110 protein-coding genes, 4 tRNA genes, 3 rRNA genes, 7 pseudogenes and 1 CRISPR repeat array (1 of these 125 running past the window's edge) are annotated in these 115,343 nt (G+C 42.2%); of the genes and pseudogenes, 78 read left to right on the top strand and 46 right to left on the bottom strand.

Annotated elements, in window-relative coordinates; genetic code table 11:
* The 9 genes and pseudogenes from K5J94_RS00615 to K5J94_RS09710 all read left to right on the top strand — a co-directional run.
* Positions 1-4, top strand: the end of a protein-coding gene (locus tag K5J94_RS00615) for a TM2 domain-containing protein (RefSeq protein WP_159544471.1). 206 nt of this gene lie to the left of the window's left edge; only the last 4 of its 210 coding nucleotides appear in the window; its start codon lies off the left edge, out of view; it ends in the stop codon at positions 2-4.
* A gap of 172 nt (positions 5-176) precedes the next feature.
* Positions 177-1,007 (top strand): KilA-N domain-containing protein, encoded by an 831-nt coding sequence (locus K5J94_RS00610; protein ID WP_221913153.1) that lies wholly within the window; start codon positions 177-179, stop codon positions 1,005-1,007.
* A gap of 198 nt (positions 1,008-1,205) precedes the next feature.
* Complete coding sequence (locus K5J94_RS00605) at positions 1,206-1,955, top strand: tyrosine-type recombinase/integrase (protein ID WP_221913150.1); 750 nt, start codon at positions 1,206-1,208, stop codon at positions 1,953-1,955.
* A gap of 94 nt (positions 1,956-2,049) precedes the next feature.
* The gene (locus K5J94_RS00600; protein WP_159721090.1) at positions 2,050-2,520 is read left to right on the top strand and encodes a DUF3013 family protein; all 471 of its coding nucleotides are present in this window, start codon (positions 2,050-2,052) and stop codon (positions 2,518-2,520) included.
* Positions 2,521-2,589: 69 nt separating this feature from the next.
* The gene (prmA, locus tag K5J94_RS00595; protein ID WP_221913147.1) at positions 2,590-3,543 is read left to right on the top strand and encodes a 50S ribosomal protein L11 methyltransferase; all 954 of its coding nucleotides are present in this window, start codon (positions 2,590-2,592) and stop codon (positions 3,541-3,543) included.
* Positions 3,543-4,286, top strand: a complete 744-nt coding sequence (locus tag K5J94_RS00590; RefSeq protein ID WP_221913145.1) for a 16S rRNA (uracil(1498)-N(3))-methyltransferase — start codon at positions 3,543-3,545, stop codon at positions 4,284-4,286. The genes prmA and K5J94_RS00590 overlap by 1 nt, the downstream gene beginning before the upstream one ends.
* Positions 4,287-5,364: 1,078 nt before the next feature.
* A complete protein-coding gene (locus K5J94_RS00585) occupies positions 5,365-7,551 on the top strand; it encodes a PTS transporter subunit IIBC (protein ID WP_221913143.1) in 2,187 nt (728 codons plus the stop codon).
* Positions 7,552-7,628: 77 nt separating this feature from the next.
* The gene (locus tag K5J94_RS00580) at positions 7,629-8,456 is read left to right on the top strand and encodes an endonuclease/exonuclease/phosphatase family protein (RefSeq protein WP_221913141.1); all 828 of its coding nucleotides are present in this window, start codon (positions 7,629-7,631) and stop codon (positions 8,454-8,456) included.
* Between the two features lie 1,366 nt (positions 8,457-9,822).
* A pseudogene (locus tag K5J94_RS09710) lies at positions 9,823-9,942 on the top strand (LPXTG cell wall anchor domain-containing protein); the annotation flags it as partial.
* A 403-nt stretch (positions 9,943-10,345) separates the two neighbouring features.
* On the opposite strand, the gene K5J94_RS00570 reads toward K5J94_RS09710, so the two are convergent.
* The 6 genes from K5J94_RS00570 to nrdI form a co-directional block, all read right to left on the bottom strand.
* Entirely contained in the window at positions 10,346-10,738 is a 393-nt protein-coding gene (locus K5J94_RS00570) for a hypothetical protein (protein WP_221913139.1), read from the bottom strand.
* 41 nt (positions 10,739-10,779) lie between these two features.
* The gene (locus K5J94_RS00565) at positions 10,780-11,250 is read right to left on the bottom strand and encodes a hypothetical protein (protein WP_221913136.1); all 471 of its coding nucleotides are present in this window, start codon (positions 11,248-11,250) and stop codon (positions 10,780-10,782) included.
* Between the two features lie 2 nt (positions 11,251-11,252).
* Positions 11,253-11,780, bottom strand: coding sequence for a hypothetical protein (locus K5J94_RS00560; protein WP_221913134.1), 528 nt, complete (start codon positions 11,778-11,780; stop codon positions 11,253-11,255).
* A 158-nt stretch (positions 11,781-11,938) separates the two neighbouring features.
* Positions 11,939-12,265, bottom strand: coding sequence for a hypothetical protein (locus K5J94_RS00555; RefSeq protein ID WP_159564508.1), 327 nt, complete (start codon positions 12,263-12,265; stop codon positions 11,939-11,941).
* Between the two features lie 294 nt (positions 12,266-12,559).
* Positions 12,560-13,606, bottom strand: coding sequence for a M42 family metallopeptidase (locus tag K5J94_RS00550; RefSeq protein ID WP_221913132.1), 1,047 nt, complete (start codon positions 13,604-13,606; stop codon positions 12,560-12,562).
* A gap of 106 nt (positions 13,607-13,712) precedes the next feature.
* Positions 13,713-14,177, bottom strand: a complete 465-nt coding sequence (gene nrdI, locus K5J94_RS00545) for a class Ib ribonucleoside-diphosphate reductase assembly flavoprotein NrdI (protein WP_159544439.1) — start codon at positions 14,175-14,177, stop codon at positions 13,713-13,715.
* A 246-nt stretch (positions 14,178-14,423) separates the two neighbouring features.
* Between nrdI and K5J94_RS00540 the strand changes: the two genes are divergently transcribed.
* From K5J94_RS00540 to K5J94_RS00465, 16 genes are all read left to right on the top strand, one after another.
* The gene (locus K5J94_RS00540) at positions 14,424-16,643 is read left to right on the top strand and encodes a RelA/SpoT family protein (RefSeq protein ID WP_159564510.1); all 2,220 of its coding nucleotides are present in this window, start codon (positions 14,424-14,426) and stop codon (positions 16,641-16,643) included.
* A gap of 15 nt (positions 16,644-16,658) precedes the next feature.
* Positions 16,659-17,102 (top strand): D-aminoacyl-tRNA deacylase, encoded by a 444-nt coding sequence (gene dtd, locus K5J94_RS00535; protein WP_159583387.1) that lies wholly within the window; start codon positions 16,659-16,661, stop codon positions 17,100-17,102.
* A gap of 679 nt (positions 17,103-17,781) precedes the next feature.
* Positions 17,782-18,576 carry a trans-2-decenoyl-ACP isomerase gene (gene fabM / locus K5J94_RS00530; protein ID WP_221913130.1) on the top strand — a complete coding sequence of 265 codons (795 nt, stop codon included), beginning with the start codon at positions 17,782-17,784 and terminating at the stop codon, positions 18,574-18,576.
* 73 nt (positions 18,577-18,649) lie between these two features.
* Complete coding sequence (gene fabT, locus K5J94_RS00525; RefSeq protein WP_159544429.1) at positions 18,650-19,084, top strand: fatty acid biosynthesis transcriptional regulator FabT; 435 nt, start codon at positions 18,650-18,652, stop codon at positions 19,082-19,084.
* Positions 19,084-20,058: a beta-ketoacyl-ACP synthase III gene (locus K5J94_RS00520; protein ID WP_159544427.1), complete on the top strand. Its 975-nt coding sequence runs from the start codon at positions 19,084-19,086 to the stop codon at positions 20,056-20,058. Before fabT ends, K5J94_RS00520 begins: the two co-directional genes overlap by 1 nt.
* Before the next feature lie 62 nt (positions 20,059-20,120).
* Complete coding sequence (locus tag K5J94_RS00515) at positions 20,121-20,345, top strand: acyl carrier protein (RefSeq protein ID WP_159544425.1); 225 nt, start codon at positions 20,121-20,123, stop codon at positions 20,343-20,345.
* 142 nt (positions 20,346-20,487) lie between these two features.
* Entirely contained in the window at positions 20,488-21,453 is a 966-nt protein-coding gene (gene fabK, locus K5J94_RS00510; protein ID WP_221913128.1) for an enoyl-[acyl-carrier-protein] reductase FabK, read from the top strand.
* A 15-nt stretch (positions 21,454-21,468) separates the two neighbouring features.
* Positions 21,469-22,398 (top strand): ACP S-malonyltransferase, encoded by a 930-nt coding sequence (gene fabD / locus K5J94_RS00505; RefSeq protein ID WP_159564518.1) that lies wholly within the window; start codon positions 21,469-21,471, stop codon positions 22,396-22,398.
* A gap of 1 nt (position 22,399) precedes the next feature.
* Positions 22,400-23,134, top strand: coding sequence for a 3-oxoacyl-[acyl-carrier-protein] reductase (gene fabG / locus K5J94_RS00500; protein ID WP_159564520.1), 735 nt, complete (start codon positions 22,400-22,402; stop codon positions 23,132-23,134).
* A gap of 13 nt (positions 23,135-23,147) precedes the next feature.
* A complete protein-coding gene (gene fabF, locus K5J94_RS00495; protein ID WP_221913715.1) occupies positions 23,148-24,380 on the top strand; it encodes a beta-ketoacyl-ACP synthase II in 1,233 nt (410 codons plus the stop codon).
* Positions 24,381-24,382: 2 nt separating this feature from the next.
* Positions 24,383-24,619, top strand: a complete 237-nt coding sequence (locus K5J94_RS00490; protein ID WP_159564522.1) for a hypothetical protein — start codon at positions 24,383-24,385, stop codon at positions 24,617-24,619.
* Positions 24,620-24,647: 28 nt separating this feature from the next.
* The gene (locus K5J94_RS00485) at positions 24,648-25,082 is read left to right on the top strand and encodes an acetyl-CoA carboxylase biotin carboxyl carrier protein (protein ID WP_408022837.1); all 435 of its coding nucleotides are present in this window, start codon (positions 24,648-24,650) and stop codon (positions 25,080-25,082) included.
* A complete protein-coding gene (gene fabZ / locus K5J94_RS00480; protein ID WP_159549944.1) occupies positions 25,072-25,494 on the top strand; it encodes a 3-hydroxyacyl-ACP dehydratase FabZ in 423 nt (140 codons plus the stop codon). Before K5J94_RS00485 ends, fabZ begins: the two co-directional genes overlap by 11 nt.
* A 41-nt stretch (positions 25,495-25,535) precedes the next feature.
* Positions 25,536-26,900 carry an acetyl-CoA carboxylase biotin carboxylase subunit gene (gene accC / locus K5J94_RS00475; protein WP_221913126.1) on the top strand — a complete coding sequence of 455 codons (1,365 nt, stop codon included), beginning with the start codon at positions 25,536-25,538 and terminating at the stop codon, positions 26,898-26,900.
* 8 nt (positions 26,901-26,908) lie between these two features.
* Positions 26,909-27,781, top strand: a complete 873-nt coding sequence (accD, locus tag K5J94_RS00470) for an acetyl-CoA carboxylase, carboxyltransferase subunit beta (RefSeq protein WP_159544408.1) — start codon at positions 26,909-26,911, stop codon at positions 27,779-27,781.
* Complete coding sequence (locus tag K5J94_RS00465) at positions 27,774-28,544, top strand: acetyl-CoA carboxylase carboxyl transferase subunit alpha (protein ID WP_221913124.1); 771 nt, start codon at positions 27,774-27,776, stop codon at positions 28,542-28,544. Before accD ends, K5J94_RS00465 begins: the two co-directional genes overlap by 8 nt.
* Before the next feature lie 185 nt (positions 28,545-28,729).
* Here K5J94_RS00465 and K5J94_RS09650 read toward each other — a convergent pair.
* Positions 28,730-28,855 (bottom strand): annotated as a pseudogene (locus K5J94_RS09650) (ISL3 family transposase); the annotation flags it as partial.
* A gap of 196 nt (positions 28,856-29,051) precedes the next feature.
* On the bottom strand, positions 29,052-30,329 hold the full coding sequence (gene serS, locus K5J94_RS00460; protein ID WP_221913121.1) for a serine--tRNA ligase: 1,278 nt from the start codon (positions 30,327-30,329) through the stop codon (positions 29,052-29,054).
* Between the two features lie 370 nt (positions 30,330-30,699).
* On the opposite strand from serS, the gene K5J94_RS00455 reads away from it, so the two are divergent.
* Entirely contained in the window at positions 30,700-31,767 is a 1,068-nt protein-coding gene (locus K5J94_RS00455) for an acyltransferase (RefSeq protein WP_221913119.1), read from the top strand.
* Positions 31,768-32,061: 294 nt separating this feature from the next.
* Here the strand turns inward: K5J94_RS00455 and K5J94_RS00450 are convergent, their stop codons facing one another.
* From K5J94_RS00450 to K5J94_RS00430, 5 genes are all read right to left on the bottom strand, one after another.
* Positions 32,062-32,421: a DUF956 family protein gene (locus tag K5J94_RS00450; RefSeq protein WP_159544398.1), complete on the bottom strand. Its 360-nt coding sequence runs from the start codon at positions 32,419-32,421 to the stop codon at positions 32,062-32,064.
* Positions 32,422-32,505: 84 nt separating this feature from the next.
* Positions 32,506-33,417: a PTS system mannose/fructose/sorbose family transporter subunit IID gene (locus tag K5J94_RS00445; protein WP_159544396.1), complete on the bottom strand. Its 912-nt coding sequence runs from the start codon at positions 33,415-33,417 to the stop codon at positions 32,506-32,508.
* 14 nt (positions 33,418-33,431) lie between these two features.
* Positions 33,432-34,244: a PTS mannose/fructose/sorbose transporter subunit IIC gene (locus tag K5J94_RS00440; RefSeq protein WP_159564530.1), complete on the bottom strand. Its 813-nt coding sequence runs from the start codon at positions 34,242-34,244 to the stop codon at positions 33,432-33,434.
* A gap of 294 nt (positions 34,245-34,538) precedes the next feature.
* The gene (locus tag K5J94_RS00435; RefSeq protein WP_221913117.1) at positions 34,539-35,540 is read right to left on the bottom strand and encodes a PTS sugar transporter subunit IIB; all 1,002 of its coding nucleotides are present in this window, start codon (positions 35,538-35,540) and stop codon (positions 34,539-34,541) included.
* Between the two features lie 368 nt (positions 35,541-35,908).
* Entirely contained in the window at positions 35,909-36,721 is an 813-nt protein-coding gene (locus tag K5J94_RS00430) for an HAD family hydrolase (RefSeq protein WP_159544390.1), read from the bottom strand.
* Between the two features lie 277 nt (positions 36,722-36,998).
* Between K5J94_RS00430 and K5J94_RS00425 the strand changes: the two genes are divergently transcribed.
* The 4 genes from K5J94_RS00425 (at position 36,999) to lytR (ending at position 40,960) form a co-directional block, all read left to right on the top strand.
* Entirely contained in the window at positions 36,999-38,420 is a 1,422-nt protein-coding gene (locus K5J94_RS00425; protein WP_159560865.1) for an NCS2 family permease, read from the top strand.
* 269 nt (positions 38,421-38,689) lie between these two features.
* The gene (gene tsaE, locus K5J94_RS00420) at positions 38,690-39,133 is read left to right on the top strand and encodes a tRNA (adenosine(37)-N6)-threonylcarbamoyltransferase complex ATPase subunit type 1 TsaE (protein WP_221913114.1); all 444 of its coding nucleotides are present in this window, start codon (positions 38,690-38,692) and stop codon (positions 39,131-39,133) included.
* Positions 39,126-39,644 (top strand): GNAT family N-acetyltransferase, encoded by a 519-nt coding sequence (locus tag K5J94_RS00415; protein ID WP_159564536.1) that lies wholly within the window; start codon positions 39,126-39,128, stop codon positions 39,642-39,644. Before tsaE ends, K5J94_RS00415 begins: the two co-directional genes overlap by 8 nt.
* Before the next feature lie 11 nt (positions 39,645-39,655).
* On the top strand, positions 39,656-40,960 hold the full coding sequence (gene lytR, locus K5J94_RS00410) for a glycopolymer--peptidoglycan transferase LytR (protein ID WP_159564538.1): 1,305 nt from the start codon (positions 39,656-39,658) through the stop codon (positions 40,958-40,960).
* Between the two features lie 181 nt (positions 40,961-41,141).
* On the opposite strand, the gene K5J94_RS00405 is transcribed toward lytR, so the two are convergent.
* Together K5J94_RS00405 and K5J94_RS00400 are read right to left on the bottom strand one after the other, a co-directional pair.
* Entirely contained in the window at positions 41,142-41,444 is a 303-nt protein-coding gene (locus K5J94_RS00405) for a hypothetical protein (protein ID WP_159564540.1), read from the bottom strand.
* Complete coding sequence (locus K5J94_RS00400; protein WP_159544378.1) at positions 41,435-41,860, bottom strand: HIT family protein; 426 nt, start codon at positions 41,858-41,860, stop codon at positions 41,435-41,437. Before K5J94_RS00400 ends, K5J94_RS00405 begins: the two co-directional genes overlap by 10 nt.
* 245 nt (positions 41,861-42,105) lie before the next feature.
* On the opposite strand from K5J94_RS00400, the gene K5J94_RS00395 reads away from it, so the two are divergent.
* The 11 genes from K5J94_RS00395 (at position 42,106) to rbfA (ending at position 51,857) form a co-directional block, all read left to right on the top strand.
* Positions 42,106-42,837: an ABC transporter ATP-binding protein gene (locus K5J94_RS00395; protein ID WP_159544376.1), complete on the top strand. Its 732-nt coding sequence runs from the start codon at positions 42,106-42,108 to the stop codon at positions 42,835-42,837.
* Entirely contained in the window at positions 42,834-43,877 is a 1,044-nt protein-coding gene (locus K5J94_RS00390; RefSeq protein WP_231700356.1) for an ABC transporter permease, read from the top strand. The genes K5J94_RS00395 and K5J94_RS00390 overlap by 4 nt, the downstream gene beginning before the upstream one ends.
* A gap of 71 nt (positions 43,878-43,948) precedes the next feature.
* Entirely contained in the window at positions 43,949-44,740 is a 792-nt protein-coding gene (gene ccrZ / locus K5J94_RS00385) for a cell cycle regulator CcrZ (RefSeq protein ID WP_159544374.1), read from the top strand.
* Positions 44,740-45,375: a tRNA (guanosine(46)-N7)-methyltransferase TrmB gene (trmB, locus tag K5J94_RS00380; RefSeq protein WP_221913112.1), complete on the top strand. Its 636-nt coding sequence runs from the start codon at positions 44,740-44,742 to the stop codon at positions 45,373-45,375. Before ccrZ ends, trmB begins: the two co-directional genes overlap by 1 nt.
* A 59-nt stretch (positions 45,376-45,434) precedes the next feature.
* Positions 45,435-45,521: transfer RNA gene (locus K5J94_RS00375), tRNA-Ser, on the top strand.
* Positions 45,522-46,105: 584 nt separating this feature from the next.
* Positions 46,106-46,591: a ribosome maturation factor RimP gene (rimP, locus tag K5J94_RS00370; protein WP_159544370.1), complete on the top strand. Its 486-nt coding sequence runs from the start codon at positions 46,106-46,108 to the stop codon at positions 46,589-46,591.
* 99 nt (positions 46,592-46,690) lie between these two features.
* On the top strand, positions 46,691-47,893 hold the full coding sequence (gene nusA / locus K5J94_RS00365; RefSeq protein WP_159549691.1) for a transcription termination factor NusA: 1,203 nt from the start codon (positions 46,691-46,693) through the stop codon (positions 47,891-47,893).
* A 17-nt stretch (positions 47,894-47,910) separates the two neighbouring features.
* Positions 47,911-48,207 carry an RNase P modulator RnpM gene (gene rnpM / locus K5J94_RS00360; protein WP_159544366.1) on the top strand — a complete coding sequence of 99 codons (297 nt, stop codon included), beginning with the start codon at positions 47,911-47,913 and terminating at the stop codon, positions 48,205-48,207.
* Positions 48,200-48,502: a YlxQ-related RNA-binding protein gene (locus tag K5J94_RS00355; protein WP_159544364.1), complete on the top strand. Its 303-nt coding sequence runs from the start codon at positions 48,200-48,202 to the stop codon at positions 48,500-48,502. Before rnpM ends, K5J94_RS00355 begins: the two co-directional genes overlap by 8 nt.
* Before the next feature lie 19 nt (positions 48,503-48,521).
* On the top strand, positions 48,522-51,386 hold the full coding sequence (gene infB, locus K5J94_RS00350; protein ID WP_221913110.1) for a translation initiation factor IF-2: 2,865 nt from the start codon (positions 48,522-48,524) through the stop codon (positions 51,384-51,386).
* A 120-nt stretch (positions 51,387-51,506) separates the two neighbouring features.
* Positions 51,507-51,857 (top strand): 30S ribosome-binding factor RbfA, encoded by a 351-nt coding sequence (gene rbfA, locus K5J94_RS00345; protein ID WP_159544360.1) that lies wholly within the window; start codon positions 51,507-51,509, stop codon positions 51,855-51,857.
* Positions 51,858-51,978: 121 nt separating this feature from the next.
* On the opposite strand, the gene K5J94_RS00340 is transcribed toward rbfA, so the two are convergent.
* Complete coding sequence (locus K5J94_RS00340) at positions 51,979-52,944, bottom strand: alpha/beta hydrolase (RefSeq protein ID WP_408022836.1); 966 nt, start codon at positions 52,942-52,944, stop codon at positions 51,979-51,981.
* A gap of 201 nt (positions 52,945-53,145) precedes the next feature.
* Here K5J94_RS00340 and K5J94_RS00335 point away from each other — a divergent pair, with 201 nt between their 5' ends.
* From K5J94_RS00335 to K5J94_RS00325, 3 genes are read left to right on the top strand one after another with little or no spacing between them, the layout of a single operon-like run.
* On the top strand, positions 53,146-53,589 hold the full coding sequence (locus K5J94_RS00335; RefSeq protein WP_159549703.1) for a CopY/TcrY family copper transport repressor: 444 nt from the start codon (positions 53,146-53,148) through the stop codon (positions 53,587-53,589).
* Positions 53,579-55,819, top strand: coding sequence for a heavy metal translocating P-type ATPase (locus K5J94_RS00330; RefSeq protein ID WP_221913107.1), 2,241 nt, complete (start codon positions 53,579-53,581; stop codon positions 55,817-55,819). The genes K5J94_RS00335 and K5J94_RS00330 overlap by 11 nt, the downstream gene beginning before the upstream one ends.
* A 7-nt stretch (positions 55,820-55,826) precedes the next feature.
* Positions 55,827-56,711, top strand: a complete 885-nt coding sequence (locus K5J94_RS00325) for a cation diffusion facilitator family transporter (RefSeq protein WP_221913105.1) — start codon at positions 55,827-55,829, stop codon at positions 56,709-56,711.
* Between the two features lie 89 nt (positions 56,712-56,800).
* On the opposite strand, the gene K5J94_RS00320 is transcribed toward K5J94_RS00325, so the two are convergent.
* Positions 56,801-57,595: a DeoR/GlpR family DNA-binding transcription regulator gene (locus K5J94_RS00320; protein WP_159544350.1), complete on the bottom strand. Its 795-nt coding sequence runs from the start codon at positions 57,593-57,595 to the stop codon at positions 56,801-56,803.
* 219 nt (positions 57,596-57,814) lie between these two features.
* Here K5J94_RS00320 and K5J94_RS00315 point away from each other — a divergent pair, with 219 nt between their 5' ends.
* From K5J94_RS00315 to K5J94_RS00280, 8 genes are all read left to right on the top strand, one after another.
* Positions 57,815-58,288: a PTS sugar transporter subunit IIA gene (locus tag K5J94_RS00315; protein WP_159544348.1), complete on the top strand. Its 474-nt coding sequence runs from the start codon at positions 57,815-57,817 to the stop codon at positions 58,286-58,288.
* On the top strand, positions 58,281-58,586 hold the full coding sequence (locus tag K5J94_RS00310; protein WP_159544346.1) for a PTS sugar transporter subunit IIB: 306 nt from the start codon (positions 58,281-58,283) through the stop codon (positions 58,584-58,586). The genes K5J94_RS00315 and K5J94_RS00310 overlap by 8 nt, the downstream gene beginning before the upstream one ends.
* A gap of 17 nt (positions 58,587-58,603) precedes the next feature.
* A complete protein-coding gene (locus K5J94_RS00305; RefSeq protein WP_221913103.1) occupies positions 58,604-60,058 on the top strand; it encodes a PTS transporter subunit IIC in 1,455 nt (484 codons plus the stop codon).
* A gap of 98 nt (positions 60,059-60,156) precedes the next feature.
* Positions 60,157-60,582 carry a galactose-6-phosphate isomerase subunit LacA gene (lacA, locus tag K5J94_RS00300; protein WP_159561401.1) on the top strand — a complete coding sequence of 142 codons (426 nt, stop codon included), beginning with the start codon at positions 60,157-60,159 and terminating at the stop codon, positions 60,580-60,582.
* A gap of 20 nt (positions 60,583-60,602) precedes the next feature.
* The gene (gene lacB, locus K5J94_RS00295; RefSeq protein WP_159549715.1) at positions 60,603-61,118 is read left to right on the top strand and encodes a galactose-6-phosphate isomerase subunit LacB; all 516 of its coding nucleotides are present in this window, start codon (positions 60,603-60,605) and stop codon (positions 61,116-61,118) included.
* A gap of 9 nt (positions 61,119-61,127) precedes the next feature.
* Positions 61,128-62,060, top strand: coding sequence for a tagatose-6-phosphate kinase (locus K5J94_RS00290; protein ID WP_159564897.1), 933 nt, complete (start codon positions 61,128-61,130; stop codon positions 62,058-62,060).
* A gap of 1 nt (position 62,061) precedes the next feature.
* Positions 62,062-63,039 (top strand): tagatose-bisphosphate aldolase, encoded by a 978-nt coding sequence (gene lacD / locus K5J94_RS00285; RefSeq protein WP_159544336.1) that lies wholly within the window; start codon positions 62,062-62,064, stop codon positions 63,037-63,039.
* 283 nt (positions 63,040-63,322) lie between these two features.
* Positions 63,323-64,156 (top strand): Cof-type HAD-IIB family hydrolase, encoded by an 834-nt coding sequence (locus K5J94_RS00280; RefSeq protein ID WP_159564913.1) that lies wholly within the window; start codon positions 63,323-63,325, stop codon positions 64,154-64,156.
* A 68-nt stretch (positions 64,157-64,224) separates the two neighbouring features.
* On the opposite strand, the gene K5J94_RS00275 is transcribed toward K5J94_RS00280, so the two are convergent.
* On the bottom strand, positions 64,225-64,785 hold the full coding sequence (locus K5J94_RS00275) for a TetR/AcrR family transcriptional regulator (RefSeq protein WP_159564893.1): 561 nt from the start codon (positions 64,783-64,785) through the stop codon (positions 64,225-64,227).
* Between the two features lie 146 nt (positions 64,786-64,931).
* On the opposite strand from K5J94_RS00275, the gene K5J94_RS00270 reads away from it, so the two are divergent.
* The 7 genes and pseudogenes from K5J94_RS00270 to K5J94_RS09645 form a co-directional block, all read left to right on the top strand.
* Positions 64,932-65,765 (top strand): DegV family protein, encoded by an 834-nt coding sequence (locus K5J94_RS00270; RefSeq protein ID WP_159544330.1) that lies wholly within the window; start codon positions 64,932-64,934, stop codon positions 65,763-65,765.
* Positions 65,766-65,873: 108 nt separating this feature from the next.
* Positions 65,874-67,022: an N-acetylglucosamine-6-phosphate deacetylase gene (gene nagA / locus K5J94_RS00265; protein ID WP_221913100.1), complete on the top strand. Its 1,149-nt coding sequence runs from the start codon at positions 65,874-65,876 to the stop codon at positions 67,020-67,022.
* A 763-nt stretch (positions 67,023-67,785) separates the two neighbouring features.
* The gene (cas9, locus tag K5J94_RS00260; RefSeq protein ID WP_221913098.1) at positions 67,786-71,895 is read left to right on the top strand and encodes a type II CRISPR RNA-guided endonuclease Cas9; all 4,110 of its coding nucleotides are present in this window, start codon (positions 67,786-67,788) and stop codon (positions 71,893-71,895) included.
* Entirely contained in the window at positions 71,895-72,764 is an 870-nt protein-coding gene (gene cas1 / locus K5J94_RS00255; RefSeq protein WP_159549730.1) for a type II CRISPR-associated endonuclease Cas1, read from the top strand. Before cas9 ends, cas1 begins: the two co-directional genes overlap by 1 nt.
* Entirely contained in the window at positions 72,761-73,105 is a 345-nt protein-coding gene (cas2, locus tag K5J94_RS00250) for a CRISPR-associated endonuclease Cas2 (RefSeq protein ID WP_159544322.1), read from the top strand. Before cas1 ends, cas2 begins: the two co-directional genes overlap by 4 nt.
* Positions 73,092-73,757, top strand: coding sequence for a type II-A CRISPR-associated protein Csn2 (gene csn2 / locus K5J94_RS00245; RefSeq protein WP_159544509.1), 666 nt, complete (start codon positions 73,092-73,094; stop codon positions 73,755-73,757). Before cas2 ends, csn2 begins: the two co-directional genes overlap by 14 nt.
* A gap of 134 nt (positions 73,758-73,891) precedes the next feature.
* A CRISPR array of direct repeats spans positions 73,892-74,191; the repeat unit is 36 nt; unit sequence GTTTTAGAGCTATGCTGTTTTGAATGGTCCCAAAAC.
* 269 nt (positions 74,192-74,460) lie between these two features.
* Positions 74,461-74,634: pseudogene (locus K5J94_RS09645) on the top strand (transposase); the annotation flags it as partial.
* Between the two features lie 73 nt (positions 74,635-74,707).
* Here the strand turns inward: K5J94_RS09645 and K5J94_RS00235 are convergent.
* From K5J94_RS00235 to K5J94_RS00200, 8 genes and pseudogenes are all read right to left on the bottom strand, one after another.
* Positions 74,708-76,060 (bottom strand): annotated as a pseudogene (locus tag K5J94_RS00235) (IS66-like element short variant transposase).
* Entirely contained in the window at positions 75,993-76,220 is a 228-nt protein-coding gene (locus K5J94_RS00230; protein WP_221913097.1) for a transposase, read from the bottom strand. Before K5J94_RS00230 ends, K5J94_RS00235 begins: the two are co-directional and overlap by 68 nt.
* A 50-nt stretch (positions 76,221-76,270) precedes the next feature.
* A pseudogene (gene tnpB, locus K5J94_RS00225) lies at positions 76,271-76,621 on the bottom strand (IS66 family insertion sequence element accessory protein TnpB).
* Positions 76,602-76,787 (bottom strand): hypothetical protein, encoded by a 186-nt coding sequence (locus K5J94_RS00220; RefSeq protein ID WP_111713570.1) that lies wholly within the window; start codon positions 76,785-76,787, stop codon positions 76,602-76,604. Before K5J94_RS00220 ends, tnpB begins: the two are co-directional and overlap by 20 nt.
* A 72-nt stretch (positions 76,788-76,859) precedes the next feature.
* Complete coding sequence (locus K5J94_RS00215) at positions 76,860-78,053, bottom strand: tyrosine-type recombinase/integrase (protein WP_221913093.1); 1,194 nt, start codon at positions 78,051-78,053, stop codon at positions 76,860-76,862.
* Between the two features lie 178 nt (positions 78,054-78,231).
* On the bottom strand, positions 78,232-78,444 hold the full coding sequence (locus K5J94_RS00210) for a TM2 domain-containing protein (protein ID WP_221913091.1): 213 nt from the start codon (positions 78,442-78,444) through the stop codon (positions 78,232-78,234).
* A gap of 53 nt (positions 78,445-78,497) precedes the next feature.
* The gene (locus K5J94_RS00205; RefSeq protein ID WP_221913089.1) at positions 78,498-78,674 is read right to left on the bottom strand and encodes a hypothetical protein; all 177 of its coding nucleotides are present in this window, start codon (positions 78,672-78,674) and stop codon (positions 78,498-78,500) included.
* A 64-nt stretch (positions 78,675-78,738) separates the two neighbouring features.
* Positions 78,739-78,942 (bottom strand): helix-turn-helix domain-containing protein, encoded by a 204-nt coding sequence (locus K5J94_RS00200; protein ID WP_221913087.1) that lies wholly within the window; start codon positions 78,940-78,942, stop codon positions 78,739-78,741.
* An 885-nt stretch (positions 78,943-79,827) separates the two neighbouring features.
* Here K5J94_RS00200 and K5J94_RS00195 point away from each other — a divergent pair.
* The 5 genes from K5J94_RS00195 to K5J94_RS00175 all read left to right on the top strand — a co-directional run bounded on the left by K5J94_RS00195 (position 79,828) and on the right by K5J94_RS00175 (position 85,151).
* Positions 79,828-81,376: ribosomal RNA gene (locus K5J94_RS00195) — 16S ribosomal RNA — on the top strand.
* Positions 81,377-81,478: 102 nt separating this feature from the next.
* Positions 81,479-81,551 (top strand) — tRNA-Ala (locus tag K5J94_RS00190).
* Between the two features lie 403 nt (positions 81,552-81,954).
* Positions 81,955-84,858: ribosomal RNA gene (locus K5J94_RS00185) — 23S ribosomal RNA — on the top strand.
* A 98-nt stretch (positions 84,859-84,956) separates the two neighbouring features.
* Positions 84,957-85,072 (top strand): 5S ribosomal RNA (rrf, locus tag K5J94_RS00180).
* Together the 16S, 23S and 5S rRNA genes with 2 tRNA genes alongside form the textbook arrangement of a ribosomal RNA operon.
* Positions 85,073-85,077: 5 nt before the next feature.
* Positions 85,078-85,151 (top strand) — tRNA-Asn (locus K5J94_RS00175).
* 141 nt (positions 85,152-85,292) lie between these two features.
* Here K5J94_RS00175 and K5J94_RS00170 read toward each other — a convergent pair.
* Positions 85,293-86,546: pseudogene (locus tag K5J94_RS00170) on the bottom strand (ISL3 family transposase).
* A 183-nt stretch (positions 86,547-86,729) separates the two neighbouring features.
* Between K5J94_RS00170 and K5J94_RS00165 the strand changes: the two are divergent.
* The 6 genes from K5J94_RS00165 (at position 86,730) to K5J94_RS00140 (ending at position 90,348) form a co-directional block, all read left to right on the top strand.
* Positions 86,730-86,803: transfer RNA gene (locus tag K5J94_RS00165), tRNA-Arg, on the top strand.
* A gap of 280 nt (positions 86,804-87,083) precedes the next feature.
* A complete protein-coding gene (locus K5J94_RS00160; protein ID WP_167547773.1) occupies positions 87,084-87,554 on the top strand; it encodes a sigma-70 family RNA polymerase sigma factor in 471 nt (156 codons plus the stop codon).
* A 256-nt stretch (positions 87,555-87,810) separates the two neighbouring features.
* Entirely contained in the window at positions 87,811-88,563 is a 753-nt protein-coding gene (truA, locus tag K5J94_RS00155; RefSeq protein WP_159546188.1) for a tRNA pseudouridine(38-40) synthase TruA, read from the top strand.
* Positions 88,550-89,308 carry a bifunctional hydroxymethylpyrimidine kinase/phosphomethylpyrimidine kinase gene (locus K5J94_RS00150; RefSeq protein WP_221913085.1) on the top strand — a complete coding sequence of 253 codons (759 nt, stop codon included), beginning with the start codon at positions 88,550-88,552 and terminating at the stop codon, positions 89,306-89,308. Before truA ends, K5J94_RS00150 begins: the two co-directional genes overlap by 14 nt.
* Positions 89,309-89,317: 9 nt before the next feature.
* Entirely contained in the window at positions 89,318-89,782 is a 465-nt protein-coding gene (locus tag K5J94_RS00145; protein ID WP_159546192.1) for an ECF transporter S component, read from the top strand.
* A complete protein-coding gene (locus K5J94_RS00140) occupies positions 89,782-90,348 on the top strand; it encodes a TIGR01440 family protein (protein ID WP_159565078.1) in 567 nt (188 codons plus the stop codon). The genes K5J94_RS00145 and K5J94_RS00140 overlap by 1 nt, the downstream gene beginning before the upstream one ends.
* A 24-nt stretch (positions 90,349-90,372) precedes the next feature.
* On the opposite strand, the gene K5J94_RS00135 is transcribed toward K5J94_RS00140, so the two are convergent.
* A complete protein-coding gene (locus tag K5J94_RS00135; protein ID WP_159565080.1) occupies positions 90,373-91,212 on the bottom strand; it encodes a mechanosensitive ion channel family protein in 840 nt (279 codons plus the stop codon).
* A 179-nt stretch (positions 91,213-91,391) separates the two neighbouring features.
* On the opposite strand from K5J94_RS00135, the gene tig reads away from it, so the two are divergent.
* The 5 genes and pseudogenes from tig to rpsI all read left to right on the top strand — a co-directional run bounded on the left by tig (position 91,392) and on the right by rpsI (position 96,539).
* The gene (gene tig / locus K5J94_RS00130; protein WP_159561777.1) at positions 91,392-92,675 is read left to right on the top strand and encodes a trigger factor; all 1,284 of its coding nucleotides are present in this window, start codon (positions 91,392-91,394) and stop codon (positions 92,673-92,675) included.
* A gap of 367 nt (positions 92,676-93,042) precedes the next feature.
* Complete coding sequence (gene rpoE, locus K5J94_RS00125; RefSeq protein ID WP_221913083.1) at positions 93,043-93,639, top strand: DNA-directed RNA polymerase subunit delta; 597 nt, start codon at positions 93,043-93,045, stop codon at positions 93,637-93,639.
* 779 nt (positions 93,640-94,418) lie between these two features.
* Positions 94,419-95,441 (top strand): annotated as a pseudogene (locus tag K5J94_RS00120) (IS30 family transposase).
* 238 nt (positions 95,442-95,679) lie between these two features.
* On the top strand, positions 95,680-96,126 hold the full coding sequence (gene rplM / locus K5J94_RS00115; protein WP_159544815.1) for a 50S ribosomal protein L13: 447 nt from the start codon (positions 95,680-95,682) through the stop codon (positions 96,124-96,126).
* A gap of 20 nt (positions 96,127-96,146) precedes the next feature.
* Entirely contained in the window at positions 96,147-96,539 is a 393-nt protein-coding gene (gene rpsI / locus K5J94_RS00110) for a 30S ribosomal protein S9 (protein ID WP_159544813.1), read from the top strand.
* Positions 96,540-96,648: 109 nt separating this feature from the next.
* On the opposite strand, the gene K5J94_RS00105 is transcribed toward rpsI, so the two are convergent.
* The 18 genes from K5J94_RS00105 to K5J94_RS00020 all read right to left on the bottom strand — a co-directional run bounded on the left by K5J94_RS00105 (position 96,649) and on the right by K5J94_RS00020 (position 111,675).
* Positions 96,649-97,866 (bottom strand): tyrosine-type recombinase/integrase, encoded by a 1,218-nt coding sequence (locus K5J94_RS00105; RefSeq protein ID WP_221913081.1) that lies wholly within the window; start codon positions 97,864-97,866, stop codon positions 96,649-96,651.
* A 12-nt stretch (positions 97,867-97,878) separates the two neighbouring features.
* Positions 97,879-98,151, bottom strand: a complete 273-nt coding sequence (locus tag K5J94_RS00100) for a helix-turn-helix domain-containing protein (protein ID WP_003103297.1) — start codon at positions 98,149-98,151, stop codon at positions 97,879-97,881.
* A 183-nt stretch (positions 98,152-98,334) separates the two neighbouring features.
* Positions 98,335-99,447, bottom strand: a complete 1,113-nt coding sequence (locus K5J94_RS00095) for a phage tail tip lysozyme (protein ID WP_221913079.1) — start codon at positions 99,445-99,447, stop codon at positions 98,335-98,337.
* Between the two features lie 18 nt (positions 99,448-99,465).
* A complete protein-coding gene (locus K5J94_RS00090; RefSeq protein ID WP_221913077.1) occupies positions 99,466-99,693 on the bottom strand; it encodes a hypothetical protein in 228 nt (75 codons plus the stop codon).
* Positions 99,680-101,740, bottom strand: a complete 2,061-nt coding sequence (locus K5J94_RS00085; RefSeq protein WP_221913075.1) for a conjugal transfer protein — start codon at positions 101,738-101,740, stop codon at positions 99,680-99,682. The genes K5J94_RS00090 and K5J94_RS00085 overlap by 14 nt, the downstream gene beginning before the upstream one ends.
* Positions 101,741-101,754: 14 nt before the next feature.
* The gene (locus tag K5J94_RS00080; RefSeq protein ID WP_221913074.1) at positions 101,755-104,259 is read right to left on the bottom strand and encodes an ATP-binding protein; all 2,505 of its coding nucleotides are present in this window, start codon (positions 104,257-104,259) and stop codon (positions 101,755-101,757) included.
* Positions 104,260-104,271: 12 nt separating this feature from the next.
* Positions 104,272-104,694 carry a conjugal transfer protein gene (locus tag K5J94_RS00075; RefSeq protein WP_221913071.1) on the bottom strand — a complete coding sequence of 141 codons (423 nt, stop codon included), beginning with the start codon at positions 104,692-104,694 and terminating at the stop codon, positions 104,272-104,274.
* Between the two features lies 1 nt (position 104,695).
* Positions 104,696-104,920, bottom strand: coding sequence for a hypothetical protein (locus K5J94_RS00070; RefSeq protein ID WP_221913070.1), 225 nt, complete (start codon positions 104,918-104,920; stop codon positions 104,696-104,698).
* A 5-nt stretch (positions 104,921-104,925) separates the two neighbouring features.
* Positions 104,926-105,906, bottom strand: coding sequence for a conjugal transfer protein (locus tag K5J94_RS00065; RefSeq protein ID WP_221913067.1), 981 nt, complete (start codon positions 105,904-105,906; stop codon positions 104,926-104,928).
* A gap of 12 nt (positions 105,907-105,918) precedes the next feature.
* Complete coding sequence (locus tag K5J94_RS00060; RefSeq protein WP_221913065.1) at positions 105,919-106,470, bottom strand: conjugal transfer protein; 552 nt, start codon at positions 106,468-106,470, stop codon at positions 105,919-105,921.
* 20 nt (positions 106,471-106,490) lie between these two features.
* Complete coding sequence (locus K5J94_RS00055) at positions 106,491-106,721, bottom strand: hypothetical protein (protein WP_221913062.1); 231 nt, start codon at positions 106,719-106,721, stop codon at positions 106,491-106,493.
* A gap of 63 nt (positions 106,722-106,784) precedes the next feature.
* Entirely contained in the window at positions 106,785-107,120 is a 336-nt protein-coding gene (locus K5J94_RS00050; RefSeq protein WP_227874721.1) for a type II toxin-antitoxin system RelE/ParE family toxin, read from the bottom strand.
* On the bottom strand, positions 107,113-107,394 hold the full coding sequence (mazE, locus tag K5J94_RS00045; RefSeq protein ID WP_221913058.1) for a type II toxin-antitoxin system PemI/MazE family antitoxin: 282 nt from the start codon (positions 107,392-107,394) through the stop codon (positions 107,113-107,115). The genes K5J94_RS00050 and mazE overlap by 8 nt, the downstream gene beginning before the upstream one ends.
* Positions 107,395-107,450: 56 nt before the next feature.
* Positions 107,451-108,704, bottom strand: a complete 1,254-nt coding sequence (locus K5J94_RS00040; RefSeq protein ID WP_221913056.1) for a replication initiation factor domain-containing protein — start codon at positions 108,702-108,704, stop codon at positions 107,451-107,453.
* Positions 108,705-108,918: 214 nt separating this feature from the next.
* Positions 108,919-110,604, bottom strand: a complete 1,686-nt coding sequence (locus K5J94_RS00035; RefSeq protein WP_221913054.1) for an FtsK/SpoIIIE domain-containing protein — start codon at positions 110,602-110,604, stop codon at positions 108,919-108,921.
* Between the two features lie 15 nt (positions 110,605-110,619).
* A complete protein-coding gene (locus K5J94_RS00030) occupies positions 110,620-111,075 on the bottom strand; it encodes a conjugal transfer protein (protein WP_221913052.1) in 456 nt (151 codons plus the stop codon).
* 18 nt (positions 111,076-111,093) lie between these two features.
* Complete coding sequence (locus K5J94_RS00025; RefSeq protein ID WP_221913050.1) at positions 111,094-111,390, bottom strand: cytoplasmic protein; 297 nt, start codon at positions 111,388-111,390, stop codon at positions 111,094-111,096.
* Positions 111,391-111,426: 36 nt separating this feature from the next.
* Entirely contained in the window at positions 111,427-111,675 is a 249-nt protein-coding gene (locus K5J94_RS00020; RefSeq protein ID WP_221913048.1) for a hypothetical protein, read from the bottom strand.
* Between the two features lie 608 nt (positions 111,676-112,283).
* Between K5J94_RS00020 and K5J94_RS00015 the strand changes: the two genes are divergently transcribed.
* The 3 genes from K5J94_RS00015 to K5J94_RS00005 all read left to right on the top strand — a co-directional run bounded on the left by K5J94_RS00015 (position 112,284) and on the right by K5J94_RS00005 (position 115,218).
* Positions 112,284-112,622, top strand: coding sequence for a helix-turn-helix domain-containing protein (locus K5J94_RS00015; protein ID WP_221913047.1), 339 nt, complete (start codon positions 112,284-112,286; stop codon positions 112,620-112,622).
* Between the two features lie 93 nt (positions 112,623-112,715).
* The gene (locus K5J94_RS00010) at positions 112,716-114,035 is read left to right on the top strand and encodes a phosphoribosyltransferase-like protein (protein WP_221913044.1); all 1,320 of its coding nucleotides are present in this window, start codon (positions 112,716-112,718) and stop codon (positions 114,033-114,035) included.
* 358 nt (positions 114,036-114,393) lie between these two features.
* Positions 114,394-115,218: a reverse transcriptase family protein gene (locus K5J94_RS00005; protein WP_221913712.1), complete on the top strand. Its 825-nt coding sequence runs from the start codon at positions 114,394-114,396 to the stop codon at positions 115,216-115,218.
* The last annotated feature ends 125 nt before the right edge of the window (positions 115,219-115,343 follow it).

Below are 115,343 nucleotides of genomic sequence, written 5' to 3'. Positions count from 1 at the left end.
TTAGCAGCCTAAGCGGAGTTGATTTGATGGTGCAAGGCAGCACTTAAGCCCACAGGCTCCTAAGCTCATAATATTTAGAAAGATTACAGGAAACATAATGGCAAAATTTGGCTTTTTATGTATTGACGAAATGGCGCTTTTGTCAATAAAGGAAATGTTAGAAAAGAATGTAAGATATGGTAAAAATTACGGCAAACGGGAGTGAAATTACACTACTTACAGATAATACTGACTACATCAGTTTGACTGATATTGCTAGGTACAGCAATCCAACTGAGCCTAAAGAGGTCGTCAAAAATTGGATGAGAAACAGAAACACAATTGAATTTCTAGGAGCATGGGAAAAGTTACACAATCCAAATTTTAAAGGGGTCGAATTCGACACCTTTAGAAATCAAGCTGGATTAAATAGTTTTACATTGTCTCCTCAAAAATGGATTTCTTCAACAAATGCAATCGGCATTACCTCACGTTCAGGACGTGGTGGAGGTACATACGCTCATTCCGATATTGCTTTTGAGTTTGCTTCGTGGATTTCCCCAGAGTTCAAACTCTACATCATACAAGACTACCAAATACTAAAGCAAGAGGAAGCTTATAAGAATCAAATTGAGTGGAGAGCCAATCGCTACCTATCTAAACTCAATTATGGTTTTCAAACTGATGCTGTTAAAGAACACATTGTTCCAACCATCACACCAGCCCAACAACGTTACGCTTATGCCAATGAAGCAGACCTTGTGAATGTCGCTGTCTTTGGGATGACTGCCAAGCAATTTCAAAAACAATTTCCAAATAAAGAAGGGAATCTAAGAGATAACGCTAGTATTGAGGAACTGCTGGTTATCAATAACATCCAATTACTCAATTCTGAAATGATAAAATCTGGAATTGATAGCCCAACTCGACTAAAAGAACTAAACCGAATAGCTAAAGAACAGTATCAAACCCTTGTTAACAATAATCAAAAAGCTCTTCAAGAATTGAAAAAATTAGATAACAAATAAAAAAGCCCTGCACTCAACTTTGGTCGGCGCTACTTTAGAATTATTGGTGAAGTTGACGGAAGTTTGACATCTAAATCATGACTATCTGATACCCACGCGCCAAATTCCACTATTTTCCAATATTTCAGTAACGCCAATTACTGACTTTACCTATCTAATTCCTTTACTTGCTTGTGGGTGGTTAGAAGAGGTAAGAATATGAAAATAACAGAATACAAAAAGAAAAACGGTACAATCGTTTATCGTGCTAGTGTTTATCTTGGTGTTGACCGGGTAACAGGTAAGAAAGCTAGGACCAGTGTATCAGGGCGAACCAAGAAAGAATTAAAGAATAATATCAAGTTAGCCAAGTATGAGTTTCAAGCGAACGGTCAGACGGCTTCAAAGAAAGTACAAGTTAAGACTTTTAAAGATTTAACTGCTATGTGGCTGATTAATTATAAAATGACCTTGAAGCCTCAAAGCTACAATAGTACGGTAAGCATGTTAAACAAGCATATCCTGCCTTATTTTGGTAAGATGACATTAGATAAAATCACCTCTAGTGATGTTCAAACGTTCATCAATGATTTATCAAAGAAGACTATTAATTATGTTAACGCTCGGTCAATCACAAACAGGATATTACAGCATGGTATCTTATTACAGTTAATTCAGTACAATCCTGCGCGTGATATTGTGTTGCCAAGGAAGTATTTTCATACATTCGTAAGACAAAGCGCTTTAGATAGAGTGTGTAGAGAAGCGGGTATACCTAGATTTACTTTTCATGCTTTTAGGCACACTCATGCCAGCTTCTTATTGAATGCTGGTATCAGTTATAAAGAATTACAATACAGATTAGGTCATGCAACCCTAGCCATGACTTTGGATGTCTATTCTCACTTATCCAAGGACAAAGAAAAAGAAGCAGTTTCATTCTTTGAAAAAGCAATAAATAGTATTTAGTACACAAAAAGGGACACAAAACATTTTTAAGTAAACGAATGAGGTCTTACAAAACCTTATATATCAGCGTTTAGAAAGATTAGGTATAAAAAAGATGGCAAAATTTGGCTTTTTATCAGTATTAGAAGAAGAGATGGACAAGTATTTTCACTATGATTATGCTATGGATTGGGATAAGAAAAATCATGCGGTTGAGCTGACTTTTATTTTAGAAGCCCAAAATAAAGAAGCTATCCAAACCATTGACGACAGTGGAGAAGTGACCCAAGACGACATTGTCTTTGAGGACTACGTGCTCTTTTACAACCCTGCCAAGTCTCAATTTGATGCAGCAGATTATTTGGTTACCATTCCTTTTGACGCTAAAAAGGGCTTCTCTCGTGAATTCTTAGCTTACTTTGCACAATTTCTCAACGATGTTGCTATTGAAGGGCACAGCGATTTAATGGATTTCTTAGCTGATGACAGCAAGGTTGATTTTGCTTTAGAATGGAACGCGCAAGCTTTTGAAGAAGGTCAACAAGGACTAGAAGAGGGGACACATTACCCTTACCCAAGGTACTAAGATGAAACACGAGATGATACAGTAGCCCAGAACCTAAAAAATGGTCAAAAACGAACAAGGAGTATCCATATGGAAACATGGCAAGAAGTGACGGTTCATGTGCATCGTGATGCGCATGAAGCAACTTCTAATATTTTAATTGAGGCAGGTAGTCAAGGCGTAGCCATTGCTGATAGTGCAGACTATATTGGTCAGGAAGATCGCTTTGGGGAATTGTACCCAGATATAGAGCAGTCAGAAGTAGTAGCGGTAACGGGTTATTTCCCAGATACCATGAATCTGACAGAGGTCCAAGCAAGCATTCAAGCAGGGCTACAAAGGCTCATGCATTCAGGTTTAGAAGTGGGGCCAGCCACTATTGAAAGCCATCAATTAGTAGAAGAAGACTGGGCTGAAAATTGGAAAAAATATTATGCGCCAGCTCGCATCACTCATGATGTGACCATTGTGCCCTCGTGGACTGACTACGCAGCCCAGCCACAAGAAAAAGTGATCAAGCTGGATCCGGGTATGGCCTTTGGCACAGGCACGCATCCCACAACCAAGATGAGCCTCTTTGCCCTGGAACAAGTTCTTCGCGGCGGTGAAACGGTCATTGACGTGGGCACAGGTTCTGGTGTCCTCTCCATTGCTAGTAGCCTCCTTGGCGCCAAAGCCATCTACGCTTATGATTTAGATGATGTGGCGGTGCGCGTGGCTCAGTCAAATATTGATTTGAACCCGGGTGGCGAAAAGATTCATGTGGCCACTGGCGACCTGCTTAAAGGCTGCGACCAAAAAGCAGACGTGATTGTCGCTAATATCTTGGCAGATATTTTGGTACAGCTAACTGATGATGCTTACCGCTTGGTCAAAGACGAGGGCTATCTAATCTTATCAGGGATCATTTCAGAGAAATTAGACCTGGTACTAGAAGCTGCTTTTAGCGCAGGCTTTTTCCTTGAAACCCATATGATACAAGGCGAGTGGAACGCCCTTGTCTTTAAAAAAACAGATGACATATCAGGAGTGATCGGCGGCTAATGCAACAGTATTTTATCAATAGCCCAGCAGTAACAGAGCTGACTATTAGCGACAAAGCGACCATTAAGCACATGTTTCACGTCATGCGCTTGAGCGAGGGAGACCAGGTGATCATCGTGTTTACTGACCACCAAAAATACTTGGCCCAGGTCACAGACAGTCAAGCTTACACCCTAGCAATCCTTGAGACTCTGACAGACAGCGTTGAGTTACCAGTTGAGGTCACCATTGCCTCGGGTTTCCCTAAGGGTGACAAGCTGGATTTGATCACCCAAAAGGTGACTGAGCTTGGCGCCCATGCTATTTGGGCTTTTCCTGCAGACTGGTCAGTGGTCAAGTGGGACAGCAAGAAACTCACCAAAAAAGAAGAGAAATTGGCTAAGATCGCCTTGGGAGCGGCCGAGCAAAGCAAGCGCAACCGGCTGCCAGCTGTCCGCTTATTCCCTCGTCAGGCTGATTTTTTAGCGCAGCTATCTGACTTTGACTCTATCTTGGTAGCCTATGAAGAAGCGGCTAAAAGAGGTGAGCAAGCAGCCTTAGCGCGAGCCTTTTCCCAAATCAAACCGGGTCAAAAGTTGCTCCTTATCTTTGGGCCAGAAGGGGGGCTTTCACCCCAAGAGGTCACTCAGCTAGAGGCGGCCGGTGCACAGCTAGTGGGTCTAGGCCCACGGATTATGCGGACAGAAACAGCGCCGCTCTATGCCTTAAGCGCCCTTAGTTATGCCCTTGAGCTACAAGGCTAAGGCTTTGTTAAAAGCCAAGCATTGATAGCTGGCAAACCACGTGCCTGAGAAAGATTGAGCAAGCAAGGTTGACTTGCGCAGTGCAATTATGCTTTCTTGTCAGTTTGCTCATCAGTAGGCTCGGAGCTAGACTTCTTAGATCAGCTGACAGGCCCGCGCCTTCTGCCCGGCTAGAACTCTAAACAGCGCATAGGCAGATTTTGCCCGCCGTTACCGTCCAGGTGGCGGTTTTTCTTGTTGGGATAAGTTTTCTATGAAGTTCAATTGGCTTTGGGCAGGAGTCTTTAGCAGCAAATACTTTTTATTTAAGTCTTGCTTTAGCCGGGTACAGCTTTTTTTGCTGAACACTAAAGCAGCGCCCCACTTATCTTTTTACCGTTTAAGACTTTTTAGGAGCATTTCAGGAAAAAGCAGTCGCCTCCTTCGATTTGCATGTTATACTGGCACTCTGACGTACTGTCAGAGCTGAAAATGATACTAGAGGAGATTGTTAACATGCATACAAAAATGAACCAGTTTGAGCTTTTAGATCCTATCGCCCTGTCACATGTGGCAGGAGGGGCAGACGAGTCTAAGTACTGCAGTCAGCCAGGCAAGCTGGCATATGTTAGAAATTGGCCTTTATATCATAGTGAGATTGTGCCAGACTCTATGCGTATAGTTCAGGTAAATACTTGTCTGGTTCATCAATCATCAGTAGCTTCAAGCCGCTAGGTGCGAGAAGGCTTTGTACTTGGTGCAGCGCCATTTGTTACACAAGGAGCAAGAGCTAGGCTGTTAAGGTCAACGACAGTTACCAAAGCCTCAATACAGTTATCAAAAGCTTGCCCAAAAGACTTGGAGCTGACTTATTTTGCTGTTTGCTTCCTAGCAGAACCAATTGACAGATAAGCGACTAAACGATAGCAAGGAGGTGCTCAGAAAAGTCACAGAAAGGTTTAAGAAAACGCTTTACAAATCGTGGCCAGGCAGGTATAATAAAAACACATAACGCAAACGCTTGCGTAAAACGATTACATACTTGTCGCTCAGAGCTTTTATAGCTGCTTGTAGCGCCTCGTTTTAAAGGAGAGGTCGAATGAAAGGATCATTCAAGCAACTGTTTAGTTTCGAATTCTGGCAAAAATTCGGAAAATGTCTCATGGTAGTTATTGCCGTTATGCCTGCTGCGGGTTTAATGGTTAGTATTGGGAATTCTATCCCACTGATTAACCCCCAGTCACAAACCTTGGTAACTATTGGTAATGTGATTGCTCAGATAGGTTGGGGCGTTATTGGCAATCTTCACCTCTTGTTTGCTTTAGCAATTGGTGGCAGCTGGGCGAAAGAACGAGCTGGTGGAGCTTTTGCTGCAGGTTTAGCCTTTGTCTTGATTAATCGCATTACTGGAGCTATTTATGGTGTCAATGCAGCCATGCTGGCTGACCCTAATGCCAAGATCAAGAGCTTTCTTGGGACCACGATGATTGTAAAGGACTACTTTACCAGTGTCTTGGAATCACCAGCCCTAAATACAGGGGTTTTTGTCGGCATCATTGCTGGTTTTGTTGGAGCTACTGCCTATAACAAATACTATAATTATCGCAAATTACCTGAAGTCTTAACTTTCTTTAATGGTAAACGTTTTGTGCCATTTGTGGTTATCTTACGTTCCACGCTAGTCGCACTTGGCTTAGCGCTCATCTGGCCCTTGATCCAATCAGGAATTAATGGCTTTGGCATGTGGATTGCTTCTTCGCAAGATTCTGCCCCAATCCTGGCTCCTTTCTTATATGGAACCCTGGAACGGCTCTTATTGCCATTTGGCCTGCACCATATGTTGACCATTCCCATGAACTACACTGCTTTGGGTGGTACCTATGAGGTTATGACCGGAGCAAGTGCTGGTACTAAGGTGTTTGGCCAAGACCCACTTTGGTTAGCCTGGGTTACAGATTTGGTTGGCTTGAAAAGTTCAGGCCAAACAGAAGCCTATCATCATTTAATGACCAGCGTCACTCCGGCTCGTTTTAAAGTTGGGCAAATGATTGGTGCTACAGGGACGCTCATGGGGGTTGCTTTAGCCATGTATCGCAATGTCGACCCAGATAAAAAAGCCAAGTATAAGATGATGTTCATCTCGGCTGCGGCAGCTGTTTTCCTTACTGGGGTCACCGAGCCTTTGGAATACATGTTCATGTTTGCAGCTATGCCACTTTACTTGGTCTATGCGCTGGTACAAGGGGCCTCCTTTGCCATGGCCGATCTTGTGCACTTGCGGGTGCATTCCTTTGGTAATATTGAGTTGTTGACTCGGACACCGATGGCCATCAAGGCCGGTCTTGGCATGGATTTGCTTAACTTTGTCTGGGTGTCACTCCTCTTTTTTGCCATCATGTATGTCATTGCCGATTTTATGATTAAGAAAATGCATCTGGCGACAGCTGGCCGCCTTGGTAACTATGATGCAGATATGCTAAGTGAGACAGAGTCTGCTACTAAAGCAGGCCCGGTCGCTGCTGCTGATTCACAAATTGTAAAGATTATTTCTTTGTTGGGCGGCCCTGACAATATTGCTGACGTGGATGCCTGCATGACTCGCCTGCGCGTGACGGTCAAAGAACCTGCTCAGGTTGGTGTTGAAGACCTTTGGAAAAAAGCTGGCGCTATGGGCTTGATTGTCAAGGGCAATGGTGTGCAAGCCGTATATGGGCCAAAAGCTGATATTTTAAAATCAGATATTCAAGATTTATTGGATTCTGGGGCGATTATTCCAGCTGCTGACTTCTCAAGCAGCCAAACAGCCCAATCTAGCAGCCACATTAAGCATGCCAAAGAAACCATTCTCAGTGTTGCTGACGGAGAAGTTATGCCCATTACGGCAGTAGATGATCAAGTCTTTGCTGGCAAGATGATGGGTGATGGCTTTGCAGTAGAACCTAGCAGCGGGCATATTTATGCCCCCGTTACTGGCCTGGTTACTAGCGTCTTTCCGACCAAGCATGCCTTTGGTTTACTTACTGATAATGGTTTGGAAGTTCTGGTTCATGTGGGGTTGGATACGGTTGCTTTAAATGGCGCACCTTTCTCTGTGAAAGTTACAGAAGGGCAACGTGTGGCTGCAAGTGAGCTTTTGGTAGTGGCAGACCTAGCCGCTATCCGCTCGGCCAACCGCGAGACAACAGTAGTTGTCGTCTTTACCAACCAAACGGACATTCAAGCAGTCCAACTGGACAAGACCGGCAAACAAGCCGCCAAAACAGCTGTAGCAACTGTCCAACTATAGGCAAAAAGAGTGATAGATTCTCTGCATGTGGCAGGCTATCACTCTTCTTGTTCAACTAAAGTTAAGGAGAAATAGAAATGATGAAATGGCTCACCATCAATACCCATTCATGGATGGAAGTCAATGCTTTGAAAAAATTATTTGACCTGGCAGAGCATATTTTAGCTCAGGATTATGATGTTATTTGCCTACAAGAGATTAACCAATTAACAGATAGCAGTCCAGCAATCAATTGTTATGATTATCTCGCAATTGAAGGGACACCGATTATTCATCGGGACAACTACGCCCTGCTTTTGGTCACCTACCTGCAAAAGCACGGCCGATCTTACTACTGGTCTTGGACCTATAATCACATCGGCTATGACATTTACCAAGAAGGCGTAGCTATTCTCTCAAAAACGCCCTTCACCCCAGAGAGCCTGCTCATTTCAGAAGTGGATGATCCTTTGGACTACCACACCCGGCGCGTGCTCATTGCCAAGACACAGCTGGACGGCCAGGCAGTGACTTTTGTCAGCCTGCACGCTTCTTGGTATGAAAAAGGCTTTGCCAAGGAATGGGCAAAACTCGAGCAGCGTCTCAAGCAAATAGATGGACCGCTCGTTTTGATGGGGGACTTTAACAACCCCACCGATTTGGCTGGTTACCGCCTGATGATGGCTAGCGACTTGCAGCTCCAAGACAGCCATCAGATAGCCCATGTGTCCCTTGGGGATCATAGCATCTTAGCTGCTATTGATGGCTGGCAAGATAGCAAAGAACCCTATAAGATTGACCATATCCTCACCAGTGCAGACTTTTACATTGAACGCTCCGCCATTACCTTTGATGGCGGCCAGGCCCCGATCGTTAGCGACCACTATGGCCTAGAAGTCGAAGCAGATTGGGCCTCCTCCAGCTAAGTCTAAGAGAAATCGCCCAGCTAGCAGTCAGCTCAGGCGCAAAGGGAAAAAGCAGGAGTCAGCAAAAGAGCGTGCGACCACAGTCCCGCGACAGTTGGCCTTGCTACAGAGCAGTTCACAAAAAAGGCAAAATCATCATTGCAGACCTCAGGGATTGCTGACTTTAAGTCTGTGCGAGCTTGGGGAACGCCTACAAGTCGCCCTAATCCGGTGTTTTTGCCGACATGATGTAGCCAACCATAAATTTCTCATCCCGCTATTTTTTGGCAATCTTTTATTAATCAAAAACTAATTAAAATCAAATAAAAGCGGCCTTTTCTCGCTTCCTCGAACAGACTATAATGAGGACGAACCTAGCGGTAGACTCACCTATCGCTCGTCAATCATATGCTGATTGGCCTAAGGATTTTAGAGGAGAAAAGGAAGAAAAATGAAAAAAGAAACAGCTAAAAAAACGCTCTGCCGCCAAGTTCTCACCAGCAGCTTGCTAGCAGCCAGCCTCTTTGGTGCAGCAAGCGTGGGGACAACTGCGCATGCAGCTCCGGTGTTTGTTAAAGAAGACAAAAATTACGATCAAATTTTGAAAGAACGTGATGCTAGTCAAGAGAAACTAGCGAAAAAAACTGAGCAAAATAAGACTCTGAGAGAAAAAGTTGACAGACTAAAAGAAGTCAAGAAAAAATTAAGAACTAAGCTTGAAGATACTGAAAGAAATAGAAAATCAGGTCTTGATGAAATTGGCCGCTTGTTGGGTGAGCGTGCTACCCTTGAGCAACAATTAGCAACTGTTACCGAAGATGCTAAACGACGTGGTGAAGCAGCTGCTGAAGAGATTGGTGAGCTCCTGCACAAGCGTGAAGCTTTAGAGCAAGAATTAGCGACCAACAAAGAAGACGCTGCAAGACGCGCAGACTCAGCTGCCCAAGAAATTGGTGACCTCCTTAAACAAAGGGACGAACTTGATCAACAGCTCGCTGCTGCTAAAGAAAAACAAGCTGCCGACCAAGCTACCTACGACCGTTTGCTTGAGTCAGCTAAACATGACTTGGCCGCAAAAGACGCCCAAATTGAGCAATTAAAAGCTGAACAAGCTAAAGCGCTTGAAGAAGCACAAGCACAAAACCAAGCCCTTCAAGCAAACCAAGAAGAGCTCAATAAAAAATTAGCAGTACTTGAACAACAACTAGCCGATAAGACAAAAGAACTTGAGGACATGAAAAAAGCTCAAGAAACACCTAAAGGATCTGAGGCTCCAGCTGCACCACAAGGTAAAGCACATCAAGCTGCAGATACCAAAGGCAAGATGGGCAGAGCTAACCACGCATCAGCTCCTCAAGTTGGACCGATGGCACCAAGTATGGACAACAAGGCTGCACAATTACCATCAACTGGTGAAGCAGCAAGCAACCCATTCTTTACAGCTGCAGCTCTAACCGTTATGGCTTCTGCTGGGATTCTTGCTCGCAAACGCAAAGAAGAAAACTAAGGCTTAACCAGATAGCTAGCTTGCTAGCCCTGCCTGCCTAGTCCTTAAGATAAAACAAAAAAAGAAGACATCACCAACTTGCTTAGCAAGCTGCTAGATGTCTCTTTTTTGTGTGCCTGGCCCTGGTTCAACTGAGTCCTATCAAGCCAGCTAACTTTTCCTGGTGGGGAGTCAGCCACAAAAAGGTTGGCTTTTCAAACGGCGCTTGTTAAGCCTTTTGAGCCTAAACCAGCGTGCCAGCCTTGGTAAACAACTATTATAGAGAGAGTACGAGGCCCCAGCACAAAGCTTTTAGAGGCGCATTATTTGGCTTTTGAGCAAATGGCTGCGCTGAGCGGCTCGGCTCGGCCAGCCGCTCACGTTCGCAGGAAAATAGGCTAAGCCTGAGTGGTTGGATTAGTGGTTATTGTTGACCGTTTAAGAATTTTTTGTACTGATTGAGCAAATCTGTTAATTCACTCGTATCAGTGAGTTTGTCTTCTAAATCACGTGTGGGAAATTCGTTCTTTTGATACCAGTCATAGTGACGTGTTCTAAAGCTGCTAATCATAAAAGGAATTTCCTTTTCTAGGCTGTCCATGTCTATCTCTGCCGTTGCAGGGCCACTGTTGTCCTGAAATTTTTTCTTTAATTGCTCTTTTGTATCTTTGATTTTTTGGCGAAGCGTATTTGTATCGCTCATAGACTGCACAGTCATTGTACCTTGTTCAGCAGCAGAAGCGCTAGTTACTTGTGTTAGGCTAAATAGGCTTGTTAAGGCAAGCACAGTTAGTGCAGCGATTGATTTTTTGTTCATGTTGTTGTTTCCTTTATTATTTGTAGTTATACGTTGAATTACTATACTAGCTTTTCATAATATTCGTTTTCATAATGGTCTACGAGCTTTTGTAGAAACTCATCAGCTAATTTAGCAGCTTCTTCTTTTGACTTGCCAAACTTTTCAAATTGTTCTTTAGTAAGGCTATCTTCCAATTCTCGCGCATAAAAGTTCCCGTCTCTATCAGTGCTACCATATTTTTCTTTCCAGACTACACCCTCACCAAACCTAGCTTTAGCGATGAATTCTGCTTCTAGTTTTTCGAGTTTGTCAATAGCATCTGTCCATTTAGTACCTTGGTCACGAAAACGTTGCTCTAATAATTTTTTAAAGTATTTAATTTCTCGGAGGTATGTTGTGGCGTCAATAGTCGGGATAGGGTATTTTGAAGCTTGGCTAGCAGAAGCACTTACTACTTGTGTCAGGCTAAAGAGACCCATCAAAGTAAGGACAGTTAGCACAGTGATTATTTTTTCATTTTTCCCTTTCATTTTTATAATTTTGTTTGATAAAACTCCATTAATTTATGTAGATATTCATCAGCTAATTTAGCAGCTTCCCCATCACTTTTTTCAAATTTTTTAAATTGCTCTGTTGTGAAACTATCCTCTAGTTCACCAGCAAAATAGTTAGTGTCTGGAGCAGAGCGACTATATCCTTCTTTCCATACAATATTTTCTTCGGATCTTTTATTATTTTTGAGAAATTCAGTTTCTAAGTTTTCTATTTTGGTCAACATATCAATTCGATTATGACTTTGTCCAAAAAATTTTTGCATTAGCAAAGTTTTAAATAGTTTGATTTCTCGACGATACGTAGAAATGGAAATTTCATGTTGGGTAATTTGATGTTGAGTATAATCATCAGCTGAAACACTTGTTACTTGTGTTAGGCTAAATAGGCTGGCTAAGGCAAGGGCAGCTAGAGAAGCAATTGCTTTTTTGCGGAACTGTTTCATGTGAATTACCTTACTTTCTTTGTTAGACTTTAAAAACGGCGCCGTTTCTTTTGCTTCTAACACCTTTATTATACTATGGAGGACTATTGCAAGTAAACCCTTTCATTAAAATTTACGCTAATCAAAAACTCATAAATTAATAAAAAATAAGCCTTTTAAAAGGCTCATTAAGGATCGGTTTTTATAATTTAAATTATAGTAGCAAGCCTAGTCATTTGCTTTTAGTTAGCTTTGTTAGTTTTTGAAGTTGAATGATAATGGATTAGCAAATCTCCCAAAACTGCATCTGAGAGTTGCTCCTCTAAATCGTGATCAGCGTCTTCCCAATAAATCCCCGTTTTTTGGGCAAATTGTTTTTCGACTTGTTGTGCTGTAAGACTATTTGGGAGATGAGTTTTATAAATTTTAATAAACCCACGATACAAATCAACAGTAGTTGGGTCCCATTTAGTTGTGTCGGCAGAAGCAGTTGACACTTGTGTTAGGCCAATGCCTGCTAGGGCAAGGACTGCCACTGTAGCGATTGCTTTTTTCTTGACTATTTTCATTTTAGTTACCTTCTTCTCCATATTTGCTAGTTAGCAAACTTGGCGCCGTTTTTCTACCTAACAGGATTTATTATACTAGAAGGTTCTCCTAAAGGTAAGGGTTTAATGAGTTCAAAATTAGTAAATATTAATAAATTAGTAATTAATTATAAAATCCACTAAACAAGCTCCTTGCCGCGTCGAGCTTTAAGGCGTGAGCCCAGGCTTTTGCTCGTTTTGCTCTGCTCGGCCCAGTCCCTGCAAGCCAACCAAAAAACCTCCACAAGGCTTTGAGGAGGTAGCAGTGCCTGCTGGTTAGGGCTTGATGCCTAGCATGGGGCTTTGGAGGTAGGCGTCGACCAGTCGCTCTGTGGCCTGGACCGAGTCCGTGTGTGTCCGCTCATAGGAGTGGCTGGACTCTATTCCTGCACCCAGAAGGGCATGGCGGACTTCGGCACCTGCGCGCATTGCGGCTGAAGCGTCTGAGCCATAGTAAGGATAGATGTCTAGCTTATAGGGAATCGCTTGCGCCTGAGCCAGCGCCACCAGATGCTGGCGTAGGTCATAGTGGTAGGGGCCAGAGGCATCTTTGACACAGATGGAGACGGTGTATTCATCTGTGGCTTGGTCATCACCCATAGCTCCCATGTCCACTGCCAAGTATTCAAGGGTTTGCGGCGGCAGACTCGAATTAGCCCCGTGTCCGACTTCTTCGAAGGCGGAAAAGTAAAAGTGGGTCGTATAAGGCAGGGTGATCTGCTTGGTCTTGTAGTCTTGTAAGAGTTTCATCAAGATAGCAGCAGAGACCTTATCATCTAAGTGCCGGGACTTGATAAAGCCGGTCTCAGTCACCACCACCCGTGGATCAAAGGAAATAAAATCTCCAACCTCGATGCCTAGAGCGGCTGTTTCTTCTGCTGTTGTGACCTTTTCATCTAGCCGCACTTCCATGTTGGCCTGATTGCGCTCAGCTGTACCGGCATCCTTGTAGACATGCACGGAGGTTTGATGCATGAGGATGGTGCCAGAAATCTCCTGGCCGGTCTTAGCCACATGCACAGTGCAGTTTTCACCTTCAATGGCATTGTAAACAAAGCCACCCACCAAGTCCAGCTTGAGCCGGCCGTCAGGCTTGATCGCTCGCACCATGGCACCCAGCGTATCCAGATGCGCCGTCACCACCCGCCGGTGCTGGTCGTCTTGCCCTTGCACTGTAACCATCAAGCCGCCCTTAGCCGTCAAAATCGGCTCATAGCCAAAGGCCTGTAATTCTGATGCCACATATTGCATAATCTTGGCCGTAAAGCCTGTCGGCGAGGGGATATTAGCTAAGCTAGTAATATAAGAAACCGTTGTTTGCATGCGAACTCCAATCTACACAAAAGTTTTCCTTATCATTATAGCATGGTTAATAGTAGAACTAAACCCTCACTGACCCTAGGCCAGCAAGTTCTTAGAGTGACTAGGGCTAACTGTGGGCGCTGATGAATCGGTCTTGCTCTGCCAATATCACCGCTGCTAAACGCTCAATATCAGCTGAGGTTCCCCGCATCTCAAAATCCCCAAGCATAGGAAATCCAAAGCGTTGATGGTATTGCTTGGCTGTTAAGCAATATTGGTGGTTGAAATTGCGATTGCCTGAACCGATAATGCCAAAACACCGCTTGGCATTGTCGTGGGCTGCGATGAAGTCGCCAAGCGGCGTTGTCAGAATTTCCACATCGCCAGAATCTAGGCCGTTGCCGCCTTCGAGATAGGTGGGCAAAATCGCTACAAAGGGCTCGGTCACCTTGAAAGTCTGGTGATTTAAGGTTTTAATATTGATGGCCCTGGTCTCAACGCCATATGTTTGCTTGAGATAATCTGTTAGCCGGTTAACAAAACTCAGCGTGTTGCCACTGAGGCTAATAAATACAATCGTTACTCTTGACATGTGGCCTCCTATTACTATATCTTGTTGTTAACTTACAGTTTAGCACAATATATAGGGCTTAACAAGGCTGAGCTAGGCTGTATCTCATAGCTCTAGGGCCCTGAGGATGTGAGCTGGGCCTTAGAGCTAGCTTTGCGATGAAACAAAACAGGCCCCGTAGGGGAGGAACCCCACATAAAAGAAATGTCCTTTTGCTTTTGCAGTGAAAGTGTTAAAATAGGAGAAAGTATTTTTAATGAGGAAAACATGGTTAAAGAGATTAACTTAACAGGTGAAGACGTCATTGCGATGACGGCCAAGTACATGAGCGAAAGCGATGTGGCCTTGGTTCAGTTTGCCTTAAACTACGCGACGGCTGCCCATTATTACCAAGTCCGTCAATCCGGTGAGCCCTATATCATCCACCCCATCCAGGTTGCCGGTATTTTGGCTGGCTTGCAGCTGGATGCTGTCACTGTTGTCTGTGGCTTTTTGCATGATGTGGTCGAAGACACCGACATTACCTTAGATAATATTGAGACCGACTTTGGCAAAGATGTGCGTGATATTGTAGATGGGGTTACCAAGCTTGGTAAGGTTGAGTATAAATCACATGAAGAACAGCTAGCTGAGAATCACCGCAAGATGCTCATGGCCATGTCTAAGGACATCCGGGTAATCTTGGTTAAACTTGCTGATCGCTTGCATAATATGCGCACGCTTAAGCATCTGCGCAAGGATAAAAAAGAGCGCATTTCACGTGAGACCATGGAGATTTATGCTCCTTTGGCCCATCGCTTGGGGATTAGTCGCATTAAGTGGGAGCTAGAAGACTTGGCCTTTCGTTACCTCAACGAGACCGAATTTTACAAGATTTCCCATATGATGCGGGAAAAACGCCGCGAGCGTGAAGCCCTGGTAGATGAGATTGTCGCAAAGATCATCGCCTATACCAATGAACAAGGGCTTTATGGGGAAGTTTATGGCCGGCCTAAGCACATCTACTCCATCTACCGCAAGATGCGTGACAAGAAGAAGCGTTTTGACCAAATCTTTGACTTGATTGCCATTCGTTGTGTTATGGAAACGCAAAGCGATGTCTATGCCATGGTTGGCTACATCCACGAATTGTGGCGGCCCATGCCTGGCCGCTTTAAAGACTACATTGCTGCTCCAAAAGCCAATGGCTATCAGTCCATCCACACCACAGTCTATGGGCCCACAGGTCCTATTGAGATCCAGATCAGAACGCAGGAAATGCACCGCGTGGCTGAATACGGGGTAGCAGCCCACTGGGCCTACAAAAAAGGCATGAAGGGCAAGGTTAGCCCGCTTGACCAAAAGGTCGGCATGAACTGGATCAATGAACTAGTCGAGCTGCAGGATGCCTCCAATGGCAATGCTAAAAACTTTGTGGATGCGGTCAAGGAGGAAATCTTCTCTGAACGCATCTATGTCTTTACACCTACAGGCGCTGTTCAGGAATTGCCCAAAGACTCAGGCCCGATTGATTTTGCCTATGCCATCCACACCCAGGTGGGCGAAAAAGCTGTGGGCGCCAAGGTTAATGGCCGGATGGTGCCGCTCACAGCTAAGCTAAAGACCGGCGATGTGGTTGAGATTGTGACCAACCACAACTCCTTTGGCCCTAGTCGGGACTGGATTAAGCTGGTTCGGACCAACAAGGCCCGCAATCGCATTCGACAGTTCTTTAAAAATCAGGACAAGGAATTGTCCATCAATAAAGGGCGCGAGCTCTTGGTCAGCTATTTTCAAGAGCAGGGCTATATTCCTAATAAATACTTAGATAAGAAAAGGATCGAAGAAGTCCTACCAAGGCTCAGTGTCAAAAGCGAAGAGGCCCTCTATGCTGCCGTTGGTTTTGGTGACATTAGTGCGATTGCGGTCTTTAATAAATTAACCGAAAAAGAACGCCGCGAAGAAGAGCGGGCAAAGGCAAAGGCTGAGGCCGAGGAATTAGTCAATGGCGGGGGTGTTGTCCAGCATAATCGCGATGTGCTTAAGGTCCGTAGCGAAAATGGCGTCATCATCCAGGGGGCGACTGGCTTACTGATGCGGATTGCCAAGTGCTGTAATCCAGTGCCTGGTGACCCGATTGAAGGCTATATTACCAAGGGTCGTGGCATTGCCATCCACCGTGCTGACTGCCATAATATCAAGTCGCAAGAAGGCTATGAGCAGCGCTTGATTGACGTCGAATGGGACATGGCCCATTCTAGCCAGGAATACCAAGCTGAGATTGACATTTATGGTCTAAATCGCAGTGGCCTTCTCAATGATGTCTTGCAGATCCTCTCTAATTCAACCAAGAGCATCTCGACCCTTAATGCCCAGCCATCCAAAGACATGAAGTTTGCGAATATCCACGTCAGCTTTGGCATTCCCAACCTAGCTCATCTCACTACCGTCGTCGAAAAAATCAAAGCCGTACCCGACGTTTATAACGTTAAGCGCACCAACGGCTAGACGAGGAGGTTAACCATGAAAATCATCATCCAACGCGTCAGCCAGGCCAGTGTTACCATTGACGGAAAAATCGCTGGCGCTATTGATAAGGGCTTACTCCTACTAGTCGGTGTCGATCCAGCAGATACAGCAGCCGATCTGGCTTACGCTGTCCGCAAGATTGTCCAGCTGCGGATCTTTGCCGACCAGGCAGGAAAAATGAACCTCTCCCTGCAAGACGTTGGCGGTGCTATTTTGTCGGTCTCGCAATTCACCCTGTTTGCTGACACCAAAAAGGGCAACCGGCCAGCCTTCAATGGCGGTGCAAGACCCGAGCTTGCGCGCAGGTACTATGAGGACTTGAACCAGGCCCTAAGCCACTACTGCCCGGTAGCGACCGGTGTCTTTGGCGCTGATATGCAGGTTAGTCTTGTCAATGACGGTCCAGTGACCATTGTCTTAGATACCAAAAACCCTTAGCAAGTCAAACTCCGGTAGAAAGTTGTCAAGGCTTATCTGGCAGGTTATGAGAAGTCATCCTAAGACTTCACATCATCAAAAAAGTAGCGAAAAAAGTAGCGGCATAAAAATCTGGCTCATTGTCAACTGTAGTGGGTGACTTATAACTTATAACTAAGCGCGAGAGGAGACGTAACCCCCAAGACGGTTGACCTCTCAGACGTTAAATATGTTAATGACCCAGATGAAATTAGAGCATTCTTTGGTATCAACTAATGAAAATAAAAGGTGTATCATTAACAAAATGACTAGGTAGTTTAAATTTAAGCAATGTAGAGCACGTTTTATCAACATTAATACCAAATTGAATTTCTCTTAACACCGCATCCCCCTATTGGCGCCCCCACGCAATCATGAGATAATTTCTAATAAAAAAGCAACCGCTCAGTTAATTCTGGGTGGTTGCTTGCGACACTAACACTGATAGCTGTTATTAAACGAGCTGTTGCTGCTAGGTAGGCATCATTTTCTAATGTTTTTTAAATATTGTCGCTTTATAATGATTTTTTTAAGAAAAAATTGTAGAAAAACTTGCATTGTCTGGTAAACTGCGTTAAAATAATAACGGATAATTTGATTATCAAATTATTTGACGATAAAATAATATAGAGAGGTATGGGATTTAGACAAAGGACAAACAATGACTAATGATTACATCACACTGGCTTTCCAAGAGGATGTGGCGACCCTAACCTTAAACCAGCCCGAGCGCTCCAATGGCTTTAATGTACCGATGTGCCAAGCCTTTCTAGCAGCCCTAGAGACAGTCAAAGAGACGGCTAACTGCCGCTTTCTCGTGATTCGGGCTAAAGGCAAGCTTTTTTCCATTGGTGGTGATTTAGCCACTATGCAAGAGGCAATAGACCAAGATGATATTTCCTCCTTGGTAACAATTGCTGAGCTGGTCCAAGAGATGAGTTTTGCCATTAAGCACTTGCCGTTGCCAGTTATCGTTTGCACCCATGGTGCCGTAGCCGGCGCAGCCTTTAATCTGGCACTTGCCGCTGACTTTTGCTTAGCTGCAGAGGGCAGCCGCTTTATCCAGGCCTTTGTCAATGTGGGCTTGGCCCCAGATGCCGGTGGGCTCTTTCTCTTAGCACGCGCTGTCGGCTTAAATAAAGCGCTGCAATTGGCCATGACCGGCGACGCTGTGACGGCCGAGCAGGCCAAGGAACTGGGCTTTGTCTATCAGACATTTCCCCCAGCAGACATGGACCGTGCCTTAGATCGGCTTTTGAAAAAGCTCCGCCGCGGCTCTAGTCACTCTTATCGCGCGATTAAGCAACTCATCTGGCAAAGCCTATTTACACACTGGGAAGCTTATGGCAAAGAAGAATTGCAGCAGCAAACAAGCTTAGCCTTTCAGCCGGACTTTCGTGAAGGGGTACAGGCTTTTACCGAACGCAGACGCCCCCGCTTTACCAGCCTCCTTTGAGTTTTTATCTTGCAATATAGTTTGACCTTTGATACAATTCGACTATCAAAGCTTATTGTTAGGAGGTGTTAAAGTGGAGTATCAGCAAATTAATGAATATCTGGTTGCCATCTTTAACCGCATCCTAGTGATTGAGGAAATGAGTCTTAAGACCAGTCAATTCAAGGATATTTCGATTAAAGAAATGCATACCATTGAGATTATTGGCAAATATCCCAAGGTGACGCCTAGTGATATTGCTAGGGAGTTAATGGTGACCCTAGGTACAGTAACAACAAGCCTTAACAAATTAGAGAAAAAAGGTTATATTGAGCGAACCCGCTCAAGTGAGGACCGGCGAGTCGTTTATTTGCATTTAACCAAAAAAGGACGACTGCTGGATCGCTTGCACGCTAAATTCCATAAAAATATGTTTTCGCGAATTGTCGCCGAAATGGACGACGATGCTACTAAAGCTATGGAAAGAGGCTTAAAAAACCTATATCAATTTTTGGAGGATCTTGTCTAATGCCTTATTCAAGGATTGGAGCTGTGGCACACTATGTTCCCAACCAAGTGGTGACCAACCATGATTTGGCTAAGATCATGGACACAACAGACGACTGGATACGGTCAAGGACCGGCATTGAGGAGCGTCGTATAACCCAAACAGAAAACACCAGCGACTTAGCCATTGCTGTTGCTGAGAAACTTTTACAACAAGCACAGCTCGCCCCAGAGGCGATTGATTTTATCATTATCGCCACAATGTCCCCAGATGCCAGCATGCCATCAACGGCAGCCAAAGTCCAAGCTGGGATTGGTGCTAGCAAGGCTTTTGCCTTTGATATGACAGCTGCCTGCAGTGGCTTTGTTTTTGCCTTAGCCACGGCTGATAAGCTGATTCGATCAGGTGCTTACCAAAAAGGTCTGGTTATTGGTGCTGAGGTCACCTCAAAGATGTTGGACTGGACGGATCGCTCAACAGCTGTCTTGTTTGGTGACGGAGCAGGTGGTGTGCTGATCGAGCAAACGATGCGCCCGCACTTTTTGGCGGAATCCTTACATACTGATGGCTCAAGAGGCCACACCTTGACCTCGGGCGCAAGCCCGCTAGCGTCACCTTATTCACAAGGCCAGGCAAAAAAGACAGCTATCCAGATGGAGGGACGAGCGATCTTTGACTTTGCCGTCCGCGATGTTGCAACAAGCATTGTCCAACTTATCGAGCAGTCGGGGCTTGATAAAAACCAACTGGACTATTTATTATTACATCAGGCTAACCAGCGCATTTTGGATAAAATGGCGCGCAAAATGGACCTACCTCGTGCCAAATTTTTAGAAAACATGATGCATTATGGCAACACTAGCGCTGCCAGCATTCCGATTCTGATGTCGGAAGCTTTTGAGCAGGGCCGCTTGACCTTAGATGGCAGCAAGCTTGTTTTGCTTTCTGGGTTTGGTGGAGGTTTGACATGGGGAACACTAATTGTTAAAATTTAGTTAGCTTGTGTACCAGACACAGTGATAAAACTATTACGTTACATTTTTTAAGGAGAAATAAAATGGCAGTATTTGAGAAGGTACAAGAAATCATCGTTGAAGAATTAGGAAAAGAACCAGAAGAAATCAAAATGGAAACGACTTTTGATGACCTTGATGCCGATTCTTTAGACGTTTTCCAAGTCATCTCTGAAATCGAAGATGCTTTTGACATCCAGATCGAGTCAGAAGAAGGCTTGAATACGGTAGGCGACCTTGTGGCTTACGTTGAAGAAAAAAACAAGTAATCACATTTATAAACGAGAAAATAAGTCAATCTTAAAGAGAGAGTGAGATGACCAGACCTTGAGGATCTCACTCTTCTTTCTTGCTAAATTAGTTTGATTATCAAATTAAATTAGTCTTATTGCTAAATTATAGAAGGTAAAAATGAAAACACGCATAACGCAATTACTGGGTATTGAGTATCCCATCTTTCAAGGAGGAATGGCTTGGGTAGCAGATGGTGACTTGGCAGGAGCGGTCTCAAATGCTGGGGGACTTGGGATTATTGGTGGCGGTAATGCGCCAAAAGAAATTGTAAGAGCTAATATTCAACGCGTCAAGGCAATTACTGATCGGCCTTTTGGGGTTAATATTATGCTACTGTCTCCTTTTGTTGATGACATTGTTGACCTTGTGATTGAAGAAGGGGTCAAAGTGGTGACCACTGGAGCAGGAAATCCTGGCAAATATTTGGAGCGTTTCCACCAAGCTGGTATCGTTGTCATTCCAGTTGTACCAAGTGTGGCTCTAGCCAAACGTATGGAAAAATTAGGCGTTGATGCGGTCATTGCAGAAGGGATGGAAGCAGGCGGCCACATTGGTAAATTGACAACCATGACACTTGTACGCCAAGTGGTCCAGGCCGTTTCTGTACCAGTTATTGCTGCTGGAGGTATTGCAGATGGAGCTGGCGCCGCTGCGGCATTTATGTTAGGAGCAGAGGCTGTCCAGCTAGGGACACGCTTTGTCGTGGCCACAGAATCCAACGCTCATCCTCGGTTTAAGCAGAAAATTCTCCAGGCTAAGGATATTGACTCAGTCGTATCAGCTCAGATTGTTGGGCATCCTGTTCGCTCTTTAAAAAATAAACTAACGACAGCTTATGCCAAATCTGAAAAAGAGTATTTAAAAGGCAACCAATCTGCTCAAGATATTGAAGCTATGGGCGCGGGGGCCTTACGGGCTGCGGTGGTTGATGGTGATGTGCAGCAGGGCTCCTTAATGGCCGGACAAATTGCTGGTCTGATTACCCAAGAAGCCAGCTGTCAGGTAATTATTGAAGAGATTATTGCTGAGGCAAAAGCTACTATTTGTCAGCAAGCTGAGCGCTGGCTGACTCAAGATATGTAGGAGTGAGGTTTTAAAATGGCAAAAATCGCATTTGTATTTTCTGGTCAAGGTGCCCAAAAACTAGGGATGGCCCGTGATATTTATGACGCCTATCCGCTTGTGCGTGAGACCTTTGATCAGGCTAGTCAGTTGTTGGGCTATGATCTACGGGCCTTGATTGACCAGGAGCAAGACAAACTTAATCAGACCCGCTACACGCAACCAGCTATCTTAACGACCTCGGTAGCGATTAGCCGATTGCTCGCGCAGCAGGGAGTTGAGCCAGATATTGTGATGGGTCTTTCGCTGGGTGAGTATTCCGCCCTTGTGGCTGCGGGTGCTATTGGCTTTAAGGATGCTTTGCTGCTAGTGGCTAAGCGAGGGCAGTTTATGGAAGAGGCGGCGCCTGCGGGTTCTGGTAAGATGGTGGCGGTGCTCAATACGCCCGCTCAAGTCATCGAAGAGACCTGTCAAGCAGCCAGTGACTATGGTGTGGTGTCGCCAGCCAACTACAATACTCCGCAACAGATTGTGATTGGTGGTGAGACTAAGGCTGTCAATCAGGCGGTTGAACTGCTCAAGGCCAAGGGAGTTAAGCGGCTCATCCCACTTAATGTTTCAGGGCCTTTTCATACCTCACTTCTGAGTGAGGCGAGTCGGCGGTTAGCAGGGGAGTTGGAAAAGCTTCACTTTGCCCCCTTTTCTTGCCCGTTAGTGGGAAATACAGAAGCCCAGATTATGGAGCACGGTCGGATTAAGGAATTGCTCGCGCGTCAAGTGATGGAGCCGGTGCGATTTTATGACAGTATTGCTAGTCTAAAAAACTATGGTGTTGATGAAGTGCTTGAGCTTGGTACCGGAAAAGTACTAAGTGGTTTCATTAAAAAAATCGATAAGGATTTACCTTGTTATAGTATTGAGGATGTGGCGTCTTTACGTCATTACCTGACTGGAAAGAAAGGATAATATGGAATTAACTGGAAAAAATGTCTTTATTACAGGATCTAGCCGCGGCATTGGTTTAGCAATTGCGCAAGCTTTTTCGCAAAAAGGGGCAAATGTTGTTTTAAATGCCCGCTCTGCTATTTCAGAAGAACTGATCGCCTCAGTGGCAGGTCCAGAAAATAAAGTGATTGCTATTAGCGGTGATGTGTCGCAAGAAAAAGACGCACAAAGAATGATCAAAGAAGCCATTGATCAATTGGGGTCTATTGATGTATTAGTCAACAATGCGGGCATTACCAATGATAAGCTCATGCTTAGAATGACCCAAGAGGATTTTGAGCAAGTCTTGCGTGTCAACCTGACGGGTGCTTTTAACATGACACAATCCGTCTTGAAACCGATGACAAAAGGACGCCAAGGTGCTATTATCAACATATCCAGTGTCGTTGGCCTTATGGGAAATGTCGGTCAGGCTAACTATGCCGCTTCTAAGGCGGGCTTGATTGGCTTTACCAAATCTGTTGCACGTGAAGTTGCTGGCCGTGGCATCACTGTCAATGCCCTTGCACCAGGTTTTATTGCTTCAGATATGACCGGTGTGCTATCAGAAAAAACACAAGAAGCTATTTTAAGCCAAATTCCAATGAAGCGGATTGGTCAAGCTTGCGAAGTTGCTGATTTAGTAACCTACTTAGCAGCTCAAACATATATCACAGGTCAAGTGCTGGCTATTGACGGTGGCATGACCATGTATTAAGAGAGGTAAAATGATGACATTGAATCGTGTAGTAGTTACAGGCTATGGGGTAACTTCTTCAATTGGAAATACACCTGAAACCTTATGGTCCAGCCTAAAAAATGGTAAAATAGGTATTGGTCCTATTACCAAGTTTGATGCCAGTGAATTTGACGTTAAAAATGCCGCTGAAATCAAAGATTTCCCCTTTGATCGTTACTTTATCAAAAAAGACACTAATCGCTATGACGACTATTCGCTCTATGCTATGTATGCCGCTAATGAAGCAGTCGCAATGGCTAAGCTGTCACTTGATGAGGTTAACAAAGATCGCTTTGGTGTGATTGTCGCTTCTGGGATTGGAGGCATCGAAGAAATCGAAGAGCAGGTCCTAAGATTAAATACTAAAGGACCAAAACGTGTTAAACCGATGACCTTGCCTAAGGCCTTGCCAAATATGGCTGCTGGGAATGTTGCAATGAAGATGCAAGCCCAAGGCATTAGTAAGTCCGTCAATACGGCATGTGCTTCTTCTAATGATGCTATTGGCGAAGCCTTTCATCATATCAAATTTGGCCAGCAAGATATGATGCTAGTCGGTGGATCGGAAGCTTCGATTACGCCTTTTGCGATTGCTGGTTTCCAAAGCTTGACAGCCCTTTCTACCACAGTTGATCCAAAGAGAAGCTCAATTCCTTTTGATAAGGAGTGTAATGGCTTTATCATGGGTGAAGGCTCTGGTATGTTGCTTTTAGAGAGCTTAGAACATGCCCAAAAGAGAGGGGCAACCATCTATGCGGAGATTGTCGGTTATGGTCGCAGCTGTGATGCCTATCACATGACCTCACCCCACCCAGCTGGTTTGGGCGCTCAAAAGGCTATCAAACAAGCTATTGAGGAAGCTGGAATTAGCCCTGAGCAAGTTGGCTATGTCAATGCACATGGAACCTCGACTCAGGCCAATGAAACGGGAGAAAGCAGCGCGATTGTTGCTGTATTAGGCCAAGAGGTGCCGGTATCTTCAACCAAGTCCTACCACGGCCATGCCTTGGGGGCAACGGGTGCGATTGAGGCGATTGCTACTATTGAAGCTATGCGTCACAATTATGTCCCGATGACGGCGGGCACCCAGGCCTTGTCAGAGGATATTAAAGCGAATGTTATTTATGGCCAAGGACTAGAAACTGATATTCCTTATGCCTTATCCAATACCTTTGGCTTTGGCGGCCACAATGCTGTTTTAGCATTTAAGCGCTGGGAGGACTAAGTGTGACTTTTGAAGAAATTAAAGATTTGGTTTCCTATTTAGAAACTTTAGGTGTACATGAGTTTTCACTAAAGACTGAAAAAATTGATCTTATTTTTAAAAAGAATCATCCAGTAGAAGAGCAGTTAAGGATTACTGTCAATCAAAATGACGAGCAAATGTCACAAGTAAATCATCTGACACAAGACGAACACCTCTTTCGGGGAACCATTTTGGAATTTGAAGATTGGGAGACTTAATTTGGAGTTAGCAGAACTAAAAGACTTGATGCGCGAATTTGATGCCTCAAGTCTAAGAGAATTTTCCTTTAAAACACAGGATCAAGAAATTAACTTTAGTAAAAATGATCATCATTCTCTTGTAGCTAAGCCTCAATTAGATACTCAAGACAATAGGCCACCACAAGAGGAGCAAGTAGCAACCAAAGAGGGTAGTCAATCCCAAGCAAATCAGCCACAAGCTGGTCAAGTGGTGGAAAGCCCTCTGGTTGGGGTTGCTTATCGCTCACCTGGCCCAGATAAGGCTAACTTTGTGGCTATTGGTGATCATGTAACCAAAGGACAAACCCTTCTGATTATTGAAGCCATGAAGGTCATGAATGAAATTCCGTCACCAACAGATGGTGTGATTACAGAAATCCTCGTCAATAACGAGGATGTTGTTGAGTTTGGACAAGGTTTGGTGCGAATTGATGATAGATAATGAAAAAATTCAAGAGGCCTTGCCTCATCGCTATCCCATGTTGCTTGTTGATCGTGTTTTAGAACAAACAGATCAACACATTGTTGCCTTAAAAAATGTCACCATTAATGAACCCTTTTTCCAAGGACATTTTCCTGGCTATCCTGTGATGCCAGGTGTCCTTATTATGGAAGCTTTAGCCCAGACGGCGGGTGTTTTGGAGCTCTCCAAGCCAGAAAACCAAGGCAAGCTTGTTTTTTATGCTGGCATGGATAAGGTGCGCTTTAAAAAGCAAGTGCGACCAGGGGATCAATTAGTGATGACGGTGACCTTCCTTAAACGACGTGGTCGGATGGCTGTGGTTTCGGCCAAGGCAGAAGTTGATGGTCAATTAGCTGCCAGCGGCATCTTGACCTTTGCCCTTGCTAACTGATCTCAGCCTTGATTTAGGAAACTTCTGTGGAGGTTTAAGAAATGTTTCAAAAAATATTAATTGCCAATCGAGGAGAGATTGCCGTTCGCATTATCCGAGCTGCACGAGAACTAGGCATTGCTACTGTAGCAGTCTATTCTGAGGCAGATAAAGATGCCTTACATACGGTATTAGCTGATGAGGCCATTTGTGTCGGCCCAGCCCGGGCTACAGATTCTTATCTGAATATGAATGCCATCCTCTCAGCTGCCCTGGTCACTGGTGCGCAAGCGATTCACCCAGGCTTTGGCTTTTTAAGTGAAAACGCTAAGTTTGCCACCATGTGCGAGGAGATGAAGATTAAGTTCATCGGTCCTTCTGCTAAGGTAATGCACCAAATGGGGGATAAAATCAATGCGCGGGCCACGATGCGCAAGGCCGGTGTGCCAGTTATTCCTGGCTCAGATGGTGCCCTAGCCAGCCCACAAGAAGCCAAGGCGGTAGCTGATCAGATTGGCTATCCCGTCATGCTCAAAGCAGCAGCAGGTGGCGGTGGAAAAGGCATTCGCAAAGTCAGGTCTCCATTAGATCTTGAGGAGGCTTTTCTTTCGGCCTCACAAGAAGCCCAGAGTGCCTTTGGCGATGGTGCTATGTACATTGAAAAAGTCATCTACCCAGCGCGCCATATCGAAGTGCAAATCTTAGGAGACCATAATGGCCATATTATTCATTTGGGCGAAAGGGATTGCTCATTGCAGCGGCATAACCAAAAGGTCTTAGAAGAGAGTCCATCTATTGCTATTGGCCCAAGCTTGCGCAAAAAAATTGGCGACGCGGCGGTTAGAGCAGCCCAGTCTGTTGGCTATGAAAATGCAGGAACGATTGAATTTCTACTAGACGTTGAAAGCGGGCAATTCTATTTTATGGAAATGAATACGCGCATCCAGGTAGAGCATCCCGTCACCGAATTTGTGACAGGGATTGATATTGTTAAAGAACAAATCACCATTGCAGCCGGTCTTCCCCTGGAATACCAACAAGCTGATATTACCATCTGTGGGCACGCGATTGAGTGTCGGATTAACGCCGAAAATCCTAAATTAGATTTTGCTCCAAGTCCAGGTAAGATTGATGAGCTATACTTGCCAGGTGGCGGCCTTGGTTTACGGGTTGATTCAGCTGTATACCCAGGTTATACGATCCCTCCTTATTATGATAGTATGATTGCTAAGATTATTGTCCATGGGGAGAATCGTTTTGATGCTTTGATGAAGATGCAAAGGGCCCTCTATGAGCTTGAGATTGGTGGTCTTGCGACGAATACAGAATTCCAGATGGACTTAATCTCTAATAAGCAGGTGATTGCAGGGGACTATGACACCTCCTTTTTGATGGAGATATTTTTACCTGAATATACCAATGACTAGGAGGCGACATGGCTTTATTTAGTAACAAAGATAAATATATCCGCATCACTCCGCACCACTCTAAGAAGGGTCCTTTGAGTGATACTGTTCCAGAAGTTCCCGATGAATTATTTGCTAAGTGCCCTGCTTGCCGCCATATGATTTACCAAAAAGACCTTGGTCTTGCCAAGATTTGTCCCAAATGTGGCTATAATTTCCGGATTTCAGCGCACGAACGCTTAGCCATTACGATTGATCCCGATACGTTTGAAGAACTCTATCAGGATCTACCGAATCAAGATCCCTTACAATTTCCAGATTATGCGGAGAAATTGGTAAAAACGCAAGCAAGAACAGGCTTGCATGAAGCGGTTTTGACCGGCTTGGCCCGCATTCAGGGACAGCGCGTAGCCCTTGCGGTTATGGATTCACATTTTATCATGGCCAGTATGGGGACGGTCGTGGGAGAAAAGCTCACGCTGCTTTTTGAACAGGCACTCAACGAACAGTTACCTGTGGTTATTTTCACCGCCTCAGGCGGTGCCCGGATGCAAGAAGGTATTATGAGCTTGATGCAAATGGCCAAAGTATCGGCTGCTGTCAAGCGCCATTCTAATGCTGGTTTGTTTTATTTGACGGTCTTAACGGATCCAACTACTGGTGGTGTAACGGCTAGCTTTGCCATGCAAGGCGATATTATCTTAGCAGAGCCGCAATCCTTAGTTGGCTTTGCTGGACGTCGGGTGATTGAAACGACAGTGCGTGAAGATCTGCCAGAAGATTTTCAGCGTTCAGAGTTTTTGCTCCACCACGGTTTTGTTGATGCTATTGTGAAGCGGACAGAATTGCCCACAACCATTGCCTATTTAGTTGCTTTGCATGGAGGTGCACGAAATGACTGACGTGTCAAGAATTCTCAAGGAAGCCCGTGATCAGGGCCGGACCACGGCTTTAGAATACGCGGAGCTGATTCTTGATAAGTTTATGGAATTACATGGCGACCGCCACTTTGGTGATGATGGTGCAGTGATAGGAGGTGTCGGCTATCTAGCTGGTCAGCCGGTTACTGTGATTGGTATCCAAAAAGGAAAGAATCTCCAGGACAATCTGCTTCGAAATTTTGGTCAACCGCACCCGGAAGGCTATCGTAAGGCTTTGCGCCTAATGAAGCAGGCAGAAAAATTTAACCGTCCCATTATCACCTTTATCAATACAGCGGGAGCCTATCCTGGCATAGGGGCTGAAGAGCGGGGTCAAGGCCAAGCTATTGCGCAAAATCTGTTTGAAATGAGTGATTTAAAAGTCCCCATTATTGCCATCATTATTGGTGAAGGGGGCTCTGGTGGAGCGCTAGCCTTAGCTCTAGCCGACCAAGTCTGGATGCTTGAAAATGCCATTTATTCTGTATTAAGTCCAGAGGGTTTTGCCTCCATTTTATGGAAGGATGGCTCGCGCGCAACGCAAGCAGCAGAATTGATGAAAATGACCTCCAAGGAGCTAAAAGAGCTGACTGTGATTGACCGGATTATTCCTGAACGAGGCTACTTCTCTAGTGAAATTATCCAAGCTATCAAAGACCAGCTTATTGAGGAGTTGGCTAAGTTGTCTCAACTAAGCATTTCAGAATTGATAGAGCAACGTTACCAGCGTTTCCGCAAATTTTAAGAAGTAAGCTGGAAATGTGATGTGCTCATGTCTGGCATCAGTGCAAGCACTCCCTTACTATATAATCAGCAGTGAATCAATCAAATCATCTGATTAACATTACCTAAAAAACGAATGCTTACGATTGAGACAGGTTTATCATCGTTTCATTCGTTTTTGGCTTATAGTAAGTTTTTGCGGCTTGCTTTTTTTGGCTCATAATCCAGCCTTGCATAGAGTTCAATGTGCGTCTTATGTTGAAAAACGTTGTCTAAAGCTATATTTTTGTCTTTAATTCCGATTAATTCTGTAGTAGGACAGAGTTGTTCCATATTATGCTTTCGAATGAGTTGTTTTGTCGCTTTTCATTATAAGTCATATGGAACTTTTTGTCTGCATGAAAAAGGCCTATCATTTCCAGAGTGGATTTACCCACTACAGAAATGATAGAGCCAAAAAAGATTGATTTGTTAATCCACTTAAGAGCAGCAAAAGGCTAGGAAGTTAATTTCCTAGCCTCTTTTGAAATTAGCTTGGTCGTAGCACATCAACACCGCCCATGTAAGGACGTAGAACTTCTGGAATAGTGACAGAGCCATCTTCATTTTGATAATTTTCGAGAATGGCTGCGACGGTCCGCCCTACAGCAAGCCCAGAGCCATTTAAGGTATGTAAGAGTCGCACCTTGCCATCGGCTTCATCGCGGTAACGGATTTGTGCGCGCCGTGCTTGGAAATCTTCGCAGTTTGAACAGCTAGAGATTTCACGGTAGGTGTTTTGAGCTGGAATCCAGACTTCCACGTCATAAGTTTTAGCTGCTGAAAAGCCCATGTCTCCCGTACATAGTGTAATCACACGGTAAGGGAGCTTTAATTTTTGAAGAATATTCTCAGCATTGGCCGTCATTTTTTCCAATTCATCATAGGATTCTTCTGGTTTGGCAAATTTGACCATTTCGACTTTGTGGAATTGGTGCAAGCGGATTAATCCGCGGGTGTCACGTCCGGCTGAACCAGCTTCAGAACGAAATGAAGGGCTCATAGCCGTAAAGTAAATCGGTAGTTTTTTACCGTCTAAGATTTCACCGCGGTAGTAGTTGGTTAGGGGGACTTCAGCTGTGGGAATTAAGACAAAGTCTGTATCAGCTAATTCAAAGGTGTCTTCTTTGAATTTTGGATACTGTCCTGTACCAAACATCGAATCGTGGTTAACCATGTAAGGCGGGATAACTTCGGTGTAGCCTTCTTTGGCATGTTCATCAAGCATAAAGTTATAGATAGCACGCTCTAAGCGAGCACCAAGTCCCTTGTAGAAAAGAAAACGTGAACCAGTAACTTTTGCCCCGCGTTCCCAGTCCAGGATGTCTAGCGATTCACCAAGATCCCAGTGGGCTTTGACGTCAAAATCAAAAGTCGGTGGCGTGCCAACGCGGCGTACTTCGACATTGTCATCTTCATCTGCTCCCACCGGTACGCTATCATGTGGAAGATTTGGTAGGGTGGTAATGATGGCAGTTACTTGGTCGTCAATAGCTACTAATTCGGCATCGATAGACTTGATTTTAGCTGACACTTTTTGCATCTCAGCAATTTGCTGTGAGGCATCCTCTTTGTCCCGTTTGGCTTGGGCGATAGCAGTTGATGCGGTATTTCGCTCTGCTTTTAATTCTTCAGAAGTTACTAAGAGTTGCCGGCGCTTTTCATCAAGTTCTTTTAAGGTTGTCAGTGTGTCTTTTGAAACACCACGACCTTTTAATTTTTGAGCTATTTGGGCAAAATCAGTTCGAATACGTTTTAAATCTAACATCGTTAACTCCTTTTCAAATATTAAATGAAAAAGCACAGCTTGGTCATGCTGGAGCGCTTAGGCGCGGTTCCATCCAGCTTCACAATCTGTGCACTTAATTAGGATAACAAAATAAACACGGTAGAATTTCATATCCTTTTGCTACCTGCTCACAACAACCGCAGGCTCTCTGAAAGCAACAAGCATATTACTTATCCGTTAGTGCCATTATAGACCATTTTGTTTTAAATGTAAATAAAAATTTGCTGTGGGCTAGGGTTGTGCCTTTGGGAAATGCTGAGCTTTGTCAGTAAGTTCAGACTGCATGCAGCATTTTTGTCTAGCATACTTGAGGTTTTGGATCTGCTTTGGCCTATGCTAGAATAGGAATATGAAAAACTATCTTAGTGAACAAAAATCGCAACGAAATACTGGGCTTGACCTTCTTAGGATTATTTCGATGTTTATGATTGTTATCACCCATGTTTTAGGCAAGGGTGGGCTGCGCTCGTCGGTGCAAGGGCAGACGGATGCTTATTTTATTGTGACTTGGATGATCCAGGTCCTGGTGTATGGGGCGGTGAATTGCTATGCGCTTATCAGTGGTTATGTCGGAGTTCATTCGATTTATCGCTATTCTAAACTCTTAGCGATCTGGGCTCAGGTTTTCTTTTATACGTTTAGCATCACAAGCTTGTTTGCTTTGTTTGGTTATCCGGTTAGTCTGATGGATTGGCGCAATGCCTTTTTGCCTATTGTTAGTGGACAATATTGGTACATTACAGCATATTTTGGGTTGCTCATCTTTATGCCACTCATCACTAATGGCATCCAGTCGTTAACCAATCGTCAACTTTACCACCTCGTTATTTTGATGTTTGGTGTATTTTCATTATTGCCAGCATTAATGAATAATCGTGTCAGTGAATTCTCTTTAAGTAAGGGATTTGAGATGACTTGGTTAATGATTCTCTACATTTTAGGGGCCTACCTGAGGCGCTTAGATTTATCCCTTTTTAAAAACAGCTACCTCATCAGCATTTATCTCTTATCATTAGTAGCTACCTATATCATGAAATTCTTGGTTGGCAATATCTGGTACTGGTATGTGTCACCGACCCTTACGCTGGGTGCCATTTGCTTTTTTATCTTATTTGCCAAGGTCCAAATTACACCTGGCACTTGGTTCCATAAAATGATTGTTGTGTTAGCACCGACCACCTTGGGTGTCTATCTTTGCCATCTTCACCCTCTCATCGTCCGTTATTTTGTCCGGGATTTTGCTGCTTCCTTTGTACAAGAGTCCATTTTCTTTTATCCTTTGCTGATACTAGGAGCAGCTATCGCCATTTATCTGCTGGCTTTTACAGTGGAGCGCCTGCGTCTATATATTTTCAAGCAAGTGCATTTTCGTCAATTTTTGGCGTGGTTCGACAAAAAATTCCCCTATAATGACTGACTAAAGAGAGCATCTAGGCTAGTTGTTTCCCCCAAGAAGGACCGGGACAAAAACTGTACCGCCAAGCCACTCACTAGCACTGAGCCCCACCTCATTGGTGAGGGCTTTTGACTTTTCTCAGAAAAAATCAGCTGAGCTGGGCAGTTTTTAGCATCAGGTGCCCACAGTGCATCGTCTAGTAAGTGTCTATCAGTTGGTCACGGTTTGTCAGCGTCAAGCAAAAAAAGATTGAAAAAAGTGGCCAAATCGGCTACTTTCTTCAATCCCATGCTAAATCTAGCTCGTTTTGCTGGCTTAGTGACCTTTTAGTTTGGCAAGCAGGATCTGGAGCAAGGTTGGTAGCTTGATGACTTTATCATTGCCCAGATAGGTGCGGGCAATTTTTAAGATTTTGCCCGAATCCTTGGAAGCAAAGAGGAACTTCCCCTGGTCAGTAAAGACTTCAAAGTGGCGGCTGACCTTTTTACGTGAGACATTAGCTCCAATTTGCTGAATGGAAGACCAGGGAATTTGGATGTAGTCATTGACATTTTTGTCATTGTAAAATTCCAGAGCCTGATTACCCACTAAAATATTACCAACCTTACCTCCCATTCCTAAATAAGAGGTGGCAGTGGTTTGTAAGTCGACAGTTGTGTTTAATGATTGTACCATTGTTATTGTGTTCGATCCTTTAGTCTATTTCCTTATGATTATAACATAAAAGAGTTCCCTGACGGAAACCCTTTTTGTGTCCTCTTACATGATACCTGCAAGACGAGCAAGAATACCAACAATAAACAAAGCAATAATGATTGCGATTGGTGATACTTTTTTCTTTAATAACCACATACATAAGAAGGTAAGGAGTAGTCCCATCAATCCAGGGATGAGGGAGTCTAACTGACCTTGAAGTGTATTGGCTTTTTCAGGTGTAAGGCTTAGGCCTGAGAGGGCTTTGCCGAGGATTCCTTGAAGTTCGGTGCCGTTAACAACGCCTTTAGGGAATTCAATGTAAGCACCTTTAGCCAGTTTAGTTGCTGGGAGGTCTACTGTAAATTTGATAGATACCCAACGTTCAACAAGCACAGCTAGGATAAACATACCAAGGATGGAAGCACCTTTGGTAATGTCTTGAAGGATACCACCAGACATGTCTTTGGTGATTTCTTTTCCTGATTTGTAACCAAATTCTTGGGTATACCATAAGAAGGCCATCCGAATAATATTCCAACCAAAGAAGAAGATGAGTGGTCCCATGATATTTCCAGATGAAGCAATGGAAGCCCCAAGGGCACCTAGGATTGGACGAACGGTAAACCAGAATACCGGGTCACCGATACCGGCCAAAGGTCCCATCATCCCGATTTTAACCCCTTGGATAGCCTTGTCTTCAACAGGCGTACCGTTAGCTTTTTCTTCTTCAAGTGCAAGGGTAACCCCAATGATAGGAGCCGCTACATATGGATGGGTATTGAAGAATTCCATGTGGCGCTCAAGTGCAGCTGCGCGGTCTTCTTTAGTGGTGTATAGTTTTTTTAGAGCAGGGATGAGTGAGTAGGCCCAACCCATATTTTGCATACGTTCGTAGTTCCAAGAACCTTGAAGGAATTGTGAACGCCACCAAACTTTTTGACGATCGGATTTTGTTAATTTAATTTGTTCAGTCATGTGCGTACTCCTTTCTAGTAGTCTTCTAAGATGTCGCCGATTGGATCATTTGAGCTAGAGCCTGATCCACCTTTGCCACCACCCATTTTAGAAAGGTTAATGTAGATGAAGGCGATAGCTACACCGATAGTACCCATGGCAATAAGTGTTAAGTTGTTTAGAGCGGCTAGGGCAAAACCAAGTGCGAAGAATGGCCATACTTCACGGGTTGCCATCATGTTGATAACCATCGCATAACCAACGGCAACAACCATGGCACCACCAACTTGCATACCGCCGTTTAACCATTCTGGCATTTTTTCTAAGATGCCTTGCACGGCTGAAGAAGGAATAGCAAGTAGCAAGGCTGCTGGAACTGCAATCCGTAGACCTTGGAGTAAAAGGGCGATAAAGTGGTAACGTTCAATTGCTGAGAAGTTACCTTCAGCAGCAGCCTTATCTCCGGCATGCACGAGGGCTGTTGATACTGTCCGCACGATCATTGTGAGGAAAAGACCAGCTACAGCAAGTGGGATAGCTGTTGAGTAAGCAAAGGTTACACCTTTAGGGGTGAAGTCGCCACCTTTAACCATGATGATGGCTGCAGCTACAGAAGCAAGTGCCGCATCGGGAGCAACGGCTGCCCCGATGTTAGCCCAACCAAGAGCCAGCATTTGTAGGGTACCACCAAGCATGATACCTGCTTCGAGGTGACCTGTGACAAGACCGATTAAGGTACAAGCAACAAGTGGTTGATGAAATTGAAATTGGTCAAGGATACCTTCGAGCCCTGCAAAGAAAGCTACGATAACGACCAAAATCATAGAGATAATTGAAATATCTGCCATTTTGTTATCCTTTCATTAGTCAACTAATCGTTTCTACCATTAGTGAACAGTTATAAGAAGTAAACTTATTCTATTGTTGAGTGTTTTATGTCGTCTTAGCTCTTATTTTTTGCTTTGCTAAAAGATGAGTTAAGACGCATTTTGCCTTGTATGTAGCAATAAACTGTGGTTATCAGATGTGATGCTAACCATCAAGCCTTTGCTTAAACATAGCAAGACAGCCAGTTTTCTATTGAAATGCACGTGTCGCCAGAAGATGGGACAAAAAATGGATTTAATGGAAAATGGCGTCTTTTATTGGACGTTAGCTTTTTTGATTAATTCAAACAAATTCTTATTGGAGTCGTTTGGTACTTTACGCACATCAAATGACACGCCGAGTTCTTGCAATCTTTCAAAGGCTGCAACATCGTCTTTATCCATTGATAAAACGTTATTAACCATCGTTTTCCCTGTTGAGTGAGCCATTGAACCAACGTTTAATTCTTTGATGTCAACTCCACCTTCAATAGCACGAAGCGCATCTTGGACAGTTTCAAATAAGATGAGTGCACGGGTATTACCAAAACGTGGATCTTTTGAAACTTCAATGAGTTTGCTAATTGGAACAACGTTTGCTTTGACGCCACCTGGTGCTGCTTGTTTAATTAATTGTTTGCGTAAGTCATCTTTTGCGACCTCGTCAGAGGCAACGATGATGCGGTTAGCCTTGGAAGCTGGTGTCCATGATGTTGCAACCTGTCCATGTAAGAGACGCGTGTCGATACGAGCCAGATTGATTTTTAATTTTCCATCGCCAATGACAGTTCCCTCAGGGATAGAGCCTCCACGGCTAGCTTCTGCAGGGACGTCAGCTGCGGCTTTTTCAGCTTCGACAAGAGGATTGAGTGTCTCAGGGAGAGCTTTTACCCCTTCTTTAGCTTCTTTAATGATATTTGCGGCTACTTTTTCAACGCCAGCACTTGCGTTCATCATGCGCTCTGTGTAGGCTTGAATCAGCATTGGCAAGTTAAGACCTGTGATGATTGCCATTTTACGTTCAGGATTTTCTCCCATCACGCGACTAGCTTGGTTAAATGGAGATCCACTCCACAAATCAGCTAATACGAGGACTTCATCATCAGCATCAAATTGTGCAATAGCATTGTTGAAGTGTCCATATAAGTCATCTGGTCCTTCATTTGGCATAAAAGTTACAACTTGAACTTTTTCTTGGTCGCCAAAAATCATAGAACCAGACTGATGAATACCTTCAGCAAATTTACCATGGCTGGCAATAATAATACCGATACCCATTCTTGTTCTTCCTCCTTAATTATTTTTTTCGCTTAATTGAAGAAGAATAATCTCCTTTCCAAATACGATTTATTTGGCAATTCTTTTTCAATAAAACGAAATTCAAGAACGTCTCTATTGTAAAACGTTTTCACTAAAAAAGCAATACCTTTCGTAAAAATAATAATGAATATGAAAAATCTTTCATATAGCTGAAAGAAATGGCTATAAATAGGCATCAGACAGAAGTGGCCTGTCTCCTTCTTTTGTGCTTTTGGTAGAGAAAATTCCCTGAAAAACTATTACAATTATTGAAAATGCGGCAGCGATTTGGCCGTAAAAGTGCAAAAAAAGAAAGCAGCTTTCAGAAAATTTGCTTTCGTTTTAACTTATAAAAAAAGTTCCTCAAGTTTTTTAGCTACGCCGTCTTCTTCGTTGCTGGTGTCTAGTTGGTGATCTGCGTAGGGCAAAAGTACAGGGCTAGCATTTTTCATGGCGTAACCTGTTCCAGCAAAGGCCAGCATTTCGGTATCGTTATGCTCATCACCAAAGGCTATTAAGTCACGTTTATCTCTTTTAAAGATGGTTAATAAGTAATTGAGTGCGTAGGCTTTATTGATATTTTTCGAAGAAACTTCAAGAATATTGAGGGGGCCACCCCACGAATCAATTTCGATTTCTTCCTTGAAAAAAGCACGCATGCTTTTGACAAGAGCATACTTATCTTCGTGATAGGTTTGCAGCAAGAGGGCGTTGGGGTTTCGTGTGATTTTAGAGCGGACCAGGGCCATCTGATCAGTAATAGCATCAACGCCAAATAATTGGGGGTCAATTTTTTGGCGGTTAGTCATGGTGATATAGAAATTTTTACGGTACTCACTGGCAATAAAATCCAACTGAAAATCATCTTGATGCTGTAAGAGTTTTAAGAGGTAAGCTTTATCAAGGGTAACATTGTGCTCAAAGGCCCATTTTTGTTCCGGTAGATGGGTCAAGGCTCCGTTAAAGGAAATCATTGGTGTTTTGAGTTCCAGTTGCAAATAATAATCTAAAGCCATTCGATAAGGTCTCCCGGTAGAGATGACTACGAGGTGGCCTTTGGCCTGAACTTGTTTAATGGTTTGGATTGTGTAATGTGATAAGGTGCTATCGTTTCGTAACAGGGTTCCGTCTAAATCAAGTGCAATAATTTTTTTGGTCATAGATTGATTATACCAAAAAAGTCGCGAAAGGAGAGCAAAGAATGATAAAAGAAAACCTTATCTCTGAAAAAAAGCTCTGCTTCTCTTTTTAGGATTGATTTATGAACGATAAACTGTTAAAATATAATTAATGTTCGTAAAAAGCTCATTTACTAGACAAACTAAGCAAGGGTTGCGCTCTTGTGATTGACTTTGATGTGCTAATAGATGTGCTAATAGATGTGCTAATAGATGTGCTAATAGATGTGCTAATAAAAGATAAGGAGATTCCACAGTGATGGAAACGTTTTTTAAACTTAGTGAACATGGGACAGATGTGCGTACGGAAGTGACGGCAGGGCTGACAACCTTTTTTGCCATGTCCTATATATTATTTGTTAATCCGGCCATCTTGTCTCAAACTGGTATGCCGACCCAGGGCGTTTTTTTAGCCACCATTATTGGGGCGGTTATTGGTACCCTGGTGATGGCCTTTTATGCTAATCTCCCATATGCTCAGGCGCCAGGAATGGGTTTGAATGCTTTTTTCACCTACACTGTGGTTTTTGCCTTAGGGTATACCTGGCAACAAGCTTTAGCGATGGTATTTATCTGTGGTTTGATTTCTTTGATCATTACCTTGACAAAGGTCCGCAAGCTGATTATTGAGTCTATTCCAGCAGTGCTGAAAGCAGCCATTTCTGCAGGGATTGGTGCCTTTTTAGCCTATGTTGGCATTAAAAATGCCGGCTTTTTGAAGTTTTCCATTGATCCAGGGACCTATAGCGTAGCGGGCAAGGGTGCGGCAAAGGGCCTAGCGGCCATTACCGCAAATTCGGCTGCTACACCTGGCTTAGTTGCTTTTGATAATCCGGCAGTTCTGTTATCCTTGATTGGTTTAATTCTTACTATTTTCTTTACAGTCAAAGGTACTCGCGGTGGGGTTATTATCTCTATTTTTTTGACAACCTTAGTAGGTATTTTGCTGGGTGTGGTTAGGCTGGATCAGGTTAACTGGCAAGCTACCAATTTATCAGCTTCTTTTGCTGAGTTAAAGCAAGTATTTGGTGTAGCTCTAGGAAAAGAGGGCTTGCTGTCCTTGTTTTCAGTTCCATCGCGAATTCCAGGTGTCTTGATGGCTATTTTGGCCTTTTCGTTGACAGATATTTTTGATACGATTGGCACCTTGATTGGGACAGGCCAAAAAGTAGGCATTATAGCTAATACAACTGACAAACAGCAGTCGCAAAAATTAGACAAAGCCCTTTATTCTGATCTAGTTGCGACAACTTTAGGTGCCGTTTTTGGAACCTCCAATGTGACCACCTATGTTGAATCTGCAGCGGGGATTAGTGTGGGTGGAAGAACCGGCTTGACTGCTTTGGTAGTAGCTGGATTATTTGCTCTTTCAAGCTTCTTTAGCCCTCTTGTTTCGATTGTTCCTGCCCAAGCTACGGCACCCGTTTTGATTGTTGTGGGGATTATGATGCTCTCGCACCTTAAATCCATTCACTGGGATAATATTGTTGAGGCCATTCCTGCTTTCTTTACATCCCTTTTTATGGCATTTACATATAGTATCACATATGGGATTGCTGCAGGCTTTCTCACTTATACTTTGGTCAAGGTGATTAAAGGACAGGCAAGAGAAATTCACCTGGTCTTATGGATATTAGATGCTCTGTTTTTATTGAATTTTCTGTGCTTAGCTATTTTATAGGTAGAATCCTCACACCATGGGAATCAGCTTTGGAGTCTGGTTTCCTTTTTTACTGGCCTGATCATTTGTTTCTATTGGGATTGTTTCGTATAGAAATGATATTTTTAGAAAATTTAGCTGTGCATCAATTCTCATTAAGCTTGAAAGACTTTAAAAAACCGGCTTTCAAAGGTGCTTTCCTGCTCCTTTTGGGTGTTCAAAATCCTTCACTTGGTGGGCTCTGTTAGGAAACTATTGGAAGACCACAATAAATTTGATATAATGACTATATGTTTTACACACACAACGAAAGTGAATTGATAGCACTAGGTGCTAAATTAGGGCGTCTACTCAAAGCTGGTGATGTGCTTATCTTATCTGGTGATCTAGGAGCGGGCAAGACAACCTTTACCAAGGGTCTGGCAAAGGGCCTTGCTATTGAGCAAATGATTAAGAGTCCGACCTATACGATTGTTAGAGAATACCAAGGAAGACTGCCTTTGTTTCATTTAGATGTCTATCGAATTGGTAATGATCCAGATTCGATTGATTTGGATGATTTCCTCTATGGAGATGGTGTTACTGTCATTGAATGGGGCGAGCTCCTTGATCAATCCTTGTTCAGTGATGTTGTCACGATTGAGCTGCGTATTGTTCCAGAGGGAAGGGAACTCATCCTGCAGGCGCAAGGCGCGCGAGCACAGCAGCTTTGCGAGGACATAAAGCATGCCTGAAGCGATCATTACTATTGATGAAGCTCAACCGCAGGATGCAAGAGAACTGTTAGCCTGCCTGAGGCAAATGGCTTTGGAAACAGATTATTTGAGTGAGGTTGAGCGCTTGATGACAGGTGATGCCAGGGAACTTGAGAATTATCTCCTGCAAAGCCTACACGCGCTTGATCAGCTCTGTCTCATTTTACGTGTGGACGGGCAAATAGCCGGCTTATTGAATCTTGTTAGCTCGGACTTTGAGGCAACAAGCCATATCGCTGAGCTATTTATTGCCATCAAAAAAACCTACTGGGGCTATGGCTTAGGCCGAGAACTGATTAAGCTGGGCCTTACTTGGGCCCAAGAGACGCCTAGTGTGGCAAAAATTGAATTAGCAGTGCAAAGCAGGAACCACAGAGCCATACAGCTTTATAGACACTGTGGCTTTGTATTTGAGGGGACCCGAAAGCGGGCCATAAAAACTAAGGATGGAGAATTGATAGATGTTGACCTCATGGGTCTATGTCTATAACGAATAACTATATGAAACTTCGTAATAAAATTTTAGTCATGCTCTCAGCTATCTTGCTTTCAACTTTAGTGGCTTTGGGGGTCTATGCAACAAGTGCCTATCGGTTTTCAACACTCGAGCTGTCGAAGACCTTTAAGGACTTTTCGACCAATTCCACACGCAAAGATGTGATCAAGCAGACCAAACCCTTCACTATCCTTTTGATGGGGGTTGATACAGGCTCGGCAGAACGAAAATCCAAGTGGCAAGGTAATAGTGATTCGATGATTTTAGTGACCATTAACCCTAAAACCAAACGCACCACTATGACCAGCTTGGAGCGCGATATTCTCACCAAGCTTTCTGGCCGCCCGTCCAATGAAATGACAGGGGTAGAAGCCAAGCTAAATGCTGCCTATGCCGCAGGTGGGGCTCCTATGGCCATTATGACAGTTCAGGATTTGCTACATATTAATGTTGATAAGTATGTACGAATCAACATGCAGGGCCTCATTGATCTGGTTGATGCTGTGGGTGGCATTACGGTTACTAATAAATTTGACTTTCCTATTTCCATAGCAGATCATGAGCCAGAATATCAAGCGACAGTACAGCCAGGAACCCATAAGATTAATGGTCATCAGGCGCTTGTTTATTCACGGATGCGTTACGATGACCCAGACGGCGATTATGGCCGGCAACAGCGCCAACGTGAAGTCATTCAAAAGGTGCTAAAAAAGGTATTGGCCCTAGATAGTGTCAGTTCTTATCGCAAAATCTTGCTAGCCGTTAGCAATAATATGCAGACCAACATTGAGATTTCCTCGCGGACAATCCCTAGTCTTTTAGGATACAAGGATGCCTTAAATCACATCAAAACCTATCAGCTAAAAGGCGAAGGTGTGACCTTGGCTGATGGCGGCTCTTATCAGCTAGTTCCCGAGGAACACCTGCTGGAGGTGCAAAATCGCATTCGCAAGGAGTTAGGTCTAAGTCCTAGAACCAGTTTAAAAACTAATGCCATCACTTATGAAGAATTATATGGTGGCAGCCGTTTGAAAGAAAATAGCAGCAGTGCGGATGTTTCGGTAAGATCCGGCATCTCTGGCACACAGTCAGACACAGAAGGCTATTACTATCCTGATGCTAGTAGGTATTATGGCGGTGCCCAGTCAGAAGCGCAAGAACCAGCGCCACGCTTTAGTGGCGGTTCTTCGCTTGCAGACACACCCTCTGAAGGAGCAGATGCTGGCCTTGCCCCTTCAAATGCCCCATCAACGACAGATGCAGCCCCTAGTTCAGCTACTGATCAATCTACAGCCGAAACAGCACAATAAAAACCTCTAAGTTAGTTACACTTAATCAATCCTTAGCTTATTTGGCTAGAGAGTGAGTTGTGGTGTAACCACTTGGAGGTTTTTTGAATCGTAAGTACCAGTGAGCGCGATTTTAGCAATTGCCTCTAAAACTAGCAAAAGCTAAGTTGCGCTTCTACTAAGGGCAACGAGGCAGTTAAAATCAAGAGCGAGGAGTGGTTTTTTGCTGTGCAGCCAGTTTTTGGCTAATGAGATCAAGACGTGGTTGAATATCTTGTTGAAAAGCTCGTGTTTTATAGGTTAAGTCTGAACTCAGGTCTTCGAGGGTTTGCATCTGTGCTTTGATAGTTGCTAAATTGGTTTTGATGCGTTTAAAATCCGCCTCAATGGCCTCTTTTTCTTGCAAGGTTTGCTTTGCTGCTGTTTGGAGCTTATCCTTGTTTTGAAAAATGGTATAGGCTAAAACGCTTGAGAGACCAAAAGTTACTAATGTACTTAATCGCATAGGGCGACCTCCTTGCTGATGGTTTTAGCCAAGCTTTCTAGGGCAGCAAAATCTGGCTCATGGGTTGTATAGTGGATGTCAATACCATCTTTGTTGCTGTAGCGCGGCACTAAATGAATATGGGCATGAAAAACGGTTTGCCCAGCCAGAGGCTCGTTGTTGTTAATGATATTCATAGCTTGTGCTCCGGTTGCTTTTTGTAGGCCACGGGCAATTTTGGGTAGTCTTGCAAAGGTTGTTTTAGCCGTTTCTGCATCCATGGCAAGCACATTACGGACATGTTTTTTGGGTACTAACAGGGTATGACCCTTGGTTGTTTGTGTAATATCTAAAAAGGCCAGAACCTGGTCATCTTCATAAACTTTCGATGCGGGAATCTCACCGGCAATTATCTTACAAAAAATACAGTCATTCATAGGCTATCCTTTCTGAGGGCAAATGGCTTAGTAGGGCCAGCCACAGGATGAATGGTGGCTTGACACGCTTCAATAATAATCATGTTACTTAGTTTTATCTTAGCATGTGCCTTTAGATATTGCAAACCTTTACAATCCAAGCTTTTTGAAAAATGGCGGCGATTTGCACAAGGAATCCGCTGTCTTTATAGAGGGATTTTGTTATAATAGTAGAGAACTACATTAATTAGAAAATGAGACACACTATGTTAACACTAAATCAAGTGACAGGTGGTTATCTTAATATCCCTGTCTTAAAAGAGGTGACCTTTGCGGTAAATGATGGTGAATTGGTCGGCCTCATTGGCCTAAATGGCGCTGGTAAATCAACCACCATTAATGAAATTATTGGCATGCTGACTCCCTATCAGGGTAATATTACCATTGATGGTGTTCGTTTGGCAGAAGATGCTTTTGGTTATCGCCAAAAAATCGGTTTCATTCCTGAAACGCCAATCCTCTATGAAGAATTGAGCTTAAAAGAGCATATTGAAGCTGTGGCCATGGCCTATGATCTTGCGATTGAGCTAGCTTTTGAGCGGGCCAAGCCCTTGCTTGAGACCTTTCGTTTATCAGACAAGCTAGATTGGTATCCGATTCATTTTTCCAAAGGGATGAAGCAAAAGGTGATGATTATCTGTGCCTTTGTCATTGATCCTAGTCTTTTGATTCTTGATGAGCCTTTCTTAGGATTGGATCCTTTGGCCATCGCTGATTTGATCCAGCTATTGGAGCAGGAAAAAGCAAAAGGGAAATCGATTTTGATGAGTACCCACGTCCTTGATTCGGCTGAAAAGATGTGTGACCGTTTTGTGATTCTCCATCAGGGCCAAGTTCGCGCTCAAGGGAGCCTGTCGCAATTACAAGAAGCCTTTGGTGACCCAAATGCCAGTCTCAATGACATTTATCTGGCTCTAACTAAAGAGGATAATGCATGATGATTGAGACTCTTTTTCGTAAACGCCGCGCTCAAAGCCAAGCCCTCCACTTCAAGTACTTGCCCTATGTCTTTAATGACCACTTTGTCCTTGTTTTGGTCTTTTTGCTGGGCTTTGTTCTCTATCAGTATAGCCAGCTCCTGCGCCATTTTCCAAGCCAGCCGCTGGGACTGATCTGCCTGATTGTAGCCCTCTACCTCTTAACCATGTTTATGGGAACTATTCCCTTATATCTAGAAGCGGCCGATCGCCACTTTTTACTGGTCCAAGAAGCAGCTATCCGAGCTCAGTTAAAGATTTCTTTTAGACGTTCCTTTGTCCAATGGAGCATCTTACAGACGCTCATTTTCTTAGTCCTTTTGCCCATCTTTTTACGTGCAAACTTGGCTTATTGGCTCATCGTGCTAATCCTGGCCCTTAGTCTGATTGGCAAGTACCTTATTTTTAAACAGCGCCAAGCAAAGTATCTGCCTAAGCAGCAACTCAAGTGGGACCAAGCCATCGCCTTTGAAGCAGAGCGCCGACAAAAAGTCCTACGTTTTTATTCTCTGTTTACCAATGTCAAAGGTCTCTCAACACGGGTCAAACCACGGACTTACCTCAATCCCCTGCTTGGAGTTCTTCCCAAAAAGGCAAGCAGCTACTGGCTCAACCTTTATAGCCGCGCTTTTTTGCGGGCAGGAGATTACCTAGGCTTGTTTGTCCGCTTGCTCTTGATGGCAGGTCTGTCTTTGCTGTTTATTCCCCAGTCTTACCTTAGTGTTGCAGTGGCCATGGTTTTCAACTTTCTGTTATTGTTCCAATTGCTAGCGCTGGCTCAGCATTTTGACTACCACTATCTCGTGCAGCTAACACCAGCTAATCAGCCCAAGGCCAGAGCTCGCCAATTAGTACAGTTTTTGCGACTAATCAGTGTCTTATTGCTGGTGCCGCAACTGGCCCTTGCTGGCTCCCTGCTAAAAGCTGGCTTAGTGCTTGGTGGCATTTGCCTGCTTGATGTTATCTATCTTCCTTATAAGGTGAAGAAGATCGTTGACTAAGTTTGTCAAAACAAGTAAAATAGAATAACCGTAAAAATGAGACAATTTAAGGAAAGAAGGAGGGCGAACAGGTGACGGTAACTGATCAAGATTTGACGCTGACACCCTTAAGAGGTAATAGTGGTAAAGCGTACAAGGGAACCTATCCAAATGGGGACAGTGTTTTTATCAAACTAAATACAACGCCCATCTTGCCAGCCTTAGCAAAGGAGCAGATTGCTCCGCAATTGTTGTGGGCCAAACGCATGGCTAATGGCGATATGATGAGCGCCCAAGAATGGCTTAATGGGCGGATTTTAAGCCGGCAAGATATGAATAGTAAGCAAATCATTCATATCTTGTTGCGCTTACATAAATCCAAGCAGCTGGTCAATCAATTGCTTCAGTTAAACTATAAGATTGAAAATCCCTATGATTTATTGGCAGATTTTGAAAAGAATGCTCCCTTGCAAATTCAGCAAAACACTTATATACAAGGTGTTGTAACCGAACTAAAGCGAAGCCTGCCGGCTTTTCGCACAGATCTAGCGACCATTGTACATGGAGACATTAAGCATAGCAATTGGATCATTACCACTAGTGGCATGATTTATTTGTGTGATTGGGACTCTGTTCGCTTGACTGATCGGATGTATGATGTGGCCTACCTGTTGAGCCATTATATTCCCCAGACTCTCTGGCCTGAATGGCTTACTTACTATGGTTATAAAAACAATGAAAAAGTCAAATCAAAGATTGTCTGGTATGGTCAATTATCTTATTTGACTCAAATTTTGAGATGCTTTGATAAGCGCGATATGGAGCATGTCAACCAAGAGATTTACGCTTTGCGCAGATTTAGAGAAACATTTAGAAAGATATAATGCGAGTACGGAATCGAAAAGGGGCGAAAGAGCATCTAGCGAATCACCCAGAATATGTTATTTTGCAGCCAGAGCAGGCAAAAGGCCGGTGGCAAGAGCTTTTTGGCAATGACAACCCCATTCATATTGAAGTAGGATCTGGTAAAGGTGGCTTCATTACAGGGATGGCTCAGGCGCATCCTGAGATTAATTACATTGGAGTTGATATGCAGCTTTCAGTGCTGAGCTATGCTTTAGATAAGGTGCTTGCAGCTGATTTGCCCAATGTGCGCCTCTTGCGGGTTGATGGCTCTAGCCTAGGCCATTATTTTGCTAAAGGCGAAGTTGCAATGATGTATTTGAATTTTTCAGATCCTTGGCCTAAAACCAAGCATGAAAAACGCCGTCTGACCTATAAAACCTTCCTAGCCACTTACCAAGAAATCTTGCCAGAGCACGGAGAAATTCATTTTAAGACCGACAACCAAGGCTTGTTTGAATATAGCTTAGCTAGCATCTCGCAATATGGTATGACTCTGAAGCGAGTCTGGTTAGACTTACATGCCAGTGACTATGAAGGAAATGTCATGACAGAGTATGAAGCCAAGTTTTCCAATAAGGGTCAGGTTATTTATCGACTAGAAGCTAAATTTTAATAGCTATTTTTGTAAAACTATGATAGAATAAGGAAGTTACCAAGTTAACTTCTTCAAGTGGAGAGGTCGCATAGTGGCCGAGTGCGCACGCTTGGAAAGCGTGTAGTCCTTAACGGGGCTCGGGGGTTCGAATCCCCTCCTCTCCTTTTATCCTATTGATATATCAGGGTTTTGAGGGTGTTTGCCCGTTTTTCACCCTGGCAATTTTAAGATTTTAAAAAAGATTGTTAAAAATTTCTTTGACCTTCTGGTCATTTTTTTAATCTATCTATTGGTGGGTCTTATCTTGGCCAAGTCCACTGGCAAATGGCTCAGCTGCTCAGGTATCCTTTGGTCCTTTTTTAGAGCCCTTGTGGAAAAGTTTGGCTCCAAAGCCCTGTTGGCCTGACCTAATCGGCTGCTCGCTCTCCTTTAAGACGTCAGGCTGAGCTGCCTGTCTTAAGTTGGGTGTGACCGTGTTGTCTCACACTTTGGGGTGGTTCTAGGTTACGGGCATAGCAGGGCTCGTCCTGGTATTTTTTGGTTTTCAAGGGAGCCAAGAAGGCAGAAGCTTGGCAAGCAGAAAAAGACAGGCTTAAAACCGCTTTTTGACTTGCATTATTTTGAGAATGTGCTACAATAAGAGATAACAATATAGAAAAAAGGGGCGAAGTTTTACTTCGCCTCTTATGTGTGCCACTCGGTGGACTGCTGATCTGCACAAGCCTGGTGAACAATAAAAGAAAGTGAGGTGGCTCTTATCGCACAGCAAACTCTGATTGAACAGGTCACAGCTGTGGTAGAACCTGTTATTAAAGCGCCTTTTGAATTGGTGGATATTGAGTATGGAAAGCTAGGACATGACTATGTCCTTAGTATCTTAGTTGATAAGGAAGGTGGTATCACGGTTGATGATACCAGTGATTTAACAGAACTTATTAGCCCATTGCTGGATACGATAACTCCTGACCCCTTTCCTAGTCAGTATTTTTTGGAAATTTCAAGCCCAGGTCTAGAGCGGCCCTTAAAAACACCTGAAAGTTTGCAACAAGCAGTCGGATCCTACATCAATGTTAGTCTTTACAAAGCTATTGATAAGTCTAAAGTTTTTCAAGGCGATCTTGTCGCATTTGATGGTCAGACCTTAGTGTTAGATTACCTTGATAAAACCCGTCATAAAAAGGTAGAAATTCCTTATCAATCGGTTGCTAAAGCTCGTTTAGCCGTCAAATTATAAGCTTTTGCTGGTTGTGGTTAGCTCAGGTAAAGACAATCAGACCCACGTTTTACAAAGAAAGGAATTATTGCATGCCTTAGCCAGCATGCCTAAAAGACTATGAGCAAAGAAATGCTAGAAGCCTTCCGCATTTTGGAAGAAGAAAAACACATTAACAAAGAGGACATCATCGACGCGGTGACAGAATCCTTAAAATCTGCCTACAAACGTCGCTATGGTCAATCGGAATCTTGTGTCATTGAATTTAATGAAAAGACTGCTGATTTTCAAGTCTTTACAGTTCGTGAGGTCGTTGAGGAAGTCTTTGACAGTCGCCTGGAAATCAGCTTAAAAGACGCTTTAGCCATTAGCTCTGCTTATGAGCTGGGTGATAAAATTCGCTTTGAAGAGTCGGTCACCGAATTTGGCCGCGTTGCTGCTCAATCAGCTAAGCAAACCATCATGGAAAAAATGCGTCGCCAGATGCGAGAAATCACTTTCAATGAATATAAGCAACATGAAGGTGAAATCATGACAGGAACAGTTGAACGTTTTGACCAACGCTTTATTTATGTTAACTTAGGCTCGCTAGAAGCCCAACTGTCGCATCAAGATCAAATTCCCGGTGAATCCTTCAAATCACATGACCGTATTGAAGTTTATGTCTACAAAGTTGAAAACAACCCCAAGGGAGTAAATGTTTTTGTTAGCCGCAGCCATCCTGAATTCATCAAGCGAATCATGGAACAAGAAATTCCAGAGGTTTTTGATGGAACAGTCGAAATCATGAGTGTCTCACGTGAAGCAGGTGACCGCACAAAGGTGGCAGTACGTAGCCATAATCCAAATGTTGATGCTATTGGTACGATCGTTGGGCGTGGTGGTAGCAATATCAAAAAAGTTATCAGCAAATTCCATCCAACACGCGTAGATGCCAAGACAGGCATTGACATTCCAGTCGAAGAAAATATTGACGTCATCCAATGGGTGGATGATCCTGCTGAATTTATCTACAATGCGATTGCCCCTGCAGAAGTTGACATGGTCCTCTTTGATGATGAGGACACTAAGCGGGCCACAGTTGTTGTTCCAGACAACAAGCTGTCACTAGCGATTGGCCGCCGCGGCCAAAATGTGCGCTTAGCCGCCCATTTGACAGGTTATCGGATTGATATAAAATCAGCTAGCGCCTATGAGGAAATGGAAGCAAAAGCGCAAGCTCAAGCAGCAGCTACAGCAGCTGACGATCCTCAAGCTCCCGCTATTGAATCAGCTACCGAAGCGCCAGCTATTGAACCACAGCCAACAAGCGAGGAAGAGTAATAAACGAGGTATATTGAATGCCTAAAGAACGAAAAAGACCTTTACGCAAATCACTAGTGTCTGGAGAAATCATTGACAAGCGTGATTTGCTGCGCGTTGTTAAGACCAAAGAAGGGCAAGTCTTTATTGACCCAACTGGCAAAGCTAACGGGCGTGGCGCCTATATTAAAATGGATAACAGCGAAGCCCAAGCAGCTAAGAAAAAGCAGGTTTTCAACCGTAGCTTTGCAATGGAAATCCCTGAAAGCTTTTATGATGACTTGATCGCTTATGTCGATCATAAAGTCAAACGAAGAGAGTTAGGCCTTGAATAATAAAGAAAAAGTGTTACAATTGCTAGGTTTGGCACAACGTGCCGGTAAAATTATCACAGGAGAAGAATTGGTAGTAAAAGCCATTCAACAACAAGCCCTGCAGCTGGTTTTTTTGGCAGCTGATGCTGGACCTAACCTAAGCAAAAAAGTAACTGATAAATGTAAGTATTATAATGTAGAAGTCTCCACAGTGTTTGCAGCACTGGAATTAAGTGCAGCACTAGGAAAGCCCCGCAAGGTGGTAGCTATTGCTGACGCTGGATTTTCAAAGAAAATGAGGACTCTTATGGAATAGACGAATAGGAGGACAGCAATTGTCAAAGAAAAGATTGCATGAAATTGCCAAAGAAATTGGAAAGACAAGTAAAGAAGTTGTAGAACAAGCACACCAGTTAGGGTTTGAAGTCAAAAGTCATGCCTCGACCGTTGATGATGCCGCTGCGCAAAAAATCATTGCCAGTTTTTCGACACAACCAGCGGCCGCACCAAGCACCAAGCAGCAGTCTGTGAAGCCACAACCAGCGACTCAAGAAAAGCCAAGTCCTTTAGCTGATACTTCAGCTAAAGGCTTAGCCCCTAAAGCAGCAGCGGTAGAGGGCTCATCAGACCAGGCAGCGGCAAAAGCCCAGCAACCGGCTGTAAAACCAAAGAGTCGCAACTTTAAGGCAGAACGCGAAGCACGCGCCAAAGAACAGGCCGCCCGTAAGCAACACCAGCATGGGCAAAATGAGCGGCGTGGCTCTAGACAGCAGAGCTCAGATGGGCGGGACAGTCGCCTGCACCAAAACCGACAGGCCGGCCAATCGTTTGAACGTGCTACTTCGCGTCCGGCTGCTAACCGCTCAGCTAATAGCAATCGTGAGTATGACTCAGGCCGTGGTAAAACCGCAAGTGCTGGACGCTCAAATGATTATCGTCGTGATCGCGATCGTAAAGCAAGCCAAAAGACCAGTCCATCACCTGCCAGTTCTGGGCCTAAGATTGATTTTAAAGCTCGTGCTGCGGCATTAAAAGCAGAGCAAAACGCCGAATATCTCCGGCAACGTGAAACGCGTTTTCGTGAGGAAGAAGCAGCAAAACGCCAAGCACGACTTGCTCAAGAAGAGGCCAAAAAGCTTGCTCAAGCAGCTTTGAAGCAAACACAAAATCCACAAACTACCCCTACTAATGAGTCAGTAGCACCAGTTGTCGAAAAAACAGCTGATGTAAGACGTAAAAAGCAAACCCGTCCTGGAAAAGCGCGTCACGAAGAAAAAGGACACGAAGAAGGACAAAAACAGAATAAAAAGAGTTGGAATAGTCATAACCAAGTGAGAAATCAAAGAAATAGTAACTGGAATAAAAAATCCAAAAAAGGTAAGAATAACAAGCAATCATCAGCGCCAAAACCAGTAACAGAGCGCAAATTTCATGAACTGCCTAAAGAGTTTGAATACACTGAAGGCATGACAGTTGCTGAAATCGCTAAACGCATCAAACGTGAACCGGCTGAAATTGTTAAAAAATTGTTTATGATGGGTGTCATGGCCACGCAAAACCAATCTTTAGATGGTGATACTATTGAATTATTAATGGTAGACTATGGGATTGAAGCTAAGGCTAAAGTTGAAGTTGATGATGCTGACATTGAACGCTTCTTTACAGACGAAGACTACCTCAATCCAGAAAACATGGTTGAACGAGCACCTGTTGTGACCATTATGGGACACGTTGACCACGGCAAAACCACCCTGCTTGATACCTTGCGCAATTCGCGTGTGGCTACTGGCGAAGCTGGGGGAATTACGCAGCATATCGGTGCTTACCAGATTGAAGAAGCAGGCAAGAAAATTACCTTCTTAGATACACCGGGGCATGCGGCCTTCACCTCTATGCGGGCTCGCGGTGCTTCTGTAACGGATATTACGATCCTCATCGTGGCCGCTGATGATGGGGTTATGCCTCAAACAATTGAAGCAATCAACCACTCTAAAGCTGCTGGCGTACCAATTATCGTAGCTATTAACAAAATTGATAAACCAGGTGCAAACCCAGAGCGCGTGATTGGGGAATTAGCAGAGCATGGGATCATTTCCACGACTTGGGGTGGGGATTGTGAGTTTGTAGAAATTTCTGCCAAGTTCAATAAAAACATTGATGAACTACTAGAAACTGTTCTCTTGGTAGCAGAAGTTGAAGAACTCAAAGCCGATCCTACTGTTCGAGCTATCGGTACCGTGATTGAGGCGCGATTAGATAAAGGAAAAGGTGCGGTGGCTACCCTTCTTGTCCAACAAGGAACCCTGCATGTTCAAGACCCAATTGTTATTGGTAATACTTTTGGTCGGGTTCGCGCCATGACAAATGACCGTGGCCGGCGCGTCAAGTTTGCCGAACCATCAGCACCGGTTTCGATTACTGGTCTAAATGAAACGCCAATGGCCGGGGATCATTTTGCAGTCTATGCTGATGAAAAAGCAGCGCGCGCAGCTGGTGAAGAACGAGCTAAACGCGCCTTGATGAAGCAAAGACAAAGTACCCAACGTGTTAGCTTGGATAACCTCTTTGATACATTAAAAGCTGGTGAAATCAAAACTGTTAACATTATCATTAAGGCAGATGTTCAAGGTTCTGTTGAGGCTCTTGCTGCATCCCTCTTAAAGATTGATGTTGAAGGCGTTCGTGTTAATGTGGTTCACTCTGCTGTTGGTGCTATCAATGAATCAGATGTGACCCTAGCTGAAGCTTCCAATGCAGTGATTATCGGTTTCAATGTTCGTCCGACCCCTCAAGCTCGTCAACAAGCCGAATCAGACGAGGTTGAAATTCGTCTGCACAGTATTATTTATAAAGTCATTGAAGAAGTTGAAGAAGCCATGAAAGGTAAGCTTGATCCTGTCTTCCAAGAAAAAATTATTGGTGAGGCAATCATCCGTGAGACCTTCAAAGTTTCCAAAGTTGGAACGATTGGTGGCTTTATGGTCACAGAAGGTAAAGTCACACGAGACGCAAATGTTCGGGTTATCCGTGATAGTGTGGTTATCTTTGATGGCAAACTAGCTAGCTTGAAGCATTATAAAGATGATGTCAAAGAAGTTGGCAATGCCCAAGAAGGTGGCTTGATGATTGAAAAATTCAATGACCTCCAAATTGACGACCAAATTGAAGCTTACATTATGGAAGAAATTAAGCGTAAATAGGTAGTGGGTCTACCAAGTCCCATTCAAAAGTCGGCAGGATAAGGCTCGCTCTAACAAGGAATTATAGGGTCCTGCCCTTATCTCCCTACTTACTTTTGAAACCTTAGAAAGGAATTTAAGATGGCAAATCATCGCGCAGACCGTGTTGGAATGGAAATCAAGCGTGAAGTCAATGAAATTTTGCGCCTCCATATTAATGACCCACGTGTACAGGATGTCACAATTACTGACGTTCAGATGTTGGGTGATCTTTCCATGGCTAAAGTCTACTATACGATTCATTCAACCCTAGCTTCTGATAATCAAAAAGCGCAGCGCGGGTTAGAAAAGGCCACTGGGATGATTAAACGTGAACTCGGTAAAAACCTGACCATGTACAAAATTCCCGATTTGCAATTTATCAAAGACCAATCCATTGAATATGGTAACAAAATTGATGACATGTTACGCAATCTGGATAAAAATCACTAAGCCGCCAAAAGAACGACTTAAAGGCCAGGTGATTAGAAAAGACAAAAAGATAAACCTGAAAGCAAATCAGGTTTATCTTTTTGTATTGGTGCAGTCACCAGGTGCTAACAGGTTCAAGGCATTAGGAACTACTTTTAATAATATCAATGATTTGATACTGCGCTGTTTTGGCTTCGTCAATCGGATAGATGGGATAGACATGGTTCATCCCTTCTTGAACAAAGTAATGAACAGAATGGTTAGCCTTTTTTAGCTTGTCAGCATAATCACGAATGTCTGGATAGAAAATCTCGCGCGTCCCTGTAAACAGGGTGATTGGCGCTAAATTTTCAACAGGTCCATTCTTAGGACTAACATAGATATGATTGGTATTTTTAGCATTCTTAGCCCAGATTTCGCCGACACGGGACAAGCCCCAGGCGGATAGGATGGGATCTGAGTTCTCATACTGAGGAATTTCTTTGTGCTTCATGGTCACGTCTAACCATGGTGACAAGAGGATGATGTTTTTAGGTTGGGGTATGCTTTCCTGGCTTGGTTCGTGCAAAAAGGCTTGCGCTAGGCCAAGTGCTAAACCGCCACCAGCGGAGTCCCCCATCAAGGTCATATTTTGGTTTGACTTATGAAAATGCCTATAAAGATTAACTAGTCTTGGCATAGCATAATCATAGGTGTAACGCGGGGCCTTGGGATAAATGGGTAAGATAATCTTAGCATCTAGGCTGGTGGATAAGGTTTTGAGCATGCTAATGTGGTAGGGTGTGGGGTTGTTGAGATAGGACCCGCCAGCTAGATAGAAAATAGTTTTTTGGTTAGGTTTATTATTGTCATTCCAGGAGAAGACCTGCATGTCAAAAAGCTGTTCCTCTTTGAGCTGGCCATTGACTGATGTGGCATCGAGCGTATAGCCCTTGTCGCTTTGCTCTTGGCATGCATCTAAGTATTTTTTAAAACTGCTCTCATCTTGGACCTTGTAGTAACTTTTGTCTTGTTTGAGCCAGAAATATTGTTCGATAAACCAGCTTTTCCAAGAGCGCGAACTAGCGTCTGCTGGTAGTGTATGGCAGAGCGCCAAAATGGTGACCATTGTTAATAGTAGAATACGTTTTTGGCAAGTGTGTTTCAAGCGGATCTCCTTAACTTTGCTTTATTTTAAAGGCAATATTATTATAATAAACGTCACATTTTTGTCAATAGAGCAAAGCATGCCTGTGGATTAAATGGTTTACAATTGTCAATCGACCTGCTATAATGTGTTTACAAATGTAAACGATAGCAGGAGGATGTCATGTCAATTTCAAATGCAGAATGGGAAATCATGCGGGTTGTGTGGACACAGGGTGAAACGACGAGTAGCATGATTTTAACGGTGCTCAATCAAAAGAAGACCTGGTCGGCCTCGACTGTAAAAACACTCTTGAAACGATTGCTTAATAAGGGCTACCTCCAGGCCTGTAAAGAAGGCAAAGGCTTTACTTATCACGCTATTGTTGATGAAACAACTGCTATGACCCAGCAATTAGACGAGGTCTTACAAAAATTCTGTCAGACCAAGCACTATGCTATTTTAGAGCATTTGATTCTGGATTGCCCTCTCACGCCTGAGCAGGTATCAGCTCTGCAATTACGCCTGGCAGAAAAAGAAACCGTTCCCGTGGTTAGCTGTAACTGTATACCAGGGCAGTGTCTGTGTCAAGAACATTTGCAAGGAGGTGTTGGTCATGGCCACTAAAGAAGAGATCTATGCTATTTCAGGTATGTCATGTGCTGCCTGTGCCCAAACGATTGAAAAAACGCTTAAACAACTACCGGCAGTTGAGCAAGCCCAGGTCAATTTATTGACTGAAAAGTTGACGGTCTCGTATGACCCAAATCAACTAGGCCCTAAAGACATTGCGGCCTCAGTCAAAGCAGCAGGCTATGAGGCACGCCCTGAGCAAAACAGCGGCAAGTTGTCAGATGCTCAACCTAAAAAAGACCAGACTCAGATTATTTGGCGGCGTTTTGTCGCATCAGCTTTGTGTACGCTTCCTTTGCTCTATCTGGCTATGGGGCCCATGCTGGGCTTTCCTTTGCCTAGTCAAGTCTCTATGGTTGCCCAACCTTTTAGGCTGGCACTCCTTGAGCTTATTTTAACGCTTCCTGTAATCTACTTCGGTCGCCATTATTATCAAAGTGGCCTAAGATCCCTTTTCAAAGGCCATCCCAACATGGATTCCTTAGTAGCTTTAGCCACTTTGGCGGCTTTTGCCTACAGTTTTGCCAGTGTAGTGGCCATAGGTCTGGGCTACCTTGATTTTCGTCACCAGCTTTATTTCGAATCTGTGGCAGTCATTCTAACCTTGATTACCTTAGGAAATTACTTTGAAGCCTTGGCCAAGGGGCGAACGTCGACTGCTATGACCCACTTAATGTCTCTAGCTGCCAAGCAAGCCCGCCTGGTAGGCGATAACAAAGAACAGATGCTGCCCTTATCAGAAGTTAAGGTGGGAGATCAGCTCTTGGTTAAGCCTGGCGAAAAGGTTCCTTTAGACGGTCGGATCATCAGTGGCCAAACCAGTGTCGATGAGTCCATGCTGACTGGTGAGAGCATGCCTGTTACAAAAGCTCCTGGAAGCCCTGTTTATGGCGCTACGCTTAATGGCGAGGGAAGTTTTACCATGCAGGTTGAAACAGCAGCAGGTCATGCTGTTTTGGACCAGATCATTGCCTTAGTCGAAAAAGCCCAGCTACAAAAAGCCCCAATTGCTAGGTTGGCAGATAAGGTTTCAGGTGTTTTTGTGCCACTAGTCATGGGACTTGCCCTAGCGAGCGGTCTTTTCTGGTGGTTAATCCTACAAGAAAGCTTTGGTTTTTCTTTGTCCATCGCTATCGCTGTCTTGGTCATTGCCTGTCCCTGTGCTCTTGGACTGGCAACGCCCACAGCCATTATGGTAGCTAGTGGCCGCGCTGCTGAATTAGGTATTCTCTTTAAAGGGGGCGACCGTTTAGAGTTAGCGCATCGCCTAGATACACTTGTCTTTGATAAGACTGGTACCTTGACCCAGGGCCAAGCCAAGCTTAGCGGTTTGAAAGTCTGGCAGGGCAATGAGCACAAATTGTTGCAACTAGTTGCTTCATTGGAAAGTCAGGCTAGTCATCCTTTGAGTCCCGTGCTTGTTGCAGCTGCTAAGCAGACAGGAGCTCTGCCTTTGCCAGTCAGCCACTTTAAAAATCACCCTGGCCTTGGCCTGAGCGGTCAGATAGCTGGCAAAAATTATCTGGTGGGTAATATCAAGTTGATGCGTCAAGCTGGACTGTTAGCTTCGGACTTAATAAAGGCTGAGGCTACAGGTACAGCCTATGCTGGTCAGACTCTGATATATGTGGCTGAGGAACACCACTTGCTGGGCTTGCTGGCCTTGGCAGATCAGCTCAAACCAGATAGCCAAGCTACGCTAGCGCAACTCAAAGCCCTGGGGATAGAGGTAGTCATGCTAACAGGTGATAATGCTAAGACTGCGCAAGCTGTTGCTGATTCCTTGGGTATTGAACGTTGGATAGCTGATGTTTTGCCTGATCAAAAAGCCCAGGCTATCAACCAACTCAAGGCAGAAGGTAAACTTGTTGGCATGGTAGGTGATGGCATCAATGATGCGCCAGCCTTGGCCACGAGTGACCTTGGGATAGCCCTTGGGACAGGGACCGATGTGGCTTTAGAATCGGCTGATCTTATTTTGATGCGCCCACAGCTCCAAGACTTGATCACGGCCCTAAAACTTAGTAAAAAGACCTTGCGGGTGATTAAGGAAAATCTGTTTTGGGCTTTTATTTACAATGTCCTGTCCATTCCAGTAGCAATGGGAGTGCTCTACTTCTTTGGCGGTCCGCTCCTTAACCCGATGCTAGCGGGCTTGGCCATGGCCTTTAGTTCCATTTCGGTTGTTTTAAATGCGCTTCGCTTAAAAATACTTAGATTGTGAGATTTTGATGACACATGAACATGTTGGCTCAAGGACGAGCAGAGCGATTTTTATAGCTTTTGTGGTCAATCTGGGGCTTGCTCTGGTTGAATTAATTTTTGGTTCTCTATTTCACTCCAGTGCCATTATTGCTGATGCGATCCATGATCTGGGGGATGCTTTGGCTATTGGTCTTTCTTATTATTTCGAAAACTATTCGCAAAAGTCTAGTGACCATGAGTATACTTTAGGTTATTTGCGATTTAGCTTACTTGGGGCTATGTTGACTTCTTTGATTCTCATTGGCGGCTCGCTGGCCATTATTATTGAAAATGTCGGTAAGCTTTTTGCACCCCAGCCAGTTAATGAACAAGGGATGCTCATTTTGGGAATTATAGCTATTATCGTGAATAGCTTAGCTAGCAAGGTTCTGCATAAGGAGCATTCTGAGCAAGAATCGATGTTAAGTTTGCATTTTCTAGAGGATATTTTAGGCTGGCTTGCTGTCATTATTGTGTCGGTGGTCTTGCGCTTTACAGATTGGTATTTTTTGGATCCCTTATTATCCTTGGTGATTGCGGTCTTTATTTTGATCAAGGCTCTTCCTAGGTTTCTAAAGCATTTACATGTTTTTCTTGAGAAACGGCCAGCTAGCTTAGCTATTGCCCCTTTAAAAGAAGAAATGCTAGCCATTCCTGGTTTAGTGGCAGTCAATCAGCTCAATATTTGGTCTATTGATGGGTATCACCATGTGGCTATGACGCATATTCAGGTAGCAGTTGGATGTGATGAGGCCCTGGTGCGTGATCAAGTTCATCACTTGTTCCAGCAACATCAGATTATTGAATCAGCTGTAGAATGTGATCAGAGCTCTTTTGAACATTCCCATCATTGCCAGGATGTCAAAAAATAGCAAAAAGCTTATCAAGGAAAACCAGTTATCAGGTGAGTGGTATACCAGTGCCAAGTGAGCCCTATAATAAAAAAGAGGAAAGCACCGGCTTAAAGAGCCTGAGTGTTTTCCTCTTTTTTGCTTTGATGTGGCGCCAGCACCAGATTGGTCAGAGTGCTGTAATTGTCTCTTGTTGCTGGTGCTAGATTTTGATCGGTGATAATGGTATCAATGGCATTGACATGGTAGAAAACAGAAAAGTCATAGGTATTGAATTTTTGACTATCAGCTAACAAGAAACGCTCAATAGCCTGTTCAAAAGCTAGTTGTTGGATCGAGCCTTCTAACTCACTATAGGTGGCGATGTCATTATTGAAAATACCATTACAACCGATAAAGGCTTTGGAGAAGCGAAGCTTAGCCATCATCTGGCTAGCTAAGGATCCGACAAAGGCCCCTGTGATGGCCCGATATTCCCCACCAATCAAAATAACATCAAGTGTATCGCTGGTAGAGAGAATGTTAAAAACTGGTAAACTGTTAGTAATAATGCGGAGTTGGCGCGTGATTAACTCCTCAGCTAGACATTCTAAGGTGGTTCCTGGACCTAAAAAAATGGTTTCACCATCTTTAATGTACTGACTAGCTAAGGCGGCAATCTCTTTTTTTTCGGTAATTTGTACTGTTAATTTTTCAGAGTTTGATTTTTCGAGTTTTGTGGGAGCCGTAATCGTCTGGGCGCCGCCATGGATGCGCACAAGTTTACCGGCTTTTTCTAATTCATCAAGATCACGGCGGGCAGTCATGTCTGAAATATGTAAGCTTTCCATCATTTCACTTACCGTAATAATCCCGTTAAGTTCGATTTTCTCCATAATTTTTAACAGGCGTTCTTTTTTTAGCATTAGAATGAGTCCTTTCTTAGATGCTTTTCTAATCATAGCATAAACTGTTCGATTTTACAATTAATCAGAATAAACAAACAAATAAAAACAAAAAATATCAAAAAATATGTTGAAAAATGTTTGAGAATCCATTATAATAATTTTGAAAGCGATTACTAAACATGTTTAAACAGCCTTCACCCCTATCATCTGACAACAATTGGTAAAAAGGAGGACAGAATGTCAGCAGATGTTCTATTGACCCAAGCAAGCACACAGGAGGAACTCTTTGATCAAGTCGCTGACCACCTCAGCAAGCACCATTTTGTGACTGACCAGTATCGCCAGGCTTTAAAAGAACGAGAACAGCTTTTTCCGACTGGCTTACGAATTGATTTTAAAGACGGTTCAAAAGTTCAATATGCCGCCATTCCTCATACGGAAACGGCCTATTGCCTTGTTGATCGAGTCGTCTATGTTAAAAACAGTCATGTCATTACTTGTAAACACATGATTAATCCTGCACAAGAATGCTATGTTAACGATTTTTTCTTTATTATTAATAGCCGAAATGACGGACAAACCACCATTCTCTCTCAGCTGATGTCTTTTTTCATGACGAAGGGTAATCTGGAAAAATTAGCAGCGCTAGGAGAAGATCAAGATGCTTTAAAAAAATATTTATTAACAAAAGGAGTATTGTCTCATGATTAAAATTTTAGCTGCTTGTGGAGCAGGTGTGAACTCTAGTCACCAAATCAAAGATGCCATTGAAAGTCAGTTATCTGAGCGGGGCTATCAGGTTCATTGTGATGCTGTTATGATCAAAGATATTACAGAAGAACTAGTTGCAAAGTATGACATCTTTACCCCGATTGCTAAAACAGACCTAGGCTTTGACCTACCCATTCCGGTGGTGGAGGCAGGTCCCATTTTGTACCGCATTCCTGCGATGAGTGAGCCAGTTTTCACAGAACTAGAACGTGTGATCAAAGATCATAACCTGTCGTAAATAAAGGGGAATAAACCATGCATGCTTTTTTAGAAATTATTAATAAAGCCTTTAACCCAATCATTAGTATGGGCTCTGGCGTGGTCATGCTGATTGTCATGACCACGCTAGCAATGGCTTTTGGTGTTAAATTTTCCAAAGCCTTGGAAGGCGGTATTAAGTTAGCCATTGCCTTGACAGGGATTGGCGCCATTATTGGGATCTTGACAACGGCTTTTTCTGAATCTCTTCAAGCCTTTGTCAAAAATACAGGGATTCAATTAAACATTATTGATGTGGGCTGGGCGCCACTAGCCACCATCACCTGGGGTTCGCCTTATACCTTGTATTTCTTATTGGTGATGTTAATTGTGAACATTGTCATGATTACCATGAAAAAAACCAATACGCTGGATGTGGACATCTTTGATATTTGGCATTTGTCCATTACAGGTTTACTCATTATGTGGTATGCTGCTCGCAACCACTTGCCACTTGTCTTATCTCTCATCATTGCTACCCTTGCTGTTATCTTGGTTGGGGTGCTAAAAATTATTAATTCTGATTTGATGAAACCAACTTTTGATGACTTGCTTGGCGCAGGCCCTAATTCACCAATGACCTCAACCCATATGAATTATATGATGAATCCGGTCATCATGGTGTTGGACAAACTGTTTGATAAGGTTTTTCCAGGACTTGATAAGTATGACTTTGATGCTGCCAAATTGAATAAAGCCATTGGTTTTTGGGGCTCTAAGTTCTTCATCGGTATGATTCTTGGTTTTGTTATTGGGATTATGGGGGATCCCCATTTCACCATTTCATCCATTAAACATTGGTTTGAATTAGGTTTTACAGCTGGCGCCTGCTTGGAACTGTTTTCTTTAATTGGTTCGTGGTTTATCGCTGCTGTGGAACCTCTCTCACAAGGGATTACTAACTTTGCTAATGCTAAGATGAGCGGTCGGCGCTTTAATATCGGACTTGATTGGCCCTTTATTGCCGGTCGTGCTGAAATTTGGGCCTGTGCCAATATTCTTGCTCCCATCATGCTAGTGGAAGCCATCTTGCTGTCTCATGTTGGCAATGGCATCTTACCTTTGGCTGGTATCATTGCAATGGGAATGACTCCAGCCTTGTTGGTAGTGACCCGTGGCCGGTTGATTCGCATGATTATCTTTGGTTCACTCCTCTTACCATTATTCTTGCTGTCTGGTACCATGATTGCCCCTTTTGCAACTGAGCTTGCTAAAAAAGTGGGCGCCTTCCCAGCAGGAGCACCGGCAGGTTCCTTAATCACTCATTCGACCTTAGAAGGTCCAATGGAAAAAATCTTTGGTTATATGATTGGGCAAGCCACAACAGCTCAGCTATCGGCTATCTTTAGCCTACTGATTTTTATGGTTTTCTACTTAGGATTATTTGCCTGGTATGCCAAACAAATGAAGGCACGCAACGCAGTTTATGCAGAGCAATTAGCCAGCAAGTAAAAGTATCGGCACCAGTAGTTAAACTATTGGTGCTAAAGACTAGCTTGTTTCAAACATTTCTAAACATTTTATGACAAAAATCAAACAAAGGAGTTGCTATGACAATTATTATCAGTGCTGACACCAAGGGTGTCCAATTAAAAGATGTTATTAAAGAAGACCTATTAGCCTCAGGCAAAGAAGTTCTTGATGTCACAGATACTACAAAAGATTTTGTAGACAACACCTTGGCAGTGGCAAGTAAATTGTTGCAAGATACAGATAGCCTGGGAATTGTTGTTGATGCTTACGGTGTTGGTCCTTTTATGGTAGCCACCAAGATTAAAGGCATGATTGCTGCTGAAGTATCAGATGAACGTTCTGCTTACATGACTCGAGCACACAACAATGCCCGCATGATTACGCTTGGGGCTGAGATTGTTGGCCCTGGCCTTGCTAAGCATATTGCAGCAGACTTTGTTAATGGAAGCTATGACGCAGGCCGCCATCAAATACGTGTTGATATGCTCAATAAAATGTGCTAAGAAAAGAAATGAGGTAGAAAATGAAAATTGCAGTAGGATGTGACCACATTGTTACAGATGACAAAATTGCCATAGTTGACTATTTAAAAGGCAAGGGGCATGAGATTATTGACTGTGGAACCTATGATCATGTACGCACCCATTATCCAATTTATGGCAAAAAGGTGGGCGAGGCTGTTACTAGTGGCCAAGCTGAATTAGGTATTTGTATTTGTGGAACGGGTGTTGGGATTAATAATGCAGTCAATAAAGTGCCAGGTATCCGCGCAGCCTTGGTCCGTGATTTAACCTCAGCCATCTATGCTAAAGAAGAGTTAAACGCCAATGTGATTGGTTTTGGTGGTAAAATTACCGGTGGCTTACTAATGACCGATATTATAGATGCCTTTATTGCTGCTAACTATCAACCCAGCCCTGAAAATCAAGCCCTCATTGCTAAGATTGCTGCTTTAGAAACCCATCATGACCACCAAGAAGACCCTGACTTTTTTGCGGAGTTTTTAGAAAAATGGAACAAAGGAGACTATCACGACTAAGGAGTTGAAATGATATTAACGGTAACACTTAATCCCGCTGTGGATATTGCTTATCAGCTAGAAGAGTTGGAGCTAGATACGGTTAATCGTGTTCAGGCAGTGTCAAAAACACCTGGTGGCAAGGGACTCAATGTGAGTCGTGTTTTATCAGAACTGGACTGTGATTTGCTTGCGACAGGCTTTTTAGGTGGCAGTCTAGGAAGCTTTATCCAAGAAGGCTTGGAGGTAGCAGGCATCAAGCACGATTTTCTAGCAATAGCTGGACAAACGCGCAATTGCATCGCAATTCTACATGCTAAACAACAAACAGAAATACTAGAAGCTGGTCCCAACATTAGTGAGCAAGAAGCACAGCAATTCTTAAAGCACGCATCAGCCCTACTTGAGCAAGCAGAACTCATGACGCTCTCAGGTAGTTTGCCGGCTGGTTTACCGACCAATTATTACGCTAAACTAATCTCCTTAGCCAATGCTTTAGGAAAGCAAGTGATTCTAGATTGCTCTGGTCCAGCTCTGCTTGAAGTCTTGCGCTCAAGCGCAAAACCAACAGTTATTAAACCTAACTTAGCTGAGTTATCCCAACTGATTGGCCAGCCGGTCTTGGCTGATTCAGCCAGCCTCAAAGCAGTCTTAAGCCAAGAGCTCTTTGCAGGTATTGACTGGGTTATTGTCACCTTGGGTGCCCAAGGTGCCTTTGCTAAGCACGCAGACAACTATTATCGTGTAGAAATCCCTAAAATTACAGTTTTAAATCCGGTTGGCTCAGGCGATGCTACAGTTGCTGGGATTGCTGCCAGTTTGGCTTGTGGTGTATCAGACCACGAACTGCTTAAAACAGCTAATGCCCTAGGCATGTTAAATGCCCAAGAAAAACGCACAGGGCATGTTGAGCTGGCTAATTTTGCCCAGTTGATGCAAACAATTCAAGTGAAAGAGGTTTAAAATGCGACTAACGGAACAAAAATACAAACATATGCAACAGTTGAGCAATGAAAATGGCATTATCTCAGCGCTAGCCTTTGATCAACGCGGTGCTTTAAAGCGTCTCATGGCTAAGTATCAAGAAACAGAGCCCACTGTGGCACAAATGGAGACGCTAAAGGTTTTGGTTGCCAAAGAATTAACGCCCTATGCTTCAGCTATGTTATTAGATCCTGAGTTTGGTTTGCCTGCGACCAAGGCCCGTGCTCAGCAAGCCGGTCTGCTACTAGCTTATGAAAAAACCGGCTATGATACAACGACCACCAAGCGCTTGCCAGACTGCTTAGATCTTTGGTCAGCTAAGCGCATCAAGGAAGAAGGAGCTGACGCTGTCAAGTTTTTGCTCTACTATGATGTCGATAGCGCACAAGAACTTAATGCCCAAAAACAAGCCTATATTGAGCGGATCGGCTCAGAGTGTGTGGCCGAAGACATTCCCTTTTACCTCGAAATTTTATCTTATGATGAAACCATTGCTGATGCAGGAAGTTTAGCCTATGCTAAGGTCAAACCCCGCAAGGTCATTGAAGCCATGAAGGTCTTTTCAGAGCCACGCTTTAATATTGATGTCTTAAAAGTTGAAGTACCCGTTAACATGCACTATGTAGAAGGTTTTGCCCAGGATCAAGTGGCCTATAGCAAGGCAGAGGCAAAAGCTTACTTTAAGGAACAAGACCAAGCAACTCCCCTTCCTTATATCTACTTAAGTGCGGGTGTATCTGCCAAGCTCTTCCAGGATACATTGGTCTTTGCCAAAGAAGCCGGTGCCAGATTTAATGGCGTTTTATGTGGTAGGGCAACCTGGGCTGGTAGCGTCAAGGCATATATTGAAAACGGGGAAGAAGGGGCCCGCCAGTGGCTACGAACCATAGGCCGTAAAAATATTACTGATTTAAACAAAGTTCTCCAAGCAACCGCAAGCTCGTGGGAAGATAGATAAGTTTTGAGGCTGGGATATTTTCCTAGCCTTTCTACTCTATGTCATGACCAGTTAGAGCTTATTCCATTTTTGGGGTTAAAATGGCGGTGCTTTCCCTTTAGAGATGAGCTGTCAGCTGGTCTTTGGCACTACAGTTTGGTGCGTCTTTGCGTGCGCTTTGGCAGCAAGTGGCCGTTTGAAAGCAGTTTTATTTGAAAAAAAGTGTTACACTAAAGAAAGCTTTTTATGAAACATTTTTAATTAACAAAAGCAAATAGGATTAATAGAAAGTAGCGTGAGCCGTGTGATAGACTTAATTGCCATTGATTTAGATGGGACCTTACTCAATCGTTCCAAAGAAATTCCTGCTGCTAATCGTACAGCGATTGCAAAAGCCATTGCCCACAATATCAAAATCGTGCTTTGCACAGGTCGCCCCTTATCAGGGACCAGACCTTATTTTGACCAGCTGGGCTTATCAGAAAACGAATATTCTATTTTATATAATGGCTGTGCAACTTATAACAGTTCTGATTGGACACTTCGTTCTTGTCATGCCCTTAGCTTTGACGAATTAGATTACCTCTACCATTTAACAGCTGATTTTCCAGGGATTTCTTTAACCTTAGCGACGCAGAAACATTACTTTGTCTTGGCTGACACTGTGCCGCCAATCGTCCAGGCTGATGGGGACCTTGTCTTTTTAACTGTTGAGCCAATCACCCTCACACAATTTAAAACCTTAAATGAGCCGGTATTTAATGCCCTTTATATGGGTGATCCCAAGGCTGTAACAGCTTTTGAAAGAGCTCTACGCCCTCAGCTAGCCAAAGCCTTTAGCGTTGTTCGTAGTCAAGATTACTTGCTGGAAGTTTTGCCTCAAGGCATTACTAAAGCGTCTGCTCTAAAAGAATTAGCCAATGACCTTGGGGTTCCAAAAGAACGCCTGATGGCGATTGGGGACGCAGCCAATGACATTGAAATGCTAACTTATGCTGGCTTAGGTGTTGCGATGGGCAATGCGACCGAATCGATCAAGCAATTAGCTGATGCGATTACAGCCGATTGTGACCAGGCTGGCGTTGCCCAGGCCATCTATACCTATGCTCTAAAGCCACATCATAAGGATGAGGACTAAGTAGGCTCGCATGCTGGTATGGCAAAAAGACTTCTAGCATTCTGATTAAGAATGCTAGAAGTCTTTTTCTAATGGCTCAACAGTGGTAAATTCATGGCTGCCATGTCCTCAATGGAAACGGTCATGCCATCTTTTATCCAGGAAGAAAGTACAGAAATAATGGCATGGGACCAAAAGAGGTGTGAGTAGTGATTGGTGCGTTGCTTTTTCCACTTGTGGTAGGCTCTGAGCCGCTTAATGACTCGCTTGGTTAATAAGACATGCAGCTGGTGATTAAAAACAATGCGAAGCAGTTGTTCTTCTTTTTTAGCCTCTGTCAAGAGATAGACCCAAGCCTGGCGTGGTTCTGTGCTTAAATCAAAATGCTTTAGACCGTGAAAAATACGTCGTAAGATGGTATTGAGTCGGCCTTCAATAATAGCTTCCTTAGAATGGTAATTGCGATAAAAGGCATTTCGAGAAACACCGGCTTTAAGCACCAATTCAGAAATCGTGATTTGCGCCAGCGATTTTCGCTCAAGCAAGGCCAGCAAAGCAATTTCTAACGATTCCTTAGAGAGATAGCGGGACTCTCGGTTTGATTGTCTGAGATTGTGAAGTGAATTTTTTGATAACAATTTCTCTGTCATGACATTTGCCTCTCATCTGTGACGTCCGACAAGAAAGACTAGTAAAAGCTCTATCGGGAATGATATAATTTTAGGCAAAATCAGACGTCTTGTCAATTTTAAAAAATGCAGTGCTGTTCAGGCAGCAGCACTAAAGGAGAGTTTTTATGTGGAAAATCATTGCCGATTCAGGTAGTAATATTGTAACGCTTGGCCAGGAAGTGGCCTATGAGCGTGTGCCTTTGACCATCCAAATTGGTCCTACCAGCTTTGTAGACGATGCTGCTTTAGACTGTGCTCATATGATGGAAACCATGTATGCATCTGATTTGGCTGCTACCACCAGCTGTCCAAGTCCTGATGCCTATGTAAAAGCCTTTGATCAAGCGGACAAGATTATTGTCATTACCATTACAGGGACTTTATCAGGCAGCAACAACAGTGCACGACTTGCCAAAGAGGCTTATTTAGAAGACCATCCCCAAGCACAAATCCATATTATTGATTCCTTGTCAGCAGGCGGCGAGATGGATTTGTTAATTGTTAAGGCACAAGAACTAATAGCTGCCGGGCAATCCTTTGAAGCAGTTGTAGCTGAGCTTGAAGCCTATCAGGCTAAAACGTCGCTCTTGTTTGTTTTGTCAAAGGTAGATAACCTGGTTAAGAATGGCCGTTTAAGCAAGCTCGTAGGCAAGGTTGTTGGTTTGTTGAACATTCGCATGGTCGGACGAGCAGATCATGAGGGACGACTAGAATTACTCCACAAAGCCCGCGGCCAAAAGAAAGCTGTAGCAGCAGTGATTGAAGAGATGCAAAAAGCCGGCTATCAAGGCGGCAAAGTCATGCTAGCTCACCTTGATAATCCAAAGCTCTACCAATCAATCACAGAAGCTATTCATCAGCAATATCCCCAAGCAGAGGTCAAAAACCTTACGGCATCAGGTCTTTGCCAATTTTATGTTGAAAAAGAAGGTCTTATCATGGGCTATGAAATCGCCTAAACTGCAGGTAGGGTCTTACTTGCACTAGAAAATGGGCACAATATCGGTATAGACCATTTACAAGCGCCGCAAATCAGCGTATAATAATAACCAAAGGGAGGTTTCTTAATGTCACGTTATATTAAGGCTGACTGTTTTTACATGGTTGACCAGGTCAAAGCAGCCGGCTATTTAGAGATTATTGATGGAAAATTTGGCCAGTGGCAAGCCGCTGTTCCAGCGGATGCCGAAATTCTTGATTATTCAGGCTATCAAATCGCACCAGGGCTAGTAGATACGCATATTCACGGTTATGCCGGAGCTGATGTTATGGATAATTCCGCAGAAGGACTTCATCAGATCAGCCAAGGTTTGTTAGCAGCCGGAGTTACGTCATTCTTACCAACCACACTGACATCAGATTTTGAACACCTAAAGAAGATTTCAGCTACGATTGCTTCTGTGGCTGATACAGTAAAAGGGGCGAAGATTCAGGGCATTTACTTTGAAGGGCCTTACTTCACTGAGAAGTATAAAGGCGCCCAAAACCCTAATTACATGAAAAATCCGCAGGTAGATGAGTTTGACGCCTGGCAAGCAGCAGCCCAAGGCTTGATTAAAAAAATCGCTCTCGCCCCGGAACGCCCAGGCGTAGCGGAGTTTGTCTCTGCTGTCACAAAAAAAGGCGTCACGGTTGCACTGGGACATTCAAATGGCACCTATGAGGAAGCCAAAGCTGCCGTAGAAGCAGGTGCCAGTGTCTGGGTTCATGCCTATAATGGCATGCGTGGCTTGACCCACCGTGAACCTGGTATGGTAGGAGCAGTCTACAATCTTCCTGGTACCTATGCCGAGCTCATTTGCGATGGGCACCATGTCTCACCTGTTGCCTGTGATATTCTTATGCAGCAAAAAGGCTATGACCATGTGGCCATGATTACAGATTGCATGCGAGCTGGTGGCGCCCCTGATGGTGACTACCTGCTTGGCGAATTTCCTGTTGTCGTAGAAAATGGCACAGCGCGCTTGAAAGACAGTGGTAATCTTGCTGGCTCCATTTTAAAACTAAAAGATGGTTTAAAAAATGTAGTTGAGTGGGGCCTTGCAACACCTGCGCAAGCCGTTCACATGTGTACCTATGTTCCTGCGGTCTCGGTAGGACTTGCAGATATCTGTGGGCAATTGTCGCCAGGCTATGCTGCTGACTTTATTGTATTAGATAAGGAGCTTGCCTTACAAGCGACCTATTTAAATGGCGAAAAGGTTTATCAAGCTTAAACCTAAGCGATCACTACAATAGAATCACATCTTGTTAGCCCTTAACTAAGAGAAGGTTGAGGGTTAACAACCACTAAAGCATGTTTTCGTCAGAAGAGATGCTTTTTTTGGCTCTATAATTTCTGTAGTGGGTAACACCACTCTGGAGATATAGGCTTTTTTCATGCAGACAAAAAGTTCCATATGACTTATAATGAAAAGCGACAAAACCACTCATTAGAAAGCCTCCTATGGAACAACTTTGACTCATTGTCCGCTTCAAGGAAATAATGAGGATTAAATGAGAAAACAAGCGCTGTGAAAACGCTTGTTTTTAATGTGCATTAGGCGTAAAATAAAAATATAAAAAAGCACCGATTCGGTGCCCACTTTTACAAGCTGTATACGGACTAGCCTTATTTTAACTCGCTATGTTGTTTTGAATGGTTCCAACATGATTATTCTACATCTTTTGTAAGGAATAAGCAAGGAAAAAATCAAAAAAATTCATAAGCACTAAAACACTACATAACACAATCTAAATATTAGCATACAATCTAAATATTATCAAAATAAGATAGCCAAGGGAAGGATTTTGTGTTATAATTGATTTATTGATTATGTTATGTAGTAGGTTGATAAAATGTTGAAAAAAATAAGGAAGTGGTTTGATAGAAAAAGATTAAAGTATATCAAACTTGTCTCAGACGTTGTAAAAAGTATAATTGAACTTGTTGAGATGCTAATGGATTTAATTCAAACATTTTTATTTTAGGAGGCAAAAATGGATAAAAAATACTCAATCGGCTTGGATATCGGTACGAACAGCGTCGGATGGGCAGTAATCACTGATGACTATAAAGTTCCAACCAAGAAAATGAAAGTTCTTGGAAATACTAACAAACAAACTATCAAGAAAAACTTGCTGGGAGCTCTGCTATTTGACAGTGGAGAGACGGCAGAAGCAACTCGTTTCAAACGAACAGCTCGTAGACGATATACCCGTCGCAAGAACCGTATTCGTTATCTACAGGAGATTTTTGCAAATGAGATGGCAAAAGTGGATGACAGTTTCTTCCATCGGCTTGAAGAGTCTTTTTTGGTGGAAGAAGACAAGGACAATGAGCGTCATCCGATTTTTGGAAACGTAGCTGATGAAGTTGCTTATCATGAAAACTATCCAACCATCTATCATTTACGAAAAGAATTAGCCGATTCAACTGAAAAAGCGGATCTGCGATTAATTTATTTAGCAGTAGCGCATATGATTAAGTTTCGGGGACATTTTTTAATCCAGGGAGACTTGAATTCTGACAATAGTGATGTGGAAAAACTCTTCAAACAATTGCTTCATACCTATAACGAATTGTTTGAAGAGCGTCCTCTAGAGGAAATAAAGGTTGATGCCAAAGGAATATTATCAGCTAGATTAAGCAAATCAAGACGTTTAGAAAATCTTATTGCAGCATTTCCAAATGAGAAGAAAAATGGCTTGTTTGGGAATCTCATTGCTTTGTCATTAGGGTTGACTCCGAATTTTAAAGCAAATTTTGATTTGGCTGAGAATGCTAAGTTACAACTTTCAAAAGATTCCTATGATGATGATTTAGACAATTTGTTGGCGCAAATTGGTGATCAGTATGCGGATTTGTTTTTAGCTGCTAAGAAGTTATCAGATGCTATTTTGCTTTCGGGCATTTTAAGGGCAGATAGTGAAGTAACTAAGGCACCGTTATCAGCTTCAATGATCAAACGTTATGACGAACATCATCAAGATTTGGCTTTATTAAAAGTCTTAGTTCGGCAACAACTGCCCAAAAAATATAAAGAAATTTTTTCGGATAAAACGACAAATGGCTATGCTGGCTATATTGATGGAAAGACCAGCCAAGAAGAGTTTTATAAATTTATCAAGCCGATTTTGGAAAAAATGGATGGCACCGAAGAATTACTTGCAAAACTCAATCGTGACGATTTTTTGCGCAAACAACGCACCTTTGATAATGGTTCCATTCCCCACCAAGTTCATTTAGGGGAATTGCATGCCATATTGCGAAGACAAGAAGCCTATTATCCATTTTTAAAGGAAAATCGAGAAAAGATTGAAAAAATCTTGACCTTCCGCATCCCTTATTATGTTGGACCATTAGCGCGCGGCAATAGCCGTTTTGCATGGATGAAGCGGCAAAGAAATGAAGCCATCACGCCATGGAATTTTGAAGATGTTGTCGATAAAGGGACATCTGCCCAATTATTTATTGAGCGGATGACCAATGTTGATGAGCATCTGCCAACTGAAAAAGTCCTGCCAAAACATAGCTTGCTTTATGAATATTTTACGGTTTATAATGAATTGACAAAAGTCAGATATATTACTGACGAAATGCGAAAACCAGAATTTCTTTCAGGTGAGCAGAAGAAAGCCATTGTTGATCTACTCTTCAAAGCAAATCGAAAAGTAACGGTTAAGCAATTAAAAGAAGATTATTTCCAAAAAATAGAATGTTGTGATAGCGTTGAAATTTCAGGAGTTGAAGACCGATTCAATGCGTCACTAGGCACCTACCATGATTTGCTAAAAATTATTAAAGATAAAGAATTTTTGGACAATGACGAAAATGAAGACATCTTAGAGGATATTGTTTTAACCTTAACCTTATTTGAAGATAAGGAAATGATTGAGGAACGACTTAAAAAATATGCTCACCTCTTTGATGATAAGGTGATGAAACAGCTGAAACGTCGCCATTATACTGGCTGGGGTCGCTTGTCGAAAAAACTGATTAATGGTATTAAGGATAAACAATCTGGCAAAACAATATTAGATTTTTTGAAATCAGACGGGTTTGCCAATCGAAACTTTATGCAGCTTATCCATGATGACAGTTTGACCTTTGTGGATGACATCAAGGCTGCTAATGAAGAGGCATTTGAGCAAAAAGATAGCCTAAAAGAGCAAATCAGTGCCTTGGCTGGCAGCCCTGCTATCAAAAAAGGCATTTTACAAACTGTCAAAATCGTTGATGAGATAATTAAGGTCATGGGCCACAAGCCAGAAAATATCGTTATTGAAATGGCACGGGAAAATCAAACGACTCAACAAGGGCAACGACGTTCACGGGAGCGAATGAAACGTATTGAAGAGGGGATGAAAGAATTAAGGAGTGATATTTTAGAGGAGCATCCTGTTGAAAATGCTCAATTGCAAGATGAAAAACGCTATCTCTATTACTTGCAAAATGGAAAAGATATGTATGTGGATCAAGAATTGGATATTGATCATTTGAGCGATTACGACGTCGATCACATCATTCCCCAAAGTTTTATTAAAGATGATTCGATAGACAATAAGGTATTAACACGTTCTGATAAAAATCGTGGGAAATCTGATGACGTTCCAAGCGAAGCCGTTGTCAAGAAGATGAAATCCTACTGGCGTCGGTTGTTAAAAGCTAAGTTGATTTCTCAGCGCAAATTTGATAATTTAACCAAGGCAGAAAGAGGCGGTTTGAGTGAAGCGGATAAAGCTGGTTTTATCAAACGCCAATTGGTTGAAACCCGTCAAATTACTAAACACGTGGCTCAAATTTTGGATAGTCGCATGAATACTAAACATGGTGAAAATGATAAACCTATTCGAGATGTGAAGATTATCACCCTAAAATCCAAACTCGTCTCTGACTTTAGAAAAGATTTTCAATTCTATAAAGTACGTGAGATTAACAATTACCATCATGCCCATGATGCTTACCTTAATGCCGTCGTTGGAACAGCTCTGATTAAAAAATATCCCAAACTGGAATCGGAGTTTGTCTATGGAGATTATAAAGTCTATGATGTCCGGAAAATGATTGGTAAGTCTGAGCAAGAAATAGGCAAAGCGACCGCAAAGCGATTCTTTTATTCCAATATTATGAATTTCTTCAAAACAGAAATTACACTTGCAAATGGAGAGATTCGCAAACGCCCTCTAATCGAAACTAATGAGGAAACTGGAGAAATTGTCTGGGATAAGGAGAAAGATTTTGCTACAGTGCGCAAAGTATTGTCCATGCCCCAAGTCACTATTGTCAAGAAAACAGAAGTGCAGACAGGTGGCTTCTCAAAAGAATCCATTTTGCCAAAGGGAGAATCAGCAAAATTAATCCCCCGTAAAAAAGGTTGGGATACGACAAAGTATGGAGGCTTTGATAGCCCAACAGTTGCTTACTCAGTACTAGTCATTGCAAAGGTGGAAAAAGGGAAAACGAAAAAACTAAAACCCGTTAAAGAGCTGGTTGGCATCACAATAATGGAAAGAAATTCCTTTGAAAAAGATTCGGTTAGTTTTTTAGAAGCTAAAGGATACAAGGAAGTTAGAAAAGACCTAATCATTAAATTGCCTAAATATAGCCTTTTTGAATTAGAAAATGGCCGCAGACGGCTGCTAGCCAGTGCCACAGAATTACAAAAAGGAAATGAACTGGCTCTGCCAAGCAAATATGTGCATTTTCTATATCTAGCCAGCCACTATGACACTTTAAAAGGTAGCCCAGAAGATAATAAACAAAAACAATTGTTTGTGGATCAGCATCAGTATTATTTAGATGAAATTATTGATTGGATTAGTCACTTTTCAAAGCGCGTCATTTTAGCAGATGCCAATTTAGATAAGCTACGTGCAACCTATGAGAAAAATACCCATCTTCCAATTAGTGAGCAGGCTGACAGTATGCTAAATGCCTTTACCTTTTCAAGACTAGGAGCTCCAGCTGCTTTTAAATTCTTTAATACAACCATTGATCGTAAACGTTATACTTCTACCAAAGAAATCTTAGATTCTACCCTTATCCATCAATCAATCACGGGTCTTTATGAAACACGTCTTGATTTGAATCAATTAGGAGGTGACTGATGGCTGGTTGGCGTACTGTTGTGGTAAATACCCACTCGAAATTATCTTATAAGAATAATCATCTGATTTTTAAGGATGCCTATAAAACAGAGCTGATCCATTTATCAGAAATTGATATTTTGTTATTAGAAACGACGGATATTGTCTTGTCCACTATGCTGGTAAAACGGCTAGTGGATGAGAATGTCCTTGTCATATTCTGTGATGATAAACGATTACCAACAGCTATGCTGATGCCTTTTTATGGTCGTCATGATTCGAGTTTACAGCTTGGGAAACAAATGTCCTGGCCAGAAGCAGTCAAATCGGAGGTTTGGACGACGATTATTGCTCAAAAGATTTTGAATCAATCTTGCTATCTAGGAGCATGCTCCTATTTTGAAAAATCCCAATCTATTATGGATTTATATCATGGTTTGGAAAATTTTGATCCGAGTAATCGCGAAGGGCATGCAGCGAGAATTTATTTTAATACACTTTTTGGGAACGATTTCTCAAGAGATTTGGAGCATCCAATCAATGCAGGTCTGGATTATGGTTATACCTTATTATTGAGTATGTTTGCGCGTGAAGTGGTTGTCTCTGGATGTATGACTCAATTTGGGCTCAAACACGCCAATCAGTTTAACCAGTTCAATTTTGCTAGCGATATTATGGAACCATTTAGGCCTTTGGTGGATAAGATTGTTTTTGAAAATCGAAATCAACCTTTTCCAAAAATAAAAAGAGAGTTATTCACTTTATTTTCTGATACCTTTTTATACAACGGTAAAGAGATGTATCTCACCAATATTGTCAGTGATTATACTAAGAAAGTCATTAAAGCACTTAATAATGATGGGAAGGGAGTTCCTGAGTTTAGGATATGAGTTACCGCTATATGAGAATGCTACTTATGTTTGATATGCCAACGGACACAGCGGATGAACGTAAGGCTTATAGAAAATTTAGAAAGTTTTTGTTATCTGAGGGGTTTATCATGCATCAATTTTCTATTTATAGCAAGCTTTTGCTCAACAGTACTGCAAACAATGCTATGATTGGACGATTACGAGAAAATAATCCTAAAAAAGGAAATATTACGTTGCTAACAGTGACAGAAAAACAGTTTGCTAGGATGATTTATCTACATGGTGAGAAAAACAGTTGCATCGCAAATACAGATAATCGTTTAGTTTTTCTAGGGGAGGCTTATGATGGTGATGATTAACTTTTCACTATTGGATGAACCCTTAACCATTAAAGCAATGACAACTTTGGTTGTTCAAGACGTTAGTGTATTTTCCTCCCTAATAAGGCAATGCTATCAGTACGGGGAAACAAATGAGCTTCAATTATTTGATACCAAGTTAAAAGCATTAAAAGAATCAGAAGTCATGCTTATTACTGACATTTTGGGCTATGATGTCAATGCACCAGCTATTTTGAAAATGATTCATGCTGATTTAGAAGAGAGTTTTAATAGCCAACCTGAAGTAAAGTCAATGATTGAAAAACTAGCAGCAACTATAACAGAATTAATCGCCTTTGAATGTCTAGAGAACGAATTGGACTTGGAATATGACGAAATTACTATCTTGGAACTTATAAAGGCTTTAGGGGTTAAGGTGGAAACACAGAGTGATACTATTTTTGACAAGTGTTTGGAGATTTTACAAGTTTTCAAATACCTGTCTAAAAAGAAACTCTTAATTTTTGTGAATTGCGGCTCCTATCTTACCAAAGAAGAACTCTTGAAGCTGAGAGAATATATTGAATTATCTCAGCAAACGGTCCTCTTATTAGAGCCAAGAAGTTTGTATGATATTCCGCAATATGTTCTAGATGAAGACTATTTTTTGATAGCAGAAAACATGCCATAGTCTAGCTTCTAAAAACCTTGATTTCATAAGGCTTTTGCCGTATAATAGTGCTATGAACGGGCGATTCAAAACTGAAGTCCAGCTAAGACGAGTAGCGCGATTACGAAAAATTGTGGACAAACCCTGTCTACGAGGTTTTAGAGCTATGCTGTTTTGAATGGTCCCAAAACAATCGCCCCCATAAGCTCGCTGTTATTGCTGTTTTAGAGCTATGCTGTTTTGAATGGTCCCAAAACTCATGCTCTTGAGAAAAATCGTTATGTTTCGTTTTAGAGCTATGCTGTTTTGAATGGTCCCAAAACCGTTCAAGCTTGGACGAGGTGATTCTGTAAGTTTTAGAGCTATGCTGTTTTGAATGGTCCCAAAACGTTGTCAGCTAGTTATCAAGCTGGTATCGAGTTTTAGAGCTATGCTGTTTTGAATGGTCCCAAAACCCAACCAATCTCAAGTTGATTATCTTTAATGTTTTAGAGCTATGAAAACTTTTTATTTATGATATAATTGTTTATGTGTTAATACGTGCTTTTTAAGCGCGTGTTTTTTTATTTTTAAAACATTTTCTGCGTATTTTAGCGCGCTTTTTCACCTGCAAGAGAAAAACCCTGACCATTTCTTTGGCCTGATAACAGAGGATTACCCCAACCTCAATCAAGCTTTCAAGACAGCCCTCCATACCCTTGTTCGCTACAAACCATATGTCACTAATGCCATCCTGCTGCCTTATTCGAACGCCAAACTTGAGGCGACAAACAAACTGATCAAAGATATTAAGCGCAATGCCTTTGGTTTTCGGAACTTTGAAAACTTTAAAACAAGAATTCTTATCGCTTTGAACATAGTAAAAGAGAAGACGAATTTCGTCTCCTCTCGCGCTTAGTTATAAGGTAAGCGTCCAATAACAAGGTGTATTGAAAACCTCCAAAGTTTCGAATTGACTCTGGAGGTTTTGATTAGTGACAATTTGTTTGTACTTCTTTAGCCCATGGCAAATAAGCTTCTAGCACTTCTCTTTTAGCGAGAGTTTCTTCATTAGGAAGGCGGTCTAGAAGGTAGTTAATATATTTTTCGGAGTTCAGTCTATGTCGCTTAGCCGTTTCAAGCAAACTCATGATGATAGCTGCCGCTTTGGCTCCTTCAAAACTTTGAGAAAATAACCAATTTTTTCGGCCCATCACTAAGGATTTGATAGCTCTCTCTGCCATATTATTAGACAGGACAAGATGGCCATCCTCCAAAATTGTTTTAAAGGTCTTCTCATATTTTAAACTGTAGTCCAAAGCACGTCCCAACTTTGATCCTGGAAGGACAACCTGCTCGCGACACCAGTCAAAAAAGGTAGCCATTAATGGCGCCAAGGCTTTTTTGCGTTTAACCAGACGCTCTTGTGGGGATAACTCACACCATTCAGCTTCTAAGGCGAACAGCTTGTCACAGTAAACAAGTCCTTTACGCCCTAGAGAAGTCTTATCAGCTTGCTTCGGGGTGGCCTCAAAGAACTTCCGCCTCACATGTGCCCAACAACCAACAAGCTTGGCATGCTCTAATTGACGATAAGCCCCATGCATATCACAATGCACATAACCTGAGTAATCGCCGAGAACCTCTTGAGTAACGAGGCCGCTACGCCTTTTATCATGATGGTAAAGGGTAATCCCTTTTTTCTCATGCTTACCAGACAAAAAAGTCCAGTAATAGGTCAACTGTGTGTCACTTTCAAGAACTCTATAAGATGTCTCATCCGCATGAATGACCTCTTGACTTAATAAGATGTCACGAAGCAAGTCATAAAGAGGCTCAAAATAATACTGGCTAGACTTGATGTGCCAGTTAGCGATTTCCTTGCGACTAATGGACAGTCCTCATTTATTCCAATCCTCTTCCTGTCTGTAGTTAGGAACTTTAAGGGTGAACTTTTGATGAATGGTATGGGCAATAATAGAAGCCGAACCAAGGCTATGAGCTAATGGTTCCTTAGGAACAGGCGCTTTGATGATCTTGTCACTGAGGCTATTATCGCTACAAGTTTGGCACTTATAAGCGTGTTGCACATGATTTATACGTTTCAATTGTGCTGGGATAAAGACTAATTCTTGACGTTGAACCACCGAGCCAATTTCTGTCAATGTTCCATGACAATCCGGACAAGTACAGCTGTCACCAATTAAGTCGTGGTGAACAAGCTCAGGTTCAAACTGAGCTAGAATAGCTTGACGTCTTCCTTTGATTTTCTTGCGTCTATAAGTAATGGCTTCTGTTTCTACTGGGTAAGTCATCCGCTTCTTCTGGTAATTGGTCCTGGTCAAAGAGACTGAGTTGACCGGTCATAGGCATAGCTTTTTCAGAAGATTTCCCATAAAGCTTTTGCGTTAAATAAGCCACTTGTTCACGCAGGAGGGCTAGCTCATTAGCCATTGTTTCAATGGTTTTGGCTTGTGTTTTAATGACTTTATCTAGTGAACTCATGGTCTTCCTCCTGATATTTTCTTCATTATACCTGAAGAAAAGCCATAAGTTCAATAGAAATCACGACTTTTTGAAATTTTTATGTTAGGACTAATGGAAAATCCCTTCATAAGCCAGTCCACCTGTACAGCTGTCAAGCATTTGACCTCATCACTATTTCTTGGCCAGGCTAGTTTCCCATTTTCAAAGCGTTTTAAAGTAACCAGAAACCTTGACCATCCCAGTAAAGCGCTTTGAACCGATCACGTCGCCCACCACAGAAAGAGATAAACAGCACCTGAAAAGGGATCTAACTCATGTTGGGATTTGACAAGATAGGCTAGGGAATCAATGCCTTGTCGCATATCTGTTTTTCCACAAACCAGATAAACTTGTCCTAGGTCATTTAGCCGAATGGTCATCGTTCAGTACCTTATCCAAAATGCTTTCCAACAAGTCCTGATTGAGTGCTTGAAATAAACTAAGTTCCAGTTTTCCAAGGCGAACTTTAAGCAAGATATCATTTCTGTTTTTCTTCTCAAATCGACGAGATTGGGGAACTTCCAAAGGAACAATAGGGTGTGACATTTAAATTATCCTCCGATAGACTAGTTTTACTAACAGTATACTGGAGGATTGAGAATCACGGTAGATACCCTGTTATTGGACGCTTACGTTTGTCGGGGAATTTAGGTGGGAAATTTTGTTATCTAAAAAAGCTGAAAATGTGTCTGTCACTTGAGCAGATAGTTCATCATGTACATGATTATATTTATCTGTCATATATATTTTTGTGTGGCCCAGCGCTTTACTAAGAGCCTCGATAGGAACCCCAGCAATAATGCTCTGAGTTGTAAAAAAGTGTCTCATCATGTGAGGAGTAACACGAAAACCAACAACTTTGTTAATTTTTTCGAATTGATCGTTGAGCCGGTTTGGATTAATGAGTGTTCCATTTTCTTTAATACTTATATAATCACGCTCTTTATCTTTGATGATAGAAAGTCGTTTCTTGATAGCAGTCGCATTGTCTCTCAGAAACAGTAGTAACTCAGTGCCTTTGACATCTAGCATGACATACCTTTCTGACTCTTTTGTTTTAAGCCCGTGCCTGCCGTTTTGAGTATGATTGCTTCTACTGTCACGCAATTTAAGTATTGCACGACCGTCGCTGTGCAAAAGTATATCCATATGCCTAATCCCAAAAATCTCACCTCTGCGCAGACCAAAAAGTGTGAGATAAGTCAGTGAAAAAAAGACTTTATCCATCATCTGTTCAGCCTTTGCAAACCAAATTTGAAACTGTTCCATAGTAACTTTTTTGTTTTTTGGCGGTATGGCACTTTCACCAATATAGACACCTTTGAGACGATTTGCTGGAATATTACCATTTAAAACAGCATCATTCAGCAGTGTCATAAAGCAATTATTGATTGCTTTAACGGACTCCTTAGGCTTTGTCAGCAGCATGTTAGCTAGATAAATCTCATAGTCGTTGCGATTAAGATTGCGCAGTTTAACACTTCCGTACTCTTTTAAAATATTGCTTCTTATCAGACTTTTGTAAGTCTCTTCTGTGTTTGGTGTCCAACGTTTTGTGGCTACACGTTTTTCATGGAAAATTTCCCAATAATCAGCGACTGTAATGTTAGTATTGACACCTAGACTGTTTTCATGAATTTGTTTTTCGATTTCTGTTAATGCAGCACGAGCTTCAGAAACAGTTTTAAGTCCGCTCTTTGTGACTTCTTTTTTCTTCCCTTGAAAAAAATAGCAGCGTCGGATATAGTAACGTTTACCTTTTAATGTTTCGTACCAAAAAATGTTTGGATATTTTGTTTTTGTATATTTCATTTTATTCTCCTTAGTTTGCTTCTGGACAAGGTCTTAACTTTAGAGAATGTTTGCATCACCTCCTAAAAATGATATAATTAAAGTATAAGAAAGTGAGCTATTTAAAGCTTACTTCTTATTGATTGCATATTGCCTCACGCTCGTACCGACCAAAGTTGAGCGTGGGGCTTTTTTATTTTTAAACTGTAATCCTGCCAAACTCGTCAGCTCGCTTTCCTAACGCATTAAGTGCCTCGAACAATGCGATAATGGCAGGAATGAGAGATACAGAAAAGACTAGATAAAGCAATCCACTACCGATTTTTCCGGCGTAAAACTTATGAGCTCCAACCCCTCCTAAAAAAAGTGCTAATAATATATATGCAGTTTTGTTTACTTTGTTGCCATTCATATTTCTATCTCCTTCCGCCAGCTTTTAACGCGGTTCAGGCTTTGCGCGTATTTTTATATCATCTTTTTAAATTCTTCTATGACAATAGCCTCGTCTGTCAGCGTTTTGAGTCGGTATTTGTCCATAAAACGCTTGTAATTGAAGTCTTCTTCAACGTCTTCTCTGTCGATACCAGCTTTTCTCGTTTTAAGATTGATGTAATATTCAACGATAATTTCCCTTTTAATCATTCTGGTACTCCTCTGTTTGTTGTTTTTCTTTATGATTATATTATATCTAAAATTAGATATAATGTCAACACTTTTTATTTATTTTTTTTTGAATTTCTTCGGAATATTTTGTTAGCTTGCTTGCGACTTCTAAAGAGATATTTCCAAGTTTTATTCTACCATTTTTTAAAGACGATAATTTAGACTGAGTTACCCCAGTAGCTTTTGCTATTGAGTATTGTGTAGCATTATCGAGTAACCATTCTATTTTTTTACTATCTGCTTTCATTTTCTTTTATCTCCTGCGTATAATGCGACAATAATTGCTAAGAGTGCCACAATAAATAGCTTACTCATTGATTTTCTCCTTATCGTTTTATATAATGATAGTAAAGAGGAGTTGCACCTCCTCTTTACTATCTAGCGTTTACCTTTTTCTTTTTCGGGATTTTGGTTGGCGCTTTTTCTTATACTCTAGCCAAGCCCTTGTTTCTTTTGAAACTGCTGTAGCTAGACCAAGAACTACCGTAGCCCTTGCTAGCCATTCATCAAAATGGTTCATTTCTTAACCTCCTTTCATCTTTATGATTACATTATATCTAATTTTAGATATAATGTCAACACTTTTTCAAAATTTTTTAGGACTCTTTTACGGCGTATTAAGTAGAAATAATGTAACAAAAAAGACCTTGTCCAGAAAGGTCGCGGTATGGTCGGGGGCGTGTGGTTTAAGATATTGATATAACGCTCTTTTTGTTTGCGAGCTATGCTGTTTTGAATGGTCCCAAAACAGAAAATTGCGTAATATAACCACGAGGATTGTTTTAGAGCTATGCTGTTTTAAATGGTCTTGAACGAAGTGTTAGCTCCGCCTTTCCCCTTTTGATTGCTAAAACTAAAAATAAATTTGAAAACCTCTTGACAAAGTGCCAGAAAGTGAGTATACTAAGAAAGTTGTCAGCTGATTAGCGCAAGTATCAATAAAAAGTAAAAAAAGTTATTGACAAAGCCTTAAGAAGCTGATAGAATAAAGAAGTTGCCTCGCAAGAGGGGAAAGACCTTTGAGAACTGAATAAGACGAACCAAAAAGTGAAGAGGGGTTTATAAGCAGTATAGACTCCGTCAAAGCAAAAATAAATCTGTCAGCGGACAGAAAAGAACGAGTAAGTTCAAACTAAATGAGAGTTTGATCCTGGCTCAGGACGAACGCTGGCGGCGTGCCTAATACATGCAAGTAGAACGCTTTGGACTGGTGCTTGCACTAGTTCAAGGAGTTGCGAACGGGTGAGTAACGCGTAGGTAACCTACCTGATAGCGGGGGATAACTATTGGAAACGATAGCTAATACCGCATAATAGAGTAAGACACATGTTTCACTCTTAAAAGGGGCAACAGCTCCACTATGAGATGGACCTGCGTTGTATTAGCTAGTTGGTGAGGTAAAGGCTCACCAAGGCGACGATACATAGCCGACCTGAGAGGGTGAACGGCCACACTGGGACTGAGACACGGCCCAGACTCCTACGGGAGGCAGCAGTAGGGAATCTTCGGCAATGGACGCAAGTCTGACCGAGCAACGCCGCGTGAGTGAAGAAGGTTTTCGGATCGTAAAGCTCTGTTGTTAGAGAAGAATGGTAATGGGAGTGGAAAATCCATTACGTGACGGTAACTAACCAGAAAGGGACGGCTAACTACGTGCCAGCAGCCGCGGTAATACGTAGGTCCCGAGCGTTGTCCGGATTTATTGGGCGTAAAGCGAGCGCAGGCGGTTTTTTAAGTCTGAAGTTAAAGGCAGTGGCTTAACCATTGTATGCTTTGGAAACTGGAGAACTTGAGTGCAGAAGGGGAGAGTGGAATTCCATGTGTAGCGGTGAAATGCGTAGATATATGGAGGAACACCGGTGGCGAAAGCGGCTCTCTGGTCTGTAACTGACGCTGAGGCTCGAAAGCGTGGGGAGCAAACAGGATTAGATACCCTGGTAGTCCACGCCGTAAACGATGAGTGCTAGGTGTTAGGCCCTTTCCGGGGCTTAGTGCCGGAGCTAACGCATTAAGCACTCCGCCTGGGGAGTACGACCGCAAGGTTGAAACTCAAAGGAATTGACGGGGGCCCGCACAAGCGGTGGAGCATGTGGTTTAATTCGAAGCAACGCGAAGAACCTTACCAGGTCTTGACATCCTTCTGACCGGCCTAGAGATAGGCTTTCCCTTTTGGGCAGAAGTGACAGGTGGTGCATGGTTGTCGTCAGCTCGTGTCGTGAGATGTTGGGTTAAGTCCCGCAACGAGCGCAACCCTTATTGTTAGTTGCCATCATTAAGTTGGGCACTCTAGCGAGACTGCCGGTAATAAACCGGAGGAAGGTGGGGATGACGTCAAATCATCATGCCCCTTATGACCTGGGCTACACACGTGCTACAATGGTTGGTACAACGAGTCGCAAGCCGGTGACGGCAAGCTAATCTCTGAAAGCCAATCTCAGTTCGGATTGTAGGCTGCAACTCGCCTACATGAAGTCGGAATCGCTAGTAATCGCGGATCAGCACGCCGCGGTGAATACGTTCCCGGGCCTTGTACACACCGCCCGTCACACCACGAGAGTTTGTAACACCCGAAGTCGGTGAGGTAACCGTTTAGGAGCCAGCCGCCTAAGGTGGGATAGATGATTGGGGTGAAGTCGTAACAAGGTAGCCGTATCGGAAGGTGCGGCTGGATCACCTCCTTTCTAAGGATAAGGAACTTTTTGGGATTTGTCTTATTTAGTTTTGAGAGGTCTTATAATAGAATAGACACACCACTAATAATGAAACCAGCCGTTTATTAGTCGGGGGCCTTAGCTCAGCTGGGAGAGCGCCTGCTTTGCACGCAGGAGGTCAGCGGTTCGATCCCGCTAGGCTCCATTATCTAGGATACAAAGAGATGTTCGGCTTGCCGAAATTTCTGTAGAAAAATAGGAAACAGACGCTGTGTGCTTGCACACAAGGAAGTTTATCTTTTTTCCTAAGAAATTAATCTCGTGTTCCACTAGATAAATGATATTTGAATACGAACCTAAACTTACTAGAAATAAGTCAAAACCATCTGGTGTCTGAAGACACCTCACTGGTTTGTTCCTTATTTTACGCAAGTTTTACGACAAGTCGTAACGGTTCTTAAAATCATAATAGTCCATTGAAAATTGAATATCTATATCAAATTCCACAATTATGAAAATGATTGTAGAAAAGTAACAAGAAAGAAACCGAAAAAAAGATAAACGCGAACCTATTAAAAAAATAAAGAAGGTCGAAAGACTGGAACTAAGGTTAAGTTAATAAGGGCGCACGGTGGATGCCTTGGCACTAGAAGCCGAAGAAGGACGTGACAAACGACGAAATGCTTTGGGGAGCTGTAAGTAAGCGCTGATCCAGAGATGTCCGAATGGGGGAACCCACTAACTAAAGGTTAGTATCCATAACTGTTAAGGTTATGAGAAGGAAGACGCAGTGAACTGAAACATCTAAGTAGCTGCAGGAAGAGAAAGCAAAAGCGATTGCCAAAGTAGCGGCGAGCGAAAGGGCAAGAGGGCAAACCAAGGAGTTTACTCCTTGGGGTTGTAGGACTGCGACGTGGGATCAGATACTATAGACGAATGACCTGGGAAGGTCAGCCAAAGGGAGTAACAGCCTCGTAGTTGAAATAGTAGATGACTCTAGCAGGATCCTGAGTACGGCGAGACACGCGAAATCTCGTTGGAATCTGGGAGGACCATCTCCCAACCCTAAATACTCTCTAGTGACCGATAGTGAACCAGTACCGTGAGGGAAAGGTGAAAAGCACCCCGGGAGGGGAGTGAAAGAGAACCTGAAACCGTGTGCCTACAAGAAGTTCGAGCCCGTTAATGGGTGAGAGCGTGCCTTTTGTAGAATGAACCGGCGAGTTACGTTTACGTGCGAGGTTAAGTTGAAGAGACGGAGCCGTAGGGAAACCGAGTCTTAATAGGGCGAAATAGTACGTAGATGTAGACCCGAAACCATGTGACCTACCCATGAGCAGGTTGAAGGTGCGGTAAAACGCACTGGAGGACCGAACCAGGGCACGTTGAAAAGTGCTTGGATGACTTGTGGGTAGCGGAGAAATTCCAAACGAACTTGGAGATAGCTGGTTCTCTCCGAAATAGCTTTAGGGCTAGCGTCGAAGTAAGTCTCTTGGAGGTAGAGCACTGTTTGGGTGAGGGGTCCATCCCGGATTACCAATCTCAGATAAACTCCGAATGCCAAGACGATATATTCGGCAGTCAGACTGCGAGTGCTAAGATCCGTAGTCGAAAGGGAAACAGCCCAGACCACCAGCTAAGGTCCCCAAATAATTGTTAAGTGGAAAAGGATGTGGGGTTGCACAGACAACTAGGATGTTAGCTTAGAAGCAGCTATTCATTCAAAGAGTGCGTAATAGCTCACTAGTCGAGTGACCCTGCGCCGAAAATGTACCGGGGCTAAAACAATTTACCGAAGCTGTGGATTACCTTTAGAGGTAATGGTAGGAGAGCGTTCTATGTGTGAAGAAGGTATACCGTGAGGAGTGCTGGAACGCATAGAAGTGAGAATGCCGGTATGAGTAGCGAAAGACAGGTGAGAATCCTGTCCACCGTAAGACTAAGGATTCCAGGGGAAGGCTCGTCCGCCCTGGGTTAGTCGGGACCTAAGGAGAGACCGAAAGGTGTATCCGATGGGCAACAGGTTGATATTCCTGTACTAGTATGTATAGTGAAGGAGGGACGCAGCAGGCTAACTAAAGCGTGCGAGTGGAAGAGCACGTCTAAGCAGTGAGGTGTGAGATGAGTTAAATGCTTATCTCTGTAACATTGAGCTGTGATGGGGAGCGAAATGTAAGTAGCGAAGTTAGTGATGTCACACTGCCAAGAAAAGCTTCTAGCGTTTAACTACATACTACCCGTACCGCAAACCGACACAGGTAGTCGAGGCGAGTAGCCTCAGGTGATCGAGAGAACTCTCGTTAAGGAACTCGGCAAAATGACCCCGTAACTTAGGGAGAAGGGGTGCTGATAGTGATATCAGCCGCAGTGAATAGGCCCAAGCAACTGTTTATCAAAAACACAGCTCTCTGCTAAATCGTAAGATGATGTATAGGGGGTGACGCCTGCCCGGTGCTGGAAGGTTAAGAGGAGGGTTTAGCGCAAGCGACGATCTGAATTGAAGCCCCAGTAAACGGCGGCCGTAACTATAACGGTCCTAAGGTAGCGAAATTCCTTGTCGGGTAAGTTCCGACCCGCACGAAAGGCGTAATGATTTGGGCACTGTCTCAACGAGAGACTCGGTGAAATTTTAGTACCTGTGAAGATGCAGGTTACCCGCGACAGGACGGAAAGACCCCATGGAGCTTTACTGCAGTTTGATATTGAGTATCTGTAGGACATGTACAGGATAGGTAGGAGCCATAGAGAACGGGACGCCAGTTTCGTTGGAGGCGTTGTTGGGATACTACCCTTGTGTTATGGCTACTCTAACCCGGATAGGTTAGCCCTATCGGAGACAGTGTCTGACGGGCAGTTTGACTGGGGCGGTCGCCTCCTAAAGAGTAACGGAGGCGCCCAAAGGTTCCCTCAGACTGGTTGGAAATCAGTCGCAGAGTGTAAAGGTATAAGGGAGCTTGACTGCGAGAGCAACACCTCGAGCAGGGACGAAAGTCGGGCTTAGTGATCCGGTGGTACCGCATGGAAGGGCCATCGCTCAACGGATAAAAGCTACCCTGGGGATAACAGGCTTATCTCCCCCAAGAGTTCACATCGACGGGGAGGTTTGGCACCTCGATGTCGGCTCGTCGCATCCTGGGGCTGTAGTCGGTCCCAAGGGTTGGGCTGTTCGCCCATTAAAGCGGCACGCGAGCTGGGTTCAGAACGTCGTGAGACAGTTCGGTCCCTATCCGTCGCGGGCGAAGGAAATTTGAGAGGATCTGCTCCTAGTACGAGAGGACCAGAGTGGACTTACCGCTGGTGTACCAGTTGTCTTGCCAAAGGCATCGCTGGGTAGCTATGTAGGGAAGGGATAAGCGCTGAAAGCATCTAAGTGCGAAGCCCGCCTCAAGATGAGATTTCCCATGATTTTATATCAGTAAGAGCCCTGAGAGAAGATCAGGTAGATAGGTTAGGAGTGGAAGTGTAGTGATACATGAAGCGGACTAAAACTAATAGCTCGAGGACTTATCCGAGGATAATAGAAAAGTTTATTGACATAGAGGTAGAGTTCTTGTTAAGATAGAGGTATTCAATTTTGAGTGGACGATTAGAAGACAGTTCACCCAAGCAGTTAAGTGACGATAGCCTAGGAGATACACCTGTTTCCATGCCGAACACAGCAGTTAAGCCCTAGAACGCCTGAAGTAGTTGGGGGTTGCCCCCTGTTAGATACGGTAGTTGCTTAGCCATGATCCGCCATAGCTCAGTTGGTAGTAGCGCATGACTGTTAATCATGATGTCGTAGGTTCGAGTCCTACTGGCGGAGTTGAGAGAAGAGAGATTAGGAGGGAACCTTATCTTTTCTTTTTATACTTGTTGGCAAAAGAGAAGACGAAAGCAGTCTTCTTTTTTGTTATAGTTAAAAGCGGCTCATTGTCAACTGTAGTGGGTGACTTATAACTTATAGCTAAGCACGAGAGGAGACGAAATTCGTCTTCTCTTTTACTATGTTCAAAGCGATAAGAATTCTTGTTTTAAAGTTTTCAAAGTTCCGAAAACCAAAGGCATTGCGCTTAATATCTTTGATCAGTTTGTTTGTCGCCTCAAGTTTGGCGTTCGAATGGCAGCTGGATGGCATTAGAGACATATGGTTTGTAGCGAACAAGGGTATGGAGAGCTGTCTTGAAAGTTTGATTGAGGTTGGAGGAAGCCTCTGTTATCAGGTCAAAGAAATGGTCAGGTTTTTCTCTTGCAGGTGGAAAAGCAGGAGCTGATAAAGGTCGTAGTAGCCCTTTAATTCAGGTACCAGCTGGAAGATTTTGGTTAGGCATTCTTTTGGCGTGATTGTTTCTCTAAAAGTTCTTGAATAAAAGCGGTGCAGCGAGAGTTTTCGACTATCTTTCAAGACCAATTTCCAGTAGTACTTCAAGGCTCGGTATTCAAGGGATTTCTTGTCAAACAGCTTCATGAGTTGAATGCGGGTTAGGTTTAAAGCCCGATTCAGGTGCTGGACACTATGGAAACGGTCAAGGACAATCTCAGCCTTTGGGAATAGGATTTTGATGAGGGGAATGTAAGAACCAGACATATCAACAGTAACGATTTTAACGCTGTTTCTAGCCTTTTTAGAGTACCTAAAGAAATGATTGCGAAGGGTTGTTTGCGTCCGATTATCAAGGATGGTGATGATTTTCTTGGTTTCAAAATCCTGAGCGATGAAGGCGAGTTTCCCCTTTCGATAAGCAAATTCGTCAATGGAGAGCACCTCAGGCAGTTGCGAGAAGTCTTCCTTGAAGGAGAACTGCTTGAGTTTTCGATGGACGGTTGATGGAGAAACCGCTAGGTTTTGAGCGATGTGTGTCAGCGCTTGACGGTTGAGCAGACCTTGAGCGACCTTTTGCCTAAGAGGCTCAGAGATTTGGCGGTTCTTTCGCACCAAATTGGTTTCAGAAACAGTAACCTTACGACAGCTTTTGCATTGAAACCGACGTTTTTTAAGCCTGATCAGACTAGGAAAGCCATTGATGTCAAGAAATGGGATTTTCGACGGCTTTTGGAAGTCGTATTTTATCTGTTTTCCACCACAAGTCGGACACTCTTTAGGCTCATAATCCAGCCTTGCATAGAGTTCAATGTGCGTCTTATGTTGAAAAACGTTGTCTAAAGTTATATTTTTATCTTTAATTCCGATTAATTCTGTGGTATTCTTAAGGTGTTCCATATGACACTTTCTAATGAGTTGATTTGTTGCTTTTCATTATAAGTCATATGGAACTTTTTATCTGCATGAAAAAGGCCCATAATCTCCAGAGTGGATTTACCCACTACAGATATTATAGAGCCAGAATTGAAAGAAGGTTTGCATTTTAAGCGAAAAAAGGTTACTATAGAGAGGAAGATAAGAGCACCCTTAGCTCAACTGGATAGAGTACCTGACTACGAATCAGGCGGTTAGAGGTTCGACTCCTCTAGGGTGCAAAAAAGAAGAGAACCCAAGCCTCAGGTTCTTAGATTGAAGACAGCGTCTGTTAGGACTGCTTGCTTCAATCTTTTTTATTTGATCGCAGAAGCGTAAGAGCGCCTATCCTGCTGTGCTTTGAAGATTTCTAAGAGATGTCACTTCTTTATCCTCTGTGTTTTAGAGGGATGGTCTGTAGTCTGCATTTCGAACATGACATCCTTGTCATGTTCTTTTTTAGTGGAAGCTTTTATACTTAAGAAAAAGTAAAAGGATAGGAAGGAGTCGGTAATAACAAGAATGGTAGAGAAGTTATTTGAAGAGGTTAAACCTATTATTCTTAAAAGTCGGCGGAAATATTACATTCAACTTTGGGATCAAGAAGATTGGTTACAGGAGGGTCGGATTATCTTATACCAACTCTTAGCTAGTCACCCGACATTATATGAGGATAGGGGGCGGTTATTAGTGTACTTTAAGACGAAGTTTAATAACTACGTCAAGGATGTGATTAGAGGGCAAGAGTCCCTGAAGCGCCGTTTTCATAAGCTGCCATATGAAGAAATCAGTGAGGTTGGGCATCGATTAGCGAGTGGTAGTCTAGACGTTGGGGAGTCGGTATGTATAAGGGAGCAGCTAAGAGTCCTGAGAGAGGAGCTTAGTGAAGAGGAGGGGGCATTATTAGATAAGTTAGTTAGTGGGGAGCGTTTTCCTGGGCGTTGTGCCTTATTGCGGAAATTAAAGCCTTATTTTATTGATTTTTTAGACTAGGTGGACCTGCTTAACTCTTACTGGCACGGGGAGCGGCACTAACTGAAAATGTTTAACTCTGCTGTAGTTTAAGTCTTAGGTATTAGCCGTCCGTCGTACGTAGATAAGATAATGAGTAACTCTTATTTATAACCGCTCTGCTTTATCACTCATTTTAATCATTTATAAAAGTCTATTTTCTAGTCTGTATTTTTGTCTGGGGACAGATGGGGATGTTTGCGTGGTTCTTTCCTAAATTCCGTGATAAAATAGAACTATGATTAGATATAAAGCAATTCTTGCCTATGATGGGACTCTTTTTTCTGGCTTTCAGCGCCAGCCTCACCATCGAACTGTTCAGGAAGAATTAGAAAAAACCTTGTCAAAACTTGCTGACGGGCAACAGATAATTGTTCATGGTGCTGGTCGTACGGATGCTGGAGTACATGCCTATGGTCAGGTGATTCATTTTGACTTTCCTCTAGAAATGATAGAAGAGAAGTTGCGGTTTGCGCTAGATACACAATCACCTGATGATATTGATGTTGTAAAAATTGAAAAAGTTGATACTTCATTTCATGCTCGCTATATCAAACACTCTAAAACGTATGAGTTTTTAGTGGATAATGGTCGCCCCAAAAATCCGATGATGCGCCATTATGCGACACACTATCCCTATCCTCTTGATTTGGAGCGAATGCAAATGGCAATTCGATTATTAGTGGGAACTCATGATTTTACAGGCTTTACTGCAGCTGGAACCAGTGTAAAAAATAAAGTGCGGACAATTACCTCAGCTACGGTTGATTATGATTGCAATCGCCGCTTGTTTGTTTTTCAGTTTCAGGGCAATGGTTTTTTGTATAAACAAGTTCGAAATATGGTAGGAACGTTATTGAAGATTGGTAACGGCCGAATGCCGATTGAACAAGTTCAAGTTATCTTAGATAGTAAAAATCGCCAATTGGCTGGACCAACACCAGCCGGCAATGGCTTATACCTTAAGGAGATCAAGTATGAAGACGACTAACATTTTGGCAATTTCAGGAAATGATATTTTTTCAGGGGGCGGCTTGTGTGCTGACTTAACAACCTATGCTGTGAATCATATTCATGGATTTGTGGCAGTGAGCTGTTTGACAGCAATGACCGAAAATAGCTTTGAAGTTATTCCGACTGATCCCCAGATATTAAAGCAACAATTGGATAGCTTAAAAGCTGTGAATTTTTCGGCTGTTAAAATAGGGCTTTTGCCAAATATTCAAACGGTACAAGTAGTTTTAGAATTTTTAAGCAAAATGCCAAGCTGCCCTATCGTTTTAGATCCAGTACTTGTTTGTAAGGAGAAACATGATTTAGAAGTTAGCCAGTTAGGACAGGAATTAGTCTCTCTTTTCCCATATGCAAGCCTTGTTACACCAAATTTAGTTGAGGCACAATTATTAACAGGACTTACGATTAACAACCTTGACCAGATGAAAGAAGCAGCTATAAAGCTTAACCAAATGGGTGCCAAACACGTGGTTATTAAGGGTGGTAACCGGCTTGAGCAAGATCAGGCCATTGATCTTTATTATGATGGTCAACAATTTTCCACATATACGAATCCAGTGCTTAATGGTAATAATGCCGGAGCAGGTTGTACCTTTGCTTCAAGCATAGCCAGTCGTTTGGCTTTGGGTGATTCCAAGGAAAAGGCTATTGCAGCCTCAAAAGATTTTGTTTACCAAGCAATCAAAAATGCAGATCAATATGGAGTAGTTCAATATTTTTAGGAGACAATGATGAGAAAAGCAGAAACAAGTCGTTTAATTCAACTAGCCATTATTACCGCCTTATCAGTAGTTTTAGGTATGGTTATTAGTATTCCTACTCCAACAGGCTTTTTGACTTTTTTGGATGCAGGGATTTACTTTGCAGCTTTCTATTTTGGCAAGAAAGAGGGTGCTATTGTTGGTGCCTTGGCTGGATTTTTAATTGATCTTTTAAAGGGTTATCCCAATTGGATGTTTTTTAGTTTGATAATTCATGGTGGTCAAGGCTTTTTAGCAGGCTTACCTGGTAGGAAACGCCTGATAGGGTTAATTGGTGCAACTAGCTTTATGGTGATTGGCTATGCAGTAGTAGGTGGTTGCATGTATGGCTGGGGGTCCGTTTTTTCAAGTATTCCAGGAAACATTCTTCAAAATATGGCTGGCATGGCCACGGGTTATATTCTTAAACAGGCAATAGAAAGAGTAAGAAGTTAATGATTGACTTGGAGTATTTACAAGAAGAAACTAGAAAGATTGTTGTTGACATTATTGAACGCAGTGGTATTAAGTCGGGTCAAATCTTTGTTCTAGGTTTGTCTTCTAGTGAAGTTAGGGGAGGCTTGATTGGACAAAATTCAAGTCTTGAGATAGGTGAACTGATAGTAGAAGTTATTCTCCACGAACTTAGTAGTCGAGGTATTTATCTAGCTGTTCAAGGTTGTGAGCATATTAATCGTGCTTTAGTGGTTGAAGCAGAGTTGGCTGAAAGCAGAGGCTTAGAAATTGTAAATGTTTTACCTAGTATTCATGCGGGAGGAAGTGGGCAACTAGCTGCCTTTAAATTGATGAAAAGTCCTGTTGAGGTAGAAGAAATTGTTGCTCAGGCAGGACTTGATATTGGAGATACTTCAATTGGTATGCATATTAAGCGGGTGCAGGTTCCATTGGTGCCTGTTAAGCGAGAACTCGGTAAGGCACATGTGACAGCCCTAGCTAGTCGTCCTAAATTGATTGGTGGTGCTAGGGCTCGCTATACTGCGGATGCGATTCGAAAAAATTAAAAGAGCTTCCACAGAAAAGGAGCTCTATACTTGAGGTGTAAGGTTAGTTGTAGTTGGTAAGGGAATTCCTGCATTCAAAATAGCTTCTTGGTAAAGGCGGTAGAAGGTGTGGTAAATCAGGTATTGTTGGCCATTTTTGGTATAGATGGTAATACGAAATGAAAATTGACCGTTTGCATTTAGCTGAGGTCCCATAATATTTGGCTGACCAATAATCTCGGGGTGGTTTGCAACTTCTTTTTGATTGACGTCTTCAATAATTTTAGTGACGAGGTTTAAGTCAGTCGTGGCATAGAGTGGAATTTCAATCAGTGCGCGCATGTCGCCTCGAGAGAGATTACTGACAATTGTGATGTTACGATTTGGGATATAATGCAAGGTGCCATCAAACCCTTTAACCTGTGTTGTTCTGATTCCTACACTAATAATGGTTCCATTGATGTCTGCTAATGTAACGGTATCACCCACTTCAAATTGATTTTCAAAGAGAATAAAAAATCCGTTGATAACATCTGACAAGAAGCCCTGTGCACCTAAACCAATAGCAACTCCAGCAATTCCGGCTCCAGCTAGTAGACTTGAAACTGGTATAGAGAGTAGACTTAATACCCAATAAATTAATAAAAAATATAAAACATAATTAATCAGATTATAGAGTAATTTTGAGAGTGTCTTCCTGCGTGCAGCTGTTTGCCTTGAAAAAGGGAGGGATTTTTCAACTGCCTTTTCAAAAAGGTAATTAACAACGCTTTTTAATAGGGAAAAGAAAATTAAAAGAAGTACTAGTGAGACTGCTTTTTCTAAGAGAGTAAGGAGTATATTTTCAAGTTTAAGCTTGTTAAAATAGTTCAAGATAAAAGTCATATTTAATCCTTTCCTTCAGTAGTGTAACAAAAATTACTCTAAAAATAAACCAGAGGAAGGCACATGAAATCCAAGCAAAGCCTACTATGACTGGGGAATAATACACAAAAGACTTTTAAATAGTGTCTGATTATGATAGAATGAACTGTATCTAAATTATTTTAAGGAGAAATGACTTCATGTCTACATCATTTGAAGAAAAAGCCACCAACCGTGGTGTTATTACATTTACAATCGATCAAGAAAAAATTAAACCAGCTCTTGATCAAGCTTTTAACAAAGTCAAAAAAGATATTAATGTTCCAGGATTCCGTAAAGGTCATATTCCTCGTCCCCTTTTCAATCAAAAGTTTGGTGAAGAAGTGCTTTATGAAGACGCTTTAAATATTATCTTACCTGATGCGTATGAAGCTGCGGTTTCTGAGCTTGATTTAGATATTGTTGCTCAACCTAAAATTGATGTTGCCTCAATGGAGAAGGGCAAGGACTGGGAAATTACAGCTGAAGTTGTTACAAAACCTGAAGTTAAATTAGGTGATTATAAAAACTTAGTGGTTGAAGTTGAAGCAACTAAAGAAGTTACAGACGAAGAAGTAGATGCTAAAGTAGAACATGAACGTCAAAATCTAGCTGAACTTGTTGTCAAAGAAGATGCAGCAGCTGAAGGGGATACTGTTGTTATTGACTTTGTTGGCTCAGTTGATGGTGTGGAATTTGACGGTGGTAAGGGTGAGAATTTCTCTCTTGAATTAGGTTCTGGTCAATTCATTCCTGGCTTTGAAGAACAGTTGGTTGGTTCAAAAGCCGGTGACACTGTAAATGTTGAGGTAACCTTCCCAGAAGATTATCAGGCAGAAGATCTAGCTGGTAAAGCAGCGCTATTTGTAACAACAATTCATGAAGTAAAAGCTAAAGAAGTTCCAGAATTGGATGACGAACTCGCAAAAGATATTGATGAAGAAGTTGAAACTTTAGCAGATTTGAAAGCGAAGTATCGTAAAGATCTAGAAGCTGAAAAAGAAATTGCTTATGATGATGCAGTTGAAAGCGCAGCAATTGAATTAGCTGTTGCCAACGCAGAAATTGTTGAGTTACCTGAAGAAATGATTCATGAAGAAGTTCATCGTTCAATGAATGAATTTATGGGGAACATGCAACGTCAAGGTATTTCTCCAGAAATGTACTACCAATTAACTGGTACTACAGAAGAAGATCTTCACAAGCAACACGAAGGGCAAGCAGATAATCGGGTGAAAACGAACCTTATTATTGAAGCTATTGCTAAGGCAGAAGGCTTTGAAGTTTCTAAAGAAGATATTGAAAATGAAGTCAACGACCTTGCTGCGGAGTACAATTTACCAGTTGAACAGGTACGTTCATTATTATCAGAAGATATGTTGAAGCATGACATTGCTATGAAAAAAGCTGTAGAAGTTATTACAGAGACAGCAACTGTAAAATAAGGTTGTATGGTCCGATGTAATGGGTAAATGAAAAGCTGGGATCAAGAGGGAAACAATTTGGTTTATTCTTGTACTAAATGTTAAGTTATCCATTTTTAGTCGGCAAAATACCAAAATAGACATCCTTTAGCGAGTTACGCAAAGCTGAAATCAATCATTTCAGCTTTTTTACTTAGCAAACGAAATGCTTGTGATGGGTGAGTGAATGGTAAAAATGGATTAAAAAGCGACCACTTGCCTTAAACTACCCTCAAATAGTTTACAGGCCATACAAATCGTGCCTTTGAGAACGCAAGCAATAAATATTTTGACGAAATAATAAAATTAGCGTAAAATAGTAGGGAATGATATAATAAGGAGAATAGCCTTGAAATTAGACGTATTTGCGGGACAAGAAAAAAGTGAACTATCCATGATTGAGGTGGCACGTGCTATTTTAGAACAACGTGGCCGTGACAACGAAATGTATTTTAGTGATCTTGTCAATGATATTCAAACCTATTTAGGAAAATCTGACGCGGATATTCGTCAAGCGCTTCCGTTTTTCTATACAGACTTAAATACTGATGGAAGCTTTATTCCATTAGGTGATAATAAATGGGGCCTTCGTTCTTGGTATGCGATTGATGAAATTGATGAGGAAATCATTACGCTTGAAGATGAAGAAGATGGCGGCTCAAAACGTAAAAACCATCGGGTCAACGCTTTTATGGATGGTGACGAAGATGCAATTGATTATAACGACGATGATCCAGAAGATGAAGATTTCACAGAAAAATCAGCGGAAGTTGAGTACGATGAAGAAGATCCTGACGATGAAAAGTCAGAGGTTGAATCGTATGACTCTGAATTAAATGAAATCATTCCAGAAGATGATCTAGAAGAAGTTGATATCAATGAAGAAGATGAGGATGATGAAGAGGAAGATGAAGAAGAGGACGAGGAGGTAGAAGACAATCAATAGGTTCTCAGTCATTCCGCTAACTTGGTTGCAGTTCTAATCTAGCAGAAGTTAGTGTTAGGTTAGGACTGTAATACAATAAATCAAAAACAGCGAGGGCTCGTTTGAGGCGACATTTCGCTGTTTTTGGTTTTGGTATCGGTTGTGGCAGCAGGCGCCGATTCTTTAGTTTGTTTGGCTAAGTTTACCTGTTTTTAGTTTTGGCTGATTATCGGCTCGGCTTATTGTTGACTTGTAGAGGATGATTGATAGCTAAAGCAAGCGAGGGGAGACAAGGTTTGTCTTCTCTTTTGTTATAGTCAAAGTGATGAAGAGTTTGGTTTTTAAGGCTCCGAGGCTTAAAAAGCTCAAATCAGTCCCGCTTAATGTCTGTGATTAGTTTGTTTGGTTGCTTGTAGCTTAGCATTAGAATAAGAGCTTGATAATTCCTGCCCCTCCCTCTGCGCTGCGTTGTGGTGGTGCTCTACCCACTACAGCAACTAGAAAGCAGAGCCCTCTGTGACTTGACTTTCATCAACTGTTTGAGCTCTAAAGACGACAAACGAGCAATCTAGTGTGCAGGTTTTTCAGGTTACATTTCGAAGTGGGGGTAATGAGTCGGGCATACTTTTGACAGAAATATCTCAGACTTAATGATGATATTGGTTTGAAAGATAAAAGAGAATTTATTTTGGAAAGTAGCAGCAAGTGCTAAACCCGCGTTGTAAAATGAAGTGCAACAAAAAAGACATGTTCGTCTGATATACTAGAATTCCCCAATTCAGTATGGAAAGCAGATGAACATGTCCAACATTAATTCTACCAGAAAATCATCCTATTCTCATCTTTCAGCCACAGAACGGGGTGAAATTGCTGCTTATCTCAAAATGGGAAAGAAACCCGTTGAGATTGCTCGACTCCTGGGTCGTCACCGTTCTACAATCTGCCGAGAAATAAAACGTGGTTCAGTAGATCAGGTAAAGGATAAGAACGGAAAACAAACCTTCTTCAACACCTATTTCGCTGATAGTGGGCAACGTGTCTATGAAACCAATCGTCAAAAGAGTTCTTATCTCAAGTTGAATGACTGCTCCGCTAGGTTCATTGAACAATTAGAATCTGCCTTGACGGCTAACATTCGTCTCCATAGTGTAGATAGTTTTGTTCAGACTTACAAAGTGAACCACCCTGAAGAAGTCGTCCCCTCTACCAAAACGATTTATCGTTATATCAAAGAGGGGGGTGTTAGCTATTAAACCAATCGATTTGCCTAAGATGGTTAGTATCAGAAAACGTTCTAAGAAAGTCATGAAGACGAATAAGAAGACTTTAGGTAAATCTATCGAAGAACGTCCAGAATATATCAATGATCGTTCTGAATTTGGGCATTGGGAGATTGATTTGGTTCTCGGCAAGAAAACCAAAGGTGAAGCTGTTATGTTGACTTTGGTAGAGCGCCAGACACGCTATGCACTAGGAGTTAAGCTAGAAGACAAGCAGTCCCAAACCATTAACTGTGCTGTCACGCATCTCATCAGCCAGTATCCTATTGCATCCATCACAGCGGATAATGGTTCTGAGTTTAGCTTACTCTCAAACTTAGAAGCTGTTGACGTTTACTTTGCCATCCCTATTCTTCACACGAGAGAGGAACAAACGAGAACTTCAATGGCCTCCTCAGAGAATATGTCCCTAAAGGAGTCTTACTTAATCCACTAACCTCTGAAGAACTTGACAGTTATATTACTGCCATCAATGAGCGCCCAAGACGACTTCTTCAATATCAATCCTCAAAATTCCTGTTTGAGCTATCCCGAACAGCTTAACCTCTGGAACTCTAGTTATCTATGAACTGGTTGCACTTGACTTGACAACTTGCAAGCAAGTGCTAAACGTGAAAAATAAGTCTAAAAAACTTGACTTTAATAGCTATATTTTGGTATGATAAAAGACGGTATTGTTTACCCCATTTGTAAGGCCCCGGAACCTTCCAAATATCTTTGCGTGGGACGGAACACCCACCATTACTGTAAACAAATATTACGAATTCGTATAGGAGAAATCATGAACAAAACAACTTTCATGGCTAAGCCAGGCCAAGTTGAACGTAAATGGTACATTGTTGACGCCACTGATGTACCACTTGGGCGTCTTTCTGCAGTAGTTGCTAGCGTACTTCGCGGAAAAAACAAACCAACTTTTACACCACACACTGACACAGGTGATTTTGTCATTGTTATCAATGCTGAAAAAGTTAAATTAACTGGTAAAAAAGCAAGTGATAAAATCTACTACACTCACTCTATGTATCCAGGTGGATTGAAATCAATCTCAGCAGGTGAATTACGCTCTAAAAACGCAGTTCGCTTGATTGAAAAATCAGTTAAAGGCATGCTTCCACACAACACTCTTGGACGTGCACAAGGCATGAAATTAAAAGTCTTCGTTGGTTCAGAGCATACACATGCAGCACAACAACCAGAAGTACTTGACATTTCAGGACTTATCTAAGAGGAAAGGAGCATTAAATAATGGCACAAGCACAATATGCAGGTACTGGCCGTCGTAAAAACGCTGTAGCACGCGTTCGTTTGGTTCCAGGTACTGGTAAAATCACAGTAAACAACAAGGATGTTGAAGAATACATTCCACATGCTGACTTACGCCTTGTTATTAACCAACCATTTGCAGTTACCTCAACTGAAGGTTCATACGATGTATTTGTTAATGTTGTAGGTGGTGGTTACGGCGGACAATCAGGTGCGATTCGTCATGGTATCGCGCGTGCGCTTCTCCAAGTTGATCCAGACTTCCGCGATTCATTGAAACGCGCTGGCCTTCTTACACGTGACGCACGTATGGTTGAACGTAAAAAACCTGGTCTTAAGAAAGCTCGTAAAGCTTCACAATTCTCAAAACGTTAATTATCTGCGATATATCAACGTTTCAAGACATTCAAGATTTTTATCTTGGGTGTCTTTTTTTACTCAAAAATCAAAAGTTTCCACCAAAATTTCCACCATATTCCCACCTTTACTTTTTGAGGTGCCTATATGCAGTCTCTCCAGCTGTCTGGGAAACGGTACTCGTGGTATTGATATAAGTTTTCGTGATTGACTGGTCGCTATGGGTCAATGCCTCCGAAATCTCTTCTAGTGAGCGACCTGCTTTTTTGGCTAGTGTGGCTCCAGTATGCCTAAGTTTATGTGGCGTTGCAGGAGCTAATTCAGGATGTCGTCTTTTAATAGAGTTCATGCGATAATTGAGGTAATCAATATGCAAGACAACGTTTATATTGTTTTGTCTATCGTTGTAGGTAAATACAAACTGATTCTTTGTTTGCTTGATACCAAATTGTTTTAGTTCTTCCCGTTGCAAATCTTTCCATTTTTGCAATAATTCCATCAGTTCAGTAGGAGCATTGAATAATGTGCGCTTACCTCCCTTTGTTGCTTTCACATTTCCAAAGCGGTCTAAGGCATTTTCGATTAGGATTTCGTTGTTTTTGAAGTTTATATGCTTCCATTGAAGAGCATAAGATTCAGACTTTCTATCGGACAGAAAAAAAGTAGTATAGAATAGGACATAATCCTTGAATTCTAAAAGACCTTTTTCTAAATCATCGTCAAAGGCCTGCAACCAAAAGAGCAATTCATCTTCATCTAACGCTAAGTCTTCTTCACGTTTACTCTCTTTTAGTATTTGTTTTTTAGTTGCTTTAATGCGACTAATCGTTTTGTGTAGTCGATTGACTGGGATGTATTCCAGCTCTTCCGCCCAGTCAAAAACAGAGTTAATGTATCCACGGAGAGCCTTGAAATTTGCATAGCTATTTGCTTTCGGTGTCAGTAATGACATAACCAGTTGTTTGTTTTCGTTGAGATGACTCAAAGAGTATTTACCTAGAATTGGTAAGATATGTAGTCTAAAGAGATTTTCGGTTTGAAAGATTGTTGCTGCTGTAGGAGGCTTATTCGTATTAGTTGTTTGCCCGGCTTTATAGGGCTCAAGCCAGACCTCCTCATAGAAATGAGAAAAGAGAATATCTTCTTTTTTGAGAGGTTGTTGAAAGTGTTTATTGTGTCTAGCTTTCTCAATGTCTACAGATAGCTTTAATTCAGCTTCTTTAGCCTCACGTCTTGTCTTAAATCGTTTCTCATATAACTTACCTAGTCCAAGTTTTGCTTGGGTGTCTTCTGGAATATAAACCCTAAGCTGATAGGTACCATTTTTAGTTTTCTTTATTGACATAGGTATTCCTTTCTAGGCAGAGATTTCAAGTCTTGCCATCCAATGATTGACGCTTTCCTTATTGAATCGTATGGATTTACCAATTTTGATATATGGTAAGCCCATAGAAATCCATAGGTCAAGAGTGTTATTAGAAATCCCTAAATAATCACAGGCTTGTCGTTTATTTAAAAAAGGAGAATCAGCACCAACTGATTCTCTTGCATTTTTAACTTCGGATTTGATTAACTCTCCAATCATGTGTTGGATTTCAAGAGTTTGTTCTTCTGCTAAAATAACTTGCATGGTCATTTCCTCCTATACGTAGTATTTAATAAAAACGAAAACAAGCCCATTTATGAGCTTGCTTCCAAGGAGATTATGAAAAAGAAAAGTTATTTAGGATGGATACAGTATAGCTGAGTCATCCTAAACAAATCTTAAATCATAATCGTAAAAACTATAAAGAATCGTAAAAATTCGTAAAAGCTATTGTGCAACCGCAAAGCTGTAATAGCTTTGATTGGTGAGCACAGCATAGTGTGGTTTGTTTTGAACACCACCGACATTACATTCGGAGATGAGGAAGGTTCCGTCTTGGTTGACGGCTTCGACAAATGCCACGTGACCGTATTCTGCATAGGTGCCTCCGTAGCCACCTTGAACGGACATAACAGCGCCAACTTGAGGCTCTGATACTTGTTTCCAGCCACGAGAGACAAGACTAGCCACCCAATCTTGACCATTCCCGTTGTAGTTGTAGATAGCTGAGTCGGTACAGATGCCTGTCTCAATCAGGCGGTTACATACATACCAGGTACATTGTCCAGCTGGATAGGTGTTATTCCCTTGAGTCGTGACAGAATTTTCAGTAGGAGCTCCATATTTGAGCTTTCCAAGGTATTCTTGGGGCAAGTTAAAGGTAGAAGTTAGCGTGCCAGTAACAAGCCCTGTATCGCCTGAGAAAGCGCCAGAGGAGTCTGAGGTTATTGTTCCGTCAAACACCTTAAACCACTTGTCAGCGTCCGTCTGTAGTTTCTCAGCCTTGGTCTGACTGTCTGAGAGGGCAACACCTTCATAATGTTCAGACCAATACAAAGCAGCATCCCCAGGGTCAGCTGCTTTTTGCATCTCTGTTTTGACTTTTTTGTAGGCACCTTTTAACTCTGTTGACATGAGTTGAAGCTCAACATCCGCATCAAGTATTCGGCTTGAAGCTTGAGCCCAGCGGTCACCATTGACGGTATTAGACCAACCTGACCATTGGAAGTAACCAGCTACCCCACCGCCAGTGTTGATAGCTTTAGGGTCAAAGCCTGACTCACGTTCTGCAACTGCTAAACTACCTGTTGACCCTGCTAGAGTAAAACCTTCTTGGGAGAGTTGGTAATTGAGGATTTTGATGACATCCTCTGCCCGTTCTTCTGTGATTGATGCTTTCTGAGCTACCTCTTTAGCTGTTAGTGTCGTTCGCTTCCCAGTTGAACCGCCATTACTTAATGTGTTAGACGAGTCAACAGCAATCGCAGCGGCACAAATGATGACAAGTAATAGGGGCAACAGAAGCGAAGAGAGCAGACTCAGTTTGAATAGTTTTTTCATGTGTCCCTATCACCTCCTTTAGTGTTTGAGATAGACTTTGAAGATAACTGTCCCAAAGAGCCATTTGGCATCTAGGACAGCAGGGATATCCCGGCAGAGTTCGATAATACGTTTTGCTTCTTGGTCATCAACAGGATAAAAGACAGTTACCTTGATAGCTTTGAGGTCATTTTCATAGGCTTGGTAAATGTACTTTTCAAGAACGAGTTGAAGTTGATTTCTGGCATATATCCTAATAGCGTCCATTTTGTTCACCTCGCAATCTATTGAGTTCTTGAGTGAGACGGTTTTTTCGTTCGATATTGGCTTTGATTTTATCGTCTCTGGTTAAAGTCTTACGGGAACTTCTGGTGAAGGCATTTGACCCTTGTGCTTGATACATGGCACCAGCATCATCATAGTTACTGAGTTCTTTTTCCAAGCGTTCCATTTTCCGTTGCTTACGTGGTGATACCCATTGCTCCTTGAGTTCTTGGAATTCCATTTCTGGTGATGGAGGAGTTGTCGGCTGACTTGGGATATTTTCAGGGGTTGGTTGTTTTTCCAGAGAAGGGCTATTTGTTGGCGCCTTTTGTTTCGGAATGTTTGATTCAGAGGAGGTTGGCGTCAGTTGGTCAGGTGTTGGTGCGGGTTGCTCGGTAGGTGGTTCTGTTGGAACGCTTGGTTCTTCAACGGGTTCAGGGTTTGGTCTTGACCGTCTAAAGAAATTACCCGCTTCCTTAATGTGGGAAGAAGCATTCATAGCACTTCCAGCCACAAAACCAGTGCCAGCCATGGCAAAGTTACCTAGGTTTTGAGCAGCTTCAAAGCTACGTGACGGCATCTGTTGGATGAGTTCTTTACCCTGACTAACTTTGTTTTCCACTTGGTTTCCAATGTCTTCCATCTTGATGCGTGCCCGTGAGCCCATGATAAATTCAATGAGTTCCCCTTTATAAATCCAGAGGAAATAATAGACGGCAGCTTTAGCAACGACTGATAGGATGAGTTTGAAGAGGAGTGCGAATGTTCCCAAAGATGGGAAAGATTCGATGACACCATCAAACCCAGAAGTAATCAAGGTTTCAATGACTTCCCCTTTATAAATCCAGAGGAAATAATAGACGGCAGCTTTAGCAACGACTGATAGGATGAGTTTGAAGAGGAGTGCGAATGTTCCCAAAGATGGGAAAGATTCGATGACACCATCAAACCCAGAAGTAATCAAGGTTTCAATGACTTTTTCAATGTAGAAAATGATGAGTGTGATGAGTGTCGTAATCGTTGGGAAAACCAACCCACCAAACATGACCTTGAAAATTCCGAAGATGGTGTCTTGCATGGCAGGGACAAAGGAAATGAGTAGAGCGATTGGGAACAACAGAATCATGACCAGGACTAATAGCTGAGCAATGAGATTCAGGAGTTGAACCAGGATAATTGGAACCGCAATAACGATAGCTTCAACAATTTTGAAGATAACGTAGAAGGTCTTGATGAAAAGATAATCCCAAACCGCAGATACCCAGCGGTTCTTTTCTTTTCCATCATCTGCCTTATCTCCTAGCTTATCCAGATTGTCTTTTCTATCTTTGTTTTTAACCGCTACAAATTTCCCTGAGTCATCCACGCTTCCTAGGACTTTAGAATCCTCAAAGGCTTCTTCCTCACCTGTTTGGCTATTGACGTATTTCCCGTTTTCTTGACCCGTATTCACAAAGACGTAGGCAGTGTAGGAAGTTTGTGCGATATAGCTATCAGCCATTGATTTCCCGACCTTGATTGACTTTTCTTCACCATAAGAAACGGAGATATTTGAAATCTTATCGGTGACAGTGTTCGCAAGATTATCAACAGTATCAAGGATGTAGAGACCGCCAGAGGTAGAAGCTACTGTTCCGAAGTAACCAAAGCCTAGTAGGACGACGAGAAGCACATGGAGGACTTTTCGCATGAAGTTTCCACGAGAGAAGAAATACTGGTAGAAGAGGTAAAAGGCTCCGATGGTCAGAAGCATGGAAACTAGGGAACCACTTGATAAACCGCCAGAAGTTGAACCCGTTAGTCCCTGCCAGATAGATTTGGCAGCGTTATAGACGTAGGTTTTATAAGAGTCGTAGAGGTCAATGTTTTCCATGATACGAATCATGAGGGAGAAGAAACCTACTACAAGATTGAGGAGAAAGAAAAAGAGATTGACGAAAATCTCATTCATAGCCACGATAATGGAGGTCTCAATTTTTGACGTCTTTTCCAGGTAGGATTTTAAGGCGAAGATGTCCACGCCTTTTAGTTTCTCAAAGGCTTCTTGCATGTGAGCCCTCCTTTCTAGCTAGCATATTTATTTTCGAGGCTAGATGATACCGTTGCTTTCATTGGTTTTAGGAGCATGTCAATATCTTCAAAGATGTTGTGAATAGAAATCATGTTGAGATTGCCATAGACGTCATAGTAGAGGCATTGCCCTGAAATCATGTTGTCAATCCATTCCAGGTTGCTTTCTGTTGGTTCCAGATTGACGTGCTTGAGAATATCTTCTCGTTCTGATTTTTCGTAGAAGGCAAAGATAGTCCCAAATCCTGTTGTGTCATCATCATTTTCAGCATCATGGACAGATTGTGTGATGAGTGCCAAAGTGTTGTTTTTTGAGCGACCGATACGGCGCATATTCTTGATAACGGCTTGACCTTCGGCAGACTTCATGAGAATCCAGGCTTCGTCAAAGAACTCAATGGTATCTTCGCTTTCGTCACGTTCACCAAAGTGGGTACAGAAAGCACCAAGAGCAAACATAAGAGCGATAGAGTTTCGCTCGTGGTCTGAAATCTTTGAGGCATCTGTCTTTGGTAATTTCAGGTTGGCAACTTCAAGAACAGTGACTTGTGACTCATAATTGAGCCCTTGAGTCGTTCCATCAGAGAAGGCGAGTTCCAAGATAGAATTGGTCACAATGGAAGTGAGGTAGCGACCAACTGAGGCGATTTGGTCATTGTCACTGCCTTTGAGGGCTTCCAGAACGTGCTTAAAGCCAACGGTTTGACCAGCTTGTCTCTTATCGACAATGTCGTTGATGGTTTCGGTAATAGCTGTCTTCTGATCCATGGTGACGTTGTCAACCGCTTGGAGCAAGAATTCCAGCATATTCTTAGCGACTTCAACGGCTTGTTCTTTATCGAGAACGACAACAGGGTCAAGTACCCCGTGATTGGAAGCAAGTGAGCTATCGAGAGTGACAAAGTTGAAGGCTTCAATTTGTTTTTTACGTTCTGGATAGAGGTGGGCAAATTCAGGGCTGTTGATGATTTCATGATAGTGGTGACGCAGTTCACGTTTAGGGTCAATGTAGAGTGTCTTCACGTTTTGAAGGGCAACGGATAAGAAGATAATCTGAGCGAGGAAGGATTTCCCTTGACCTGTGGCACCCGTAATGATGATGTGTGGGTTCTTGGTGATTTTCCCAGCAATGTCTTCTTTATTACCGACAGTCGCATTAAAGAGGACTATGTTTTTGGAAGCGTTGATGGCTTTTTCGATGTTGTCCCAACGTCCTGTCCAGTTATCCACTCGTCCGATGTACCAGCCAATACGGTTACCAGCAGAGGTATTGGTAAAGGGCATGAGTTCCGCAAAGCCACGACTGGTGACCATGTGTGTCCACGTTCGTGTTTTCTTTTGCAAGTCTTGACCGTAAAGGAGTGCTTGGAAGAGATAAGGCGTATCGTGACTTGCTTCACTGATTTCAACGCCCATATCATCAAAGTAGTTGAGAACGACTTGACGGCGACTTCTAAGTTGACTGAGGGAAGAACCAGATACGATGAGATAAGCCCCGTATTCGATGATTTCCTCTTTGTTTCCGACTTTCTTCATCAGGTCTTTCAGGGAGAAGGAGCCCATGATAATCTCGTCTTGTTGGACGGTATCGGTATTCTCGGCTTCTTCCATGATGTTCTTGTAGCGAGTGTTGGAGCGTCCCATTTTACCTTTGATTTTATTGCGGTCAATGAACTCTGCCTTGAAGCGTAGTTCCACGGGAAAGTTGAGGCGTTGGACAAATTCGCCCAAGTGGAAACCATTGAAGATGGTGTTGAATTTCCCGACAGGAAGAATGGTCACGAAGGAATGGCCGTAGGGACTTTCCAGTTTGAGAAAGCCTCCGTTCATGCTTTTAATCAAGGTGTCTGTGACATTGAAAAGAGAGCGGTTAGCAATCACTTCTTTCTTAAGGTGGGGAATGTAGCGGAGGTATTGCATCCGTTGGTAGTAGAAGAGTTCGTCATCTGTCAGACGGCGACAGCGTAGCGTTGAAAGCACTTGGTAAATGACTTGTTCATCGGCAAGATAGTCTTCATACCAGGGCTTTTCTTCTTCTAGTTCAAAGCCTAGCCCGTTAGCTAGGGTCTCTGAAATCTCAGAGAGGCGCTCATAGGCTAGGTCTGCGAGACTAGCTCCCTTGTCGTGTTTTCTAAGACGGACACTAACCAGCCAGTCAAACTGATAAGGGATTTCCATTTCATTTGTCAGCTTATCGACCGTGTAGAGCAACAAGTCTTCACCAAGTGATTGATTATTTGGCGAGAGGACATCCATGAAATCACGCATCTTTTCTTCTAGGAGATAATCTTTTGGGATGAGGGAGATGTCAAAGTATTGGTTTTTAGCCAACTTTTTGAGTATCTGGCTGACTGTGATTTTATGCTTTCCTTTTTTCTCATCATCCGTGATGGTGATGGGTGTGTTTGGAATACGATAGTAAGCCATGACTTGCTTGTCTTTCCGAAAAGCTAAGTTTTCGTGTGTGGCTTTAATGGGGTATTGTAGTTTTAGTGCCATAGTGCCTCCTTTCTAAAGGTGAGTCTGTTCAAAGACAATGTCTTCATCGTCATAAGTTTCCACTCGTTCATCGTGATAGATAGCTTTCTTGTTCCAGCGAAATTCATAGAGGTAGCGGAAGTAATCCGCTAGAAAGATGTGCATTTTCTTTCCGTGCGGTTCATACTCTGTGTAGAATTTGGCGAGTTTATAGGGAACGTAAGCGTAAAGTAGCATAGAGATAGAGTGTGTGATTTTAGCAAGTGGGACAAGGATGAAAGAAAGTCCCAAAAGCATGACGACAAAGACGAGAATGAAGACAACAAAAAAGGACAGCTGCATCGGTGTTGCAAAGTACCAAATACGTGCCCCTTTTTGTGTCTTGATTTCCTGAATCCAGTAAGGAGCGTTTAGCCCCCTAGCGTAGTCATAGAGTGGTTCTTTCTTGTTGTTCATATCAGAGCCCCGTTTCAATACCAAAGAGGCGTAGGAACCAACCAATGACAGAGAGAATCTGTTGCCCTTTGGTCATGGATATAATGACTCCCCAAAATCCGATAACGGAAAAGAGTTGGAACCAGGAGCTGTTTTTCCAAGCCTTGATGGCTAGCAGGATTGCCACAGCCGTTATAATCCAAGCGCCATCACCTTGGAGAAATTGTTGTAGTGAGCTAGTGTTCATAGATGTTAGTCTCCTTCATGTTTTGCATAATCTTTTGGAATGGTGTGAGCTACTTTAGTCACATAGTAGGAATTTCCTTTAGGCGTGAGCGTCAAGGTGAAATTCTCTGAGCGAGTATTGCCAGCGACTTCAAAGGTGACATGGACATAAGCGGTAATGGTATCACCGTCTTCCGTCAGATAGACGTAGTCCAGTGACTTGAAAGTTGTGTTTTGAAGGACAGCTAAGTCTTTACCGACCAAGTCCAGATTGTCCTGGTCTGTGGTGTAGTTAGTAAAGAAGACATTGAGGAACTTTTTGACTTTCTTGTGTGTCTTTTCTGGGAGATTGTCAGAAGCGGTCAGACTGAGCGCAGATTCTTTATCAAAGCCTTTGGCTTGATTGTCGGTCAGGCTAGAATACCAAGGGAGCCCTGATACATAGTAGGCGTCGTTTTTGGTAGCGTAAGGGATATTAAACCCTGTGGTGATTTCTTCTTCCTTATCGCCGACTTTCTGCTTATAGGTCACTTGATAAGTAGCTGTGTTATCCGTCAGCAACAATAATCTAGCTGAAACCAGAGACATAGGAGTTCGTTTATGTCCTTGTGATTTAATCTCAGGTTCAACGTCATAAAAACCATTGAGCCTTTTGATTTGGGCTTCTTGTTCTTCGGCTTTATCAGAAAAAGAGAAGTAGGCTGCGACAAAGTCGTTGAGATAATAGGTCAAGCGGTAATCGGTGTCAGTTGATGTGGTAACGACTTGAGAGGATTGAGCGTTCTTGACCTCCTTTTCAAGTGAGGTGACTTTACTTGAGAGAGTGATAGCACGCAGGGAACCAGTGGCTCCGATGAAAGTTAAAAATCCCAATCCAGTGAGGACTAGGATATTCACGTTTTTCCGTGTCGTTTTGATAAGTTTTGGTGAGCCACGCTTCTTATCTTGTTTCTTGAAACGAGATAGGTAGTGAGTGACATTTTGGATGAGTGTTTTGAGTTTATTCATAATCCCTCCTTATCAGGCGCTAACCAGTTCAATCAACTTGTTGCCTTTGGCATAGAGCTGTTTGTGGAGCTTATTGATTTCTCCGTTGACGTAGTAGTAACCACGGAGTTCTAGGCGGATTTTTTCGAGAAGGTCAGCTGGGAGCTTTTCTGCTTCTTCATTCTTGAGCAGGTGATTGAGTTCGCCAGCTTTTGTCCAGGCTTCCTTGTCTTTGTGAGCTTTCATAAGCTCGCCCAGTTCAAGGGAAGCAGCTTTGATTTTCTTTTCAATGAGTGATTGTTTTGCCATGATAATTTCCTCCATAAATTGTTCTTGTTGGTCTAAGATGAATTGTCGAAAGAGAGTGACCAGTTTGGTGTCCATATTTCGATTAAAGTCTAAGACTTGACCATCAGTGGTAAAGTAGGCGTGTTGATATTTGGCGGGAGAGTCGAGGTCAACGGTTTCGCGAGCAAAGGCATCAAAGAAAAAATCCTTTTCTTTCATGAGTACGATATAGAGATTCCAGAATTCATTAGTTTCAGGAAAGCAGGTGATGCCTTCGTAGATTTTTTTGACAAGCATGGGTCATAGGTACCTCCTTATCACTCTTCGATTAGGTCATGATAGCCAAGAGCTTGGTAAATGTAATCATCATCAAACCATAGCCAATCATTGATTTGTCCTTCTGTCGGTGTCCTTCCTGAGAAGACATCTTCACAGAGGCTAGTGAGTTGGTCAATTCCGCCACGTTCACGGACTGTGTCTAGGGTTTCTCTAGCACCTGACCAAGCCTTGAAATTGTCGATGCTTGAGAGTTCAACTTTGTATTCCATGATGACCTCCTTAAAATTTGGGTATCAAAAAAAGGCAACTGAATTCAGTTACCTTGGAGTGCTTCACAAAAACAATTTAGCGTAATCACTTTTCACAGGAAGTAGGTGAGTAACGTACACAATTTTATCTTCCGTATTGATGTTATAGAAAAGCAGGTATTTGTGGTTAGCAATCACGATGCCAAATGTTTTGTATTGTTTAGAAATTTGTCTTCCAACTTTTTCATCCGCATCAAACCCACGTTCAGGAAATGTTTGAAGGCTTTTAATGCCTTCGAGGAGAAGTTGACTGGTTTTCAAAGCAGCATCAGGACTCAACAAAACATCTTGAATATAGTTTTTGATGCTTTTGATTTGGTCAAAAATCGTTTGTGGGATATTGACAGTGTATCTATCCAAGTAGCTCCGCCTCCATTTCTTCAATGGTGACGTAGTTACCCGCTTCGATTTCTGCCATGTTTTTATCAATGATAGCACCAAGCTCATCAATCATTTTTTCACGGATAAGCTCATCAGTAGCTTCTTCCAAGAGGTTTTCTTTGCTTGGGCTAAAGATGAGTGTCCCATCGCTGCCCTTATAGACATTGTATTCTTGACCTTGTGGAATTTCAAATTCTTTTGGGATTGTGATACTTAGAGAATTACCGATTTGTCGTGTTTTAACTACTGTCATGTTTTTTCTCCTATGTGTTTGGTATACACCGAGTGTATACCTTTCTTTTGTTTTTGTCAATTGATTGTCTCATCCTCCTTTTTCTTTAGGTTATAGGATGCTTGCAGGTATTGAAGAATGCTTTCAGCTCTATCTGTAATTTCGCCGTTTTCCTGAATCATCTTAATAAAGTCAGTCTCCATGATTTTGTCAGCTTCTTCCACCAGTTTGAGCGAATTGGCGACTTGGTACATGAGCCATTTTATCGTCCTACCGATGGAGTAAGGTTCAGGTTTCATCCTGAGTTTCAAGGGCTCAGTACCACCAAATATGCGTTGCCATTTCTGGTCAGGGACAAAAGCACCGAATTTATTGGTGCCATCGTAAACCTGCATTTCATGATTGATAACGCCACGGGCGATTTCTGCCAGGTCAACACCGCTAACGTATTCTTCAATAGCCAGCTGAGCTTTTTCTTGAGCGAAACGCAACTCGTAACGGTTCCAGATACCAAAAATCTCCAGGGATTCTTCCACGGAGATTTTTTCACTTTTGGCGAGTTCGTAACGTTTTTCATAGAAGTTGAAGTAGAGATTGCTTTGGCGACTTCCAAAATAAAGGGAGATACCTTGGCTACCTTCCACCTCATCCAGATTTCTTAGGTTGCCACCACCAATGTGATTCCAGGTTCTGATGTTCTTAAAACTCACCTCGTCTTTATAGACCTTGGCAATCATATCAGAGAGAAGAAATTGTTCGTCCTCTCTGTCATGTCCCAGATAGCGTTCATCCATGGCAATGTCTAGTCGTGTTACTCGGCTATCTGTGAGGTCAAAGAGCAGGGCTTGAAGAAATTCTTGCCAGCTCATGTCGATACTGTCTAGGACAAGTTCCATTTCACGGCACCCTTGACCAGAGAATTGTAAGGTCACTTGGTAATTTCCTGTTTCGATTTTGTCAAAAAAATCAAATAACCAAATATTGCCTCGCTTCCAGAGCCTTGTGTAATTCAGGAGCCTGGTTTCAAACTCTTTGAATTCGGTGAAGGAGCAGTGAAGATAGGTCTGACAGAAGTAGGATAGGTCACGGATTGACATGAAGGTCATGCGGAGGTAGTCGATATGAACATCAATCAGATCATCGGTACTATCTTTGTGATAGCCAAGTTCCGCTTTGAATTGACCGAATTTTTCTAGGCTTAAACCGCGCGATCCATCTTCATAGCTACGATAGGTACGAGTAGAAATCCCAACAGACTCCGCAAATTGTTTCTGAGTCATCCCTGTTTGTTTTCGGAATTTCTTGAGATTTAGTGGGCTTAGCTTATCCATTCATAGGGTAAACCTCCTTTCTGGTGAGTGACACAGTTTTTTAACGAAAGTGACACACTTGGCAAATCTTTGAAAACCTTGGTACCATTGGCGTGGTGGGGGTTGGACGTTGTCATTTTGACAAATGTTACCCCCCTATTAGAAATCGGGGGTTGAATCACAATCATGGGCGGTAGGAACTGCGAGCTACGGTCTGCGCCTGACGCTGTCAGGCTTACCCTTGCTCTTGTCCTAACCCATGATTTGCGAGACAGCTTTCAACCGCCTTTGGATAAGACTTCCGTCCTTCCTCTTCAAAGAGTGCCAAGGTTTCAAGAAGTAACTGTTCTTGAAAAGGTGTCACAACAAGCGAGTTATCCTCTTTGTCAAAAGGAACGCCTCGCTCATCCATGAGGTAGATGATTTTGCGGAGTGTCTTGACTGTCAGGTCATTTTCTTTGGCAAAATCTGTCAGCGAGCGTCTTTCTTCCAAGACCTCCATGACATCATCCTCCATTGGTTCGTAGTCTTCTTCAATAGGTTCCACATCTTCCACGGTGCCCGTGTGTGTGACAAGTTGCTCATCTTCTAGGACAGGCAATTTCATAAATTCCTCCTCAAAAGAAAAGCCTTTGTTAAAGGAAACGTAGGGAGAGAAGAACTCACCAGCCAGCTCACCATTATTAGCAATGTAACCACGTCCGTGAACCTTTTTACCGTTGATTTTATCCAGCTTTTTGAACTCTTTATTGCGGTTGGCATCGCCAAACATCATGTTGTAACCCGTGTCTTCCAGGTGCCCGACAGAGAGCCGTTTCATGAAGTTATCCCGAAGAGCAGTCTTGATATACTTACCATCAGGACGTTGCATAGCTTGAATAACGAATACTCCAGCTTGGCGTCCTTCTAGAACTATCTGGGTCAAGTATTCCGTAGCTTCTGCTTGCAGGCGGTAGTCATTTTCAATTTTAGCGATGAAGGCTGCCCACTCGTCAATGACAATGAATTTGGGCTTTAGTCCATACTGGGCAAAGTTCTTCCCTATCTTGTAGTCAGGGTGATTTTGCATGGCCTCGTAGCGATTTTCCATTTTAGTGACATTATCTTTAAGACAAGTGATGATGTCTTCTTTGGATATGAAGACTCGCCCTTTGAAGACGGGAACATTTTTAAGACCTGATAAGTCTGCGTTCTTCGGATCGCACAGGTCTATAAAACCAATCTTTGCCAGAGCTAAGACAATGGTCATGAGGATTACCGTTTTACCGCCACCGGTTCCCCCACCAATCAGCAAGTGTGGCTCAGCAATATAATCCCAAAAAACATCTTTCATGAGGCGGATGCCCTGGTCAGTCATGGCAACTTCTGAAACGTTAATACGGGAAGCGATACGATTGATGGTAATTTCATACTGAACAAAACGCTCATCAAAGGTCTTATTTCTAAAATCACCATTATACATGACTTCAAGGCTAGCCCCAAGATTGATAAATCGGTCTTGGAATTTATTTCCTTCGAGAATAAAGGAAGCAAGCAGCTGATACTTACCACGTTTGACATAAACTTTGGGGAGAGAAATCTTCTCAATCGTTTTGCCATCACGTTTGATTGTTTTTGAAAGATAGTACCGATTTTCCAGGAGAAAGTTAGTCATAATCCTCAGCGAGTTAAGGCGCTGAAAGAAGAGGAGTTTCTGGTAAAGAATGAGATTGACAATAGGTATAATTACGATAGGTGACAGAGTAGTCATTAGGATTTTTGGCAGGTAAAATAAAGGGTCAGCTATAATCAGGTCATAGATGGGATAGTAGTAAAAAGCGTTACCAATCATAAAGGGCAATAACATGAGAAAACTTGTTATCACCCTGATATGACGGTAGAATTTATGGACACGAAGCCCCCGATAGGTAAAGAGGTGCATGATTACCTCCTAGCGTCATTTTTTATCTTCTGCTTTTGGTTCAGATTTGGGAGTAGCTTGAGTCCCTTTTTTCTTAATGGCAGAAGCGTAGAGACGATAGTTGTCATTTCGACCAATAGCAGAGTAGGTCACGACAATATCAGTGAGTTCCACTTCTTCACGGTAATTGAGACCAAGGTCATTGAGCTGTTGTTCGGACATATCCACGATAGTGAAGAAGAGTGTTTCGTGTTGGTTAGCAGAGTGAATCCCAACGGTGATACCACGAATTTCACCAGTTGGGACTTGGGCGTAGGAGCCGTCTTCATTACGCTGGTTACGGTCTGCTTCATAGATTAGTTCAGTCCCTTCAATAGAGCGGAAGGTCAGTTTTCCAAAGACTTCATCGAGTTTGAGAGCATCAGTGATAACACGGTAGCTTTTATCAACAATTTGGAGTTTTTCTCCGAAGTTCAATCCAGTTTTAGCCATAATTTTTGAGTTCCTTTCTTATTTACCGATTTCGAGTTTTTCCGCAAAGACATTAAGGGCAGGGGCTACGTTTGAACCATTGACCGCACGGTCTGGGAAGAAGATAGGGTTGACGACTTTGACAAGCGTGTCCTCATCAAAGACGGTGTTAGTTGCAGGAGTAATGACATGGAAAGAGCCATGTTCTTGATTGTTCAGGACATGACGTTGGTATTTGCCTTCTTTACCAAAGACGGTACGTGGGGCATGACCAAGTTTTTCATAATAAGCAGTTCCAATAAATTCTGGTTTCATAGCAAGTGTTTCAGGAATCATAAGTGTTCTCCGTTTCTATATTTGGGTAATAAAAAATCAGTACATCACAGGGCTGACTTGAGCAAAGTAAAAGCGATTGATTTTGTTTTTGTAGATTTGACTATAGTAAGTCAATTCAGCAAGCGGATAGCCAGTTGCCTTGAATTTCTTGACGAGTATATCAATTTCTCCCTTGGCAGCGCTAAAGAGACTGGCTTGTAGGTCTAGATTGTGAGCGTACATCTTATGAGTGAAAAGATAATTTTGGAAGTGACGCTCTAAGCATTGTTCAAAATATGAGGTCATAAATGCCTCCTTTCTTTATTGCAAAAATAAAAGCTACTAGAAACATCCAGTAGCTTGAGCATAGACTACTCCTGTAAAACAAAGAGAAGTAGTCCGTTTGAAAAAGGGTTATTTGGTTGAAAGACCTATCTAGGAACTAGATAAATCTTTCACGGTGGCAACGTTTAGCAAGGTGCTTTGCGTTAATTACCATCGCTTTTCCAGCCAATCATTCAGGTAGTCATTATCATGCCTGTCACGATTCTCTTACGCCCTTTGGCGAAGCCAGTTCACTTTACTATTCGGAAAAGTGCGAAAGTCCGAAATGCGTGTGAGCCCACAATTCTTTAGAATTATTTTACTATCTCAACTTCAACCACAAACGGACTTGACTTTCTTTTTCAAACAAGATACAATAAAGGTACGAAGTTTAGTGTAGTTTGATGGTCAGTCCTCTGGTTGTCAGACGCACTTTTTATTTAGTTATCAATGAACGGTGCCAATAAATTGTTGGTATTATATTTTTAACTAAAATATAACCATTGGATATGTTTATATAATATAACTATTAGTTATATTTGTCAACAATTTTTTGAAAAATATTTAAATTTTTTTGAAGGACAACAATTATGGATTTTGCGGAACGCTTGAAAACATTGAGAAAACAAGCAAATTTAACTCAAAAAGAAATCGCTGAAAAAATTGGAATTTCCCAACCTGCCTATGGGGACTGGGAGCGTGGAACAAAAAAACCAACTCAAGAAAATCTTGTAAAGTTGGCTAAGATTTTCAATGTATCAGTTGATAATCTTCTTGATAACAATATTGAAGAAGAAGAACTTGCAAATGTTGAAGTTCTATTCCGTATGGCATCAGATGGTCTAACAGATGAAGAAAAAGCAACCTTCCGTGAAGAATTGATTGAGTTCATGAAAGAACGGAAGAAGTTGTTCAAAGAAGGAAAGTAGTAGTTTTTAAGAGAACAAATAATAGATAAGAATTTTTTATAATTTCATGTCGTATATAATATTGATTGATTTTTTGAATCAATATGAGAAAATATGGGAATTGAGTTAAATAAAATGTATTTCAAAGATGAAATAAGAAATGAATTTCTCAGGATTACTTGTGAAACAGATGAAACAAATATTTCAGATGGAGTTATTGAAGCAATTGAGCGGCAAGGGATTTTTTTTGGAAAAAATCAATCTTTATTTGAAGAATACAAGGATATGTTATTAAATTATAACTATTATACTAGAGAAAGAATTGAAAAATTTTTGCTAGATATAATGGTGGGTGAAGATTATTTTATTTTTACTAGTTTAAGTAAAGAGGAAGGCAGACCTGAATCCTCCAGTATAATTTACCCTCTCTTGTTTAATATTAGAGAAAATAGTAAGGCAGAAACATTTACAAAACGTACGGTAGATTTATTTGATTATGTGATTCGATATAAAGAGGAGATGAAAGCATATCATGACTTATTAGCTGAAGAAGGACCAAGTTATGTTATTGAAGAGTTATATTACGATATAAAAAAAAGAGCGAAATCGTATAATATTCAAAGGATTGATAGTTTAGAGAAAATAATCATTTTTGAAGATTTTGTAGGAATAGGAACGTCTTTGATTGAAAAATTTTTAGGGACAGATGGTATTTTGGCAAAATTAAATAAAATAAGAGAGCTAAATATAAAAATATTATTTTTGTTCTTGGAGATTAGTAAAGAGGGGAAAGATAAGTTAGATGAGTTTTTACATAAAAACTCTTTCGACCGATTTATAAGTTACGCAGTGCCGTCAGATACGCAAAATTTTAAAACTTATACTGGTAATTACCAAAACTTAAGTAGAGAAATTGGTATCAAGGATGCCAAATATAGTTTACAAGCATTAGTATCGACATATTTAGAAACTCCGAATAATACAATTGCTTTATTTTGGAAGGAAAAGCAGGACTTATGGAAGCCCCTATTCACAAGGACGGATGCATTTAGTGTATACAATGGTGAAGATGAAGAGCTTTTACAAAAGACATTGGATAAATATGATTTTAGAAAATCTAGAGGAATTGAATTACCTCAATTGGATTTAATGCATTTCAACCCTAAAGTGACTTTAATGGTACTAGTCTTGTTACAAGTTTTCAGTGATGGGATTAGTTGGGAAAAATCAATAAATATAGTGGAAGCAATTTTGAAGATATCGAAAACAGAATCTTCAGAAATAATAAGTCGGCTTCAGCACGCTAAGTTTATCAAATTTAACGACAATATTTCTAAAATTGAATTGACCAAAAAAGGTAAGAAAACAATTACTGAAGTTGAGTTAAAACCAAATACTAGTGATTTTATTGATGAATCTGTACTATCAGGCTAAGTTATGATAAAATATCATAGAAGTAGTGTTACTGCAAGTTGCAGTAAAGTATAGCAGAAATGCTATGCTTATGTGATACTTAATAAAGCAATTCTTAAGTTGGCTAGATTTGCTTCACTTCGTTTGCAAATCTAGCTAGTTTAAGCTTCGCTCATTTTGTTTACAAGTTTAAGTACTTCAAGATCATCAACAGAAGTTGATGATTTTTTGTGAGAATTATCATGATAGAAATAACAAGCACCGAGCAAATTGAATCATTGTTTAAAATAAGTGATTCAGAAGACATTAATGATATTAATGATTTTGTAAAAAAGAATAATCAAGTTTATGTAAAAACAAAAAGTAATGGGGAGCTGATATATATATATATATATATATATATATATCAGTTCCATCGGAACATTTAAAAGCTATTCAAAAATGGATTGTGAAGAATATTCTGGATGAACAAATGTATTCTGATTTTGCTCATGCTTATACAAAAAGTCGGTCGATTTTTACAAATGCTGAACTGCATATTGGGAATCGTATTTTGCTTAAGATGGATATTCATAATTTTTTTGATTCAATTTCTTTTGAGATGGTTAAAGAAATATTTATTTCACTAAATTATAACAATCAAGTTGCAAGTGATTTAGCTCGACTTTGCACTTACCATGGATATGTTAGACAAGGCTTTGTTTCTAGTCCAATAATATCGAATATCATATTAGCATCATTTGATAATGCTTTAAATGAACTGTTATTAAGCAAGAAATATATAAAATATAATTTAAAGTATACGCGCTATTCGGATGATATCACAATTTCCTCCGCTTCAGAAGAAATAGTAGAAATGAAGGACATTATAGACGAGGTCTCATCACTTTTAGAGGAAAATGGTTTTGAAGTTAATCAGTCAAAGACAAAAATTATTAAAGGGACTAATCCTAAGGTAGTGACAGGTGTTATTGTTAAATCAAATTCTATTTCTATTCCAAGAAAATTTAAAAAAGAACTACTGAAAGAGTTACATTTTTGTGAAAGATTTGGTGTACAATCTCATTTGATATACACGGGGAAATTTGGAAAATTAAATTACAAGGAACACCTTGAAGGAATAGCTAATTTTATAAGGAACACCGATAGTAAGTTTTACGAACAAGTGATTGAGCGGATAAGGAAGTTGGATATTGATGCGTGAGAAATATACTAGAGTAGAATTATCTAAATAGAGGACAATTGCTTGTGTAAATGTTTAGCTTATAGTATATTTTTGGAAGCTAAAATTAGTAAATTTTTATAAAACTATCTTTTTCTAAAAGCTCA

Origin of the sequence: Streptococcus halichoeri (assembly GCF_019774635.1) — a bacterium.
Classification (GTDB): Bacteria; Bacillota; Bacilli; order Lactobacillales; family Streptococcaceae; genus Streptococcus; species Streptococcus halichoeri.
Note: the sequence above shows the minus strand (reverse complement) of the source record. Positions and strands in the feature narration are given on the sequence as shown.

Bases quoted from the DNA above. Each gene is read 5' to 3' on its own strand.
- K5J94_RS00160 (WP_167547773.1), top strand. From the start codon at position 87,084: ATGGTAGAGAAGTTATTTGAAGAGGTTAAACCTATTATTCTTAAAAGT.
- K5J94_RS00025 (WP_221913050.1), bottom strand. From the start codon at position 111,390: ATGATTCCTGAAACACTTGCTATGAAACCAGAATTTATTGGAACTGCT.
- K5J94_RS00070 (WP_221913070.1), bottom strand. From the start codon at position 104,920: ATGAACACTAGCTCACTACAACAATTTCTCCAAGGTGATGGCGCTTGG.
- K5J94_RS00590 (WP_221913145.1), top strand. From the start codon at position 3,543: ATGCAACAGTATTTTATCAATAGCCCAGCAGTAACAGAGCTGACTATT.
- lytR (WP_159564538.1), top strand. From the start codon at position 39,656: ATGAAACTTCGTAATAAAATTTTAGTCATGCTCTCAGCTATCTTGCTT.
- K5J94_RS00090 (WP_221913077.1), bottom strand. From the start codon at position 99,693: ATGGACGCTATTAGGATATATGCCAGAAATCAACTTCAACTCGTTCTT.
- K5J94_RS00215 (WP_221913093.1), bottom strand. From the start codon at position 78,053: ATGAAATATACAAAAACAAAATATCCAAACATTTTTTGGTACGAAACA.
- K5J94_RS00395 (WP_159544376.1), top strand. From the start codon at position 42,106: ATGTTAACACTAAATCAAGTGACAGGTGGTTATCTTAATATCCCTGTC.
- prmA (WP_221913147.1), top strand. From the start codon at position 2,590: ATGGAAACATGGCAAGAAGTGACGGTTCATGTGCATCGTGATGCGCAT.
- K5J94_RS00035 (WP_221913054.1), bottom strand. From the start codon at position 110,604: ATGCACCTCTTTACCTATCGGGGGCTTCGTGTCCATAAATTCTACCGT.
- tsaE (WP_221913114.1), top strand. From the start codon at position 38,690: ATGTTTTACACACACAACGAAAGTGAATTGATAGCACTAGGTGCTAAA.
- K5J94_RS00570 (WP_221913139.1), bottom strand. From the start codon at position 10,738: ATGAACAAAAAATCAATCGCTGCACTAACTGTGCTTGCCTTAACAAGC.
- rpsI (WP_159544813.1), top strand. From the start codon at position 96,147: ATGGCACAAGCACAATATGCAGGTACTGGCCGTCGTAAAAACGCTGTA.
- truA (WP_159546188.1), top strand. From the start codon at position 87,811: ATGATTAGATATAAAGCAATTCTTGCCTATGATGGGACTCTTTTTTCT.
- K5J94_RS00325 (WP_221913105.1), top strand. From the start codon at position 55,827: ATGACACATGAACATGTTGGCTCAAGGACGAGCAGAGCGATTTTTATA.
- K5J94_RS00555 (WP_159564508.1), bottom strand. From the start codon at position 12,265: ATGAAAATAGTCAAGAAAAAAGCAATCGCTACAGTGGCAGTCCTTGCC.
- fabZ (WP_159549944.1), top strand. From the start codon at position 25,072: ATGATAGATAATGAAAAAATTCAAGAGGCCTTGCCTCATCGCTATCCC.
- K5J94_RS00100 (WP_003103297.1), bottom strand. From the start codon at position 98,151: ATGCAAGTTATTTTAGCAGAAGAACAAACTCTTGAAATCCAACACATG.
- K5J94_RS00080 (WP_221913074.1), bottom strand. From the start codon at position 104,259: ATGGCACTAAAACTACAATACCCCATTAAAGCCACACACGAAAACTTA.
- nagA (WP_221913100.1), top strand. From the start codon at position 65,874: ATGTCACGTTATATTAAGGCTGACTGTTTTTACATGGTTGACCAGGTC.
- dtd (WP_159583387.1), top strand. From the start codon at position 16,659: ATGAAAATCATCATCCAACGCGTCAGCCAGGCCAGTGTTACCATTGAC.
- K5J94_RS00305 (WP_221913103.1), top strand. From the start codon at position 58,604: ATGCATGCTTTTTTAGAAATTATTAATAAAGCCTTTAACCCAATCATT.
- fabF (WP_221913715.1), top strand. From the start codon at position 23,148: ATGACATTGAATCGTGTAGTAGTTACAGGCTATGGGGTAACTTCTTCA.
- csn2 (WP_159544509.1), top strand. From the start codon at position 73,092: ATGGTGATGATTAACTTTTCACTATTGGATGAACCCTTAACCATTAAA.
- lacA (WP_159561401.1), top strand. From the start codon at position 60,157: ATGACAATTATTATCAGTGCTGACACCAAGGGTGTCCAATTAAAAGAT.
- K5J94_RS00340 (WP_408022836.1), bottom strand. From the start codon at position 52,944: ATGGTCACCATTTTGGCGCTCTGCCATACACTACCAGCAGACGCTAGT.
- K5J94_RS00585 (WP_221913143.1), top strand. From the start codon at position 5,365: ATGAAAGGATCATTCAAGCAACTGTTTAGTTTCGAATTCTGGCAAAAA.
- K5J94_RS00140 (WP_159565078.1), top strand. From the start codon at position 89,782: ATGATTGACTTGGAGTATTTACAAGAAGAAACTAGAAAGATTGTTGTT.
- K5J94_RS00600 (WP_159721090.1), top strand. From the start codon at position 2,050: ATGGCAAAATTTGGCTTTTTATCAGTATTAGAAGAAGAGATGGACAAG.
- K5J94_RS00105 (WP_221913081.1), bottom strand. From the start codon at position 97,866: ATGTCAATAAAGAAAACTAAAAATGGTACCTATCAGCTTAGGGTTTAT.
- K5J94_RS00010 (WP_221913044.1), top strand. From the start codon at position 112,716: ATGGGAATTGAGTTAAATAAAATGTATTTCAAAGATGAAATAAGAAAT.
- K5J94_RS00610 (WP_221913153.1), top strand. From the start codon at position 177: ATGGTAAAAATTACGGCAAACGGGAGTGAAATTACACTACTTACAGAT.
- K5J94_RS00040 (WP_221913056.1), bottom strand. From the start codon at position 108,704: ATGGATAAGCTAAGCCCACTAAATCTCAAGAAATTCCGAAAACAAACA.
- K5J94_RS00515 (WP_159544425.1), top strand. From the start codon at position 20,121: ATGGCAGTATTTGAGAAGGTACAAGAAATCATCGTTGAAGAATTAGGA.
- K5J94_RS00060 (WP_221913065.1), bottom strand. From the start codon at position 106,470: ATGCTTGTCAAAAAAATCTACGAAGGCATCACCTGCTTTCCTGAAACT.
- cas9 (WP_221913098.1), top strand. From the start codon at position 67,786: ATGGATAAAAAATACTCAATCGGCTTGGATATCGGTACGAACAGCGTC.
- K5J94_RS00270 (WP_159544330.1), top strand. From the start codon at position 64,932: ATGTGGAAAATCATTGCCGATTCAGGTAGTAATATTGTAACGCTTGGC.
- K5J94_RS00415 (WP_159564536.1), top strand. From the start codon at position 39,126: ATGCCTGAAGCGATCATTACTATTGATGAAGCTCAACCGCAGGATGCA.
- K5J94_RS00085 (WP_221913075.1), bottom strand. From the start codon at position 101,740: ATGCAAGAAGCCTTTGAGAAACTAAAAGGCGTGGACATCTTCGCCTTA.
- K5J94_RS00150 (WP_221913085.1), top strand. From the start codon at position 88,550: ATGAAGACGACTAACATTTTGGCAATTTCAGGAAATGATATTTTTTCA.
- K5J94_RS00020 (WP_221913048.1), bottom strand. From the start codon at position 111,675: ATGACCTCATATTTTGAACAATGCTTAGAGCGTCACTTCCAAAATTAT.
- lacB (WP_159549715.1), top strand. From the start codon at position 60,603: ATGAAAATTGCAGTAGGATGTGACCACATTGTTACAGATGACAAAATT.
- K5J94_RS00055 (WP_221913062.1), bottom strand. From the start codon at position 106,721: ATGGAATACAAAGTTGAACTCTCAAGCATCGACAATTTCAAGGCTTGG.
- K5J94_RS00095 (WP_221913079.1), bottom strand. From the start codon at position 99,447: ATGAAAAAACTATTCAAACTGAGTCTGCTCTCTTCGCTTCTGTTGCCC.
- K5J94_RS00605 (WP_221913150.1), top strand. From the start codon at position 1,206: ATGAAAATAACAGAATACAAAAAGAAAAACGGTACAATCGTTTATCGT.
- K5J94_RS00330 (WP_221913107.1), top strand. From the start codon at position 53,579: ATGGCCACTAAAGAAGAGATCTATGCTATTTCAGGTATGTCATGTGCT.
- K5J94_RS00200 (WP_221913087.1), bottom strand. From the start codon at position 78,942: ATGAAAGCAGATAGTAAAAAAATAGAATGGTTACTCGATAATGCTACA.
- K5J94_RS00015 (WP_221913047.1), top strand. From the start codon at position 112,284: ATGGATTTTGCGGAACGCTTGAAAACATTGAGAAAACAAGCAAATTTA.
- K5J94_RS00450 (WP_159544398.1), bottom strand. From the start codon at position 32,421: ATGGTACAATCATTAAACACAACTGTCGACTTACAAACCACTGCCACC.
- fabK (WP_221913128.1), top strand. From the start codon at position 20,488: ATGAAAACACGCATAACGCAATTACTGGGTATTGAGTATCCCATCTTT.
- cas1 (WP_159549730.1), top strand. From the start codon at position 71,895: ATGGCTGGTTGGCGTACTGTTGTGGTAAATACCCACTCGAAATTATCT.
- K5J94_RS00565 (WP_221913136.1), bottom strand. From the start codon at position 11,250: ATGAAAGGGAAAAATGAAAAAATAATCACTGTGCTAACTGTCCTTACT.
- K5J94_RS00075 (WP_221913071.1), bottom strand. From the start codon at position 104,694: ATGAACAACAAGAAAGAACCACTCTATGACTACGCTAGGGGGCTAAAC.
- rbfA (WP_159544360.1), top strand. From the start codon at position 51,507: ATGGCAAATCATCGCGCAGACCGTGTTGGAATGGAAATCAAGCGTGAA.
- K5J94_RS00430 (WP_159544390.1), bottom strand. From the start codon at position 36,721: ATGACCAAAAAAATTATTGCACTTGATTTAGACGGAACCCTGTTACGA.
- K5J94_RS00440 (WP_159564530.1), bottom strand. From the start codon at position 34,244: ATGGCAGATATTTCAATTATCTCTATGATTTTGGTCGTTATCGTAGCT.
- lacD (WP_159544336.1), top strand. From the start codon at position 62,062: ATGCGACTAACGGAACAAAAATACAAACATATGCAACAGTTGAGCAAT.
- K5J94_RS00400 (WP_159544378.1), bottom strand. From the start codon at position 41,860: ATGAATGACTGTATTTTTTGTAAGATAATTGCCGGTGAGATTCCCGCA.
- K5J94_RS00405 (WP_159564540.1), bottom strand. From the start codon at position 41,444: ATGCGATTAAGTACATTAGTAACTTTTGGTCTCTCAAGCGTTTTAGCC.
- K5J94_RS00435 (WP_221913117.1), bottom strand. From the start codon at position 35,540: ATGGGTATCGGTATTATTATTGCCAGCCATGGTAAATTTGCTGAAGGT.
- K5J94_RS00445 (WP_159544396.1), bottom strand. From the start codon at position 33,417: ATGACTGAACAAATTAAATTAACAAAATCCGATCGTCAAAAAGTTTGG.
- K5J94_RS00540 (WP_159564510.1), top strand. From the start codon at position 14,424: ATGGTTAAAGAGATTAACTTAACAGGTGAAGACGTCATTGCGATGACG.
- K5J94_RS00135 (WP_159565080.1), bottom strand. From the start codon at position 91,212: ATGACTTTTATCTTGAACTATTTTAACAAGCTTAAACTTGAAAATATA.
- K5J94_RS00310 (WP_159544346.1), top strand. From the start codon at position 58,281: ATGATTAAAATTTTAGCTGCTTGTGGAGCAGGTGTGAACTCTAGTCAC.
- K5J94_RS00315 (WP_159544348.1), top strand. From the start codon at position 57,815: ATGTCAGCAGATGTTCTATTGACCCAAGCAAGCACACAGGAGGAACTC.
- fabM (WP_221913130.1), top strand. From the start codon at position 17,782: ATGACTAATGATTACATCACACTGGCTTTCCAAGAGGATGTGGCGACC.
- K5J94_RS00520 (WP_159544427.1), top strand. From the start codon at position 19,084: ATGCCTTATTCAAGGATTGGAGCTGTGGCACACTATGTTCCCAACCAA.
- cas2 (WP_159544322.1), top strand. From the start codon at position 72,761: ATGAGTTACCGCTATATGAGAATGCTACTTATGTTTGATATGCCAACG.
- K5J94_RS00455 (WP_221913119.1), top strand. From the start codon at position 30,700: ATGAAAAACTATCTTAGTGAACAAAAATCGCAACGAAATACTGGGCTT.
- rnpM (WP_159544366.1), top strand. From the start codon at position 47,911: ATGCCTAAAGAACGAAAAAGACCTTTACGCAAATCACTAGTGTCTGGA.
- trmB (WP_221913112.1), top strand. From the start codon at position 44,740: ATGCGAGTACGGAATCGAAAAGGGGCGAAAGAGCATCTAGCGAATCAC.
- K5J94_RS00030 (WP_221913052.1), bottom strand. From the start codon at position 111,075: ATGGCTAAAACTGGATTGAACTTCGGAGAAAAACTCCAAATTGTTGAT.
- K5J94_RS00205 (WP_221913089.1), bottom strand. From the start codon at position 78,674: ATGATTAAAAGGGAAATTATCGTTGAATATTACATCAATCTTAAAACG.
- K5J94_RS00230 (WP_221913097.1), bottom strand. From the start codon at position 76,220: ATGAGTTCACTAGATAAAGTCATTAAAACACAAGCCAAAACCATTGAA.
- K5J94_RS00485 (WP_408022837.1), top strand. From the start codon at position 24,648: ATGCGCGAATTTGATGCCTCAAGTCTAAGAGAATTTTCCTTTAAAACA.
- K5J94_RS00580 (WP_221913141.1), top strand. From the start codon at position 7,629: ATGATGAAATGGCTCACCATCAATACCCATTCATGGATGGAAGTCAAT.
- K5J94_RS00210 (WP_221913091.1), bottom strand. From the start codon at position 78,444: ATGAATGGCAACAAAGTAAACAAAACTGCATATATATTATTAGCACTT.
- K5J94_RS00425 (WP_159560865.1), top strand. From the start codon at position 36,999: ATGGAAACGTTTTTTAAACTTAGTGAACATGGGACAGATGTGCGTACG.
- K5J94_RS00290 (WP_159564897.1), top strand. From the start codon at position 61,128: ATGATATTAACGGTAACACTTAATCCCGCTGTGGATATTGCTTATCAG.
- nrdI (WP_159544439.1), bottom strand. From the start codon at position 14,177: ATGTCAAGAGTAACGATTGTATTTATTAGCCTCAGTGGCAACACGCTG.
- K5J94_RS00220 (WP_111713570.1), bottom strand. From the start codon at position 76,787: ATGTCACACCCTATTGTTCCTTTGGAAGTTCCCCAATCTCGTCGATTT.
- K5J94_RS00275 (WP_159564893.1), bottom strand. From the start codon at position 64,785: ATGACAGAGAAATTGTTATCAAAAAATTCACTTCACAATCTCAGACAA.
- serS (WP_221913121.1), bottom strand. From the start codon at position 30,329: ATGTTAGATTTAAAACGTATTCGAACTGATTTTGCCCAAATAGCTCAA.
- tig (WP_159561777.1), top strand. From the start codon at position 91,392: ATGTCTACATCATTTGAAGAAAAAGCCACCAACCGTGGTGTTATTACA.
- mazE (WP_221913058.1), bottom strand. From the start codon at position 107,394: ATGACAGTAGTTAAAACACGACAAATCGGTAATTCTCTAAGTATCACA.
- K5J94_RS00335 (WP_159549703.1), top strand. From the start codon at position 53,146: ATGTCAATTTCAAATGCAGAATGGGAAATCATGCGGGTTGTGTGGACA.
- K5J94_RS00550 (WP_221913132.1), bottom strand. From the start codon at position 13,606: ATGCAAACAACGGTTTCTTATATTACTAGCTTAGCTAATATCCCCTCG.
- K5J94_RS00465 (WP_221913124.1), top strand. From the start codon at position 27,774: ATGACTGACGTGTCAAGAATTCTCAAGGAAGCCCGTGATCAGGGCCGG.
- nusA (WP_159549691.1), top strand. From the start codon at position 46,691: ATGAGCAAAGAAATGCTAGAAGCCTTCCGCATTTTGGAAGAAGAAAAA.
- rplM (WP_159544815.1), top strand. From the start codon at position 95,680: ATGAACAAAACAACTTTCATGGCTAAGCCAGGCCAAGTTGAACGTAAA.
- K5J94_RS00390 (WP_231700356.1), top strand. From the start codon at position 42,834: ATGATGATTGAGACTCTTTTTCGTAAACGCCGCGCTCAAAGCCAAGCC.
- K5J94_RS00145 (WP_159546192.1), top strand. From the start codon at position 89,318: ATGAGAAAAGCAGAAACAAGTCGTTTAATTCAACTAGCCATTATTACC.
- accC (WP_221913126.1), top strand. From the start codon at position 25,536: ATGTTTCAAAAAATATTAATTGCCAATCGAGGAGAGATTGCCGTTCGC.
- K5J94_RS00320 (WP_159544350.1), bottom strand. From the start codon at position 57,595: ATGCTAAAAAAAGAACGCCTGTTAAAAATTATGGAGAAAATCGAACTT.
- K5J94_RS00065 (WP_221913067.1), bottom strand. From the start codon at position 105,906: ATGAATAAACTCAAAACACTCATCCAAAATGTCACTCACTACCTATCT.
- fabG (WP_159564520.1), top strand. From the start codon at position 22,400: ATGGAATTAACTGGAAAAAATGTCTTTATTACAGGATCTAGCCGCGGC.
- fabD (WP_159564518.1), top strand. From the start codon at position 21,469: ATGGCAAAAATCGCATTTGTATTTTCTGGTCAAGGTGCCCAAAAACTA.
- accD (WP_159544408.1), top strand. From the start codon at position 26,909: ATGGCTTTATTTAGTAACAAAGATAAATATATCCGCATCACTCCGCAC.